The organism is Sphingomonas sp. UYAg733 (assembly GCF_054057355.1).
The window spans coordinates 336951-448077 of record NZ_JBSRZE010000002.1; the positions used below are offsets into that span (position 1 = coordinate 336951).

Below are 111127 nucleotides of genomic sequence, written 5' to 3' on the forward strand. Positions count from 1 at the left end.
GCACTTCAGCTCGAACGAGGTGCCTGTGAGTGTAATCGCCGCCTATCTCTACCGCGATGGCAAGCGCATTCAGCCGATTTCCATCGATGAGCCGACACCGTGCAATGGCGACAAAAAGGAGTTTGTGTGGATCGGCCTGCACGAACCGACCGACGCCGAACTCCAGACGCTGCAGGACAAGTTCGGGCTGCATCCGCTCGCCGTCGAGGATGCGCAGAACAAGCACCAACTGCCTAAGCTCGACGTCTATGGCGATCAGCTGTTCGTCGTCGCTCGCACCGCGCACCTGAACGGCGACAAGATCGATTACGGCGAAACGTCGATCTTCGTCGGGCCTAATCACATCATCAGCGTGAGGCACGGTTCGGCGCGCGGGCATGTCGAGTTGCGCGCTCATCTTGAGGCGGCGCCCAATTTACTCCGGCACGGCGTCGATTATGTCCTCCACGCGATTCTCGACTTCATTGTCGACGGGTATCTGCCGATCGTCGAGACGATCGAGGAAGAAGTGCTTGAGATCGAAACGCAAACGCTGGATGCCTCACTCTCGCATGAAGACACGAAACGACTGTTCACGCTGCGTCGCGAGGTGATCCGGTTCCAGCGCATCATCAGTCCGATGGGCGAGGTGATGAGCAAGCTGTTCAACCTGGACGTGCCGTGCATCGACGCGGAGACAAAACCCTATTTCAAGGACGTGCTCGATCATGTGCGGCGGGTCGAGAACATGACCGGCGGCTTGCGCGACGTTCTGACATCGGTGTTCGAAGTCAGCACGTTGCTCGAACAGCAACGTCAAAGCGCGATCACGCGTCAGCTCGCGGCCTGGGCAGCGATCCTTGCCGTGCCGACTGCGATCGCCGGCATTTACGGCATGAATTTCGAACATATGCCGGAACTGAAGACGAAAAACGGGTATTTCATCTGTGTCGCGGTGATCCTGGCCCTGTGCACTGCGCTCTATATCCGCTTCCGGAGGGTCAAATGGCTGTGATGCCCGACGGCGAGGCGATCACGCCGGCTACGCCCGCTCAGGTGCAGCGCCGCGAACAGATGTTCCCCACCCTTTCCAGCGACGATATCGCGCGTGTCGCGCGGTTCGGTGGGCGCCGCGATTATGCGGCGGGCGAGCGGTTGTTCACCACGGGTGAGCGCGGCATCGGTTTGATGGTGCTGCTGTCGGGTCGCGTGAAGATCGTCCAGCACGACGGCGCCGGCCATATCAGCCCGGTCGTCGAACATGGCTCGGGCGCGCTGATCGGGGAAATCGCCAGCCTGTCGGGCCGTCCCGCATTGGTCGATGCCGACGCGGTCGAAGCGGTCGAAACCTTGATCCTGGAACCGGCCGACCTGCGTGCTCTGATCGTCGCGGAGGCCGATCTCGGCGAGCGGATCATGCGTGCGTTGATCCTGCGCCGGACGAGCCTGATCGATGCCGCCGCCGGCGGGCCGATCCTGATCGCGCCCGGCGACGACCCCGGGCGCATCCGATTGGCAGGATTTCTGCGCCGTAACGGCTTGCCTTTCAGGTCGCTCGATCCGGCGAGCGATGAAGAGGCGGCAGACATTGTCGCACACCTTCATCCCGCTGCAGCGGATTGGCCGCTTGCGATCCTGCCCGACGGCACTGTCCTGAAAAATCCGACCGATACCGATATTGCCATGGCGATGGGCATGATCGGCACGCCCGATTGCGGGTGCGTCTATGACGTCGCGATCGTCGGTGCGGGCCCGGCAGGGCTGGCCAGCGCGGTCTATGCCGCATCCGAAGGGCTGTCGGTGATCGTGCTAGATTCGCGCGGCTTTGGCGGCCAGGCGGGGGCGAGCGCGCGGATCGAGAATTATTTCGGTTTCCCGACCGGCATCACCGGCCTGGCACTGACCGCACGCGGCTTCGTCCAGGCACAGAAGTTCGGTGCGGAGATCGCCATTCCAGCGCAAGTCACGTCGCTCGAATGCAGCGATGCGGACGGGGTTCACCGCCTCCATGTCGATGACGGCCGGGTTTATCGCGCGCGAAGTGTCGTGATCGCCTCCGGCGCGCGTTACCGCCGCCCGAATCTCGATCGCCTTATCGAATTCGAGGGGCGCGGCATCTGGTATTGGGCGTCGCCGGTCGAGGCACAGTTCTGTAGCCAGCAGGAGGTGATCCTGGTCGGCGGCGGCAATTCGGCGGGCCAGGCGGCGGTCTATCTGGCGGGGCACGCCGCCAAGGTGCGCATGATGGTGCGGGGCGACGGGCTGGCCGCAACCATGTCGCGGTACCTGATCGACCGCATCGCGGCCAATCCGCGAATCGAATTGATGAGCCGAACCGAAGTCGTCGCGCTCGAAGGCAGCGCGGTGGGACTGGAACGCGTATCGTGGCGCAACCGCGATTCGGGCGAGACGACCGACGCGCCGATTCGCAACCTTTTCCTGTTCATCGGCGCCGATCCGGCAACCGAATGGCTTGGCGATTGCGCCGTGTTGCCCGACGACAAGGGCTTCGTCGCGACCGGTCAGACCGCCCTTGCATTGCAGACCAGCGCACCGGGCGTGTTCGCGATCGGCGACGTGCGGGCGGGGTCCGTCAAGCGCGTCGGCGGGGCGATCGGCGAAGGCGCCAATGTCGTGGCCCAAATCCATCAATATCTGGCGGGTAGTTGACCTTCAGACAGGTTGGCGCGGCGTGGCGTTACCTAATTCGGTGGCCTCGGCCAGCTCACTTCTGAGCAGCGGAGTGGCATGATCGATGAATGCGCGTAACGCGCCGCGTTTTGCCGGCTCGGGATGAAAGACGAGATGAACCGGAAACGCCGGCGGTTCGAATTTGGGAAGCAGGCGGATAAGACGCCCATCGGCCAAATGCTCGGCCACCTGATACGATAGCGGCCGGATCACGCCATGACCGCGGAGTGCCGCGTCGATTGCCGCGCCCGCGCAGTTGAGCGACAATCGCGCTTCGACCCGCACCGCTCTGACGCGTGATCCATCCCTATTCGGCTGGATGAAAGACCATAATTCGCCATCGCCCTCGCCGTTGAGCCCAATGCAGTCGTGATGCTCCAGATCGCGTGGATGCTCGGGCAAACCGCACCGAGCAACATAGTCCGGTGCCGCGCAGACGAAACGATGGACCTCGCCGAGCCTGACCGCGGTCAAATTCGAATCGCCGAGCGGCGCGAGCCGCACGGCCAGATCGATGCCTTCGCCGACGAGATCGACCATGCGATTGAGCATCAGGACGCGCGCCGAAACCTGGGGATGGTCGGCAAGGAAACTTTCGACGACTGGCATGAACTTTAGCCGCCCGAACAATTCGGGCGCGGTTATCACGATGGTGCCGGCAATCTGGCCGGGGACTGCGGCGAGTTCGCTCTCGGTGAGCTTCGCCAATATCTCTCGCCATATCGCGACCTTGCGCTCGCCGGCCGTTGTGAGGCTCAGCCGCCGCGTCGACCGCAGCAACAGCTTTTCGCCGCCAATTTCCTCCAGCATTGTCACTGCCCGCGTCGCCGCCGCCGCAGAGCGCCCATGCCGCCGCGCAGCCGCTGCCAATGACCCTTCATCCACCGCGGCAATGAGCAAGCTCATCGCGTCGAGACGATCCATCATTTCATATCCTGCAATTCAACCAGTCATGAATCACGCATTATATCGCTTGCCGCAATTCTTATTTTGATGGTGTCGTTAATCGAGGTGTTATCATGCTCCCACAGGTTGAAACTCTGTCGCGTCGCTCCCTCCTGGCAACGCTCCCACTCGCCTTGACAGCCGGGGTGCTTATGCCAGGCCAGGCTGCGGCGCAGCCGAAGCGCTCCCCCCGCGAAGAGGCGCCGTTGCCCAAGACCCGATATCGCACCCAAAAGGTCGGCGACGTGGACATTTTCTACCGCGAATCGGGTCCTGCCGACGGACCTGTCATTCTGATGCTCCACGGCTTCCCGACAGCGAGTCACATGTTCCGCGATCTCATTCCCGAACTGTCAGACCATTACCGCGTGATCGCGCCTGATCTGCCAGGGTTCGGACAGACCAAGGCGCCGCCGCGTGGAAAATTCGATTATAGCTTCGATAATCTGGCGACGGTGCTCGGTGGTTTCGTCGAAGCGATTGGGCTCACCCGATACGCGCTCTACATCTTCGATTACGGCGCGCCGACTGGCCTGCGCCTTGCCATGGCGCATCCCGAACGGATCACGGCGATCGTCACGCAGAACGGCAACGCCTATCTCGAAGGGCTGAGCGCGGAATGGGGCCCGTGGCAGGCCTATTGGCGCGAACCTAGCCCCAGGCACCGCGAGGCGACTCGTGGCTCGCTCAGCGACCAAGCGATCCGCTTTCAATATGAAAATGGCGCACCGGTCGGGTTGGTCTCGCCAGATGGTTATCTGCTCGACACCTTCTACATGCACCGGCCCGATGCCCAGGAGATCCAACTCGACCTGATCCTGAGCTATCGGACCAATGTCGCGCTCTATCCGGCCTTCCAGGCCTATTTCCGAAAATTCCGGCCGCCGGTGTTGGCGGTCTGGGGAAAGAACGATCCCTTCTTCATTCCTGCCGGGGCAGAGGCTTATCGACGCGATAACCCGGATGCCGAGATCCATCTGCTTGATGCCGGACACTTCGCACTCGAGACGCACCATCATGAAATCGCCGGCCTGATGCGCGATTTCCTCGACCGAAAACTATCGGTTTAGCGGGTTAGGCCTCCCCGTGCGCCCTGGCCGGAAGCAAAAAAGGCCGGGTCATTTCTGACCCGGCCTTTGCCCGCTACTCGCGGAAAACTATTGGCGCACCCGGAGCGATTCGAACGCCCGACCCTCAGATTCGTAGTCTGATGCTCTATCCAGCTGAGCTACGGGTGCGCACTGGAAGGGGGCTGATAGAGGCATGATCCGCGCGGCGCAAGTGCGTTGCGCACGACGAATGCGACGCATAGAGCGATAAGTGATGACGCACCCCAGAACGCCGCTCCGCCTCGCCGCACTTGCCGGCTTCGCCCTGACCGCTTCGGGCTGTGCCGAGCGACACGCGACGCAATATCCGTCGCTGCTGCCGCGGCCGATCGAATCGCGCAGCGATGCCGAGCCGCCCGCCGCGCCCGTCGCGGCGGCAGAGCCCGATCCGGCGCTCGACAAGCGCATTGCCGATACCGTCGCCAACTTGAATGGTGCGAAGAAGGACTTCGCGATCGGCGCAGCCAAGGCGGAGGCACTGGCCAAGGCGGCGCGGGGCCAGCCGGTGGGCAGTGATCGCTGGCTCGACGCGCAGACCGCGCTGGCCGAGCTGGACGTGTTTCGCGCCACCACCTCCGCAGCGCTGACCGATCTCGAAGAGGCGACGATCGCTCGCGCCACCGAGGGCAAGCCGCCCTACCCCATGCTTGAGGCCGCGCACGACGCGGCGCAAGCCGAACTGGACATGGAAACGGCGAAGATCGGGACAATTCAGGCCTCGATGCCCGCGGCCTGAGCCTTAACCCGCTCCCTTCACCAGGGGGAGGATCGTCGAGTAATCGTCGCTCCACGGGGTGAAGCGCGGATAACGCGGGACCGGTGCCCAGGCCGCATCGCGTGCCTTGAGCCTGGCGATCGTCGCCGGATCACGCGACATCGCGATCCACACCGATGCCGTTTCCGCCGGGCTGGCGTTCACGCCTGGCAAATAGACGAGCTTGGCCGCGCTCCATTTGCCCGCGACGGCCGCAGACGACACCACCGGCTCCAGGTTGAGGAACCGGTTGGAGATATGAACCAGCAGCACACCGCCATGCGACAGGACGCGGCCATAAGTGTCGAACGCTTCTCGCGTCATCAAATGCATCGGCACCGAATCCGATGAAAAGGCATCGAGCGCGAGGATATCGAGCCGAGCGTTCGGCTCGGCGAGCAGGCTGAGACGCGCGTCGCCGATGATGATCTTCGGATTGGGCAAGCAGCGCGACAGGAAGCTGAACTGCCCGGTGTCGCGCGCGATACGCACCACGGTCGAATCGATCTCGTAGAAGCGCCAGTCCTGACCGGGCCGGGCATAGCAGGCCAGGGTACCGGCACCGAGCCCGACCACGCCGACACGAGCATGGTCGCCATAAAGTATGGGCAGCGCCATCATCGCCTGCCCGACGCCGGAATTGCGGACATAATAGGCGGTCGGCGTGCGTTCGCGCTGCTCCGTACCGAGCAGCTGCGTACCATGGACGGTGGTGCCGTGTGCGAGTTGCTGAATCGCCGAGTTTCCGCGCACGGTGTAAACACCGAAATAGCTGCGGACACGCGCATCGGGCTCCATCGAGATGATGATCGAGCGATAGCCGCCGAACACGATCAGCGCGCCGCCCAGGACGATGACGAACGCGCGCCGCACACCCGTCACGAACAGCCCGAACAGAACGATGATGAGGAACACGAATGGCGGCGTCGGTTTGCCGTCAAGACCCGCCGATGCCGAATTATGGATGACCCAGAGCACCAGCAGCACGACGACCAGCGTGAACGCCAAGGTGATGATCCACTGGCGCTGCGCGGTGCCGTGCCAGATGCGCCGCACCGGATCGATCAGGAACGATTGCGGCACCAGCGCGCCGGCGGCGAGGATCAGCAACGGATATTCATAAGTCCAGTCGAACACCAGCGGCGCAATAAGCGCGGCGAACATCCCACCAAGCACGCCGCCGAGCGACATAGCGAGATAGAAGCCGGTCAGCCGATCCGGCGTCGGACGCAGCCGGTACATCGCGGTATGCAGCGCGACAGAAGCCATGAACAGCAACATCAGCGCGAGCCCCGCACTGAGATAGGGCCGCCCGTGGGATCCGCCGGCCATCACCCCGCCGAACAGCAAGATAGTGACGGGCGCAATTCGCGTCAGCAGGTCGGCGATGGTCCGGTTCGCGGCAAAGGCGATCGTGAAGCTGAGCAGATACAGGCCGAGCGGCATGACCCAGAGCAACGGCATCGCGACGACATCGGTGGTGATGTATGTCGACGTCGCAAGCATAAGGCCGGACGGCACCAACGCCAGCGCGACCCACAGCAGTTTGCGCCCACGCGTCGGCGATGTGCTGATTTCGACCGGTTCTTCGATCGCCGCCGCACGCTTCGGCAGCGTGATGGCGCACGCCGCGACAAGGAACACCACCAGCGCATAGGCGGCGCTCCACAACACGCTCTGACCATGGATGGCGAGTTCCGGCTCGACGATCAGCGGATAGGCGATCAGGCCGCCGAAGCTGCCGAGATTGGACGCGGCGTAGAGCGCATAGGGGTCGCCGCCCTTGCTCGAGATGCTGAACCAGCGCTGCAGCAGCGGCGCCTGTGCGGATATCGCAAAGAACAGCGGCCCGATCGACGCGCCGAGCAGCCACGGCACCCAGATCGCGGGTTGCGCATCGGCAGGCAGTTGCATCGACATCAGGCCGATCGGCAGCCACAGCGCGGCGACCAGCAGCACACCGAGATGGATCACGGCCTGTTTGCGCGGACTGACCCTTCCCAGCCAATGCGCATAGGCATAGCCGCCGAGCAGCAGCGCCTGATAGACCAGCATCGCCGAGTTCCACACGGCCGGCGCACCGCCGAGCCGCGGCAGCGCCATGCGCGCGATCATCGGCTGGACCAGGAACAGCAGGAACGACCCGGACAGGATCGCGATGACGAACAAGGGCCGCGCGAGGCGTGCCGGGATCGAGGCATCAGCCATTTGTGGGACGGTCGATCCGGTAAAGGATGTGACGTTTGAGCGGGCTGTTGTCGGTGACCAGCGGATGATCGAAATCGCCCCCGACGACGCGGTGCATGCCCAACCGCTCCATCAAGCCCCAACTGGCGCTGTTGTCGGGCACGGTGATCGACGCGATGTTGCGGGCATCGGTATTGGCCCAGGCCCAGTCGAGACTCGCCTGTGCCGCTTCGCGCGCATAACCCTGCCCCCAATAGTCGCGAGCCAGCCGCCAGCCGATCTCGACCTCGCCGGCGATCGGCGTACCGGGGGCGCCCGGTTTCAACCCGCACACGCCGATCGCGGCGCCATCGCTGCGCCGCTCGACTGTCCAGAAAGTGAAGCCGTAATCGCGCAGATAGCCATTCATCCGTTCGATCATCGCGTCGAGCGCCGCGTCGTCCTCCACCGCAATCAGGAAACGCATGACCTCAGGATCGTCGCACTGCGCGCGCAGTGCGGTACGATCGCGCACCTCATAGGGGCGCAGGATCAGGCGTTCCGTCTCGATCATGCGGTGTCGTTCCTTGGCCCTGAGAATGACTAGCGCGCGAGCAGCTTTGCCGCATGCGCCGCGTGATAGGTCAGCACGCCCGAACAGCCCGCGCGTTTGAAAGCCATCAGCGTTTCCAGCACCAGCGCGTCGCGTTCGCCGGCGCCGGCCGCGACCGCCGCCTCGATCATCGCATACTCGCCCGACACCTGATAGGCGAAGACGGGCACCTGGAATTCCGCCTTCACGCGCAGAATGATGTCGAGATAGGGCAGCCCCGGCTTGACCATCACGCTGTCGGCGCCCTCGGCAAGGTCGAGCGCGACCTCGCGCAGCGCTTCCTCGGCATTGGCCGAATCCATCTGATAGGTCTTCTTGTCGCCTTTCAGCAGCCCGCGCGAGCCGACCGCGTCGCGGAACGGGCCGTAAAAGGCGCTGGCGTATTTAGCGGCATAGGACATGATCTGGACGTTGTGATGGCCCTCGCTTTCAAGCGCTTCACGGATCAGGCCGATGCGGCCATCCATCATGTCCGACGGCGCGATGATGTCGGCCCCGGCCGCAGCCTGATTGAGCGACTGGCCGACCAGCACCGCGGCGGTCGCGTCGTTGATCACATAACCGGCCTCATCGACCAGCCCATCATGGCCATGCGCGGTATAGGGGTCGAGCGCGACATCGGTGAGCACGCCGATATCCGGCACCGCGTCCTTGATCGCGCGGATCGCGCGGCACATCAGATTGTCCGGGTTGAGCGCTTCGCGCCCGTCGTCGGTGCGCAAGGCGGGCGGTGTATTGGGGAACAGGGCAAGGCAGGCGATGCCGAGATCTCGCGCCTCTTTGGCACGCGCGACGATCGCATCGACCGACCAGCGCGACACGCCGGGCAGCGAGGCGATCGGATCCTCGACCCCCTGCCCCTCGGCGATGAACAGCGGCCAGATCAGGTCGGCAGGCGTGAGCACGGTTTCGGCATGAAGCCGACGGCTCCACGCGGAGGCGCGGGTGCGGCGCAGGCGAAGTGCGGGGTATCGAGCGGACATGCCGCGCTTGTGGTTGATCGTGCCCGACGGTGCAAGTCACGCAAGCGTTACGGGGTCGAAACCGTGCCCGGTGCGTTGGGGCCGACAATCACTGAGAAAGTCAGCCTCTCCTTATGTCTCAAATCCGTTCCGCCGCGATGATCGTCAATGCCAAGTCGCGCAAGGGCCAGGCACTGTTCGAACGCGCCTGTGCGGCGATGAAGGACCTGCCCTTTCCGGTCGATGCGCACGCTGTCGAAGATCCCGACAAGCTCGACGCGACGATCGACAGCGCGCTGGCGAAGAAACCCGATCTGATGATTCTGGGCGGCGGCGACGGCACGATCAGCGGGCTGGTGGACAAGCTTGTCGGCACCGGCACCGCGCTCGCCGTGCTGCCCTTCGGGACCGCCAACAGCTTTGCGCGCACGCTCGGCATTCCGCTCGATATCGAAGGCGCGGTGAAGGTCATCGCGAGCGGCCGGCTCAAGCGGATCGATCTCGGCATGATCGACGGCGATTATTTCGCCAATTGCGCGGCGATCGGCATTGCGCCGCAGATCGCGCGCGGCGTGCCGCACGGTTTGAAGAAATATCTTGGCCGGGTCGGTTATCTCGGCTGGGCGGCGTGGGAGTTTACCCGGTTCAAGCCGTTCACCCTGATCGTTGGCGAAGGCGCGGACGAGCGGCGGATCGCGGCGGTCGAGGTGCGTATTTCCAACGGCCCCTATCATGGCGGCACGGAGCTGAACGATCAGGCGGCAGTCGATAATGGCGTGATCGTCGTCCAGGCGGTGACCGGCCATGTGAAGCGCCGGCTGATCAAGAATTGGGCGGCGAGCGTATTGCGGCTCGATGCGCGGCACGAAACCACGGTAGCGATCAGCGGCACATCGCTGAAACTACGCACCGAACCGCCGCTGCCGATTTCGATCGACGGCGAGCTTCTGGCGAAAACGCCGGTCACGGCGAAAGTCGCCGCCGGGATTATCGAGGTAATGGTGCCAGCCTAGCGCTCAGCCCGTCGGGTGCTGCCGACCTGCGGGCTCGGTCGTGGCGTGTGCCGCCTCGCCGGTTTCTTCGGGATCGGGCGGCACCGCGAGGATGCCGCGCTTCCAGCCGCCGTAGCGGTAATAGAGAAAGGCCAGCACCAAGGTGACGCTCGAGCCGATCGGGAAGCTCCACCACAGGGCGTCCGCGCCGAGATACGGCTTGGCGAAAATTGCAAAACCGATACGTGCCGGATAAAGCGCGACGATCAGCGACAGCAGCGGCGCCCACACCGCGCCGTTTGCGCGCACGGTCGAGAACAGCACCATGGTCATGCCGAACAGCACGAAATTCCAGCTCGCGATCAGCTGAATATGCCGCGCGATCGGCATCGCCGGGCTGTGATCGCCGAGGAACAGCGCCATGACCGGCCGATCGAACAGGATTACCGCCGCGACCATTGTGCCGGTCAGCAGAAAGTTGGCCAGCAACCCCGCATTGGTGATGCTCGAGACCCGATCCCAACGGCCAGCACCGATATTCTGCGCCGCCATCGCGCTGACCGCCGCGCCGATCGCCAGCGCGGGCATCTGGATGAAGCCCCATAATTGCTGAGAGACGCCATAGGCCGCCGCGGTATCCACGCCGAGGCGATTGACCAGCCCGACCATGGTCAGGCCGGCGGTCGACATGACGAGCATCTGTGCGCCCATCGGCAATCCCTTGGCGACGATCGTGCGCACCAGCGCGGCCTCTGGCAGCAGGAAACGAAGCTCGTGACCGCGCAGCCGAATCGGCAGGTCACGGCGGTAGATGTAGAACAGCAAGGCGATGACCGAGATCAAATTGGCCGCCAGCGTCGCCAGCGCCGACCCGGCGATGCCGAGCGCGGGAAACGGCCCGATGCCGATGATCAACACCGGGTTGAATATGGTGTCGAGCAGCGCGGTGAGCCCCATGAACCACAGGGGCGTCATCGAATCGCCCGACCCGCGCAGCCCCATGCTGAGCAGGACGAGCAGCATCGATGCCGGCAGGCCGAGGAAGATGACACGCAGATAATCCAGCGCCAATTGCATCGCATCGCCCGGCGTCGCGAGCAGATGCAGGATATCGGGCGCGAAGATCCATCCAAGCGCCGAGATCACGACCGCGCCGCCAACCACGAGGCCGACCGCGGATCCGAAAGCGCGCCGCGCCCCCTCGATATCACGCCGTCCGACGCTCTGGCCGATCAGGATCGTCGCCGCCATGCCGAAGCCGAACACCGCGCCAAAGGTCAGGAACATGATGATATTGGCGTTGGAGGTGGCGGCAAGCGCACCTTCGCCCAGGAAGCGCCCGACCCAGATCGAATTGATCGCGCCGTTGAGCGTCTGCAGGATATTGGACGCAAGCGTCGGTAGCGCGAACATCAGCAGGGTGCGGCGGATTGGGCCGGTGGTCAGGTCGCGTTGAGGCGGTCCGCTTGGTTTCGTTGCCATGGCCCGCCCCCTACTCCGTCATGCCGGACTTGTCCCCGGCCCCGCTGTACCGCAACGCCAAGATGGCTGCCCATGCTGCACGATGGCCGCCGGAACAAGACCGGATGCCGGTTTAGAGGATCGAGTGTCATATCGGACGCATGGATGCGGCTCCGGTCACGCGTGACGAGATTGCGCTGGCGGCGCTGTCGCTGACCTGTTTTCCGACAATGAGAAGGAGCGCGCCGACATAATGCCGGCACGCGTTGATGTGCCGGATGCTGTGTTGTGGTTGAATCGCCGCCGGCAACGGGGCTGCTGGGACAGATGTCAAAGGGATGGCGGCGGGAGATATGACACACCGGTATGTGTCATATCTCCGGCCGCGCCGTGATGAGAATTACTTGTATAATATCGTTATATATCATAATCTAAGCAGATGTTATAAACTTTGAGTCTCACCGAGTGTGGAGCTCGGCGATCTCCGCTCAGCAGGCCCCCTGGCGGATTTAACCTACGGCGCCTTGGAGCAAGACGATTTTTGATTAACCACCGCCGTCATTCCCACGAAAGGGCTGCCCATCGAAGTAATATTTCGATGGGGCCCGAAAGCGGGAATCCCGCTTCTTCTTCTGGCTGCGGGGCAAGGCAGCGGAATCCCCATTTTCACGGGACGACAGAAGAAAATACACTTGAAGTCATCTGACTCTAGCGTGTTACCCCAACCGCCCGAGCGCCGCGGTCAGTCGCTCCGCCTCGGCCGATTTCTCGGCATGGTCGGCCTTGGCTTTCTCGACCGCCTCCGGCTTGGCGCGTTCTACGAAGCTGGCATTGCCGAGCCGGCCGGCCAGCGCATCGCGTTCCTTCTCCGTCGCCGCGATCCCCTTGGTCAGTCGGGCACGTTCGGCGTCGAGGTCGATCACGCCTTCGAGCGGCAGGATATAGGTCGCTTCGTCGACGACGAGCTGGATCGCGCCGCCCTGCACAGGCTCTTCGAGTACATAATCGACGCGGGCGAGACGACCGAGCACCGCTTTCTGGCGCGCCAGCCGATCGCTGGTCGCGGCATCGGCCTCCCGCACATGCAGGTTCATGCGCGCGCCGGGCGTGATGTTGAGCTCGTTGCGCGCGGCGCGGACTTCGCTGACCAAACGGATCAGCCAGTCGATTTCCTTGCTTGCCGCCGGATCGATCGCACGCGCATCGGCCATCGGCCACCGCGCGACGATCAGGTCGGTGTCGCGCGCACCGAGCTTCGACCACAGCTCTTCGGTGATGAAGGGCATGAAGGGGTGGAGCAGTACGAGCAACTGGTCGAGCACCCAGCCGGCCACGGCGCGGGTCTCGTCCGCCTCGACACCGGTCGCGGGCGCGTCCATCGTGCCGAGCACCGGCTTGATCAGTTCGATATACCAATCGCAGAAGCGGCTCCAGCCGAACTGATAGATCGCATTGGCCGCACCATCGAAGCGGTAATCGGCCAGCGCGAGATCGACCGCTTGCACGGTCTGGATCGTCTCGGCGATGATCCAGCGATTGACCGCCAGATTGGCCTTCGGCGCTTCGAGCGTCTTGCTCGCGACGATGCCGTTCGACTGGCAGAAACGCGCCGCGTTCCACAGCTTGGTCGCGAAGTTGCGATAACCCTCAACCCGCTTCTCATCCATCTTGATGTCGCGGCCCTGGCTTTCCATCGCTGCCATGAAAAAGCGCAGCGCATCGGCGCCATATTGGTCGATCAAACCGAGCGGATCGACCGTATTGCCCTTCGACTTGGACATTTTCTGCCCGTCCGCCGCACGAACCAAGCCATGCAGGTAGAGCGTGCGGAAGGGCACATCCTTCATGAAGTGCATGCCCTGCATCATCATCCGCGCGTTCCAGAAGAACAGGATGTCGAAGCCCGAGATCAGCACATCATTGGGATAGCGGCCGTGCAAGGTCGGGTTGGTATCCTCGGGCCAGCCCATCGTCGCAAAAGGCCACAGCGCGGAGGAGAACCAGGTATCGAGCACGTCGCTGTCCTGGGTGAGCGCAACGCCCTCACCCGCCAGCGCCTGCGCGCCGGCTTCATCTTCGGCAACGAAGATTCGGCCGTCCTCGGCGAACCATGCGGGGATACGATGTCCCCACCAGAGCTGGCGCGACACGCACCAGGGCTGGATGTTTTCCATCCAGTTGAAGAAGGTCTTTTCCCAAGTCTTGGGCACGATCTTGATCGCGCCCGACTTGACCGCCTCGATCGCCGGCCTGGCAAGCGTTGCCGCGTCGACATACCATTGATCGGTCAGCCACGGTTCGATCACCACGCCCGAGCGGTCGCCATAGGGCGTCTGGATCGTGCGCGGTTCGGAATCGTGCTCCGCCCCTTCCTTGTCGATGTGCGAAACCAGGAAACCGCCCGCCTTCAGTCGCGCAACGACGTCCTTGCGCGCTTCGGCGGTGGTCAGGCCGATCAAATCGGCCGGGATCAGTCCGTCGCTGGTCTGCTGCACCTGCGCCTTGGCGTCGAGCATGTTGAGCATGTCGCCGGCCTTGAACCCGGCGCGCTTTCCCACTTCGAAATCGTTGAAGTCGTGACCCGGCGTGATCTTCACCGCGCCCGAGCCCAGTTCGGGATCGGCATGTTCGTCGGCGACGATCGGGATCAGCCGGCCGGTGATCGGCAGCCGGACATTCTTGCCGATCAGCGCGGTGTAACGCTCATCGGTCGGGTTCACCGCGACCGCCATATCGGCGAGCATCGTTTCCGGCCGCGTGGTGGCGACCGAGATGGAGCCCGAACCATCTTCCAGCGGATAGCGCAGGTGCCAGAACTGGCCGTTGATCTCGCGCGTTTCGACCTCGAGATCGCTGATCGCGGTGCCGAGACCCGGATCCCAGTTCACCAGACGCTTGTCGCGGTAAAGCAGACCTTCGTTGTGGAGGTCGACGAACACCTTGAGCACGGCTTTGGAAAAGCCCTCATCCATGGTGAAGCGCTCATTGGCCCAATCCATCGAGCAGCCGAGGCGGCGCAGCTGCTGAGTGATGATCCCGCCGCTTTCGGCTTTCCACTCCCAGACTTTCTCGACGAATTGTTCGCGCGTGAAGTCGGTACGCTTCCGCTGGTGCAGCGCCATGTTGCGCTCGACCACCATTTGCGTGGCGATGCCGGCATGGTCGGTGCCGACCACCCAGAGCGCATCCTTGCCCTTCAGCCGTGCGTGACGCGTCAGGATGTCCTGCAGCGTATTGTCGAGTGCATGGCCGATATGCAGGTTGCCCGTCACATTGGGCGGAGGATTGACGATCGTCCATGGCTCCGCCCCCGGGCGATCGGGGCGGAACAGGCCTTCGCTTTCCCAATGGGCGTACCAGCGGGATTCGATTTCGGCGGGGTCGAAGGTTTTGGGAAGTTCGGTCATGTGAACGCCTTACCGTGACCCGGCCGCAATTTCCAAGCCAGCTATTGTGGAAGCGATCGGTGGTCGTACAGAAATGCGCCGGCGTCAGTCAGAATAGTCCGAAGGTCGGCGGGAAGTGGGCGCCAGCACCACAATGCCGGGCCGATTTTTTCCGCAATCAGTTCTGGCTCTCCGATCGAATTGTCGAATACCACGCACTCATCGACATGAGCCAAGAACCAGGCCAATTGCTCGAATGAACGCAGCCGCCGCGATGCCACCTGTCCGGAGGAACGTCGTGACCGCCTTCGGCCACGCGATTGCGGATACGGCTCAGCTGAAGTTCGAGCGTATCCAGGACGACGTAGATCATCCTCACCTCGAAGCCGCGATGCTTAGCCTTCTCAACAAGTCGACGATACTTTGCCGACGATAAGACCGTCTCCACACCGATCGTCTGATAGGCATTAATTGAGACGTCCAGCCACTCCTCGACCCGCTCGACAGCGGCCAAATTTGCCACCCCTTGTTCGAGCGATTCGCTTTCGACGATCTTCGAGGTCAGCAGATCCGGATTGATGATCCAAACCGATCCACCCCATCCCTCAATATCGGTACGGTTATAGAGTGAATTCTTGCCGCTGCCATTTGGCCCGGCAATGATCCAGAATATCGGTTTATCAGGCCTGCGCGGCGTCTTGATCGGCACGTGCGCGCTTCCGCTGTTCGGTCTTGATGCGCCGCACATTGGATCGAAATGCCGCAAGCATATCCTGCGCGAAAGTCGCGCTGTTCGCCTGTACAACCTTCATCTGAATGATCGAGCCATCCGGCGCATAAACGCGCTTCGTCGGCAGATCGCTCGGGCGGACATGTTTCGGCTTCTGCATCGTGTTTCTCCGTCCTCAAGATAGGGAGCGTCGGCGATCGAGGGAAGCGGTTACTTGCCGGTTGTATATTTACCCATCCAGCCAAGCACCTCGCCATACCATTGACGGCTGTTCTTCGGCTTCAGCACCCAGTGATTCTCGTTCGGGTTGACCACCAGTCGCGACGGGATATCGCGCCGTTGCAGCGCGGTGAACGCCGCCAGTCCCTGAGTATAGGGAATGCGGAAATCCTTCTCGCCGGTGATCACCAGCATCGGGGTCTTCCATTTGTCGACGTAATTGACCGGGTTCCATTTTTCATAAGCGGCGGGATCCTGGAAATAGGCCTTGCCGCCATGTTCCCATTCGTCGAACCACAGTTCCTCGGTCTCGTACGCCATCGCGCGGGCATCGAACACGCCGTCATGCTGGACGATGCACTTGAAGCGATCGGGCCATTGCCCTTCGATCCAGTTCATCATGTAGCCGCCATAGGAAGCGCCGAGCGCGCAGGCATTGTCACCATCCAGCCAGCCGAATTTGGTTGTCGCGGCGGCCAGGCCCTTTTGCAGATCCTCCAGCGGCCAGCCGCCCCAATTGTTGCGGATCGCATCGGTGAAGCCCTGGCCGTAACCGGTCGACCCATGGAAATCGACCGCGACCAGGCCGTAACCCGCGCCGGCAAACACCGCCGGGTTCCAGCGATATGACCAGCTATTGTTGCTCGCCCCTTGCGGGCCGCCATGGACCATGAAGGCAACCGGGACCTTGGCGTCGGCGGCGAGGCCGGCGGGTTTGACCGCATAGCCCCATACCGTGTCGTTGTTCGCGCCGGTGAAGCTGAACCGCGTCACCGCCGGCATCTCTATCCCGGCAAGCTTGCCGGCGTTGACCGAGGTCAGCCGCGTCACTTTCTTGCCGCTCAGGCGATAGAAATCGTCCGGCGCGGTCAGGCTGTTCATCGCGAACACCACGCCCTTCGCGGTCGGCACGATCGCCGACACCGCGCCCGTCTGAGTCAGGCGGGTCACCTTGCCGCTTGCCGCGTCGACCGACCAGATCGGTACCTCCTGCGTATCCTCCGCAGTGACATACAGGCTCTTGCTATCGCGCGCCCAGGCGATCGAACCGACCGAGCGATCCCAGCTTTCGGTCAGCGCGCGCGTCTGCCCGGTGGTGAGATCGCGCAGCATCAGCACTTGCCGGTCGGCTTCGTATTTCGGACGCTTCATCGCGAAATAGGCGAGGCTGCGGCCATCGGGCGAGACATTGGGCAGATTGTCCATGCCGTCATTGGCGTCGGTCAAATTGACCGGGGCGGTCGATCCATCGGCCGGCGCGGCGAAGATGTCGAGATTGGTCGACAAGGGTTCGGTGCGGCCGGCTTCGCGCAGCGCGAAATAGACGGTCTTGCCGTCCGGGCTCCAGGCCACTTCCTCACCACCGCCATAAGGCTTTGACGGCGCGTCGCCGACCAGCGTGCCTTCGATCGCGCTGCCGTCGCCGGGCGCACCATCGGCGGTCAGCGGCAGGACGAACAATTGCGACCGGGTGCCGTCCGCCCATGTATCCCAATGGCGCACGAACATCTGGTCGTAGGTCCGTGCTGCACCAGCATTGGGGTCCTTCTTGACCATCGCCGGGGCGAGGCTTGGCGCGCCCGGGCGCCGATCAGCCCATACGAGGATTTTGTCGCCGGTCGGGGCGACCTTGAAGCCACTGAAACCACCCTGGAAGCCGGTCAGCTTGCGCGGTTCGCCGCCGCCGATCGCGATCGACCAGATCGCGTCGTCCCCGCCCTTGTCGGACTGAAAATAGGCCGTCGTGCCATCGGCGGAGAATTGCGGCGCGGTTTCATTGACGTCAGCTTCGGCAGCGAGTTTTTCGGGTTTCGCGTTCTTCTTGCTCAGGTCGAGCCGCCACAGATCGAATCGGCCGCGATCGGCCGCCAGATCGGTCTCCCGCTGCTGCCAGACCAGCCAGCGACCGTCGCTCGACACATCAGGCGATGAGGCGCGCGACAGCATCGTGACGTCGTCGATGGTGAGTTGACGGGCGGCGGCTGGGGTGGAGGCTGTAACAGCAGCTGCGGCGATCGCGATCAGGCTCGCGGACAGGATCATCTTCATGGGTGCAACGATAGATCAGATGACGCCTTCTGAGCAACGGCCCGACCATGGCCAATGCGAGATGTCCTGAAACGGAAGCAAACCGCCGACGCCGTCTTCATCCACTGGTCAGAGCTGAAAATGAATCGCGCGCCGATGAAGCGGGGTAATTGCCAAAATGATCATTGCCAGGATCGCGATCGCACAGAGCAATGAAGCAAAATAGTCATCGGGGACGATCCGAAGCGCGAGCGCATAGCCCTGATCCTGCGGCGTCCTTCCGGCAATCAGCTTCACGCCCCCGATTGCGCTCAATATCTGACTAACGGTGAAGGCAAGGATCGCATTTCCGCCGAGCACGCGTAGCGGATAGGCTATTCGGGAGGTGGGGCTCCCGTCCAATGCCATCACGAGCAGACCGAGCAACGATAGCGACACGCCGCTGCTCAACAGCGCGAAACTGCTGGTCCAGATGCGTTTGTTGATCGGCATCCATTGGTCACAGACCAGCGCGATGACGATCAGCGCAATCCCCGCGGTTACGAAGACCATGGCGGCGCGATCCGGCCTGCGCTTCCACCACCAGGCAGCAAGCACGCCGGCCAGAACATTGACCGTCGCCGGCAATGTCGAAAGCAAGCCTTCCGGATCGTACGTAACCTTGCCGGCAGCATCGAGGCCATAGGGCCAGAGATGCGGAACGGTGAAGACGAGACGATCGATATAGCCGGGCAGGTTGCCGGCGGCATCTAGACGACCTGCGCCGATACCGGGCACCGGTACCGTGACGAGCACCAGCCAATACAGGAAAAGGATAGCCATAGCAGCAGCGGCAATGATCGGCATGCGTAAATGGACCACACCATCAGGTGCGTGCCGAGCGGTCAGCAGGCACAGCGCCGCCGCCAGTGCGTAGCAGAGCGCGATCCGCTGCAAGATGCCCGGAATGCGAAGCTGCGCAAGATCGAAAAAGGGCAGCGCGTTCAGCACCAGCCCGAGCAGAATGAGCGCGAACACCCGCCGGGCGATCCTGATCCACACCGCCGTCCGATGTCCCGGCAAATAACGCGCTTTGGGAAACGACAGACCAAGGGCAAAGCCGGTCGCCAGCAGAAAAGTGGGAAACACCATGTCGGCAGCGGTGAAGCCGTTCCACGGTGCGTGCTGCAATTGGCGATAGCTATTGGTCCAGGATCCTGGGCTGACGACCAGGATCATCCCTGCCACCGCCAATCCACGAAGCACGTCGAGCGCGACGATACGCGTTTTCGTAACCTTATCCATGTCGCCGCTCGCCTGAATACAGCCAACCGCTTGAAAGTAGCGGTTTAGCGCGTTTGCCCCGTGATCCGCGCAATCTCCCGCGCGACCATCGTCTCGACCATCGCCGGCAGATGCGAATCGAGCCAGTCGCGCAGCATCGGGCGGATCATCTCACGCACCATGCCTTCGAGCGTGTCGGAACCGGTCACCTCGGGCTTCACCACCATGCGCGACAGTGCCTCGAGCGGGCCGCGGCTTGCCTGTGTGGCATGGGCCGACAGGATCGAATCGGCTGCGACTGGCAGCGGTTGCTGCTGAACCGGGGGCTCCGCTGCTGGCGCTAATATTGCGGTGTGTTCCGCTGCGCGCACCGGATCACTCAATTCGAGAATCTCGTCAGTGCCGAAATCGTCGATATCGGCGCGCGGCGCCGGCGCGACAGGTCGAACCGGCTTGCGTGCACCGCGCGCGGACACGGCCGCGTCGCCTTCTTCGGCGATAATGCGTTTGATCGACGAGAGGATGTCCTCCATCGACGGTTCGGCGCTGACATCCCCCATCGGCAACCCTTAAAAAACCCGAGCGACCGCGTTCAGAACGGCCCTACTTCGGCTCACCTGCGGGATTTTCGACACCCCTGTCAACCGGTGCGTCGAGGATCGGGTCGAGCGGACGGGTGACTTCCGAGCCCTGCGCCGGGGTCTGGCGGGTGGTCGTGGCGACCGGCTGCGGTGCCGGATCGCTGCTCCAGTCGTTCCATTTTCCGCTTACCCGATTATAGTTGGTCACCGGATCGTAGAGCGCCCCGCCATCGAGCCCCAGGTCGCGTGCCTCGGCGCGGCCCATCGCCGCCTGCAGCGCGAAGCGCGCGACATAAGCGTCGCGCCGCGCGGTCACCAGGGTGACCTGCGAGTTGAGCAATTCCTGTTCGGCGTTGAGGATGTCGAGGATCGTACGGTTGCCGACACTGTTCTCGGCACGGACACCTTCGAGCGACAATTTGTTGGCGTTGACCGCGACTTCGGACGAAGCGATCACCTCTTCCGATGATTTCCACACCGCATAGGCCGATCGCGTGTTGGCAATCACGCCGCGCTCGGTTTCCGTGACCTGCTCGATCGCCTGACCGCGCCGCGCCTGCGCCTGACGCACCTGCGCACCGGGAAGGCCGCCCTGGAACAGCGGCAGCGTGAACGACAAGCCGGCGGTCGCCGATGTGCCGTTCTGCGACCCGATTCCACCCGGTACGTTCACGCCCGAGCCGAGTGTGCCGAGATAGTTGAAATAATTACCGTTCGCGACGGCGCCGATGCGCGGCAGACGCCCGGCCTTTGCCGCGTTTACGTCGAACTGGGTCGCATCGCGCGATTTTTGCGCGGCGAGCAACGTGGGATTATTGTCGAGCGCAACACCGACCGCCTGGTCAGCGCTGGTCGGCGAGCCGGGAATGGCGGGCGGGGTGTCGAGCGAACCGGGCACGTCGCCGACCAGCCGAACATAATTCTCACGGCTCGAAATCAGGCGCGATTCCGCCGTCTGCAACTGGCTGCGTGCCAAGGCGAGACGCGCCTCGGACTGGGCGACGTCGGTTCGCGTCAGGTCGCCGACCTGGAAGCGATCACGGCTCGCCTGCAAATTGACGTCGAGCACTTTCACATTCTGCTGGTTGAGCCCGACGATCGCCTCATCGCGGATGACATCCATATACGCGCCGACGACGGCGGTGAAGAGATCGGATTCGGTACCGCGCAGGCCCAATCGTGCCGCCTCGACACGCGTTTGCGCCCCGCGCACCGAATTCTTCACCGCGCCGCCGCTGTACAATGGCACGGTGAACTGAGTCTGCGCGTTGAGACTACGCTCGGGAGAATTGAAACTGGTCGCGCCGGGACCGTTGATGACGTTCTGGCTGAACCCGCCATTGGCGCTCAACCCAGGCCGCCCGGCGGATTTCGCGATCGGCACATTCTCGTCGATCGCGCGGACATTGGCACGCTCGCCCGACAATGTCGGGTTGGTATTATATGCCTTGGCCATCGCCTCGCGCAGCGTTTCCGCCGTTGCGGGCGCGGCGATCAGCGCCAGAGCGGTTCCGACAAACAGGTAAGTCCGGCGCATGTTCAGCGGCATCTTTCAGAAGGTGAAGGTCTTGGCCCGGGCGAAACCGGGCAGCGGAACACAATCGATATCGGCGAAATCGAGCAGCGCGAAGCCGCCTTCGGTCTTGCGGCCCGCAGCGAGGCGCGTGATGCCCCGGTCGGCGATACCCGAGACGACCCGTCCGCCGTCGCGCAGCTGCGCGATCAGCGAATCGGACACCTGCTCGACCGAACCGTCGATCATCAGCACGTCATAGGGCGCACCATCGGCATGGCCGGCCTCAAGCGCGCCTTCGACCAGCGTCACGTTACGATGGTCGGACAACGCCTGACGCGCGAGCGCGGCCAGCGCGGCGTCGCATTCGACCGCGACCACCGATGCAACCAGCTCGGTCAGCACCGCGGCGGTATAACCGCCGGCCGCGCCGATCAGCAGCACCTTGTCGCCGGGCAGCAAATACGCCTCGGTCAGCAAGCGGCCAGTGGCGATCGGCACGTTCTGAAAGCGGCCGCCGCCCAGCGGCAGCGCGGTGTCGCGGTACGCGAGCGCCTGCGCCTCGACAGGCAGGAAAGCCTCGCGCGGGACACGCGCCATCGCCGCGACCACGCGCGGGTCGCTGACTGCGTTGGTACGCAGCTGGCTCGCCACCATCGCATGGCGCATGACTTCGTAGCGGTCTGGATCGATTGCCGTCAGTTTCATTGTGCCACCTTGTCGCACAACTGTTTTAGTCGCGCAATACACTTGTTTCCCTAGCGGCTTCTATCGTGCGACGGCGCCCACGCCAAGCGAGCGTTGCAACCGAATGCGGTGAATTTCGCGCCCCATATCCACACGGGCGGTTGACAGGCGCCCCACCCCCTGTGCATTTCGCGCCCCTCGCATCGGGGCCCGATGGCGGAGTGGTGACGTAGAGGACTGCAAATCCTCGCACCCGGGTTCGATTCCCGGTCGGGCCTCCAGCGAATCCTTTCATGGTCGGGCGTTGGAAATAAGTGCGGCAAGGTTCGCGCTTCAACGATCAGCGCTTGTTTGCGGAATCCATCAGGAACGCGCCGACCGCATCGAACAGCGATTGCCGGTTTTCCTCCAGATGCATGCGGTGCCCGCCGCGCGGCAACATCATATCGCGCGCGCCGCCCGGCACGCCGGTCAACGCCTTGCCGAGCCACGCCGCATCGGCCGGGCGAGTAATCGCGTCCCACTCGCCATGCACCAGCAGTGTCGGCGCGCGGACGCCCGCCGGATCATAGGGGAAATGACCGGACCAGGCAGCGGCGATATCACGCTGCGGCCCGGCCGGAGCGATCACCACGGGCGGTGTGCGCGTCAGACTGCCCGGATCGGACGCCAGATAATCGCGCGCCCATGTCTCGAACAACGGACGTGCGATCAGCGATGCCTGGCCTGACGGCAGGCCCGACTGGAAGCCGTTCCATTGATCTTCAATGCTGACCGGGACGAGATCCGCAGCTGGCTCGTCCTTCGCCGGCCCGTTGCGGAGCGCGACCGGGCCGAACAAGATCAGGCGTTCGACCAGGTCGGGCCGACGGGCGGCGAAGGCACCGGCGGGTATCGTCCCCCAGGAATGGGCGAGGATCGAGAGTCGCTTGTGTCCCGACACTATCAACGCATGTTCGACCACTCGTCCGATCTGCGTCGCCGCGCCCTGCTGTTTCACATTCGGTCGCCGGTCCGATCCGCCGAAACCGGCAAAGTCGAACGCCCAGACATCGAAACCGCGCGCACGCAAATCGTCCATCCAGGATCGGCCATCGATACGGTATGCGACCGAGAGCCCGGACGGAAAGGTCGCGCCATGCACGTAGAGCACGCTCGGTCCGGGTCCCGGCTCATGCCTGACAAGGAGCGTCGGTTCGCCGGGGCGCCCGTCGAGTGATGCCACATCCTCGGCGCTGGCCGAACTTGCGCTCGCGAGCAGGATTGCGGCCATGGCGCCGCCCATGAGTAATTTAGACACGCTGTTTCTCCCCATCGTTTGTGGAAAAAATGCGGTCTAGCGAATGCCACGACGGCTTGTTTCGGCGCGGGCCGAAGCGACGGAGAAAACCTCGCGCCAGCAGAGAAGGAGCCCTCCACCCCGATCACGCGCGACGTGCTGTAGCGGTTGACCGTGATAGCGCGCGCAACTCAGTACACCTCATTGCCGAGATTGTTGGCGAAGAGGGTGAAGGTCGCCTTGCCAATCTCGACATCGCCGCCTTGATCAATCCGTCCAGACCGCCGCAGGGCGCTGGTCGGATGTCGATTTCCTCAAGCTGCTAAAGGCAACCGACTAGGATTTCCGGCGGAACAGGTTGCGGAACGGATAGGCGAACTGTACGCGATAACCACGCGGCACATCCTCCGCCACGCCATAGCCGGTCGGCCATTCTCCTTTCGGAAAATAATGCGTGCCGAACAGGCGGTCGAGCCAGGGAAAGTGGATCGCGAAATTCTTGTCGATCGCGGCCTCCTCGATCCCGTGGTGCCAATGATGGAAGCGCGGCGTGACGAAAAACCACCCCAGCCGGTCGAAATCGCCGCGCAGATTGGCGTGAACCAGCGACGCGTAAATATAGACCATCGCAATATAGGCCTGCATCACCGAGGGTGCGAAACCGAAAGTCAGCAAGGGCAGCGACGTCACCCCGCGCAACAGGATGATCTCGACGAAATGCATGCGCGATCCGGCGAGCCAGTCCATCGATTTGGCCGAATGATGAACCGCATGGAAACCCCATAGAAAGGGCCAGCGGTGGAAGGCGCGGTGGAACCAATATTGCACCAGGTCGGTCAACAGCATCGCCGCCGCGAACTGGACCAGCCAAGGCAGCGCGCCGACCCAGGCGCGGAACTGACCGAAGTTGCTGGTCGAAGCCATGATGAAGGTCGATGGCGCCAGCGCGAGGAAGGTGATCAGCTGCACCATCATCGAGCTGACCAGATAATAGAACAGATCCTCGCGCCATTCGGTGCGGAACAGGCGCTGATCGCGGCGGTGTGGCAGGATGCGTTCGATCGGCGCGAACATCAGGCCCGTCGCGATCATGTTCAACGCAAAGAAATCGATCCCGAAGAAGATGCCCCAGTCATGCGCTTCCGACGGCTGCACTGCCGCACCACCGAGCAACGTCGCAATCAGCGCGACAATAAGCGCGGTCGCCCCGAGCGCCTTGCGCGGCCGCAACAACAGGCTGAGCAACGCAAGACCATAAGCCGCGAGCAGCGTGATATGGACGAAGGCGCGAAAACCGGCCTGGCCGCGCACCAGTTCGAGTTGCGGCATCGCGAACCATTCCGGCCAGCGCAACGCCGCGACGAAACAGAGCCCGGCAACCGCGAAAACCAGTGAGAAGAAACCCGCAAACCAGCCAGTTCCGAACCCCCTCGCCTCGATCGGCGCCTCGAGATCGCGTAGCAAATTGCCGACCAGTCCCCGTTTCACCCACACTCTCCCCTACATAGCCGCCGGACCATATTCCATCGGACGGTAAAAAAGCCACCATGTCAGAGCAGCGCCTCAAGCAAGTCGATCAGCGGCCGATCGGCGGGCGGCATCGCCAGCGCACGCAAGCCGGCGATATCGACCCAGTCGAGCGCAACGGCATCGAGCGCCTGTGCCTCTCCTGCCCAGTCGCGGCAGATATAAAGTAACAACAGCAAGTGCCTGCCCCCAAGCGGTTCACTGGCGAAGGCGGCGGGGGAGAGCGCAGCGGCGCTCACTATGATGCCAAGCTCCTCTTCGAGCTCACGGATCAATGCCGCCTCGGGCGTTTCACCGGGTTCGAGCTTGCCGCCGGGGAATTCCCACAGGCCGGCCATCATCTTGCCCGGCGGGCGCTGCTGGACCAGCACCCGTCCCGCCGGGTCGATCAACGCGGCTGCGACCACGGGAAATAGGACTATTTCCGTGCGGTCGTTCGGGACGTTCGCCATTGGTTAACTCTCCTGGGCTAGATCAAACGTCATTGGGACCCGGGCGAAACCATATGATCACCGTGATTAAAAGGCTGGCACGTGACCGTAAGGGTGGCACCGCCATCGAATACGGCCTGATCGCCGCGCTCGTCGTCATCACCATGATCGCCGCGTTTGTCGAGGTCGCCAACACGACCACATCGATGTGGGGCAATGTGAACACCAAAATGGAACAGGCACGCGCCGGCCAATAGTCGCCTGCCAAATGGTTCCATTATTTTTTCGGTCCGGCTTAAACTTTCGTCAACCTAGCGCATCTAAACAGGTGTTGCTGGTCCGGTTCTCCGGTTCAGCCGGGTACTGAAGTCTGACAATTGGAGACCGGAAATGCAGAAGATTCGCAAGTTTTTCAAGAATACCAAGGGTGCAACCGCCATCGAGTACGGCCTGATTGCCGCACTGATCGCCGTCGCCGCCATTGCAGCGATGCAGGGCCTGGGCAACCAGCTGAAGACCACGTTCACCAACGTGTCGTCGAACATGAAGACCGGGTAAGCTCTAAAAGGCTTACATGAACAGGGGCGGTGCAACTTTGGTTGCGCCGCCCTTTTTCTATATCAGTTCGAAAATATAGTTAACGTCATATTAGCCGGTTGCTCAAAGCCGACCCATTGCGAGGAACTTCTCGCGCCTCACCTGACGAAGCTGCTTCTCATCCAGTCCGATCAACTCATCCAGCGCACTACCAATCGCGTCACCAAGCGTCGCGATTGCCTTGGCCGGGTCGCGGTGCGCGCCGCCCAAGGGCTCGGGTACGATCGTGTCGATCACGCCAAGTCCCTTCAGATCCTGTGCCGTGACTTTCATCGCTTCGGCCGCGTCGGCTGCCTTGTCGGCGGTGCGCCACAGGATCGATGCGCACCCCTCGGGCGAGATCACCGAATAGACCGCATGTTCGAACATCAGCACGCGGTTGCCCGCCGCCAGCGCGATCGCGCCGCCCGAGCCGCCTTCCCCGACGATCGCCGCGACCATCGGCACGCCAAGCGCAAGGCATTGCTCGGTCGATCGGGCGATCGCTTCGGCCTGGCCACGCTCCTCGGCCTGAACGCCGGGAAAGGCACCCGATGTATCGACCAGCGTCACCACCGGGAGCCCGAAGCGATCGGCAAGTTGCATCAGGCGGATCGCCTTGCGATACCCCTCTGGCTTGCCCATTCCGAAATTATGCCGGAGGCGGCTGGCGGTATCGTCGCCCTTTTCATGGCCGATGACCATCACGCGCTGCCCGCGAAAGCGTGCAAAACCGCCAAGGATCGCCTGATCGTCGCCAAAGGCGCGGTCGCCGGCGAGCGGCATGAAGTCGTCGAACAGTCCCGCGACATAGGTCAGGAAATGCGGACGTTCGCCGTGCCGGGCGACCTGCGTCTTCTGCCACGGCGTCAATCGCGCATAAGTGTCGCGCAACGCCTTATCGGACTTGGTCTGCAACCGTGCGACTTCGGCATCGATATCGACCGTGCCGTCGGCTGCGGTTTCGCGCAATTCATCGATTCGCCCCTGCAGGTCGGCGATCGGTCGTTCGAAATCGAGGAAGCTTGCCATCAGGTCGCGTCGGTTAAGCCCCCTGCCCCTTCACGTCAACGCGCGGCTTCACGGCGGTACGACGCTGCGCGTCGGCGAGCGGATGGCGCGAGTTGACCAGTTCGACCAGCCGGGCGCTGTCGATATGGGTGTAGATCTCGGTCGTCGCGATATCGGCATGACCGAGCATCGATTGCAAAGCGCGCAGATCCGCACCGCCCTCAAGCAAGTGAGTCGCAAAGGCATGGCGCAGGACGTGCGGGCTGACCCGCTCGGGCGGAATGCCGGCTTCTGCCGCCAGCGCCTTCACCAGCTGATACAGGCGCACGCGCGACAAATAGGTCTTACCCGAGGGGAACAGCCATAACCGATCGGCGGCGACATGATCGCGCCAGACGGCCACCGCCGCCCGCGCGCGATCGGAGATCGGCACGAGCCGTTCGCGCCCACCCTTGCCGCGCAAGATGAGATAAGGCCGGTCGGGCGCGATCGCATTTCGCGGCAGCGATACCAACTCGGTCGCGCGCAAGCCCGACCCGTAGAGCAGCTCGACCAATGCAAGCAGGCGCAAGTCGCCCGGATCGGGCGGATCGCGCGCGATCCGCGTGGCGATCGCGGCGAACAGCCGGTCGACATCTCCATGGTCCAATGTCTTGGGCAAGGCGCGTTGCGCTCCGGGCCGGGGCAATGCCGCACCGGGATCGTCGGTTCGGTGCCCCTCATCGGCAAGAAAGCCATAGAACCGGCGCAGCGCCGCCGACTTGCGCGCCACACTGGAGCGCGACAAGGTCAGCCAATGTTCGCCAAGCCTGGCCAGGTCGATCGTCGATGCCCCTGCCAGCCGATGGTCGAGATGTTCGGACGCGAGCATCAGGTCGCTGCGATATGCCGCGATCGTGTTCTTTGCCGCGCCCGCTTCCGCCGCCATCATCTCCAGGAACCGCTCGACCAGATCGCGATCCGGCACCGAACGGTTCGAAGCCCCGGTCAAAGTCGTGCGATCGCCTCGGCGGCGATCATCCGCGCCTCACCGGTCATCCCGACCGCGCGCAGTGACGCGACCGTCCGGTACAGCACCTCGGGCGGAACACCATGCCAGTCGCTGGTCTGCATGCCGATCGCGGCGAGCAACAGCACCAGACCGGGCTGATTCTGCCGCGCGGCGCGGTCGATCGCCCGGGTCCAGCCATTCTGCACACCGATCGGCACGTCGAGCGAGCTTGCGCCGTTTTCGATGTCGCCGGCGGGGATCCTGCCCAGCCCGGCCATCCCGGCGAAGAACATGCGTTGCTTCAGGCCGTTGCTGTCGTTCTTGCCCGAATAACCAGTGACATCGCCTAAACTATACGCGACGCGCGAATCGGCATCCGACAATGCCAGCATCGCCCAGGCATCGCTTCCCCTCGCGGCCCGGCTGCTCCAGCGTTGCGCAAAGCTGTCGAGACCTGCCGTCAGCATCGATGCGACGATCCGGTCGACATCCGCATCGACCGTGTCGATCGGCAAACGTACTACCGCGCGTGCGGTCAGGATCAACCGGGCGAACCGCCCATCGGCGGTCTTGGGTTCGTCCCACAGGCCGCGCAGCGCGGTCATGCGTTCGGCCCGCGTCGCGCCGGCATAGGCGGTGCGCAGGTCGCGAGCGACGCCGACTTCGGCGAGCGACTGGTCGTCCTCCGCATCGAGCGCCCCGTAAAGATCGACCAGTGCCGCGTTCGACAACACACCGCGCGCAGCCGCATATTCCGCCGGCGCGATCCGGCTGCGCGTATCGAGAAACGGCGATTGGGCGCGCCATGACTGAACGTGCGGCGCGACGGTCTTGAACAGGCTGTCGGGGATTTCGGTACCGGTCGCGGTCGCCAAACCATAGCGGAATGCGGTCAGTTGCGTGACGCTATCCCATTCGATCGTGATCGCCTGGCGGCCGCGCGATCCGGTACCCGCCACCTTCCTGGCAAGCAGCATGTCGACGCCGCGCGCCACGCCGGCGCGTTCGGCGGCCTTCAGGGCCGGCATAGCCTTGGCCGGCAAGCCGGCAAGCCCAGCGCAAATCCCCGGCGCCAGCAGCCAGGCGCGTTCGCCGGCGACTTTCGCGCCCTGATCGGTGAGCGAACACAGCGCGCCGGGGTCACCGGTCGCGAGCGCGGCCTGCATCGCCGCCTGATACAGCTTGGGCGTGTAATTGTCCGAATCGACGCCCTGCACGACGGCGCGCGCGGCGACCGATTCGCCCATGCGAACGAGCAGCCAGGCGCGCTCGGCGGCGAAGTCGGCACCATTGACCCGGGCCGGGGTGTCGATCCGCGCCATGATCGCGCGGCGCAGGCCGATCGACAACCAGCGCGAGGCGATCGGCGCATTGAGTCGGCGCATCAAAGTTTCGAGGTAGATGCCGTCCACGCCACGGAACGCGGTCGGCGCCAGCGCGCCCTCTGCGGGGCCCGCCGCGCCGACGCGAGCAAGCGAGCGCCGAGCATAGTCCGGCATCTCGTACCGCACCGAAGCCGTGACCTGCGGCATGGTCGGATCGACCGGCGTCGGAATCGACGATGGCGCGGGCAACGGAACGGGCACGGCGTCCCCCGGCAGAGACGGCGTTGCCGTGGCGCCTGGGCGCGGAAGCGCCGTCTCGGTCGGCCGCGGCCGAACGGGCGGCGTCGGAGCGGGCGCAACGACCGGTTCGTCGAAGCCGGGTGGCAGCAGCGATTCGGGCTTGTCCTGACCCAGCGCGGGAATCCCCACGCCGAGCAACGCTATCGCAAGCGCGCCGAGCGACGCGTTAGTTCGAGAGATTCGCAAGCGGAACCACCTTCTCGACGCGGACTGGCGTCTTTTCACGAGCGCCACCGGCGAGCAGGAACAGTCCGCCGACCAGCACGACCAGGACGACGATAAGCGTAACCATCATGCGGGACATGAAAAAAACCCTGTGAAAACGAAAAACGATACAGCGCGAGCGACCTTTTGCCGCAGACGCGGGGTCGCTGTATAGCCCCGGCGCAATGTTGCAAAGCCAGACGCCCCATACCCGCTGGACCGGCCAGCCTATCGTTCTCGTCGGCCTGATGGGCGCGGGCAAATCGACCGTGGGCCGCCGCCTCGCCGCGCGCATGCACCTGCCCTTCGTCGATGCCGATACCGAGATCGAGACGGCGGCGGGCATGTCGGTCGCCGACATCTTCGAAAAATTCGGTGAAGCGCATTTCCGCGACGGTGAGCGGCGCGTCATCGCGCGGCTGATCGACGGTACGCCAAAGGTCATCGCGACCGGCGGCGGCGCCTTTATCAACGACGATACGCGCGCGCTGATCCTTGACCAGACGATCGCGATCTGGCTCGACGCCAATGCCGATGTGCTGGCCGATCGGGTTCAGCGCCGCGACACCCGACCGCTGCTTCGCGGACGCGATCCGCGTCAGGTGCTGATCGACCTCGCCAAGGTACGCAACCCGTTCTACGCGATGGCGCAGATCCGCGTGAAGAGCCATCACGCGCCGCACGAAGCCACCGTCAATGCGATCCTGAAGGCGCTCCGTCCATGACCATCGTCACCGTCGAACTGGGAGCGCGCAGCTACTCAGTGATCATCGAGAACGGCCTGTTGGCAAAAGCGGGCGAGCATCTCGCACCGCTCGCGCGCGGACGGACGATGGCGATCGTCACCGACGAGAATGTCCGGCCGCATCTCGCCACGCTGCAGGCATCGCTGAGTACGGCGGGCGTTGCGAGCGAAGCGATCGTCCTGCCGCCCGGCGAAGGCAGCAAAAGCTGGGCGACGCTGGAGACGCTGACCGACCGCCTGCTCGATCTCGGCGTGGAGCGCGGCGACCATGTCATCGCGCTTGGCGGCGGGGTGATCGGCGACCTGGTCGGCTTCGCCTGCAGCATCCTGAAGCGCGGCTGTGGTTTCGTGCAAATCCCCACCACTCTGCTCGCTCAGGTCGATTCGTCGGTAGGCGGCAAGACCGCGATCAATTCGCGTGCCGGCAAGAATCTGGTCGGCGCCTTTCATCAGCCGGCGCTGGTACTGGTCGACCCGACTACACTCGACACACTGCCGCTGCGCCAGGTGCGCGCGGGTTATGCCGAGGTTGTGAAATACGGGCTGATCGACGATTTCGATTTCTTCGAATGGTGCGAGGGTAACGCCGCGGCTTTGCTGGCCGGCGATTCCGGGGCGCGCGCTTACGCGATCGCCCACAGCATCGCCGCCAAGGCGCGAATCGTCGCCGAGGACGAATATGAGACGACCGGCAAACGGGCGCTGCTCAACCTGGGCCACACATTCGGCCATGCACTGGAGGCCGAAGCGGGGTTCTCCAACCGGCTGCTTCACGGTGAGGGTGTGGCGGCGGGCATGGCGCTGGCGTTCGGCTATTCCGCCGATCGCGGGATCTGCCCCGGCCAGGATGCGTACCGTGTCACGACGCATCTTGGCGCGATCGGATTGCCCGACGGGATCGCCGCCACGGGGCTGAAAGCCGATGGCGCGACGCTGGTCGGGCATATGATGCACGACAAGAAGATGGCGGCTGGCACCCTGCCCTTCCTGCTCGCCCGGGGGATCGGGCAGACCTATCTGGACAAGTCCGTGGACCTGGCCGAGGTCAGGGCGTTTCTCGATGCTCTGCCGCGCTGAGTTGATCGCGCGCCCGTTTCAGAAACGCCCTTCCCCGTTCGTTTCGAGCGGAGGTTGGGCGGTGCGAGCTAGGCCCGTGCACTCCAGGCCAGCCACAGCCAGCCGATAATCAACAGCGTGCCCCCGATCGGGGTGACCGCGCCAAGCCATTTGGGCATCCCCAGCGCCATCAGATACAGCGATCCGGCGAAAAACGCCCCACCTGCCAAAAACATCACAGCCGGCCCCTTCGCTTCGAACCGTAGCGCAACCAGCGCGGCGACGGCATGGATCAGCTGATATTGCCCGCCGGTCTTGAGCCACTCGACTGCATGCCCGGTCGCGCCATGCGCCCCGAAAGCGCCGGCCGCGACAGCAACTGCGCCCGACAGCGCGGCAAAGATCATGATCCAGTTCATGTGAGGCCTCCCAGCAATTCCCGTACTCGCTGCACGATCAGCGCGCTACCGACGATCAAGGCCGCGACGCTGATCGCCAGCACGGCCCCGGCCAGCATGTCCTTGGCTGCCTTGATCTCGGGATGAAGTCCCGGGTGAAGCAGGTCGATCACCGCCTCAAGCGCCGAGTTGATCAATTCGAGCGCGAGCACCAGCGCACAGGTCAGTGCGACGATCGCCCACCAGATCGGCGCGGGGCGCAATATGACCAGCGCGATGAATGCAAGCAGCGCGACCATTGCCTGAGTCCGAAAACTCCGCTCCCGTCGCCATGCCGCTCGCCATCCATCCATCGCGAAACCGATCCGCTCGCCGAGCGACCGATTCTTCACTTAGCCCCGCCATCTGTCACACCGGGCCGGGCATCCTGCGTGATGATGCGGTCGCGCGCGGCGCGGAGATCGCCGCTCTCATATTGCGCCTTGAGCCGCTCCTTGTCGCGCGCGCGGTAATGCTCCTCGGTGCGCGCGATCTCCTCCTCTCCGACATCCAGGCTGCGCAGCGCCAGCCGGGCCATCTTGACCGCCGACTCCATCACTTCGCGCACCACGCCGGAAGTCGGCGCGTCCTTGAGTTTGAGCAGGGCGCGACGATCATAGGCGCGGACGAAAATCTCGGCCCGGGGGAAAGCTTCATGCACCGCCTCGACCAGTTCGGGGCCGATCTGGTCATTGTCGATGCAGAACATGATCAGCTCCGCTTCCGCCGCGCCCGCCTGGCGCAACAAGTCCATCCGCGTGCCATCACCATAATAGACCTTGGCACCGAAGTTCGCCGCAACGTCGATCATCTCGATATCGGTGTCGATCAGCGTGACGGGAATGCCCTGTGCGACGAGCATCTGGCCGACGGTCTGGCCGAATCGCCCATAACCGACGATCAGCGCATTGGCACCGTCCGGGGTCGGCCCCTCGCGGTTTTCCGTGCTGGCCGGCTCGGTGCGGACGCGCTTGGTGATGGTCATCAGGAACGGCGTGCTCGCCATCGACAAGGTGATGATGGCGCCGAACAGGCTCGCCGCTTCGGGGGCGATCAGCATGGCATTCTGCGCCTGGGCGAACAGCACAAATCCGAATTCGCCGCCCTGGCTGAGCAACAGGCCGAGCGCGAGTGCCTCGCGCCAGCGCATCTTGAACGCGAGGCCGATGCCCATGATGATCGTCGCCTTGGTCGCGATCAGCGCGAGCGCCATGCCAGCGACGAACAAGGGCCGTTCGGCGATCGCATGCAGGTCGAGCAACATGCCGATGGTCAGGAAGAACAGGCCGAGCAGGATTGAGCGGAACGGCTCGACATCCGCCTCCAGCTCATGGCGGTAGGGCGAATCCGCAAGCATCACGCCGGCAACGAACGCGCCGAGCGCGGTCGACAGGCCAAGCGATTCCATCACCGCCGCGCTGGCGATCACCGTGAACAGGCCGGCGAAGACGAACATCTCGCGCTCGCCCATATTGCCGATGATGCGGAACAACGGCCGCAGCAGGAAACGACCGGCGAGGATCAGCCCGACAATCGCGATCAGCGTATAGATGAACAGCAACCAGCCCGGCGGACCATTGGCATCGGCGGGATTGCGCGACATGACCGCGATGATCGTGATCAGCGGGACGATCGACAGATCCTGGAACAGCAGGATGGAAAAAGCGCGCTCGCCGAACGGCTCGCGCATGCGTCCGGCCGATTGCAGCATCGGCAGCACCTGTGCGGTCGATGACAGGGCCAGCGGAAGTCCGAGCGCCAGCACCGCGGCCAGCGACGATCGCGTTGCGATCCACACGACCGCCGATATGGCGATGCCGCACAGCACGACCTGCAACGCGCCAAGGCCGAATATTTCCTGTTTCATCTTCCACAGGCGGCTCGGATTGAGTTCGAGACCAACGATGAACAGGAGGAGGGTGATACCAAGCTCGGCGATGCCCAGCTTTGTTTCGGCACCGCCGACCAGCCCGAGTAGCTGCGGGCCCACCACCGCGCCGGCAACCAGGTAACCCAGCGTCGCACCCAGGCCGAGGCGACGGAAGATCAGGACGAAGACCAGCCCGAAACCGAGCATGACCACGCCATCCCGCAGCAGCGAGGTGGTAGCATGCTCCATCAGTGCGCCGGCTCTTTTGTTGCGGCCAGCGCGGCATCCGCGGCAGCCTCGAACGCGAGGCGGATCGACGCGTGGCGCGCGCTGTGCGGTAAGGCGGGCACGAACAGGTCGAAGCCGGTCCAGCCGGGCAAAGGCCCCGCGCCCGCCAGCCATGCGGTCAGTGCGTCGCGCGCCTCGGCCAGCTGCCCCGGCGTTTTGCCGATCACATCCGCCGCCAACAGCGACGATGATGCCTGACCCAGCGCACAGGCGCGGACCAGCATGCCGACTTCGCTCACGCGTCCGTCGGCGTCGATATTGATATCGACCGTCACCCGGCTGCCGCACACCGGCGAACGCTTTTCCGACGACCCCATCGGGTCGGTCAGCCGCTCCTGATAGGGAATCGTCGCGGCAAGCCGCAGGATATCTTTATTGTAGAGCGGCGCGTTCATGGCCGTGCCTCTTCGGTCACATTGCTCGCGGCACGCCCGTTATCGTTCAAGCCGAACACGGGCTGTCCCTTGCGCCGCCGATCGACGAAATCGGCGATGCTCGAGCTGGTCGTATTGAGCAACGGGTACGTTCGCGAATCGGTCAGCCATAAGGGCCGGCTGGCCGGGCCGCCGCTCATCGTGTCGGTGACCAGGACGACGAGCAGAAAGACGAGGCTCGACAGGATCAAGCCCTTGATCGCGCCGAAACCGAAGCCGAGCGCACGATCGACCGGCCCGAGCACCGATGTCCGCGTGCGGTTGCCGAGCGAACTCGCCACCATCCGCCCGGCGAAATAAGTCACCCCGGTGATGACCGCAAAGGCAAGCACCGCAGCGCCCGACACGGTGCCGACGATCCCGGTCATCATCGACGCGACCGGGGAATGCAGCATCTTCAGCGCGAAGATGATCGCGACCCAGGCGAACAACGACAATATCTCGGTCACGAAACCACGCATCAACCCCAGCCCGGCCGAACCGAGCACGGCGATCAGGACGAGGATATCGAGTGCGGTCAGTCCCATCGTGTGCCTTCATACCTATCAAGCGCGGACCCCAATCTTCCGTTCGTTTCGAGCGAAGTCGAGAAACAGGCCCCATGCGTCGCGCATGGTTTCCCGACTTCGCTTGAAACGAACGGAAGGTGTATCCGAGGATCGGAGATAGAGCGCCGAGCCCGGCCGCGCTACCCACGCCCGAGCATATGGTCAACGAAAGCGCCGAGCGTCCTGAACCCGGTCAGCTTCAACCCGCTCTTGTCGTCGGTCACCGCCGCCGGCACCAGAGCGCGTTCGAACCCAAGCTTGCTCGCCTCCTTCAGCCGCAAGGCTCCGTGCGCGACTGGGCGGATCTCGCCCGACAAGGCGATCTCGCCGAACGCCACGGCATCGACCGGCACCGGCCGCTCGCTCAGTGCCGAAACCAGCGCTGCCGCGACCGCCATATCGGCGGCGGGGTCCTGCACGCGGTAACCGCCGGCGATGTTGAGATAGACCTCCGAGGTCGAGAAACTCAGCCCGCAACGTGCCTCGAGCACGGCGAGCACCATCGCCAGCCGCCCCGAATCCCAGCCGACCACCGCCCGCCGGGGTGTCGCGCCCGAGGCAAGGCGCACGACCAAAGCCTGGATTTCGACCAGCACTGGCCGCGTGCCCTCCAGCGCGGGAAATACCGTCGTCCCCGTCACGCCCTCGTCACGCTGGGTCAGGAATAGCGCTGATGGATTGGATATCTCGGCCAGCCCCTCGGCGACCATCGCGAACACGCCGATCTCATCGGTACCGCCGAAGCGGTTCTTGATCGCGCGCAGGATACGATACTGATGGCTGCGCTCGCCCTCGAAGCTGAGCACCGTGTCGACCATATGTTCGAGCACGCGGGGGCCGGCGATGCTGCCGTCCTTGGTGACGTGACCGACCAGCACCACCGCCGTGCCGCGTTCCTTGGCAAAACGGATCAACTCCTGGGCCGAGGCGCGGACCTGGCTGACCGTGCCGGGTGCGCCCTCGATCAGGTCGGAATGCATCGTCTGGATCGAATCGATCACCAGCAGCGCCGGTGCCTTGCCCTGCCCCAGCGTGGTCAGGATATCGCGCGTCGAGGTCGCCGCGGCGAGCTGCAGCGGTGCATTGCCGAGGCCAAGGCGCCGCGCGCGCAACCGCACCTGATCCGCCGCTTCTTCGCCCGAGACATAGACAACCGACAACCCGGCGAGCGCCATTTTCGCCGCCGCTTGCAACAACAGGGTCGATTTACCGATCCCCGGATCGCCACCGATCAGCGTCGCCGACCCCTCGACGAACCCGCCACCCAAAGCGCGGTCCAGTTCGGCGATGCCACTCGGCATGCGCTCAGGCAGCGCGATCTCGGCGTCAAGCCCGACAAGCTGGAAAGCACGACCGCCGGATTGCAGATTATGCTTGGCCTGGAATGGCGTGACAGTGCCGCCGGCCTCCTCGACCAGCGTGTTCCATTCCGCACAATCGGCGCATTGGCCGGCCCAGCGATGCGAGACCGATCCACAGGCCTGACAGACATAGCGCTTTTGAGGTTTTGCCATAGAACGGCGATGTAGCTGAAACGGAACGAGAGGGGAACATGCTTCTTACTCCCGTACCTTCCAGGAAGGGGAGTAAGAAGATCACCCCGCTATAAATGAACCTTACGCTCGCGCCGGGATCGCCAATCCCCGCTGCACCGCCGGCCGCGCCAACCCGCGCTCCAGCCAGGCCGCGACATTCGCAAAATCATCGAACCCGACCAGCTCGCGCGCCTCGTAAAAGGTGATCAGATTGCGCACCCAACCCAGCATCGAGATATCGGCGATCGAATATTCGTCCCCCAGGAACCAGTCCTTGCCCGCCAGCGCCGCATCCATCACCCCAAGCAGCCGCTTCGCCTCATCGACATAGCGCCCGAGCGGCCGCTTATCCTCCCACGCCTTGCCGGCGAATTTGTTGAAGAAGCCGACCAGCCCGAACATCGGCCCGACGCCGCCCATCTGGAACATCACCCACTGGATCGCGTGCCAGCGTCCGGCCGGATCGGCGGGGACGAACTTACCGGTCTTGTCGGCAAGATAAAGCAGGATCGCACCGGATTCGAACAGGCCGAGCGGCTTGCCGCCGGGTCCGTCGGGATCGACTATTGCCGGAATCTTGCCATTGGGATTGAGCGATACGAAGGCGGGGCTTTTCTGGTCGTCGCTGGCGAAGTCGATCAAATGCGGCTCATAAGGCAGTCCGGTTTCCTCCAGCATGATCGACACCTTCACCCCGTTCGGCGTGGGCAGCGAGTAGAGCTGGATCCGGTCGGGGTGCTGCGCGGGCCAGCGCTGGGTGATCGGAAAGCCGGACAGGTCGGTCATGAGCGCATCTCCTTGGTTCGCCCTTATCTAGGCACGGGCCGGGACTGTTCCACCCCATCCCTTGCGGGGAGGAGAGAAAAGTGGTGGATGCGCTCGAATGCAGGCCACCGAGCTCCGCGTCGCGCTCTTCAGCGGCAATTACAATTATACTAGGGACGGCGCGAACCAGGCGCTCAATCTGCTGGTCGGGCACCTGCTCGCGCAAGGCGTGAAGGTGCGTGTCTATTCGCCGACCAGCCGCCGCCCGGCCTTCGCGCCGACCGGTGATCTGGTCAGCGTGCCCTCGCTCAAGCTGCCGGGCCGCGACGAATACAAGATTGCGCGCGGGCTGCCCGGCAGCATCCGACGCGATATCGCGGCTTTCGCGCCCAACATGATCCACGTCTCGGCGCCGGAGTTTCTTGGCCACCGCGCGGTGACCTATGCGCGCCGCCACGGCATTCCGGCGGTCGCATCGCTGCACACGCGGTTCGAGACCTATCCAAGCTATTATGGCCTGAAATTCGTCGAGCCGGCACTGATCAAGCTGTTGACGCGTTTCTACAATCGTTTCGACCAGGTGGTGACGCCGGGTCAGTCGATGGCATCGATGATCCAGCATTGGGGCGTGACCACGCCGGTTTCGATCTGGTCGCGCGGCGTGGACCATCAGCGCTTTCGCCCGGGCGCGCGCGATCTCGACTGGCGGCGCTCGCTCGGCATCGCCGATGACGAGGTCGCGATCGGCTTTCTTGGCCGGCTGGTGCTCGAAAAAGGACTGGATATCTTCGCCGATGTCGTCGCCGCGCTCCAGGCGCGGGGCGTGAAGCATCGCGTACTGGTGATCGGCGACGGGCCGGCACGCGGCTGGCTCGCCGAACGCGTGCCCGACGCCGCCTTTGCCGGATTCCAGCGCGGTGACGATCTCGGCCGCGCGGTCGCGTCGATGGATGTGCTGTTCAACCCCTCGGTCACCGAGACCTTCGGCAATGTCACGCTGGAGGCGATGGCGGCGGCGGTGCCGGTGGTCGCGGCCCGCGCGACCGGCGCGGTCGACCTGATCGAGGATGGGGTGACCGGTTATCTCGTGCCGCCGCGCGATGTGAACGCCTATACCGACGCGATCGCGCGACTGGTCCAGAACGACGAGGCCCGCCGCGCTGCGGGCGCGGCGGGCCATGCCAGGGCAGCGGCCTATCAATGGGATGCGATCAACCAGACGGTGATCGACACCTATCTCGACGTCATGCACCGCCGGGGAGAATAGTCCCTCTCCCATCGGGAGAGGGAGGGAGGCGCAGCGCCGGAAGGGTGAGGGTGACGATCCATCACCCTCACCCCTTGCCGCTTCGCGGCTCGACCCTCCCGATGGGAGAGGGTCATGAGGCGGCGGCCTGCCAGTCGAACGTCAGCGGCGCTTCGCGAAAAGCAAAGCGATCGAGGTGCCGCGCGACCGCGCCCTGCAGTCCTTCGAGCTGTTCGTCCGACGTGGCGTCGATCCGCACCTGCAGCACGTCCGCGCCCGCATCGAATGTCACCAGCCCGTCACCGGGATGGTTGCTCCCCCGCGCATCCCTGGGAAACACGACGGTGCCATGTTCCGGGGTGAACGCCACCTCCAGATTGTGCTGCCAATGCTTGCACAATTGCTGGAGGTAACGGCTCCCGTTCGCGGTTGGCACCGCGGCGACAGAAGCTACCGCGCTCATTTCAAACGCTCGATCTTCTGCGCGACCTCGTCGAGCAACGCGGCAATCTCATGCTGCGTGTCGCCGATTTCCTCGCGCATCAATCGATGCTGCAGGACGGAACGCAGATTGTGCATCGCCCGGCGGATCGGTGCGACATCTGTGCGCTCGCGCTCAGCGCCGACTTCGGCGAGCCGCGCGAACAGCGCCTCGACCTGTTCCTTATTTTCCTCGAGATGCGCGGTGCCGGCGGTGGTCACCGCGAACAGCTTCTTCGCACCCTCGGCGACCTGCTCCTCGATCAGGCCCATATCGGCGAGCAAGGTGATGGTCGGATAGACCACGCCCGGGCTCGGCGCATAAGCACCACCGGTCAGCTCCTCGATTTCGCGGATCAGGTCGTAGCCGTGCCGCGGCTGATCGGCGATCAGCTTGAGCAGGACGAGCCGCAACTCGCCGCCGTCGAACATCCGTCCGCGACCACGGCCGCGACCGGGTCCACGACCCCCAAAGCTATCGGCGTCGCTCATTTCCCAGCGAACCTCGAACGGACCCCAGCGGCGCGAACCACCGCGCGGGCCGGCGTGGGAACCATCATGGCAGCCATGACGGCCGCCTCTATGCATATTAAACATCATATACCTTTCATATGTCATGATGGCGCTAAGATATATCTTAGAATGATTTTGACAATAGGATCCATAAAAAAATTCCACGCTGGCGGCGTGCAGGTGACACGCCCGACCACCCATTTGCTTCCCCGGCGGCGGCGGACAGAACAAGACAGCGATGACGGGGTGGTGACCCGGCACACATGCCCCTATCTTCAACAAATGGCCGACCTGTTCGCGACGTTCGATCCCCCTACCCGCGCCGCGCTTGCGGAAAATGCGCCGCTTGCCGATCGGCTGCGCCCGCAAACGCTGGGCGAGGTTGTCGGCCAGGAACATATCACCGGGCCGGAAGGCGCGATCGGCAGGATGGTCGCGGCCGGGCGGCTGTCGTCGATGATCCTGTGGGGTCCGCCCGGCACCGGCAAGACGACGATCGCACGACTGCTTGCCGATGCGGTCGATCTTCGCTTCGTCGCCATCTCGGCGGTGTTTTCGGGCGTCGCCGATCTCAAAAAAGCATTCGCCGAGGCGCGCGAGCATGTGAAGATCGGCAAACGCACCTTGTTGTTCGTGGACGAAATCCACCGCTTCAACCGCGCGCAGCAGGACGGCTTCCTCCCCTATGTCGAGGATGGCACGGTCACCCTGGTCGGTGCGACCACTGAGAACCCGTCGTTCGAACTCAACGCCGCCGTGCTCAGCCGCGCGCAGGTGCTGATCCTGCACCGGCTCGATGCGACCGCATTGCGCAAGCTGCTCGACCGCGCGGAAGAGGTCGAGGGCCGTCCCCTGCCGCTGACTGCGGAAGCGCGTGACGCGATGATCGCACAAGCCGATGGCGATGGCCGTTTCCTGCTCAACCAGGCCGAAACGCTGTTCTCGGTCGACTTGCCAGATCCGCTCGATCCGGCGGGACTGTCGGCTTTCCTGCAACGCCGCGTCGCGGTTTATGACAAGGATCGCGAGGGGCATTACAATCTGATCTCCGCGCTGCATAAATCGCTGCGCGGGTCGGACCCGCAGGCCTCGCTTTATTATCTCGCGCGCATGCTCACCGCCGGCGAAGAACCGCTCTACGTCCTGCGGCGCATCGTCCGCTTTGCCAGCGAGGATATCGGGCTCGCCGATCCCAATGCGCTGGTGCAATGCCTCGCCGCGAAGGAAGCCTATGATTTTCTCGGCAGCCCGGAGGGCGAACTCGCCATCGCCCAGGCGTGCCTTTATTGCGCCACCGCGCCCAAATCCAATGCGGCATATGTGGCGCAAAAGGCGGCGTGGCGCAGCGCGAAGGAAACCGGTTCGCTGATGCCGCCGCAGAACATCCTCAACGCGCCAACCAAGCTGATGAAGGATATCGGTTATGGCAAAGGCTATGCCTATGATCACGACACCGACAGCGGTTTTTCGGGGTCCAATTACTGGCCCGAGGAAATGAGCCCGCAGACCTTCTACGAACCGACCGACCGCGGCATGGAAAAGCGCATCGCCGAGCGCATGGCATGGTGTCGGGAGATGAAGGAGAGCGGCAAATGAGCCTGGACTGGGATCAGGTTTCCGCCTTCGCCCTGGCGCTGCCCGACACCGAAATGTCGACCAGTTACGGCAAGCCAGCGGTGAAGACGGTGTCCAACGGCCGCGCCTTTCTCAACCCGAGCCGCGAGGCGGAATCGTTCGTGCTGGCGATCGACCATGACACCAAGGAAATGCTGATCGAAACCGATCCCGGCACCTTCTGGCAGACGCCGCATTACGACGGCTGGCCGGGCTTGCTCGTACGTTACGACAGCGACGATCCCGATCGGGTGTTCGCGATGATCGAACGCTCGCGCGACTGGTCCGCCGCACGGCCGCGCTCCAAGCCGCGCAAGAAGAAATGAGTTTCAAACTGATCGAACGCGCCTGGTGGGATCTCGCGACCAAGGCGCAGCGAGCGGAGCGCGGTGGCGATCGCCCCTGATCATTTCACCAGGTTCGCGGCGATCGACTGGTCAGGCGCAAAGGGCGGCAATCATCCCGGCATTGCACTTGCGCTGTGCGAGACGGGTAATGCTGCGCCGGTGATCATCGACCCGCCGGGAAAGGCCTGGTCACGAACCGAAATCCTCGACTGGCTCCGCATCCGCGCCGGCGAACCCTTGCTGGTCGGGTTCGATTTCAGCTTCTCGCCCCCCTATATCGAACGCGGCGCCTATCTGCCCGGCGAATCCCTCACCACCAACCCGCGTGATTTCTGGGCCTATGTCGATGCGCAGAGCCCCGATGCCGACCTTGGCGCAGCATCGTTTCTCGAAACCCGGCGCGGCACGCATTTCTACCTCGGCGCGGCCGACGGCCCGAAGGCAAACTTCATGCACCTCCGCCGTGTCGAGGCGCATCACAAGGCGAATGGCGGCGGCAAACCCAGCACCGTCTATGACGCGATCGGTGCGGCGCAAGTCGCCAAGGCAAGCTTTGCCGGCATGCGATTGCTGCACCATCTGGGCGCAGCAATTCCCGTCTGGCCGCTTGATCCTGTACCCGCCAAGGGCGCGCTGGTCGTCGAGATCTATACCACGATCGCGGCACGCGCCGCAGGTATGCGCAAAGGGTTGAGCAAGCTGCGCGACGCCGCGTCGCTCGATGCGGCGCTGGCGGTGATCGGTTCGCAGCCGCACATGCCACTCGCCCGCTATACCGATCACGCCACCGACGCGATCCTCGCCGCCGCCTGGCTCCGCGCCAATGTGCATCGTCACGATTGGTGGCAACCAGATGCGATGACTCCCGAAATTGCCCGCACAGAGGGCTGGACCTTCGGCGTGTCCTGACGGACCGATTTATCAATCTGCAAACGGATCGACGGGACGGAGTCTTGCAACTCGGGAAGCACATACCCGTAACGCCGATATCGCGGCCACCGACCGATCGAGATTCAGACTTTCAACGATTTTATCATCCCGAAAGAACGCGACACGCGCGTTTTTGGTCATCTCAGTCAAAAACGCGTCGCCCTTCGCCTCGAACTGAAATCCCTTCAATCCTCCGTCGAGGACAACGCCGGTGGAATGCACCTCCCCCCAGCTCGCATCCATTTTGCCACCGCTGACGAAGTACAACTTCAGGTCGTATTTTTTGCCATCTTTTACCGAGGCGAAAGCAGGGTCCATGACGTTTATCGTCGTTTTTGACCTGCCGCCATCATACGAAACGTGAAGCGAGGCCTCGCCCTCATAAACGCGACCCAGCGAGCAACTCTGCTCGTTTTCATAAAGCACCCAATCGCCCGGATAAGCCTTCAGCATAGTGCTTTGGAAAGCGGGCGCAGCAAAGAGCGCCAACAACAGAATCACGGACACCAAAAATCCTCCGACGAGCCAATTAATTTCTCCATCAGCATAAATGGTTCTGTGGGGCTGGCCAGCCTCGGTCGCCGCTAACCCATCGGCGATCTCGGTTGCTGCTCACCGCCTGGGCAGATCGGCCGCAGCGTTCGGCGCGGCATGACCGAGCCGAACGCCTGAGGTACGGAATGAGCCCACCGGCGCCAGCGAAGAGCTTAACAGCAAAGCCCAGCCCGCGAAAATGGCGATCGCGTCCTTACAAGGGTTGGACCTTGGGCGTTCCCTGACCGTCCTTCGATCGTGGGACGACCGCGGCCGCGATGGCGTTACGACCGGCGCGACAGGAGTGCCGTCATGAACGCCAAGCTGATCCTTCTCTGTTCACTCGCCGTGCCGATCGCTGCAGCCGCGCAGACCCGGATCGATCCCCGGCTGATTCGCAAAAGCCCGCAGATCGATATCAGCAAGACCCCGTTGCAAACCTTGCTGCGCGAACGACGCGAGGTCTACGACATCCCCGCCGACATGGTGCAACTGGGCAACCCGCCCGGCGGCTGGAGCTTCCACCAGATCGTCAAGACCGTCGGAACGGCGCTGCCCAAATCGGCGCTACGGGTCGAATATCGCCGCACATACACGCCGAAACAGTGCGAGAGCTGGTACGATCGGGTGGATCTGAAGCGCATGCGCGCCCGGGGGTTCCGCCTTGTCGGCTATTCGGCGGAACCGCTCGACTTGCCCGGCTATCCGATCCGCAAGCCGCTCGAGGCGATCGCGGTCAATTCGCGCGTCGACGCGAATCAATATACCTCCAACCTAACCACCGCTGACCAGATCCGCATCCGCCCTCCGACCATGGCGTACGAACCCGGCGGTCCGCCCGGCGGGCCTGGCACATTCGTGTGTTATTCCGGCTATCGGCTAAGCATCACGGTGGAAGGCCCGAAGAATCTCGATCCGCTGGCACCCTGATTTGCAAGAGACCGGCAACAGGGGCTGGACCTTCGCCGCTCGCTGACGCATTTAGCGCCGAAGACGACAGTTTGGGGGCCCGGCTCCCGGCACGCCGGTTTAGCTCAGTTGGTAGAGCGCCAGTTTTGTAAACTGGATGTCGCGGGTTCGATTCCTGCAACCGGCACCATACCCCGTCAAAATCACAAGCCGGGCTACCGGTGGTCGGCGCCATATCGAAAGCTTGTAAGAAACTTTCGCAGCGGCCTGCGGCGGGCGTGGTGATCGCTCGATGCTCCAAAAAAACCTCCGTGCTCGCGCCGGCTGACAATCGATGCCAGAAGATTAACACAATCAATTGATATATAACGATTAATATCAACCCCTCCGAGAGATGACTGCGGAAAAAGATATGCAACATAGGGTGTAACATATCTCCTGCGGCCCATCCTTTCAGACCTGTCCCGCAACCCTGTCATCAACGGCGATTCAAGCATGGGACAGAATCGGGCACTTCATCCCTTGCCGGCTTACCGAGGGCGCGCTCTTTCTTACTGTCGAAAGCAAATCACACGTCGAAGCGACGGTATGCAATCGGCAGAGTACGCGCGGCCGCTTGATTTAGGTCGCCAACCAAGGAAAGAGGGGCGGCAAGCACCCGGGTCGCGGTTTCGTCCGACGTGGGCACCATTTTCGAAGGGCGGCGTTACCTACCCGCATGATTCCGACCCGCCCCATAAAAGTCGCCAGCTATAATATGCGCAAAGGGGTGGGCACCGACCGCCGCCGCAGCCCGGAGCGCATTCTGGAAGTGCTGCGCGAGATCGACGCCGATGTCATCGCGCTGCAGGAATGCGACCGGCGCTTCGGCGGCAGGGCCGCGGTGATTTCCGCCCATCTGCTGCAGGAACATAGCCCGTGGAAGGCTGTATCGTTCGGCATTCGCTCGGGGAGCATGGGCTGGCATGGCAATGGCCTGCTCGTACGTAAGGAATCGGCGGTGATGGATTGTGAGGCGATCCACCTGCCAACGCTCGAACCGCGCGGCGCGGTGATGGCCGATGTCCGGGTCGATGGCGCGCCGATCCGCATCGTCGGCATGCATCTCGACCTGTCCGGCCTGTGGCGCCGGCGTCAGGCGCATGCGATCCTCACTCATGTCGAATCCTGCGTCACACCCTACCCGACCGTGATGATGGGCGACCTCAACGACTGGAGCGCGGGGTCGGGCTGCCTGCGCGACTTCGCGCATCATTTCAGTTTCGCCGCGACCGGGCCGAGCTTCCATGCCCGGCGTCCGGTCGCTCGGCTCGACAAGATCATGGTGTCGAAGGAATTTCGCATCACCGATTGCGGCGTCCATCACAGCGCCGCGGCGCGCAAGGCATCCGATCACTTGCCCGTCTGGGCGCTAATCGAGCCCGGGATCGAAACCGCCTGATGCGCGAAAAGGAGCTTCGCCTCGCGCTGGTCTGCTATGGCGGCATCAGCCTCGCGGTTTACATGCACGGCATCTCCAAGGAGATATGGCGCCTTGCCCGCGCCAGCCAGGCATTCCTCGCCGGCAAGGAGCCGACCGGCGGCAGCCAGGGTGTCTATCGCGCGCTGCTGAAGGAGATCGAGGATGAGACCGGCATCCGCATGCGCGTGCTGGTCGATATCATCGCCGGGGCGAGCGCGGGCGGGCTCAACGGTGTGTTCCTCGCCCAGGCGATCACTACCGGCCAGAGCCTTGAGCCGCTGACTCAGTTGTGGCTCGATTCGGCCGATGTCGAGGCGTTGATCGCCGACGATGCGGCCCCCGCCTCCAAGCTGACCAAGATCTGGGCGTTGCCGATCGCCTGGATGGCGGCGCGGCGCAGCGGTGACAAGATCAACGAGACGGTCGAAGCGGGCGCGCGCGACGAGGTGCGCGCGAAGCTGTCACACTTCATCCGCTCGCGCTGGTTCTCTCCGCCTTTCGGTGGGGAGCGGTTCAGCAATTTGATCCTCGACGCGCTCGACGCGATGGAAAAGGGCCCGAAGGGCGAGCGTCTGCTGCCGATCGGCCAGCCGCTCGACCTGTTCGTCACCGTTACGGATTTCCGCGGCCATCCTGAGCGGTTGAGCCTCCATTCGCCGGCCGAGGTGATGGAGACCGAACACCGTCTCGTGGTCAATTTCACCGATCACGGCGTGGCCGGCGAAACGCTGGCACATCCGGCGGAACTCGCCTTTGCCGGGCGCGCGACATCGAGTTTTCCCGGCGCCTTCCCGCCGTTCACGGTCAAGGAAATGGACCGCGTGCTCAAGCAGCGCGACATGACCTGGCCGGGCCGCAAGGAATTCCTGACACGGATCCTGCCGCGCCAGGCAGCGGTCGGCGCGGAGGAACAGGCGGTGCTGATCGATGGTTCGGTGCTTGCCAATGCGCCGTTCAAACCCGCGATCGACGCGCTGCGCGAACGCCCTGCGAAGCGCCAGATCGACCGGCGCTTCGTTTATATCGACCCCTCGCCCGGCATGAAGCTCAACCTAGGCGCCAAGGCGATGGCGATTCCGAGCTTTTTTCAGACGATCCTCGGCGCAATCTCCGAACTGCCGCGCCAGCAGCCGATCCGCGACAATCTCGAAGCGATCGAGGCGCGCTCGCACCGCATCGAACGCATGCGCATGATCGTCGAGGCGATCCGGCCTGAGGTCGAGGCGCAGGTCGAATCGCTGTTTGGCTTCACCCTGTTCCTCGATTCGCCGACGCCCGCCCGGCTTGGCAGCTGGCGGCGTCGTGCGCAGGCTGCGGCGGCCAACAAGGCCGGCTATGGTTATGTCGCCTACGGCCATCTCAAAATCACCGGTGTAATCGAATCGATCACCGACCTGCTTTATCATGCGGGCGGCGAGCCCGGCCCGAACCGCTGGAACGCGATCCACGGCCATATCGCCGCCGCGGTGCACGACCGCGGTTTCGATGACATGACGCCGTCGTTCAGTGACGGTGCGAGCGCCACGACGATCGATTTCCTGCGCACTTATGATCTCGGCTTCCGCATCCGCCGGCTGCGCCTGATGGGACGGCGGCTGACCCGGCTCGAGGAAGAGAATGGCGACGCGGAAATCGGCCAGTTGCGCGAGGCGATCTATCTCGCTTTATCCGCCTATCTCGACGTCAAGCGCACCGAACATCATCTGGCGCTGCGCCGCGACGTGCGCCAGTTGCGCGGCGATGCGGGACCGTTGCTCGACAAGCTTGCCGCATCGCTCGACCTGAAGACGCTCGACGAACGCACCGAACAGCAACTGTCCGACGCCTTTGCCGGGCTCGAACGCGACGTGAAGCGGCCGATGCTGCTGACCTATCTCGGCTTCCCCTATTTCGACGTCGCCACGCTGCCGCTGCTGCAAGGCGAGGGTCTGGACGAGTTCGACCCGATCAAGGTCGACCGCATCGCGCCCGACGATGCCAAATCGATCCGCGGCGGTGGCGCCGAGGCGACGTTGAAGGGCATCCAGTTCAACGCGTTCGGCGCATTCTTCAGCCGTGCTTACCGTGAGAACGACTATCTTTGGGGCCGTCTGCACGGCGCTGAGCGGATGATCGACATCGTCGTGTCGACGCTACCCGTCAATGCCGGGCTGAAACCCGGCCGCGTCGCTGCGATCAAGCGCGCCGCCTTCCACGCGATCCTCGATGAAGAGACGCCGAAGCTGACCGCGATCCCCGCGCTGATCGAGAGTTTGCGGCGCGAGATCGGATAGTTCTTCCCGCCGCTCCCTGCAGCATGCGACACCACCGTAACGATCCGCATGGGCTGGCCAATCGCCGCCGCCCGCGTTAGCGTGGGCGCCATGCAATTCCTCAAAATCCTCTTCTGGTGCCTGCTCGCCTTTCTCGCGGCGATTTTCACCATCGGTAACTGGACGACGGTGCCGCTCAAATTATGGGGCGGATTGATCGCCGAGGTGAACCTGCCGCTGCTGTTGTTCGTCATCTTCCTGATCGGCTTCTTGCCGGCGATGGCCTATTATCGCACGGTCCTCTGGCGGCTGCGCAACCGGCTCTCCACGTCGCAGTGCGCGATGAACGACCTGCGCGATGCGACCTCGACAGCGCCACCATCCGCGCTCCTCCCCGACGCGGAACCACCGGCTGCGCCCCCTTCGATGCCGCCCGCCGCGGTGCCCACCGCCGTACCGCCGGGTGTCGCATGACCAACCGCATCTTCGTCGCACTCGACACTCCCGATATGGCGAAGGCACACGCCATCGCCGAAAAAGTCCGCCACCATGTCGGCGGGATCAAGCTGGGCCTGGAATTCTTCATGGCGAATGGCCGCGCCGGCGTGCGCGAAATGGCCGATCTCGACCTGCCGATTTTCCTCGACCTGAAATTCCATGACATCCCCAATACCGTCGCCAAGGCGATCCAGGCGCTGCGTCCACTCGAACCGGCGATCCTGACCGTCCACGCCGCCGGCGGCCGCGCGATGCTTGAGGATGCAAAGGCCGCAGCGCCGACCGGCACCAAGGTCGTCGCGGTCACCACCCTGACCAGTCTCGACGACAACGACCTGCTTTCGATCGGCTATGTCGGCGACCCGCACGAGCAAGTGATGCGCCTGACTGAGCTGGCCATGTCGGCCGGCGTTGACGGGGTGGTCTGCTCCGGCGCAGAAGTGGCGGCGGCCAAGTCACTGTGGCCAAAGGGTTTCTTTGTCGTGCCCGGCGTTCGCCCGGCCAATGGCAGCGTCGGCGACCAGAAGCGCGTCGTCACGCCGCGAGAGGCGATCGACGCCGGCGCCTCGATCCTCGTGATCGGCCGGCCGATCACTCAGGCGGACGACCCGGACCAGGCGGCGCGCGACATCGGCGCGACGCTCTAACGCCCCGATCCAAGCGGGATTCCCGTTTTCGCGGGAATGACGCTAGAGGACGGCAATGCCAATCACTGCCAAAATCTGCGGCCTTTCCACGGCCGAAACGCTCGACGCCGCGATCAGGGGTGGCGCAAGCCATGTCGGTTTCATGTTCTTCCCGCCCTCCCCTCGCAGCCTGTCGCGTGAGCGCGCGGCAATGCTTGCCGCGCGGGTGCCGGGTCATGTCGCCAAAGTCGGCGTGTTCGTCGATCCCGACGATGCGACGATCGAATCAGCGATCGATGCGGGGCGGCTCGATGTGCTGCAATTACATAAGACCACCCCGACCCGGCTGGCCGCAATCAAGGCGCGCACCGGGCTCGAAATCTGGGCGGCAGTGGCGGTCAAGACCCGCGCGGACCTCGACGCGGCGGTGACCTATTCCGGCGCGGCGGATCGCATCCTTTACGACGCGAAGACGCCGGATAGCGCGGCGCTCCCCGGCGGCATGGGCGTCCGGTTCGATTGGGCATTGCTCGAAGGTTTTCGCCATCCGCTACCCTGGGCGCTATCCGGCGGGCTCGATCCGGACAATGTCGTCGAGGCGATCCGGCGGACGGATGCGACACTGGTGGATGTGTCGTCGGGCGTGGAAAGCGCGCCGGGCGTGAAGGCGGAGACGAAGATCGCCGCGTTCCTGGCCGCAGTGGCAGTTCTCTAACCTCGCGAACCTCTCTCCGTTCGTTTCGGGCCAGCGGAAGATGTACCCCGATAACAGGCTGTGCTCGACACCAACGGAGAGGATGGTAAAGCGCGCGGCATGAACGCCGCGAACCCCTTCCCGCCCAATTCCTTCCGTGCCCAGCCCGACGATCGCGGGCATTTCGGCGATTTCGGTGGGCGCTACGTCGCCGAGACGCTGATGCCGCTCGTGCTCGATCTCGACAAGGCATACCGCGCGGCCAAGGTCGATCCCGCGTTCACCGCGCAATTCGAGGATTTGCTCGAACATTATGTCGGCCGCCCCAGCCCGCTTTATTACGCTGAGCGATTGACCGAGGCGCTACGCGAATCTGCCCCCGAAGGAAAAGGCGCGCAGATCTGGTTCAAGCGCGACGAGCTGAATCACACCGGTGCGCACAAGATCAACAATTGCGTCGGGCAGATCCTGCTCGCCATGCGCATGGGCAAGACGCGGATCATCGCGGAGACCGGCGCGGGCCAGCACGGCGTCGCCACCGCGACGGTGTGCGCCCGCTTTGGCCTGCCCTGCGTGATTTATATGGGTGCAAAGGATGTCGAGCGTCAGGCACCCAATGTGTTCCGCATGAAGCTGCTCGGCGCCGAGGTTCGCCCGGTGAAGAGCGGCGCGCATACGCTGAAGGATGCGATGAATGAGGCGATGCGCGACTGGGTCGCCAACGTCCATGACACGTTCTACATCATCGGCACCGCCGCCGGACCGCATCCCTATCCCGAACTGGTGCGCGATTTCCAGAGCGTGATCGGACGCGAGGCGCGCGAACAGATGCTCAAGCGCATCGACCGTCTGCCCGACCTGCTGGTCGCGGCGATCGGCGGCGGATCGAACGCGATCGGGCTATTCCATCCGTTCCTCGACGATGCGGACGTCGCGATGCTCGGTGTCGAGGCGGCCGGTCACGGCCTCGACAAGGAACATGCCGCCAGCCTGGCAGGCGGATCACCGGGCATCCTGCACGGCAACAAGACCTATCTGCTGCAGGACGATGACGGCCAGATCACCGAGGCGCATTCGATCTCCGCCGGGCTCGACTATCCCGGCATCGGCCCGGAGCATAGCTGGCTGCATTCGATCGGCCGCGTGGAGTACACCTCGGCGACCGACGTGGAAGCGCTCGATGCGTTCCAGCTGCTATGCCGCACCGAAGGCATCATCCCCGCGCTCGAACCGTCGCACGCGATCGCCGCGGTGGCGAAGCGCGCGCGCGAAATGGACCGCGATCAGATCATCCTGGCGAACCTGTGCGGGCGCGGCGACAAGGACATCTTCACCGTCGCCGACGCGCTTGGGGTGAGCATCTGACCATGGGAAACGCGACGTCACGATCACCTGTGCGCTCAACTACGTCATCGACCCCAAGCAGATCGCCGCGTTTGAGGATTATGCCCGGCGCTGGATCCCTCTGGTCAACAAATATGGCGGCACGCATCACGGCTATTTCCTGCCCGGCGAAGGGGCGAGCGATGTGGCGCTCGCGTTGTTCAGTTTCCCGAACTTCGCGACGTACGAGAAATATCGCACCGACGTTCAGTTGGATCCCGAGTGCAAAGCGGCGCTGGAGTTGGCCGATCGTACCGGCTGCATCCTGCGCTATGACCGCAGCTTCATGCGGCCGGTGTTCGAATGAGCCCTCAGTTCCCAAACCGTCATCCCGGCAAAGGCTGGGATCTCCCCGTTGGCGGGTGCCCCGCGCGCCTCATCGAGACCCCAGCCTTCGCTGGGGTGAGGGCTAGGAAGTTCATGAAATGACCCGCCTCTCTACAGCCTTCAGCAAAGGCCACCCCGCACTCGTGACCTTCGTCACCGCCGGCGATCCGACGCCTGCCGCCACCGCCGCGATCCTCGACGCTTTGGTCGCGGGTGGCGCGGATGTGATCGAACTCGGCATGCCGTTCACCGACCCGATGGCCGACGGCCCCGCGATCCAGGCGGCAAACCTGCGCAGCTTCGCGGCGGGCACGAAGACCGCCGATATTCTCGCTATCGCCAAGGCATTCCGCGCACGCCATGCCGACACGCCGCTGGTGCTGATGGGTTATGCCAACCCGATGACGATCCGCGGCGCCGACTGGTTCGCCGCCGCGGCAAAGGATGCCGGCGTGGACGGCGTGATCTGCGTCGATATCCCGCCCGAGGAGGATGAGGAACTCGGCCCCGCGCTGCGCGCCGCCGGGATCGATCCGATCCGTCTCGCCACCCCGACCACCGACGCGGCGCGCCTGCCGACCGTGCTCGATGGCGCGAGCGGGTTCCTCTATTATGTTTCGGTCGCCGGCATCACCGGGCTGCAACAGGCGGCGCAAATGTCGATCGACGAAGCGGTTGCGCGGCTGAAAGCCTCGACCGATTTGCCCGTCGCGGTCGGCTTCGGCATCCGCACACCCGAACAGGCCGCCGCCATCGCCAGGGTCGCGGACGGCGTCGTGGTCGGATCGGCGATCGTCGAACTGATCGCCGAATATGGCGAGGCTGCACCCGGCCCGGTTCGGGCATATATAGAAAGTCTGTCGACGGCGATCCGCGCCGCACGGAAGAAGGAATTGGCATGAGCTGGCTGACCAGCGTCCGTAACGCGCTCTCGTTCGTCGTTCCGGTCAAGAAGGATACCCCCGACAATCTCTGGCACAAGTGCAAGGGTTGCGGGCAGATGGTGTTCGTCAAGGAACTGGAGGAGAACCTCCATGTCTGCCCGCATTGCGAGCATCATGAGCGCATCGGACCGATCACGCGCTTCAGCTACACCTTCGACCAGGGCAGCTACACGATCATCCCGCTGCCCAAGGTGCCGGACGATCCGCTCAAATTCCGTGATACCAAGCGTTATGCCGACCGCATCAAGGCAGCGCGCGCCGCGACCAATGAAGGCGATGCATTGATCAGCGCGCGCGGTACGATACAGGGCCATAAGGCGGTCGTCGGGGTGCAGGACTTCGCTTTCATGGGCGGGTCGATGGGCCTCGCGGTCGGCGAAGCGTTCGTGCGCGGTGTCGAGAACGCGATCGAGGATAATTGCCCGTACATAATCTTCACCGCGGCCGGCGGTGCGCGCATGCAGGAAGGCATTCTCAGCCTGATGCAGATGCCCCGCGCCACCGTGGCGATCGCGATGCTGCACGATGCCGGCCTGCCCTATATCGTCATACTGACCGACCCGACGACCGGCGGCGTCACCGCAAGCTATGCGATGCTCGGCGACGTGCAGATCGCCGAACCCGGTGCGCTGATCGGTTTCGCCGGCCAACGCGTGATCGAACAGACGATCCGTGAGAAATTGCCGGAAGGATTCCAACGCGCGGAGTATTTGCTTGAGCATGGCATGCTCGACATGGTCACGCACCGTAAACAACTGCGTGAAACGGTGGCGAACGTGATCGGATATCTGTGCGCGAAGAAAGCGGCTTAGCTATCACTCCCCTCCTCTTCAGGGGAGGGGCAAGGGGTGGGGCAGCGGCGGACGAGGTTCGATGCCTCGTTCGGCGCTTCGGTTCAAATGCCGAATATTCTTTTGGGCGCGCCAACGCGCGCATCCACCCCAACCCTTCCCTTAAAAGGGAGGGGCTTGAGTAAGCCATGCCCGACCACGCCTCGTCTTCATCACCCGCCGTGCAGGCGCAGCTCGACCGGCTCTGGTCGCTTTCCCCCGGCGCCGATATTCTCGGCCTGGAGCGCATCACCGCGCTGCTCGCGCGCATCGGCAATCCGCATCACGGCCTTCCCCCGGTAATCCATGTCGCCGGCACCAACGGCAAGGGTTCTACCTGCGCGTTCCTGCGCGCGAGCGTGGAAGCGGCGGGGTTGGTCGCGCATGTCTATACCAGCCCGCATTTGGTCCGTTTCAACGAACGAATCCGCATCGCGGGGCGGCTGATCGAGGATGAACCGCTCGCCACGCTGCTCGCCGAGGTGCTCGACCATGCCGAGGGAATTGGCGCGAGCTTCTTCGAGGTGACCACCGCCGCCGCATTCCTGGCTTTTTCGCGCGAGCCGGCCGACGCCTGCATCATCGAGGTCGGCTTGGGCGGACGGCTCGATGCGACCAATGTCATAGCCCGGCCGATCGTCACCGGCATCGCGCAGCTTGGCGTCGATCACCAATCCTTTCTCGGCAATACGGCGGAGGAGATCGCCGGCGAAAAAGCGGGCATCGCAAAACCGGGCGTGCCGCTCGTCACCATGCGGTATCCGCTGATCATCGCGCAGCGCGTGGCCGATGTCGCCGGCGCGGCCAGCGCACCGGTACTGGCGGCGGGCAATGCCTGGTCGTTCAGTGCCGACGCCGATCGACTGACGTATGAAGACGCGCGAGGGTCGGTCGAAACGCCACGTCCGCGTCTGGCCGGCCCGCACCAACCGGAGAATCTCGCGCTCGCCATCGCGCTGCTGCGTCATCAGGATCGCCTGGCAATTCCGACCGCCGCCTATCGCGCCGCGGCAAAGAATGCGCGCTGGCCCGCACGGATGCAGCGCCTCGGCGACGGGCCGCTCACCGCACTTCTCCCCGAAGGCAGCGAGATCTGGCTCGATGGCGGCCATAATCCGGCGGCAGGATCGGCCGTCGCGGCGGCACTGGCGGAGATTTCCCAAACCCCGATCGGTGTCCGCCGTCCGATCCAGATCATCCTCGGAATGCTCTCCAACAAGGACCCTGAAGGCCTTTTGCGGCCCATCGCGGAGATGGCAGAAAGCCTGACGGCGGTGCCGGTGCCGGATCACGAACATCATTCCCCCGCCGACCTCGCGCAACATGCCGCGCGGCTCGGCATCGGCGCGACCGCAATCGAACGGAATGTCTCGGACGCTCTCCGATCCATCGCCCGTCGCTGCGATCCACGAGGCACACCACCGGTCATCCTGATCCTCGGTTCGCTCTATCTTGCAGGCGAAGTGCTGGCGGCGAACGACGAAGCACCGGATTGATTTCTTATTGCTATTGACTTGCAATAACGCACGAGCGACGATCAGCGGGTTCTCAATGGAGTCCCGCCATGACCGCCGCCCCCATGTCTCCCCCGACCCCAAACGCCGCCCTGACCCAAGCCCTGACAATGACTCACGCGGCGCTGCTGCCGCATAGCGTGCCGCCCTGCCACAATGCCCGACTTGCGTTGTTCGCGATGCGCCGGATGGGGGCGAGTGGCTTGACCGACGCGCCCGCCACCAGTGCGATGATCAACGGCTTCGGCGAAAGCTTTCGCCGCCCGCTCGTGCTGATGCGCGCCTTCATGGCCGATTTGGCCAGCGCGGCGCAGAATCCGATCGCGATCGCGCCATGCTGTTGCGGACGGATGACCTCGGCCGAGAACACGCTGCTCGTCATCCTCGCACGCGCCGAAACATCCTCGGACACCGCGCATCTGCGGCTCGCCGATCTGCTCGGTCTGCGTCACGCCGATGGAGTGCTCGCCAGCGCAACCGCCGTCGCTCAGGCGTTTGCCGATGCCGGGCGGCCGATCGCGGCATGAGTCCCAGCCTTGGTTTAGCAAACCCCGGATGTCTTCGTTGGTGGATTCGAGACTGTCTGCTTTAGACAGCGATCGATATGAAGCCGACCTTGAGTCGCGTGGCGACCAAGCTACTCTCTGGCCGCATGAGTGCGAAAACAAACTCTAGCGAACTGGAAAGGGCGTTGGCTCGGCCAGATGCTGACCAAATGCGTCAGCAACTTCTCGCTTACGCGGGATACGAGACCGAGGGTGCGGGTGCTTGGCCCGACGAGTTGGCGGACGACTTTGACGAGATCATTACTTGCCACTTTGATGACCCTGAAAAGGCGTTCGCCTATGTGATTATAGCCGCCTCACAAAGCGACGATCCCGCGTTTTTGGCACTCATGGGGTGTGGAAACTTGGAGAACGTGCTTCGCGATCCGTCACTTGATTTACTCGATCGTATCGTCGCAGAGGCCCGTAAGTCGGCTCGCTTCCGTTGGCTCCTCAGCAACCCGTTTAAGGTCGCCATTGCGCCGAGAGCCTGGGAAGCCATTGAGAAGTTCCGCATCACTGGACCGCATGAGGAGCCGTCCGCTGACAAACTGCCCCCGCGCGGGTAAAGTCGGCTCTCGGGATCACATCAGCGCGGCGTGAAGGGCTGAAACCGGGGCGATTCCGGTCATAGCGCTTTTTAGAAGAGTCTCGACGTCAATCCTTGGCACGCAACACCGCGAGCTTCTCAGTCGCCCAACGGTAGATATGGGCCTCCACCACGCGTTGCTGCCGGTCGAGGCGTTTCATCCGGCCCGCGACCTCTTCCAGCTCGATGCGCGCTTTCTTGTCCTAGCCCTGCTCCAACAACAGCGCGGCATAGCGGCACCGCGCCTAGTCGCCCGGGCGGGCGCGTAACGTAATTGGCGTAAGCACCAGCGCTTCTTCCTTGCGCCCCAACGTCTCCAGAACACGCGCGCGAAGCAAGGCCATGGCGATCGCTCGGCCTAGAACTTATCGGCCCCCGCCACGAACGAGCGCAATTGTGCGTCGCTCAGAAGGTCGATCTGCATGATAAGCGGGCGATCGGGAACCAGGTGCTCGATTTCGGCGCGATGCGCTTCCATCCACCGTACGAGCAACTCGCGGAAGCGTCGGTTGGCCCGGCCGTGCCCGCTGCTTTCATCGAGGTGACCGCCGATGATACTGCCGGTCAGCGCATATCGCGGATCCTGCGAGAAGGCGATTTCCGAATATTTGGCCCTGAGTTCACGTTCGTCGTCGGACATCGTCTTGAACGCCTCGGCACGATAGGTCTGGTCCAGCGAATGCCGACCCTCATGGGCGAACACCGTGGCCTCGGTCGTCAGCCGGAGGACTTCCGCGATGAAACCGACCGCTGCCGGCCCATCCAGCGCCCCGTTGCGCTTCTGGCCATTCGCGATGCGGCGACTGGCCTCAAGCCGGATGCGAAGCGGCGCCGCATCCGGCTCGGCATATGGGTCTGCCCCGCAGCGTTTCAGATCGGCCAGTTCCAGTACCGATATACGCTTTTCCAGCGTGGCAAGCGCCGCGGGATCGGTGACCCAGGCCAGCTGGGCGTAAGGCGCGGTCAGATAGGCCTGCCTTACCTGGATCATGGTCGATTCCGTGCCCCATCCGCCCACATTCGTGGTCCCGTACCACGACGTGAAGTCCCTGGAGATCATCTGATCCAGCGAGATGAACCTGAATTCCGCCGAATGGCCGTATTGCTGCACGGTGCGGCGGTCATCGACTACGGTGTGCCCGGCGAGCATTCCGTAGAAATTGACCGTGGTTCCGAAATAACCCTCGGCGCCAAAATGTTTGGCGATGACGGGAAAAAGGACGTCGAGGATCGCCTTCGGACTTCGATCCTGGGTTGGTGGCTTTCGATCCAGCGCGAGAAGAAGAGTCTCGGCAGGTTTCGCCATGGCGGCGTCATAAGCCGCCTCGTAGTTCCGCAGACCGTTGGCGACGCGTGGATAGAAGCTGGTGTTTACGCTCGCCACCGCGAGAAGATAATCGCGATAGGCGATCAGCGCCCGGAGTTCGGGGTCCTTGTCCACGACCGGCTCCGCGACCTGGGCAGCCAGTTTGTAGAATCTCGCTCCAGCCAGCGCCAGGGCAAGTCGCCGGCGTTCTTCATTGGTCAGTGGCGCCGCTCGCCAGTCTCGCACCAGGGAAGCGAGCGCGGTAACCGGCGCGACCATGATCCCCGTCGCGGCCGCCGCGTTCGCGATGAAGTGATAGGCCAGAACCCCGTTCAGGATCGCACTGCCGTTGCCCGCGGCCACACCGATACCGACCAGCGCTTCGGCAGCATCGGATCGGCCCGGCTGCCGTCGCAGCACTTCGTTCAGATCGGTGATAGCAAGAGCCGCCCTCGCCTGCATGGCGGGCGCATTGGGGTCTCGCCGGACGGGATCCGTCTCGATCTGCGCATGGAGGACAAGGGCGTTCGACCGATCGACTCCTTCCGCTGCCACCTTGATCGCCGCCTGCACGTCCTCAAGCGCCAGTGCCGGCTGACCGGACTCATGGAACAGGCGCGCGCGCTGAACCAGGGTCGTCGGCGACCCTGGTTCCTTCGCCAATGCCTGCGCCAGCCGCCTGGTTGCGCGGCGCGGATCCCTGTCGAAACGCCAATCATAATCCGCAAGCGTTCGAAGGGCGCGCCCGGCCGTCGGACGATCGATACCGGGCAGCGCGCCGACGGCTTCCAGATGGCGGCGCGAAAGAGCCAGGTCGTAGAGGCCGAACGCCTCCTGAGCTTTATCCAGCAGTGCTTCGCCATTCGTTGCGGTGGTCGGCGCAGCGGCAAGCGCCCATCCGGTCGTCAGGCTGGCGGTGACGATGGTAGCCGCCCCGCCGGCGAGGACGAAGCGCCGGGTCAACAAGCTCTGATCCGAAAGGCGTAAATGGCCCGGAGCCGCCAGACCGCTGCTGTTGACCGATAATGGCGACATGACCTGCCTTTAATGTTGGTGCTCCCCCCGTTATAATCACTTCGGATGTGCGATATTGAATGTAATTCACTGCAACGGGTGTCGCCGGCTGGCGGCCGTCTCCTTCATCCGGCCGGAGACTTGCTGGCCCGCCACCGCCACGCGGATGCCTTCGCGGCCATTGTCCTTGCCGGTGGGTATGTGGAGGCGGGGGATACAGGTCGACATCGCGTGGCTGCCGGGGATGTGCTCTTCCACCACGCCTATGAATCTCATCTGAATCGTGTGCCTCGCACCGGTGCGGAGGTCTTCGTGCTGCCGCTGAGAATACCCCGCGCCATGGCCGTCCATGGACGGATCGCTGATCCCGACGCGATCGTGCGTCTTGCCGAACGTGACTTGGTGCAAGCGACGGCGGCGCTCCTCGATCAGGTCCAGTCATGCGCCACCGTGATCGAGGACTGGCCGGATATTCTCGCCCAGGCGATCCTCACTGACCCCGACATGTCGATCGGGGCCTGGGCTTCGGATCATGGCCTGCATCCCGGAAGCGTCAGCCGCGGTTTTCGCCAGGAATTCGAGATTAGTCCGGCCAGCTTCCGCGTCAGCGTTCGGGCGCAGCGTGCGATCCTGGCTCTCGGGGGGAATAAGGCGCTCGCGCAAGTGGCGCTGACTGCTGGTTTCGCTGACCAGGCACATATGTGCCGAGTGCTCAGAAAGGCAACGGGGCAGACGCCCAGGCGCGTCAGGGAACAGCATGCGCATGTTGGCGGAAGGGCCGATCCGAGGGCGAAAAGCCTTAGCGAGCTGAGTTAAGCGTAGAGGCGCAAGCAGATCGAGCCACCGCTTCCGGGGAGTTCCGGTGCGGCCGGAACGACATCGACTGGTTCGATTCCGGTCATAACGCTTTGTGGAAAAGCCACGACATCAGTCCTTGGCCCGAAGCGCCGCGAGCTTCTCAGTCGCCCAGCGGTACATATCGGCTTCCGCCGCGCGCTGCTGCCGGTCGAGGCGTTTCATCCGGCCCTCGACCTCTTCCAGCACGGCGCGCGCCTTCTTGTCCCATCCCTGTTCGAGCAGCAGCGCGGCATAGCGGCACCGCCCCTCTTCGCCGGGCAAGCGCGTGACGAGATCGGCGTAAAGCGCCAAAGCTTCTTGCTTGCGCCCCAGTGTTTCGAGAATGCGCGCGCGAAGCAAGCCATGGCGATCGCGGTCGCTTTGCGTGGTCGGCGCCGGGTTGGCATCGAGCGTGGCCAGCGCTTCGGCCGCAGCGCCCGTCTCGAACTGCGCACGCGCCAGCTTCTCCGCGGTGCGCATATCGATCGGCGCACGCGCGGTCGCCTCTCGATAAAGCGGCAGTGCGTCGTCATAGCGTCCAAGCTCGGCCAGCGCGTCGGCGAGCCGAATGCGATTGGCGGCGGTATCCGCAAGGTCGAGCGCGTCTCGCGCCGCGCGCACCTCGCGCTCGGGGTCAATTCTGGCGACGACATTCGCCCGCACGGTTCGGACGTGGCGGTTGCCCTGCAGCCGCGGATAGACCTCGATCACCAGATAGGCGATCGTGCTCGGCCCGGGCAGGAACATCAGCGCCATGATCCACAACTGGTTCCGCCCGTTGCGGATCACATCGATGATCAGCATGACCTGGATGGCGAGGATCGCGAGATAGATGATCATGCGGCGGGACCGGCGCTGGCATCTCCTTCGCCCGCCATACCGGCATCCCCGATCGAGCGGTCGATGATTCCCGCTCGGCTCATCCACCAGAACAGGAACACGCCGGGAAAGGCGATCGCGGTGGTCATCCAGTAGAACTGGACATAGCCGAGCTGCTCGACCAGCGCACCCGCCGTCGTCGCGGTCAGCAAACGCCCGATGACGCTCGATGCGGCGGAGATCAGCGCGAATTGCGCTGCGGTGTAGCGCAAGTCGCACAGCGCCGAGAAATAGGCGATGACGCTGACGCTGCCGATGCCGCTCGCCAGATTCTCGAAGCCGATCGTGCCGGCCAGGCCGAGATTGCTGTGCCCGGTCGCGGCGAGCAGTGCGAAGCTGGCGTTGGAAATCGCCATCAGTGCGAGGCTGATCAGCACTGCCCGCTTCAACCCGAGCCGTGCGTAGAGCACACCGCCTATGAATACGCCGATGAGGTAGGTCCAGAAACCGACCCCGACATCGTAGATCGCGATCTCGTCATTGCTGAAGCCAAGGTCGTTGAGCATCAGGCGCAGGACGATATTGGCAAGCGTGTCGCCGATCTTGTGGATCAGGATGAAGATCAGGATGATCACCGCGCCCTGACGTTTGAAGAATTCAGCGAACGGGCCGACGATCGACGCGAAGATCTCAGGCAGGCCGCGCCGCTCCGCCGGATCGCGATGCCGCTCCGGTTCACCGAGCCACAGCCCGGTCAGGATCGCGGGGATCACGAAGGCCGCGCAGGAGAGATAGGCGACCGACCAGCCGAACCGCGCCGCGAGGAACAATGCGAGCGAGGCGGCGGCGACATTGCCGATGCGATAGCCATATTGCGCCATGCCGGAACCGAGGCCGAGCTGGTACGGTTTGAGCTGTTCGATGCGATAGGCGTCGATCACGATATCGAAGGTCGCGCCGGTGAAACCGACCAGCAACGCGGCGATGATCGTGCCAGACAAATTGGTCGTCGGATCGACAAAGGCGAGGTTGGAGACCGCCGCGACGACCAGCAGCCCGGCAAAGATCAACCAGGACGCGCGCTGCCCGAGCCGGCCGAGAATCGGCAGGCGAACGCCATCAACCATCCACGCCCAGAGCGGTTTCAGATTATAGACCAGAAAGCCGAGCGTGAACGCGGTGATCGTCTTCTTGTCGAGTCCATCCTGCGCCAACCGGCTGGTCAGCGTCGCGCCGATCATCGCGATCGGGAAGCCCGATGAGATGCCCAGCGTGAACGCCGCGATCGGTCCTTTCTCGACATAGGGGCGCAACCCGTCCAGCCAGCTCCCCGTGCCGCTCGCCGTCTCACCGTCCATCAACTCTTGCTCCCCGCGCTCAAGGCGCAGAGACTAGCGGGAAATACTGGGAGAGGAAGCGTCGATGAACGCACCGGTGAAGATCATGCGACCGACCGAGGGTCAGCTCGCGCTCGCCGCCATATTGGCGGATGGCGGCACGCGCCCAAACGCGGGTATCACACATATCGATGCGCGCGCTTATACCGATCCGGTTCGCCACCAGGTCGAACAGGAACGGATCTTCTCGCGCCTGCCGTTGGTCATCGCCCCGTCCGCGCTGCTGCCCCAGCCCAATATGGCCGTGCCGCATGACGGCTTCGGCAAACCCCTGTTGATCACGCGCGACAAGCAGGGCGAAGCGCATATCTTCCTCAATGTCTGCCGGCATCGCGGCACGCGACTGGTCGAGGGCGGCGAGGCGGTCTGCGCGCCGCGCCTGATCTGCCCTTATCATGCGTGGAGCTACACGCTCGACGGCGTGCTGGCCGGTCTGCCCCGGCCGGACGCTTTTCCCGGGCTCGACAAAAGCGAGTTCGGGCTGAAGCGCCTGCCGACGCGCGAAGCGGGCGGGCTGATCTGGTTTGCGTTCGACGAGCATGCCGATTTTGCCGAAGCCGAAGCGCTGGGCCATGATTTCGACGCGTTCGACCTGGCCGGCCAGTATCTCTTCCGCCGACGCACGCATGATGTCGCGGCGAACTGGAAGCTGATCATGGATGCTTTTCTCGAAAGCTATCATGTCCAGCGGCTCCACGCCTCGACCATCGGGCCGTTCTTCAAGGACGGCGTGTCGACCGGCGACCGCATCGGTCCGCATCAAAGATCGGTGGTCGGGCGCGAAGCCGCGCTGGCCGCAGCGCAATCCGACGACTGGCCGACGCTGCGGTCGGCGATGACCTACACGTACCAACTCTTTCCCGGCACCGTGCTGATCGTCAGCCCCGATTACATGAACCTGATGACCCTGATGCCGCAGTCGGAAGGCCGCGTACTGGTCGAGGATTTCATGCTCATCCCCGAGGCGCCGGCGACGGAAAAGGCGCTGGCACATTGGGAGAAGAGCTGGAACCTGCTCGACGGCGGCGTGTTCGCCGCAGAGGATTTCCGCGCCGCCGCCCTGGGTCAGGAGGGCCTCGCTTCGGGCGCGATCGACCGGCTGACCCTGGGCACGCTGGAAACGGGCATGCGGCATTTCCATGACGAGGTGGAGAGCCGACTCTAAGCAGCGCGCGTCACGCCGCCTTTTCGAAAATCCTCATGCCCGCCGGCAATCGCTTCGCCTTCTTGCCCTGAAGCACCGCCTCGATCACATCGATCGCGGCGATCAGGTCGCGTTGCGTATAAGGTTTGGACAGGCATCCGACCGCGACGTCCTGCCCGCCCATTGGGCAATCACCGGTCACGAAAAGCACTGGAATGCCCTGCTTGTGCGCATCGCGCGCGACGTCGAGCCCGCTGCCATCGGTCAGGCTGATGTCGACCAGCACCAGGTCGATCTCATGCCCATCGCGAATCACGCCAATCGCATCGGCTACGCGATCGACCGTCGCGACGATCTCGAATTCGGCCTCGCGCAGGAAATGTTCCGTGTCGAACGCAACCAGGGGTTCGTCTTCCACGATCAGCAGCTTGCAAATTCGCCGTTTCTTCTTGCCGAACAACATCGTCCGGGGGTCCGCCTTTACACTTGGGTCGCGGGAAAATCCCCCAACCTCGTTACGCCTGCGTCCCTTAACGCGCCGCTGCGCGATCCGTCGCAACATTTTTTTCGGGTCACCCCGCATTTTGCCTGTATCAGCCTGAACGTGGCACAAACCAACACACCCAAAGAAGAGCAGCGCATCGCCAAGATGCTCGCACGCGCCGGCATCGCTTCCCGCCGGGAGGTCGAACGCATGATCGCCGAAGGGCGCGTCGCGCTGAACGACGTCGTGATCGATACGCCCGCGACGATCCTCACCTCGCTTGCCGGCGTGACGGTCGATGGCAATCCGGTCCAGGCGGCCGCGCCTGCGCGGCTCTATCTCTATCATAAGCCGCCGGGGCTGCTCGTCACCGAGCGCGATCCGGCTGGTCGCCCGACGATCTACGACAAGTTGCCCAGGGATCTGCCGCGCCTCGTGCCGGTCGGGCGGCTCGATCTCAATACCGAGGGGCTGTTGCTGCTCACCACCGATGGCGAGTTGAAGCGCCAGCTCGAACTGCCCGCGACGGGAGTCGAGCGCGCCTATCGCGCGCGCGCTTACGGCAATGTCACCCAGGCGCAGCTTGAGGAGCTGATCCACGGCGTCGAGATCGAGGGCGTGCGCCACGGGTCGATCAACGCCAATCTCGAACGCCGCACCGGCGCGAATGTGTGGATCGAGATGATCCTGACCGAGGGCAAGAACCGCGAAGTACGCCGCGTGCTCGAATATCTCGGATTGAAGGTCTCGCGCCTGATCCGCACGCGGTACGGCCCGTTCGTGCTCGGCGACTTGCCGCCGGGCGAGGTCGGCGAAGTACGCTCGCACGACGTCGCCGCGTTCCGCAAGAACCCGACCCGCAACCCGCCACCCGAACGCCTCAAGCAGGACGAGAAGTACAGCGCACGCCCGAAACCGACGCCGGTCGTCGCGGGAGCCAGACGCGCCCCTTCGCCATCGCCCCGCAGGGGAGAGCCTATGGGAGAAGGGCGCCCCGCGTCTGCTGTGCCAAAATCTCAACGCAGCGATTCTCCACGCCCCGTACCAGTCGACATCGGCGACAAGCGGCCCGCCCCCGCGTCCGTCCGCGCCCGCGTGAAAGCCCCAGCGCCGCGTATCGACCGCGCCGCCGCGTCGCGCGCCGACCGCGAATCCTTCACCGATGCCCGCCCACCACGCGCACCCCGAGTTCAAAGGCCGGGCGGCCAGAAACCGGCCGGCTGGACACCCGACACGACCTACACCCAAAGCGAACGCCAGACCCCGCGCGAACCCGGCGCGGCGATCAAGCCCAAGCGCTTCTACGACGCCAAGCCCAAACAGGGCGCGGCGCCAGCTCCCGGCGAGCGGCCCAAGCGCGTGTTCAATGCCGAACTCGGCCGCAACGTCCGTTCCAAGCCGGACGCCAAGGGCGCGCGCGCGCCACGCCCCGATCGCGCACCCGATGGCAGGCCACCGCGCCCCTCGTCGCGCCCGACCAAACCCGGCACCGGCCGCAAGCCGGGTGGCGGCACGCAAGCGCCGCGGACCCGGAAGTAACCGATGCGCATCATTGCCGGCACCTGGCGCGGCCGCCAGATCATCGCGCCCAAGGGTGACGCGACCCGCCCGACCGCCGACCGCACGCGCGAAGCCCTGTTCTCGATGCTGACCAGCCGGCTCGGCAGCTTTCAGGATCTTGCCGTCGCCGACCTGTTCGCCGGGTCGGGCGCGCTTGGCCTGGAGGCGTTGTCGCGCGGTGCGGGGAGTTGCGTGTTCGTCGAGCAGGACAAACCCGCGCTCGATGCGTTGCGCCTGAACCTGGCCAAACTCGAGGCGAAGGCCGATGTCCGGCCGCAATCCGTCCTCGCGCTTGCCCGCGTGAGCGCGCCGCTTGACCTGATCCTGATGGACCCGCCTTACGGCACCGGCGCGGGCGCGGTCGCGCTCGACAAATTGTCGCGGCTCGGCTGGACCGGCCCGGCGACCTGGATCAGCATCGAAACCGCGCGTGACGAGACGATCGTGGTCGATGGATTCGCGATCGATGTCGAGCGGATCCACGGCAAGGCCAAGCTGACGATTTTAAGAGCGGCATAGCCTCCTCCGTTCGTTTCGAGCGAAGTCGAGAAACAGGCCCCATGCGCTGCGCAAGGTTTCTCGACTTCGCTCGAAACGAACGGGAGGGGTGTGTCGAAATCCAGGAAGCTCAGGATGATGAAGCAGGCCGCTTCAGCAACATCAACCCGCCCAGGCTCAACACCCCCGCCACCACCAGATACGCCCCGACCAGGTTCAGCCCGCCCTTGTCCGCCAGCATCTGCGCGAAGATCGGCGCCAGCGCGCCGCCGATGATGCCGCCGAGATTGAAGGTCACCGACACGCCGGTATATCGTACGGCCGGATCGAACAGCGACGGCAGCCAGCCACCGAGCGGGCCGTACGCGAAACCCATCGCGAACAGCGCAAAGGCGAGCCAGGCGAACACCACGAACAGCGATGTCGCGCCAAGCATCGGCCCCATCAACAGCCCGGAAATGACGCACCCGACAAAACCGAGCCGCAGCATCGTCGTCGCGCCCTTCCGGTCGGCCCAGTTGCACGACACGATCACGCCAAGCGCGAGAAACAGGATCGCGCCAATCTCCAGCCCGAGAAACGCTTGCCGCCCATGACCGAGCGTGGTCGTGCCATAACTGAGCGCGAAGGCGGTGGTCAGATAGAACAGCGCGAAACAGGCGATCACGCCGACCGTACCGGCGATGGCCGGGCGCAGGTGCGTGCGGAACAATTCGGCGATCGGCACCTTGGCCAATTCGCCTTGCGCCACGGCATCCTTGAACGCCGGGGTCTCAGTCAGCTTGAGCCGCACCCATAGCCCGAGCCCGACCAGCACAGCACTCGCCAGGAATGGCAGCCGCCAGCCCCAGTCGCGGAACTGCTGATCGGTGAGCAACGCGCCGAGGATCAGGAAGAACCCGTTCGCGGCAATGAAGCCGATCGGCGCGCCAAGCGGCGGGAACATGCCATAGCGATTCTCCCAACCCTTCGGCGCGTTCTCCACGGCAAGCAGGCTCGCCCCACCCCATTCGCCGCCCAGGCCGAGGCCCTGCCCGAAGCGCAGCACACACAGGATCAGCGGCGCGACCCAGCCGATCTGCGCATAGCCCGGCAGGAAGGCGATCAGCACGGTCGATCCGCCCATCAGCATCAGCGAGGCGACGAGCGTCGATTTGCGTCCCAGCCGGTCGCCGAAATGCCCGAACACCGCCGCGCCCAGCGGCCGCGCGAAGAATGCCAGGCCGAAACTGGCATAGGATAACAGGATCTGCGCCGACGCGCTTTCCGACGGGAAGAACAACGGCCCGAATACCAAAGCCGCGGCGGTCGCGTAGATGTAGAAATCGTAGAATTCGACCGACGTGCCGATCAGGCTGGCGAGCAGCACGCGACGGTGCGCGGACATCGGGTTGGGGTTGGGGTTGGGGTTGGGTGCTGCGGCTATATCCATGCCCTCTCATACCGCTCGCTCCGAGCTTGTCGAAGCCTGTCCTGCAAGCCCCAAGCACCGCGCGAGATTGCCTGGCGAGTCCCCCTCATTCTTCCGCGTCACACCAGCACCCCCTTCCCGTCACCCCAGCAAAGGCTGGCGTCTCCAACCTGCGCCTCCCGCGCGCCCAACGCATGAGATGCCGGCCTGCGCTGGCATGGCGTTAGTGGGAGAGCGAGCGCCTCTGTTCGAAACAAACCGAGAGCTGGCCATTTCAACATTTGCAGCGATAGCAAAGCCTGAACGGAGTTTGAATCCAGTCGTCCGACGGCAGCGACCACCGGTCGGAAGAGATATGTCACACCCTATTGTGTCACATCTCCGGCGCGGCGCGTGCGGGAATTCCGAGGACGCGATCCTCGACGGCAACCTGACGGTCGACGAGACCGCACCGGGCAACACCGACGACAATGTGATCGTCGACAATGCGACCGACACCGTGGTGCTTAACGACACCGTCGCCAACGCGAACTGAGCCATTCCCGCCGAAGCTAAACTAGCGGTTGGCGAAACAAGAGTTTATATCATGGTCTATCGATAGGAATTACATCGGTCGCGTCAGGTTAGCTCCCTGGACACCTCGGCCCGGCACAGCGTGCCGGGCCATTTTTATGGCGGCGATGGTTCCGATAAGCCGGAAAGCGGGCCCGCGCCGGCCTGTGTCTCGATCAGTCGATCGCTTCGATGCCTTGTGCTTCCAGGCGCTCGAGAAAATCCTTCATTTCCTTGAGCCGTTCGGGAGTGTGCCCTTGCCACTCCGTAACCTCTCCGGTGACCCTGAGCGGTTCGCGGGAGCGGAAGGACCGGGTCGGATTGCCGGGGAGTTTCTGGTCGGTCAGGTTGGGGTCGTCGAAAATCGGACCGGTCGGTGCGACGATGTAAATCCTCTCCCGCCCGGCGCCGGCGGCCAGTTCGGCGCCCCAGATCGCCGCATCCATCGTGCCGGTGAGATAGATCCAGGACGCCTGCTTCCGCGCGCCGTAATTGGAATTGAAGCCCGCCGCGATCAGGTCCCCGACCTTCAGATCGGCCCGCGTGCCGTGATAGAATTGTTGCAGGGTGGCATGGTCGGTGGCTGTCATGATTTACCGCTCCTCTTGGTGATGCGAATCGAGGGCAGCGTTCATGGACCAGGACCCCGGGCTTGCCGCAATCCCCCATCAATGGTACATAGTTTAAGCGGGAAATGACGGCCCGTTATCGGTTACGACCGAAGCCGCCGGTCATCCCGCCTCATTCATCAACACCGCCGCCATCAGCGGGATCACCGTGTTGAGCGCCTTTAACGGCCGGATCATCACCTTGAATTCGGTGATCAGCCCGGCCTCGTTCCACGCGATCATGTCGACGCCCTCGACCGCGATCCCGTCAAGATCGAGTGCAAAGGCCAGCACCGCAGATCGCTCCGCATCCCAGCGCCCGGTATATCGGAAACTGTCATTGTTGAGCACGACCATCGCCGCGCGGAGATATTTGACCACCAGCGCCTTGCCCGCCTGCGCGCGGTTCACCGCGGGCGACAGGAACACCGCATCCTCCGCGATCAGCGCATCGAGCGCCGCCGGGTCGTTGCTCTCGACATAGTCATGCCAGCGCGCGATCGTGTCCATGGTTTCTCCCCGTTTTCAACGGTGTGTTTGGAAATTCGCGAAAGAGCGAATTTCCAAACAGACTCTAAGCCCCGGGATAGCGCTCGAACGCGGGCAAGTCACCGATGCCGTCGATCCAGCCGAGCTTCTCCGCCGTCTGCACATGGATCGCCGGCGCATGATCGCCCGCATCGTCCAGCGTCGAGGATTGCAGGTCGATGATCCCCGGCAGGACCACCGCATTGGTATAGAATAACCCGGTCCCACACGTGCCGCAGAATTGCCGCCGGCCATTTTCCGACGATTCATACGTCACCGGATCACCCGAGATCGTCACCTGTTCGGCCTTGTACGCCATCCACCCGACCATCGGCGCGCCCGCCGAGCGGCGGCAATCCTCGCAATGGCATAGCGCGTGATAGACCGGCTCTCCGCTGGCGACATAGCTGATCGCCCCGCAATGGCATTTTCCGCTCGGCATGATCGTCTCTCCTTTTCCCGTTTTGTTCCACAATGTGTACGCGCATGCAACCCCTTCCCGCTTGCTCTCGGCAAGCGCGTTCCCTACCTGTTCACCGATGACTCTGCCCGCGCCCAGCCCCAACGACCCGTCCTATATCCGCGGGCTCAACGCCCCGCAGCGGGAGGCTGTGCTGACCACCGAAGGCCCGGTCCTCGTGCTGGCCGGCGCCGGCACCGGCAAGACCGCCGCGCTCACCGCGCGCCTCGCCCATCTGCTGTTCACCAAAAAGGCCTGGCCGAGCGAAATCCTCAGCGTCACCTTCACCAACAAGGCGGCGCGCGAGATGCGCCACCGCGTCGGCCGCATCGTCGGCGATGTGGTGGAGGGCATGCCCTGGCTCGGCACCTTCCATTCGATCTGTTCGAAGATGCTGCGCCGCCATGCCGAACTGGTCGGGCTGCAATCCAACTTCACCATCCTCGACACCGACGACCAGTTGCGCTTGCTCAAGCAGCTGATCACCGCCGCCGATCTCGACGAGAAACGCTGGCCCGCGCGCGCCCTCGCCGGGCTGATCGACGGATGGAAGAACAAGGGATGGACGCCGCAGGATCTCGATGCCGGCGAAAGCGAGCTTTACGCCAATGGCCGCGGCAAGGAACTCTACGCCGCCTATCAGGCGCGGCTGCAGGCACTCAACGCATGCGATTTCGGCGACCTGCTGCTCCACATGCTGGTCATCCTGAAACGCGACCGCGACGTGCTGAAGCTGTATCAGGAGCGCTTCAAATATATCATGGTCGACGAATATCAGGACACCAACAGCGTCCAGTATCTCTGGCTCCGCCTGCTCGCGCAGGAGCGCAAGAATATCTGCTGCGTCGGCGATGACGATCAATCGATATATTCCTGGCGCGGCGCGCAGGTCGAAAACATCCTGAAGTTCGAAAAGGATTTCCCCGGCGCGCGCGTGATCCGGCTCGAACAGAATTACCGCTCCACTCCGCACATCCTCGCCGCCGCATCGGGCGTGATCGCCAACAATAGCGGCCGCCTCGGCAAGACGCTGTGGACCGACGAGCAGGTCGGCGAGAAGGTCAAGGTCATCGGCGTGTGGGACGGCCCCGAAGAGGCACGCCGCGTCGGTGAGGAAATCGAGAGCTGCCAGCGTGATTTTGCTAGAGAGGGGGGCAAGTCGATCGACGACATCGCCATCCTGGTCCGCGCACAGCACCAGACGCGCGAGTTCGAGGACCGCTTCATCTCGATCGGCATGCCGTACCGCATCGTCGGTGGTTTCCGCTTCTACGAACGCGCCGAAATCCGCGATGCGCTCGCTTATCTGCGCATCGTCGCGCAACCGGCCGACGACCTTGCCTTCGAACGCATCGTCAACGTGCCCAAGCGCGGGCTTGGCGACAAGGCGGTGCAGAAAGTGCACCAGCTCGCCCGCGCGGAAGGCATCCCGCTGACCACCGCCGCCGCGCGCATCCTCGACACCGACGAACTGACCCCGCAGGCGCGCCGCGCGCTGGGCAATCTGGTCGGCGACATGGCGCGCTGGCGCCGTATGGCGGCCGACATGCCGCACCCCGAACTGGCGCGGCACGTGCTCGACGAAAGCGGCTACACGGCGATGTGGCAGGCGGAGAAATCGGCCGAAGCCGCCGGCCGGCTGGAGAACCTCACCGAACTCGTCCGCGCGATGGAGGAATATGAGAATCTCGGCGCGTTCCTCGAACATGTCAGCCTGGTCATGGACAATGAGGCGAGCGCGGAAGAGGCCAAGGTGACGATCATGACGATCCACGCCGCCAAGGGCCTTGAGTATGACACCGTCTTCCTGGTCGGGTGGGAGGAGGGGCTGTTCCCCTCACAACGCTCGCTCGACGAAGGCGGCCTGGCCAGCCTGGAGGAGGAACGCCGCCTCGCCTATGTCGCGATCACGCGCGCACGCCGCCGCGCGGTCATCATCCACGCCGCCAATCGCCGCATCTATGGCCAATGGACCAGCAGCATCCCGTCGCGCTTCGTCGGCGAACTTCCGCAAGCGCATATCGACAGCGAGAGCAGCATGTCCGGCGGCGAAAGCCTGTGGCGCGCCAACTGGTCGGAGCGTGCCGACCCGTTCGCGGACGTCGCGCGGGGGACTGGGCGCGGGCCGGGCTGGCAGCGTGCGGCGGGGGTGAACCCGGGCGGCAGTTTCACTAGCCGCACCTTTACGCGTGAGCCTTCGCGGGTGGTGGAAAGTCGGGCTAGCGCGGTGAGCATCGGGAATAAGGGGCGCAGCGACGTCGCGGTTGGGATGCGCGTGTTCCACCAGAAGTTCGGTTACGGTGAGATCGCGGAGATCGAGGGGAACAAGTTGGAAATCGATTTCGAGGCGGCCGGGCGGAAGCGGGTAATGGATAGTTTTGTTACGGTGGGGTGAGGACGTATCTGCACGACCTTATGCGGGAGTTTTTTGGAATTTGAGCATTATTCGGGTTCGAATCCCTCTCGCTCCGCCATCAACTGCCGAAATAACGGCAGAAACCGCAATCTTTGTGCAACGGGTGCATCGTTCCCACAATTCGCCGCGATCTGTGCTGCTCAATGACGGCCCGCAATGAACGCGCGACAACCGCGATTCGCTCGTGATAGGGATTGAATATGTCCACCGCGACCTATGGCATCGGAGCGTATTCATTGGCAGAGGCCGGCCGTCTGCTCGGCGTTTCGCCGGTTACGATCCGCCGTTGGCTATTCGGTTATAGCTACGATCACCACGGGCCGCACACAGAGCAACTTCCGCTGTGGAAACCGCAATATGGCGTCGATCAAGACGAGCCTCTCCTTGGCTTCCGCGATTTAATCGAGGCGAGGATCGTGCGCGGGCTGCGCTCGCTTCAGATCGGCCTTCCGACGATACGCGAGTGCCTTCGCCGCGCGAGCGAACTGGTAGAGGACGATCATCCCTTTTCGACGCGGCGGTTCAAAACGGACGGCAAGCGGATATTCCTCCAGCAAATGGACGATCTCGGCGAAGGGTTTCTGCTAGACCTCAAACTCCGCCAGCACGCATTCCGTCAGATCGTTGAGCCATCATTCGTCGATCTTGATTTTGATGCGGAGGCAGCCTCTCGCTGGTGGTTGTTGCCGCGAAAGAAGACGATCGTGCTCGATCCTGCCCGCTCGTTCGGCCAGCCTATAATCGCGGACGGCGGTGTTCCGACCGCTCGGATCGCGCAAGCAGTGGAGGCAGAAGGCTCGGTCGAACGCGTCGCGCAACTATTCGAGATTAAGCCTGCGGCGGTGCGAGACGCTTTGACTTTCGAGCAGCGCAGGATCGACAAGATCGCCGCGTGAAGGTGCTGGTAGATCACAATCTGCCACCCCGGCTGGCGACGGCCTTGAACGAGATATTCAAACCCGACCACACCATAATCGCTCTACGCGAAAAGTTTGGACGATCCGATCTCAAAGACGAGGACTGGATACCACGTTTCGGTCGAGACGGTGGTTGGGCAGTGCTTTCTGCTGATATGAACATTGCGAAGAAGAAACCATCGCGCGACCTATTCGTGTCAGCAGGGTTGGTCGGGTTCTTTTTCAGCCCGGCGATGCAGAAGTGGCCGCTGCATCGGCAGGCTGCCCGCGTGTTGACGATCTGGCCACAAATGATCTCGCACATGAACACCACGGCGAACGGCGTTTTCGAGATGCCAGCGAGCGGGGCGAAATTTCGGACTATCGGCAGGTAGCAGCCGCGAGAGGAAATTAGTTGATGAGCGAAGCCACGCCGGGTCGTTTCCTACTTTACCTCGACATTCTCGGATTCTCCGAGATGACCCGCAAAGACGGACGGAAGGTCGCGCGGACCTATGCCATTTTGGATAAACTCAACGCGCACAAGGATGCCGCTTTCAAAACCATCGTCTTTTCTGACACAATCCTGATTTACAATCCGCATGAAGCAACGTCCGACGAGGAGCGCAAGGATTACGTTTGGTATATGACGGAGGCTGCCGAACATCTTTATAGCATGCTTGTGGGGCAAGATATTTGGTTCAGAGCAATTCTCATTGCTGGCGAATTTCAGCACTATAACCTAAACCATGTCGAGTGCTTTTACGGAAACGCATTGATTGATGCCCATCTTTCAGAAAAGCGACTCCCAATGACCGGCATGGTCGTCCATGATTCCTGCCTGCCTTATTTTAGGTTTTTCAGGCACGAGCGTTTCACCAATGAGCATTCGTTCGTCTATTTGAGCCGCCCATTAGAAAGTCTTCACCAATATTCTGGTGATCAATATCCAGTCGATGACTCGATCGTTGCGGACATGTCCCCAAATTTACCCGAGGGCGTGCGCTATCTCGCCGATCTTCACAACTTGATGCGCACAAATCCCGAGCCGACAGTAAGGGTGAAGGCTCTAACGACGTGGGATTTTTACGCGCGGCGTTACCCCGGTCTGATAGCGGCCCTCACGGCGAACGAGTTCAAATTAGAGGCGTTAGCCCCCGCTGGCACTTGGGCAGACGAGTCTCGGGCTTTGAATGCGAGCATAAAATCTTTGAAGCGTGCGGGCGCGGGAAGCGAAATGTCGATCGGCCTGAACCGGAGCCCGCGAGAGAGAGGATCATCCAGTTTGCGGCGAAAGCGATAGACCGGCATGTCTCGGGCGAGTTTTCTTCCGCCTGGATAACGGGGAAGGCGGTGTCAATTTTGAAGTGCAACACACCCGGTTTCGGTGGCGATGGCGGCGAGATACGCCCGAAAGTCGCGCCAGTCTGCTGACGGTATAGCTCTTCATTTCCGATCCTTTGTCTCCGCGGGATCAGGATATAGTCCCTCACGTCGCGTGAGGATCAACAGGCCGATCGGGGTTACGAATGACGGCGCCAGTCCAATTTCTTGGCGTTTGGGGCACGGTGCCAGTTATCGGATGGTCACTCCAACCGGATTTCCTTGTGAGTTTGCGATATCGCTACCGATTACGGCCTGGCGCGACCGGACCAACCGGCGGCCGCCCAATTGCATTTAATTCACAGACTTCAGAAATGGTCTCAAGCCGTTCGTCGCTTACCCGGTGTCCCTCGTCGAATTTGACCACACAAGTGCAACGCGCCCGACAAGGATCCGGCATTAAATCATATGCATCGGGAAGTAGCTCATGCGTCGCTCTCTCCACATTCTGTTATTACTGTCGTGCGCTTGCTTGTTGCCCATGGCAGCTTTGCCGTCAGGGATCGGTCACAAAGGATCATCGGCAACCGACAATGATGCCAGACATGACACCATGGAGAGCGAGCCAGCGCCACGCCTGTTTGCACCAGGAGTGATGTCCGGCGGGGCTAACGACGGCTCGCCAACTATTTCTTCAGATGGAAGAAATTTGTTTTTTGAACGAACCAACTCCAGATGGACCGGCATTCTGGAATCCCATCGGGTCGCGAATACCTGGTCAAAGCCGGTTCTGGCGTCGTTTTCGGGCACGGCAAGTGATCAGCAACCGGCTTTCGCTCCGGATGGCACCTATCTCGTCTATGTTTCGACGCGTGCCGCGCCCAATGGCGGTTCCGGTTCTGTCAGCCACTTGTATCGCGTTGACAGAATTCCTGGCGGCTGGAGCGCGCCAGTCGAACTTCCGCCCGCGGTCAACATCTCAAGACGCGTCTTCAAGCCCTCCATAGCGGCCAATGGCGACCTATATTTTATGGCGGACTCAGGATCGGGTGGCTCTCCCCAATGGCGCCTGTTTGTCGCCCGACATCATGATGCGGGCTTTGCCAAGGCCGAACCACTGCCCTTTAGTGGTATCGGGGACGCCGATGTCGATCCATATATCTCACCTGATCAGTCGTTTCTGATTTTCAGCAGCGCCACACGATCCGAACTGAAAGACGGAAAAGAGCATCTTTTTGTTGTTACCAGACAGGGTGGCGGATGGTCGCCAGTACGGCCGATTCGATACACCGGCGACGACTGGGGCGGCGATGATGGCGAGGCACAAGTCGGCCCAGACTGTCTGCTATACTTTATGAGCTCACGGGTTTTGCCGGTGCCCAAGCCTCGGACACGTCAGTCTGCCACCGCGGCGATTGATCGGATGGAGATATGGGACAATAGCAATAACAACGTCTGGACCTTGCCAATTACATATTACCTTGGAAGCCAACCATGCTCGCATGGGAAGAATTCGGTGAGGTTGAGAGAATAGTGCGCGTGGTTTTTACGGTCGGATCGCAGCAACAATCAGCGGGCTTTCAACGTAACTGAAGTCGCCGAACAGCGGACATCGAGCGCAAAATTGACCGCCGGCTCGGGTTGAGAACCAGGACCGCTCTCGACCTATTTTAGAGCAGCCGGAGTTCAATCATGCGGCGCAACCCCGTATCAAGCCGATAGAATAGCGCGCCCGATCGCCCCTTGCTCGGCGCGCGTGCGGGCATTCGTCGCAGGGCTTGCCGAACCGCAGGCGACGCCCGTTCGATCGCCCAGCGGATTTCCGCTTCACCGACGCCATCGTCACCCGCCGCCGCAAGGATGGTTGCGTGCGCGGCATAAGCCGCCGGGCCGAGGATGTGGTTCACCTGATGCGGGGTCGCGATCGAATGGGTGTAGGCGGAGGCTGCAGCGGCAGAAGCCGCGCGCGCGGCCGCGGCGGCGGCGGGGTCGCCGACCTCGCGTGCGGCGGCGTGGGCCGCCCAGGCAATTTTACGCAGCGTTGCGGTCCGTATTCCGCGATCGGCAAAGACACGGCTCTCCGCGATCGCATCGCGCGGACGGGTATCGTCCGGCGCCTTTGCCTCGAATATGGGCAATGCCCGCTCTGCACAGTCGGCGGCCCAGCGCGCGATATGGCGCAGATCCTCGATGGTCAGTAGCGGTGCGCCGGGCTCATGATCCATTATTTTCGGTCCTGGGTGGAGGGCGGCCATAGCCGTGCCGCGCGCTCGATGTCTTCGGGCGTCGTTTCAGCCGCTCGATTCACATGGTCTTTCGGCATCGTCATGCCTGATCTCCCGGACCCGCTTGGCCCTTCCTGCAAGCCCCAACCAGGCCTATGGCGCTGCGATGCTCTACCTTGCCCTGAAAGCCATGATCTCCGGCGTGCTGATCGCGATCGCATCGACGCTGGCCAAGCGATATCCCGGCTTCGGCGCGCTCATCGCGTCGTTGCCGCTTGTGTCGGTCCTCGGCATGATCTGGCTGTGGAACGACAAGCCCGACGCCGAGAACATGGCGATCCATGCCGGGGCGACTTTCTGGTATGTGCTACCATCGCTGCCGATGTTCCTGTTGATCCCGGCCCTGTTGCGGCACGGTGTCGGGTTCTGGTTTGCGCTGGTTGCGGGCTGCGCCCTGACGATCGCGCTTTATATCGCAATGACCTGGATCGCGCCGCGCTTCGGTTTGCAGCTGTGACGCCGGCGCCTCCGGCCGATGCTGCGCGACGTTCGGCTTGATTCACATCGCTCCCTGGCATCGCCATGGCTGTTCTCCGGCGCAGGTTTTCGCGCGCCACGTGTGAAGCCCGTCCGACAGGGCGTTTGAATCGGGCAAACCGGAAACCGAATGTCCCATTTGAAACGAGCCAGTCCGAAATCCGGCAACCATGACCAAATCAAGCCACGTCCCGATTTTCCCGTACGTGCGGGCATTTTTCCCGTTACGCCACGTCGATTTTCCCGCAGTTTTTCCCGTAGCTTCCCGCAGAACCCCCAAAAAAAGACTTTGCTGCAGAAGCTCCCGCAGCTGCGGGAATTTGAACTGCGGCACGGCAGGCATCCGCGGCAGTGTCGGAACGGACCGACGCGGCCGATTCAATCCCACCTGGCCACCCGTTAAGCCTTCCACCATCGGCACGTCATCACGCGCCGCCCCGCTCTTTGACATGACGATTATCCGGACACCCGGCCCGACCTGAAAGGGCGACCGGCAATGCCTGTTTCTTTACCAGCGCCCGGCCAATCAAGGTAAACCAACCTTTAATGCGTCCCGCTCCGGCACGCTCCAAAACAGGGGCTGGCGACCGGCGCCGCTTTGCCGGACATAGCCTCGCATGAGTTGGCGAATCCCCCTCGCGGCAGGCCGCAAGACGCTCGGCGTTCAGATGATCACGCCGTTGCTCTTCGGCGCTGCGCTGTTCGTCGGCGCGATCGGCCTGATCGCCGCGCCGTCACCGGCCACGACCGCCGCGCCGGAGGTCACCCCCAGGCAACACGCCACGCCGAAGCCCGTCGCAAAGATCGCCGCGCCAGCCCCCGCGCCCGTCGACACCCGCTTCGTCGTGAAACGCATCCTGGCGGTCGAAGGCCCGATGCGACAGGGCGACTTCTACTGGGACGAAACCGGCGCCCCAGCGGGGCCGATCGTCGTCACCATCGACCTTGCCGCGCAAACCCTGTCGGTGTTCCGCGCGGGTTATGAGATCGGCACCGCCGTCATCATCTATGGCGCCGATGAAAAGCCGACGCCGCTCGGCATCTTTCCGATCACGCAGAAGGACGCCGATCACGTCTCCAACCTGTACGACGCGCCGATGCCGTACATGCTGCGCCTGACCAATGACGGCATCTCGATCCATGGCAGCAAGGTCGGCAACGGCTTTGTCACGCATGGCTGTGTCGGGGTGCCCACCGCCTTCGCCAAGAAACTGTTCGGCGTGGTCAAGCTTGGCGACAAGGTGATCGTGACGCGCGGCGAATTGCTCAACCTGGGCGACGCCATCACCGCGGCTTGATGGCGAGTCATTTGTGCCGAGGCCTTGGCTCCACGACGACCCGTGCCGCCACCCCTGGCGAGGATTGCTGCTAAGCGCTGCGGGTTCCCAGGGTGCTGAAAAACCGAAGCAGATACCCGTCGGGATCGCTGACGATAAACTGCCGCTGACCTCTGCTGATCGAACCCTGCCGGTACCAGCTTTCCTCCAGCGCGAGGACGATCGTCAGGCCCGCATCGACCACTTGCACATATAGCGCATCGGCATCTTCGACCTCGATCTGCAGATTGATGCCCCGCCCAAAGGGCCTTTCCATCGACCCGGTTCGGAACCGTCGCCCCGGCCCGTCCGCCTGCTGCAGCATCAGGTGAGCCGACCCGCGACCGAGATAGGCAAACGCCTCATCGGGGCGCTCGGCGAGAAGCTCGAAGCCCAACACATCTTGGTAGAACGCCCGCGACGTTTCGAGGCTATCGACATCCAGTTCGGGGACGAGGGCCGGCGCGTGGATCATCGCATCAGACTCCCCGGCAAACCGCTTCGATGTTATTGCCATCCGGATCGAGAACAAAGGCTGCGTAGTAGTTGGCAGGATAGTCCGCGCGAAACCCGGGCGGGCCATTGTCGCGGCCGCCGGCGTCGAGGGCGGCCGCGTGAAATGCCCGCACCTCTTCTTGGCTATGTGCCCGAAAGGCCGTGTGCTGCCTGACATCATGCGGGTGAAATACGTCGATCCAGAAGATCGGATAGGTTGCACCATAACCGACCCCGCCGATCCCGGCGTCATTCCGGTCGGTCACCTCTCCGGCAGTCGTGATACATACGATCGGCCGCATCCCCAACGTGCCCAGCGCCGCGTCGTAGAAAGCCGCCGAGCGGGCGATGTCGGCCACGCCGATTCCTGTATGGTCAATTCGCCAGTCGTCCATTTCGGCCATGCCTCATCCCTTGTCATGACACGCCTGCAGGGTGCCGCGTTGCTGGAAACACCATCGGGCGGGTTTGATCCGCCCCTCGCGGGGATGAGTCCGATCAGCTCTTTATCACCCTAGAAGCCAGCCCGCACCAACTGGGTGCGCAAGTTCTGCAGCATCCGTCCCGACACCGGCGACAATTCCCGCGCGACTTCGCCCCTGCGCAGGCGTTCGCGGTCCTTTTCGGTCGGTTCGATCCGGCGCACACGCACCGGCGCCTGGCCTTGCGTCTTCATGCCGAGCAATTCCGCCGCGCCGCGTGACAGGTCGATGATGCGCGCGCCCTTTACGAATGGCCCGCGATCGTTGACCCGCACCACGATCCGCCGCCCGCTGTCGAGCGCGGTCACCTCGACATAGCTTGGTAGCGGCAGCGTCGTATGCGCGGCGGTGATCCAGTCGGGGCGAAAGCGCTCGCCATTGGCGGTGCGGTTGCCGGACTCGTTTCCGTACCAGCTGGCGTAACCGAGCACGTCATAACCCGGGTCGGCGGCCGGCACATAGGTCGTGCCGCGGATCTGATAGGGCTGGCCGATCCGGACCGGCACGTCGCTCACCGGCCGGAAATTCCCGCCGCCACAGGCCGACAGAATCAGGGCCGCCAATGCCGCGCTTCCGATCCGTATCGCCCGAATTACCTGCATGAGCAGCACCTTAGACGCGGCTGGCCAATGCATAAAGTCTCGGCGTCCACGTCTGCGGTCGAAAGCTGAATCCGCACCGCCGCGAAGATCGAAGCGAAGCTGATGCCGGCGTCGATTACGAAGTCTATCGCCGCGGGAAAGCCGCCCATGCGCGCAAGTGGGTGCTGCGGCATATCGATGGCCCCCGCTGGCCGACCTGAGCCGCCGGACGGTCCGGCCCGATCAGGATTAACGCCAGAAGCTGTCGCTCCAACTGCGCATCGAGTCCGCATCGGCGTTGAGCGCAACCCAGAAGGCGTGGCGGTAATAACCTTCCCACACGAATGCATCGACCAGAAACAACACGACCAGGCCGATGAGGAGCCAGGCGAACCACCCCAGCCCATCGCTGCTGTCGCGCGTGACGATCTCCCGTTCCACGACGCGGCGATCCGAGCCTTTGCGCCGGTCGAGATCGTGATAGACTTGCCGGACACGACGATCGCCGGTCCGGCGTTCCGATATAGAATTGCGCGCCACGATGATCGCCCTTTCGAACGTGGAGGATCGGCATAGGTCGGCATCGGTTAAGATTTTACATCCGATGCGGAGCTAATCGGATACCGCAAAAGCTGGCCCCGACAAGGCACGCAATCCGCCGTCCGCGACTGCGTGCAAGGTCGCGGCGTCGGCGCCATCGCGCGCCATGATCGACATGCCGTGCTGCAGGGTCGCGTAAAAGGCGGCCGCCGCATGGCAATCGAATGCCGCCGCCAGCTCGCCGTCGGCAACCGCGCGCTCGAAACGCAGGCGCAGCTGATCAAGATTGCCCGCGCGGCGCCGCCGCAGGTCTTCGCCCGCCGCATGGCCCTCTTCCCCACCCCGCGCGCCGAGTACGATCAGGCAGCCGCGCGGGCGATCGCCCGGACCATAAGCGATGGCGGTATTGGTCAGGAACGCGGCGATCGCAGCAGCAATGCCCGGCTCGCGCTCGAGTGCTTCCCAGATGTCGTTGCCGACGCTCGCCTGATACAGCGCGACCGCTTCGCGAAACAGCGCATCCTTGCTGCCGAACGCGGCATAAAGGCTGGGCGAGGCGATCCCCATCGCCTCGGTCAGGTCGGTCATCGAGGCGCCCTCGAAACCCTTCTCCCAGAACAATTCCATCGCCCGGCGCAGCGCCTCCTGGCGGTCGAAACTGCGGGGCCGGCCGCGCTTTTCCATCGCTTGATCCAATTCTTTGTCGATCGACACATAAATCACTTGACCGGACTCGGCAAGCCGGATCATGGGCGGCTTTCAAATATTGTAACGATCAGCACAGAAAGGATTGCCCATGTCTAACCTCACCGGGTCCAGCCTCACCGGAAAGAACGCCCTCATCACCGGCGGCAGCCGCGGTATCGGGGCGGCGATCGCCAAGCGTCTTGCGAGCGAGGACGCCGCCGTGGCGATCACCTATGTCGCCGGCGCCGATCACGCCAAGGCCGTTATCGCCTCGATCGAACGAGCCGGCGGCAAGGGCATCGCGATCCGCGCGGACAATCAGGATGCGGCGGCGGTCGAGGCCGCCATAGCCCAGGCGGCCGCGGCGCTCGGCGGCCTCGATATATTGGTCAACAATGCCGGCATCTTCGAAGCCGGGCCGATCGAGAGCTTCACCGTGGCGGACTATGACCGCACCATGTCGATCAATGTGCGCGCGGCGTTCGTCGCGATCCGGGCGGCGCTCCGCGTCATGCCCGATGGCGGCCGCATCGTCTCGATCGGCAGCAACTTGGCGGTCCGCGTGCCGCATGCGGGGCTCAGCCTCTATACCACGAGCAAGGCAGCGCTGGCCGGTCTGACCCAGGCACTCGCACGCGAACTCGGACCACGGCGGATCACCGTCAACATCGTCCATCCCGGATCGACCGACACCGACATGAACCCGGCTGACGGCCCGCACGCCGCTGATCAAAAGGCGTTGATGGCCAATGCCTCGGGCTTTGCCGATCCAGGCGAGATCGCCGATATCGTCGCCTATCTCGCCTCCCCCGCTGCGCGATCGGTGACCGGCGGTGCATGGACTGTCGATAACGGCGCCAATCTGTGACCGCCGCAGTCGGGGCGCCCGCGCGCGCCTCGACCGCACGGGAGAGCTGGGTGCTCACGACCGGCGCGGCGGTGGTCGTCGCGGTGGAGTTCATCGTGATCGGCTTAGGCCCGGCGATGGCGCAGGACATGGCGCTGACGCCGCAACAGACGGGCTGGTTCGTCACCTGCTTCGCGCTTGGTTCGACGGTGATGGGCTCGGTCGCGGCGATCGTCATGCGTGGCGTCGGCAGTGATCGGGCGATGATCCTTGCGCTGCTGCCCTTTGCCGCAAATCTGTCCGTGCCGCTGCTGCGCGATCCCGCATACCTCTATGCGCTGCGTTTCTTGCAGGGCGCGACCTTGCCGCTGTTCATCGTGGTCGCGTCCGACACGCTCGCACGCGTGACGGACAGCGACACGAGTGCGGTCGCACGGATCTATCTCGGCGTGACGCGTGGCGGGCTGTTCGGTGTACCCGCCGGCGCGGCGATCGCCGATCGTTTCGGCTGGGCCACCCCTATGGTCCTGCTCGGCGCACTGGCGGCGGCGGTCGCACTGGCGATCACCCGGTTGCCTCGTCTGCGGATCGCGGTGCGGGACAGCCCGACCGGTGAGATCATGACGATGCTTCGACCGGGCGTCTTGCTGCATCTCGCTCTGTCGTTCGTGCAGTTCGCCGCGATGTTCTGCACCTACGCCTTTCTCGGCACGATCCTGCTGCGCTCGGGATCGGGCGGTAATGCGATGGCCATCTCGTTACTGGGGTTCGGCCTGGCCGGTATGGCTGGGAACGCGCTTGCCGGATACGCCGCCGGCCGGTCTGTCAGGGCCGCGGCGATCGGTGTCGCGGTGATGATCGCGGTGCCGGCCCTTGCCCTGCACGGGATGCCGCTATCACCCGTCGCGCTGCCCCTGCTCCTTGCCATCTGGGGCGCCGCCCATGCCGCCGCGTTCGTCATCTGTCAGATCCGCGTGAGCCGGGCCGCACCCCGCGCACCGCGCCTCGCCGCCGCGCTCAACATCTCGGCCGCGAACCTGGGCATCGCGACCGGTTCGGCGGCCGGTGGCTGGGCGCTTGCAAGTGGCGGGTTCGCCGCGCTCGGCTGGGCGGGCCTGGGATTCAGCCTGACGGCGCTCACGCTTGCGCTTGTCACCGCAATAAAACCGATGCCGGGCGCCGGGTGAGAACGGGCGGATGGTGACCCATCGCCCGGACCATCACGCTACGCCCATGCGCAAAAAGCGACATGCCGGACGACGCGTCTGTCGCTTTACGCTTCTCCCGCCCCGGAAACATTCTAGAATGACTGACAGGAGGACCACCATGGGCATTCTTGATTTTCTGTCGAAACAGTTCGTCGACGTCATCGACTGGACCGAGCAATCGAGCGATCTGGCGATCCGTTATCCGATGCAGGATAAGGAGATTCAGAACGGTGCGCAGCTGACGGTACGGGAGGGACAAAAGGCGTTCTTCTATAATGAAGGCAAGATCGCCGATGTGTTCGAACCCGGGCTGCACACGCTCGACACGTCGAACCTGCCGATCCTCACCGCGCTGCTCAACTGGGACAAGGGGTTCGCCTCGCCGTTCAAGTCGGACCTGTATTTCTTCACCACAAAGGAACAGGCCGGCCTGAAATGGGGCACCCCGCAACCGATCACGGTGCGCGACGCGGAATTCGGACCGCTGCGTATCCGCGCGTTCGGCAGCTATTCATTCCGGCTCGACAATATCGCGGTGTTTGCGGCCAAGCTGATGGGCACCCTCGAAAAGCTGACCGTCGCCGATGTCGAGCCGCAGTTACGTGGCGCGATCTCCACCGCACTCGCGTCGGGCCTGGGCGGCGGGAGCACCGCGTTCGTCGACCTCGCGGCTGATCAGGCGGCGCTGTCGGAACGGCTCAAAGCCGCCGTCGCGCCCGCGTTCGAGGCCTGGGGCCTGACCTGCTGCACCTTTTTCGTCGAGAGCCTGTCGCTGCCCGACAATGTGCAGGAATATCTCGACAAGGCGAGCTCGATGCGGGTGGTCGGCGACCTCGACCGCTATGTGAAGTTCCAGACCGCCGATGCGATCGGCACCGCCGCCGCGCAATCGGGCGGCGTGGCCGGGATCGGCGCGGGCGCCGCGGCCGGCCTGGCGATCGGCCAGAGCATGGCGGGCGGGTTGGGCCAAGGTGCCGGGGGCTCGGGCGGCGCGGGCGAGGATCCGTACGCGATGATTCAGAAGCTCCACGGCCTGCTCGTCGCGGGAGCGATCACGCAAGAGGAGTTCGACGGCAAGAAGGCGGCATTGCTGGCCAAGATCGGCTGAGCGTGCTCGACGCGACCTGTCCCAATTGCGGCGCGGCGATCCGTTTCCGGTCCGCCGACCTGCCCGCCAAGGTGTGCGACTATTGCCGCAGCCTGGTGATGCGCAACGGCGACCTGCTCGAAGTGATCGGGCAGGTCGCCGAAGTGCCGGAGGATGTCAGTCCGTTGCAGATCGGGACGCGCGGCAGCGATGGTGGCATGAGCTTCGAGTTGATCGGCCGCGTCCGCTGGCGCTGGAGCGATGGCGGCTGGAACGAGTGGCTTGCTTTGTTCGACGACGGCTCCTCGGCCTGGCTGGGCGAGGCGATGGGTCGATACATGCTGCTGCGCGCGGTCGAGCACGGCGCCGGCCGGACCGATGCGGTCAAGCGGTTGCACGACGACCAGCCGATCGAGCTGGGCACCGACGCCACAATCGACGGGATCGAGTATCGCGTGAGCGATATCAAGGAGGTGACGTGCGTCGCCAGCGAGGGCGAATTGCCGTTCAGCGCACCAACCGGACTGAAGATCACCAGCGTCGATCTGATGGCTCGCGACGGACACTGTGCAAGCATCCAGAGGGAAGGTGACGAGGTGAGCGTCTATGCCGGGCGCTACGTTACGCTCGATGACTTGCGCGCTACAAATCTGCGCGCGTTCGATGGCTGGCCAATGCCCCACTACGCCGCATGAGCGGCGCTCCCCCCCAATCTCCCTGGGCTAAATCTCCCGAGGTCGTACCCAAGACCGTCCGCGCTTTGTCCTGCACCAACTGTGGCGGCACCGTCGCATTGCGCGCGGCGGGCATCACCGTGTCGCTGGTCTGCGAACATTGCGGCACGACGCTCGACGCGACCGACCCGGCATTGCGCATTATCGAGCGCGCAACCGCAGCGATGAAGCGACCCGAAATCCCGCTCGGGACGCGTGGCGATTTGCGCGGGACGACCTGGGAAATAATCGGTTATCTCGAACGCTCGGACGGCGAAACCGGCTGGGCGGAATATCTGCTGTTCAATCCTTATCGTGGCTATGCCTTCCTGATCGACGATGGGCGGCGCTTCAGCCTGGGCGTGCTGATGGACAAGCTGCCCAGCCATGTCGGCGGTGCGATCACCGTTGATGAGCAGCCCTATAGCCGCTTCGGTTCGACCTACGGCACCTGGGTCCGGTTCGTGGTCGGAGAATTCTATTGGCGCGTCGCGGTCGACGAACATGTGCTGGTGACCGATTTCGTCTGCCCCGGCACGATGCTGTCATGCGAGGAGAACGAAGGCGAGCGAACCTGGACCCGCTCGGACCTGCTCGACCGTGGCGTCGCGGAAGCGGCGTTCGGCCTGCCCCGCCGCCCGGCCGACAATGGCGGTACGCCCGCACCGCACGAACCCTCGCCGTATCGCAGCCAGATGATCGAGGCGCTGATCATCGGTCTGGTCGCAATCGTCACCTTGTTCGTTATCGCGATCGGCGCGAGCGGGAGCAGCCAGGTAGCCAGCGCGGAGATCGCTGTACAGCTTGATGGCGCGGCCACAACCAAGGTGATCGGCCCAGTCGAACTGCCCGCGAAGAGTAGCGCGGTCGGCATCAATGCCGAGGTGCCGCAGCTCGACAATAGCTGGATCGAGCTGGACTATTCGCTGGTCGACCGGCGCACGCAGCAGAGCTTCGATGTCTATGCGACGGCGGAGAGCTATCACGGCAGCGACAGCGATGGGCCGTGGAGCGAAGGCGACAGCCGGCCCGGCACGCGGCTGTCGAGCATCCCGCGTGGTTCTTACGACCTGGTGGTCGAGGCGACGGGACATCGCTGGCAGGCGAACAGTGTCTATGGCGCGACACCGATCTTTGCACAGTCGGAAAGTATCCCGGTGCGCATCACGGTCGAGCGCGGCGGTGTGTTCGGGGGCAATGTCGCGCTGGCGTTGATTCTGCTGCTGATCTGGCCCGTCATCGCGGCGTTCAAGCACTGGAATTTCGAGCGCCGGCGGCTGGCGCCGATCGCCGTATCGGAGGACGATGAATGAGCCGGATGTCGATCGTCTACGCTTTGTTCAGCCTTGGCATCGTCGCGCTGTTCGTGATGGCGGCGCGCGACGGCTTCTCGCCCTTCGCCGATGGCGGCGCGCGCGGCATGGGCCGCTCTGCGATCATCGGGCCGACCCACAAATGACATTCATGACGACCACCCGACCCACGCCCCCTCACGCCAGCGCAAAGGAATAGCCCATGCTGTCCAGCACCATCCTTCTCGCCACCCTGCTCTATGCCGGAATCGGTCTGGTCATCTTCGTCGCCGGCTTCTGGCTGTGGGATCGGTTGACCCCGGTCGATCTGTGGGGCGAGATCTGCAAGAATCAGAATGTCGCGCTCGGCAATATGGCGGCGGGCATCGCCATCGCCATTTCGATCATCATCGCGGCGGCAATTCATGGGTGATCGATCTCCACTTTCCCGGCGATACTTCTCGCTTCCCCGGCCTTCGCCGGGGAAGACAATAGCGGATGACCAGCGAAGATCCCGGCCATGAGTGAAGGGACGCCCGGCACGTCCTCAGCCGCCCCGATCACCACTCGCCTCGGCGGTGCACTGCTCGTTTCGGCATTCGTCGTCGCTACCTGCGGGCTGATCTACGAACTGCTCGCCGGCACTTTGGCCAGCTACCTACTCGGCGACAGCGTCACGCAATTCTCGATCGTCATCGGCACCTATCTGTTCGCGATGGGCATCGGATCATGGTGCTCGCGCTATGTCCGCGACAATGAGCTTGCGGTGTTCGTGCGCGTGGAAATCCTGATCGCGGCGATCGGCGGGGCGTCGGCGGCGGTGTTGTTCCTGCTGTTCGACCGCGTCGCTGATTTCCGTATCCCGCTCTACGGCCTCGTGCTGGTGATCGGCGCGCTGGTCGGGCTGGAGATACCGCTATTGATGCGGATCCTGAAGGACCGGCTCGAATTCGGAGACCTGGTGTCGAAGGTGCTGACCTTCGATTATGTCGGCGCGCTCGCCGCGTCCCTGCTCTTTCCATTGCTGCTCGTGCCGCATCTCGGGTTGATGCGCACCGGGTTCCTGTTCGGCCTGGCCAATGTCGGCATCGCCATCGTGCTGATCATGATGCTGCCGGACAGGCGGCGCTTGCGCTCCGAGCTGGTCGCGGCGATCCTTGTCGCGCTGGCGCTCGCCGCCGGCTTTGCGGGCTCGGAAAAGCTGCAGCGCACCGCCGAAGTCGCGGCCTATGGCGAGCCGATTCTCTATGCCGCCTCGACCCCGTATCAACGCGTCGTGCTGACCAAGCGCGGCACCGACCTGCGGCTCTATCTCAACGGCAATCTGCAATTCTCCTCGCGCGATGAATATCGTTATCATGAGGCGCTAGTCCATCCGGTGATGTCACGCAGCAACAGCCCACACGATGTGCTGATACTCGGCGGCGGCGACGGCCTGGCGGTGCGCGAGGTGCTGAAATATCCGAGCGTGCGGTCGGTCACTCTGGTCGATCTCGACCCTGAGATGACCACTTTGTTCACGCGCAGCGACATGCTCGCCACGCTCAACCATTACGCATTCCGCTCGCCCAAGGTGCATGTGATCAACGCCGATGCGTTTCGCTGGCTGCGCGCCAACACGCGGACGTTCGACGCGGTACTGGTCGATTTCCCCGACCCGACCAACTTCGCCGTCGGCAAGCTCTACACCGTCAGCTTCTACAAGGAGCTGACCCGCGCGCTCGCGCCCGGCGCGGTCGTCAGTGTGCAGAGCACATCGCCGCTGGTCGCGCCGCGCGCTTACTGGACCGTCGCGACGACCTTGGAGGCGGCCGGCCTGATCACGCGCGGTTATCATGTCTATGTGCCAAGCTTCGGCGAATGGGGTTTCGTGCTCGCTTCCAACCGGCCGATCGGTGCGCCTGGCCCCTTGCCTGCGGGCCTGCGTTTCCTGACCCCGCAGACCGATCGGCTCGCCTTCGTCTTTCCGCCCGACATGGCGCGGCGCGTGGTGCCAGTGAACCGGCTCGACAACCAGGCGCTGGTGCGTGAGTTCGAGGCCGAATGGGCCGTGTACGAAGGGTGAGCGTTTCGCGCCGCACCCTGATTGCCGGATCGGTCGCCGGCGCCGCCGCGATCGGTGCGGGCGCTATCGCCTGGCCAGGGCACGACACGGCGATGCCCGGTACGTTGTCGGGCGCGGATTTGGTACGCGGGCACCGTTTGCGCGATGGCGCCGCCTTCCCCGCCCCGACCAGCGAGACGAGCACCGGCATCGCGATCCTCGGCGGCGGGGTCGCCGGGCTATCGGCGGCCTGGACGCTGGCCGAAGCGGGCGTGACCAATTTCCGCCTGTACGAACTGGAAGACCATACCGGCGGCAATGCGCGTGGCGGCAAGAATGCCGTGTCGGCCTATCCGCTCGGCGCGCATTATCTGCCGATCCCCAATGAAGAAACGAAAGGCGTGGTGCGGCTGCTCGAACGGCTCGGCGTCGTCACCGGCTGGCAAGGCGGCAAACCGCTGTACGATCCGTATCAGCTCGTTTCCGATCCCGATGAGCGGCTGCTCCATCTCGGCAAATGGCAGGAGGGTCTGGTGCCGACGATCGGCCTGACCCCGGCCGACAGACATGATCTCGACGGTTTTTTCACGGCCATGGCGGCCTTCCGCGACCGCCGCGATGCCATGGGCCGGCCGGCCTTCGCGATCCCGATGGAGTATAGTTCGCGCGACCCCGATCTGCTGGCGCTCGACCAGCTCAGCTTCACCGCCTGGCTCGACGCGCAAGGATGGCGCTCGCCGGTGCTGCGCGGCCATGTCCGTTATGCCTGTCGCGACGATTACGGCACCGAGCCCGACCAGACTTCGGCCTGGGCCGGCATCCATTATTTTGCAGGGCGCCGTGAGCACTCGGCCAATGCCGGCGCCGATACCGTCCTGACCTGGCCGGAGGGCAATGCCCATCTCGCCGGGCGCATGGCGGCACACCTCAAGGATCATCTCGCCTGTGGCCAGATCATCCACCGCGTGCGGACAGGAAAGACCGGCGTGGAGATCGACAGCTTCGACGTGGCGACCGGCACCGGGCGACGCATAAAGGCGCAGGCGGCGATCCTGGCGATGCCGCATTTCATCACCGCGCGTGTTCTGCCGACGGGTACCGCGGATGCCGCCGGGTTCGGTTATGCGCCGTGGATCGTCGCCAACGTCACCGTCGATCGCGCGCCGGCGGGTGCCGGGTTCAACCTCGCCTGGGACAATGTGTCCTGGACCAGCAAGTCGCTTGGTTATGTCGTCGCCACGCACCAATCGCTTGCCTCCACGCCGGGACCGACCGTGCTGACCTGGTATATGGCAATGTCCGATACGACTCCCGCTGCCGCGCGGCGCGAGCTGCTCGACCGACCGCTTGAGCATTGGCAGGACACGGTGCGCGCCGACCTGATCGAGACCAATCCCGATCTGAAAGGCGCGATCCGCCGGATCGATGTATGGCGCTGGGGCCATGCGATGATCCGTCCGACGCCGGGTTTCTTCTGGAGCGGGGCGCGCGAGAAGGCCGCGACGCCGCAGCCGCCCTTGTTCTTCGCACATTCCGACCTGAGCGGCCTGTCGCTGTTCGAGGAAGCGCATTATCGCGGCACGCTCGCCGCCCAGAATGCGATGACGCATCTCGGCATTCCGCATAGCGATTTGTTGATCTAGACGGTACCAGCCCGCTCCCCCGCCCGGCCACCCATTCAGGATACGCTGTGGGTGGCCGGGCGGGGGAGCGGGCTGGTACCGAACCGACGTAAGTCGCAAAGACTCTAGGAAGAACAAGTGGACTTTACCGGTACCCATCTCCTGATCGACCTGTTCGGCTGTGTCGGGCTCGATGACATCGACCGGGTCGAGGCGACATTGCGCAATATGGTCGCGGCGGCGGGTGCTAATTTGCTCGAGCTGCGCCTTCACAGCTTCGGTGTCGGTCAGGGCGTGACCGGCGTGGCGATGCTCGCCGAATCGCATATCTCGATCCACACCTGGCCGGAACGCGATTATGCCGCGGCTGACATCTTCCTGTGCGGGCGCAGCCATGATCTCGACGCGGCGCTGGACACGCTCGCCAGCGGGCTCGGCGCGACGCGTTACGAGCAGCAACGCCTGGCGCGCGGCTATGGCGTGGAGCGGGCGCTGACCGGCGCCCGACTCTAGGAAAAGATTGGTATCAACAATGCGGAGAGCAGGACGCATTCGAGCATCCCGATCGAAGCGACGCCGAAACCGCGTAATGCACTCACCTTTAGATGGATCGCGAACCAGCGCGACTGCAGCGTACCGTACCAGACGAACGCGACCGCCATGATGGCGAGCGCAGCCAAACCCGACCAATGCCAGTGGCACCGCGCGATGGTCGCCGCGAAACCGACCATGAAGGCGAACGGCGCGGCGACATAGCATTGGCTGTAAAATGGTTGTTTGAGCGTATCGCGGGTGAACGGCATACGTTGGCGCCGTAATAATCCCGCAGTCATGATCAACGGGAAGACGCTGAACATCACCAGCCGCATCACCAACAGGCTGGTATCGTCGGAGATCAGCATCGAGACGCCCTGATTATCCTTCACGATCGGGTTCTCACCGATCAGCGCGAGTTCGATCACGTGCGACAGGATCAGGGTCAGCAGCAGGAACAGTGGCGGGCTGAGCGTATCGGTATATTGCTGCTCCACGCTGTCGCCGAGTTCGGTATCGGCATAGTTCATCATCGCCAGCGGACGCTGCAAGGTCCGCCACATGGTGATCGGGTAGAAGATCAGCCAGGTCATCACCTCGTACAGGAAATCGTCGAGTGATTTGAGGAATTGCACGAAGCTCATGGATGGCGCCCCTCGCCCCGCTGTGGCCAGCCACGCCGCGCGGCGCGATCCAGATTGGCTCGCACGATCATGCGGTGGAACGGCGAGATGACGGTCAGATAGATGCGGCCAAGCCGGTTATGACAATGCACCACCGTCGTCGCGATAAACTCGCGCCCCTCGCCCGCTACAGTCCCGCGCATCATGGTCGAGACGCGGAAATCAAGATGCCGGTCGTCCTCGCCAACCACCAGTTCGTGGGCGGCGCGTGATCGTACCGGGAAGAACCCGATCTGTTCCCCACCCCGGGCGCGGTCCGCGGCGGCGATCTCGCGCGATGACTTGACCCCGACCAGTCGCATCACCGCATCGCGCACCCACATCAGCGCGCGCATCCAGCCGGCCGGCTGCGCCAGCATGGCGCGGGTCAGGGCATCGATATCATCGCTCGCACCCGGCGGCAGCGCGATCGCATAGGCATCAAGCAAATGCGCGCCGGGATAGAGCGGCGCGAGCGCGCTGTCGGAGGGTGCAGGAACGGCGCGGGCCCGGCTCATCGCCGTCACATATCACGGCTGCCCGCGACCGTCTCCGATTTCGCACCGCAACGACGGTACATCCGAACCGAACTGCTGCCGGGTAACGGTCGAACGTCGACCGATTTATGTCGTGCAGACAGGCCTTAGACGGTCGCCTCGGTAAAGGTCGACAATTCCGGTTTGGGCAGGCCGCCAGCTTTATATGAGGCGATCAGCTCTTCCTTGCGCGTGCGCAATTGCTCTCCCAGCGCGTCCATATCGAGACCGGCCTTGCGCGCTTGGCTGAACAGGCCCTCCATCCGCGCCTCTTCCTCTTTGACATGATGTACAATCTGCTCGGACAGCACTTTTACCTTGGCGTCGTAATAATCGTCATCCGGGCTGCCCGCCTCGATCTCTGCGATCAATACCTTGGCGCCGTCATGCTCCACATAAGCTTCCTTGAGCAGATCTTCCTCCACATGCCCCTCGCAGGCCGGGTAAAATATCTCCTCCTCGATTTTGGCATGAACGGTCAGTTCCATGCACACTTGCATCGCGATCTTCTGCTTCTTCGCGGCGCTGCTCGCGCCTTCGAACTGTTCGAACAGTTCCTCGACCGTGCGGTGGTCGGCCTTGAGAAGAGCGATCGCGTCCTGCTTGTTTGAATCTGGCATGTGAAATCTCCCTGTTGTGCTGGTTCAACTTCAAGCCGCGCCGCTTCGTTCCTGTTGCGAATCGTTAGCGCAGCCAATTGATTTGCAATCTTATGATCGCCGCCGATCGACTTCGTTCCAGCAAAAAACCCGCTGCCGAACATCCAAACGCCAGATTACGGCCTGAACGCATATAGGGCCTGACGAGCCGGTTCAGGAACGAGCGCCCGGCGGGTCGGGCGATCGTTGCCGGCCCCGCCGGCGTTCGAATTTACCGGGTTCGAACTGGCCGCCACCGGGCTGGGCGCCGAGCCCTGAAACCCGCTAGAGCATGGAGCATGATATCAGACGCTGCGCCGGCCTCTGGGGATACTCGGGGCCTTTGCGCGCGTGATCCTCTTCCGATAGTGAGAAGGAGCGAGCCGACATAATCCGGCGGGAGATGCCAAATCGCATCCTGTGGCATGGTTGAATCACAGCGGGCGACAAAGTCGAGAGGTTGAGCAGCGGGAGATATGGAACATCGAGCCTACCCCGAAGTCGGCCTGGCTTTCATGCGTCAAATGTCATCCCATGAGCCTTTCCGATGCGGCTTCGCCCAAGCGTTCTCTGCTCAGCACGAATGAACCGGATTAAGCGCCCGCCGCTCTAGTCACTGCCTCGAAGCCAATGGCCCGGCGCTCGATATCCATTGCGACAAGCCTGACGCCAACCGCGTCGCCGGGCGCGAGCCCTTTTGTCGCCACGCGCGACACCACCGGCAGGTCGCGCAGCTGGATGCGTGCGCCGCGATCGTCGACATCGGTGACGATCGCCGGAAAAATCTCGCTCACCCGCCCGCTCAGCATCACCGCCTCGGCAAGATCGATCACCGCCCGATCGATCTGTCCGCTCATTGCGTCGGCCCGCGCCATAACCTTGGGCAGGCGGGTGAATGCCTCCGTCACAACCTCCGGCACCGGCTGGCCATTGGCGATCGCCAGCGTGGCGCGCACGACATAACGATCGGCAAGCCGGCGCAGCGGCGCGGTCGCATGAGCATAAGTCGCGGCCATCGCCGCATGCCACGGCACTAAACCGTTACGATAGGGCACATACGACGCCCCCTCGCCCGCGCGGCGGATCGCCAACATGAACGCTGCCTGTTTGGCATCGGCCGGATTCAGCGTGCGCTGGAACTCGGTCAGCGTCGCGTCGGCCGGCCAGGCCAGGCCGTACGCGGCAGCGGTCAGCCTCAGCCGCTTGATCGCGCGGTCGTCAGGTGCGGCCATCACGCGGAACAACCCGGTATGATGCGCCTGCAAGATATCGGCGATGGCAAGGTTGGTGGCCAGCGACAGCGCGGCATTACGGGCTTCCGACACAAGGCGCGGGCGGAATCGAAGGTCGTATGTCCCGTCGCCGGTGCCCGCGACTTCCTGTTCCGGCGGATCGACGCGCGACGCCCCACGCCGGTCCTCGGCACCCTGGATACGATTTGACAGCTCAATGAAATCCGCCGGCAGGTCCGTATCGCGCACGCTGTCATAGGCGAGCTTGGCGGTGCTGCGAATGATCGCTCGCTCGACGCCGTCGAGAGTCACCGCGCCATCGCCCGCCACTCTGACGGTGAAGATCACGGCGGGTCGCGGTCCGCCCGGTAACAGGCTGGCCGCGCCTTCGCTCAGCACCGACGGGTAAAGCCCCGCCTTGCCATCGGGCAGATACTGAGTCGCACCGCGCCGCCATGCCTCCAGATCGATCGCATCGCCATCGTCGACGAACCAGGCGACATCCGCGATGGCGTAATGCAGCATTATATCGCCGCCGCTGCGCTCGATCGCAAACGCCTGATCGAGATCGGTCGATGTGGCGGGGTCGAGCGTGACGAAAGACAGGTCGGTGCGGTCGATATGCCGGGTCGGTTCTCGCCTTGCAGCAACATCGGCAGCAGCCAGCACCTCAGCAGGGAATGACGCGGGCACCTGAAACTGGGTACGGATCGCAGTCAGGCCGAGCGCGAGCGCGTTGTTGGGATCGGCAAGGGTCTTCATCAGCGGCTTTCTACAGCATATCCCGATCCAGCGCTTCCCACCGTCAAGGCATCGAGCTCCTCGTCGATAATTCGTGCGAACGATGCCGCAAGTGTATCCACCGCCAGGTCCGGGCGCATCAGTCGATGATGCATCAGCCCAAGTGACAGGGTCGGAATCATGTCCGCCAGATTTTCTCGAGCTTCCGCAGTGGCATTGCCCTCCGAAAGCATCTCAAGGGCATCGAGCATCATCGCGTGGCTATCAGTCAGGATCGCGGAAAAAATACCGGCGATGCGCTCGTTACGCGAGGATTCCGCAATGATCTCGGCAAACAGGCGCCCACCATCCCCCTCCCGCTCCGCCTTTGGATTGACGAACTGATGGAGCCAGTTGCGAACCGCCCCACGATCACCCCGATCGATCGCTTCCTGCAGCACGTCATGCGCCATAAATTCCGCGCAATTGTCCTGGACGATCGCCACGACGATATCTTCCTTGCTGGCGAAATCGCGATAGATTTGCCCCACGGCAACCCCCGAAAGCGCGGAAATCTGCGCAACCCCGGTCGCGTGAAAACCGTGATCTACGAACAGCTTGCTGGCGCAGTCCAGGATTTTCTTCCGTCGCAACTCAGCACGGGTCGGACTGTCGATCGCAAAATTGGTGGGCGGGATCATGTCTGTTTCCTGCTCTAAAAGCCTTGACGCCGCCAGAGCCTTCGCAGTAGCAGCATAAAAATGAGAGTGAGCGGTCACTCACATTAATCGATTCTGGCGGAAATGGCATGGCTTTTTTTCATTACGCGGCACCGTTGATGGCGCTGACCCTGATTGGCTGCGGCAAAGCACCGCAACAGCCGCCGCCCGGCCCCTCACCTGTGGGTGTGATCACGGTGCGCGAACAGTCGGTAATGCTGAAATCGGAATTGCCCGGCCGGACAACCGCCTATGAGACATCGGACGTGCGCCCGCAGGTCAACGGGCTGATTCAGGCGCGCCTGTTTCAGGAGGGCGACCAGGTCCACGCCGGTCAGCCGCTCTACCGGATCGATTCGGCGCCCTATGCCGCACAGGTCGCCAGCGCGCGCGCCGCGCTTGGCCGCGCACAGGCGTCGATCGCATCGAGCGCCGCACTGGCGCGGCGTTATGGCGAACTGGTCAAGATCAACGCCATCGCACGCCAGGATTACGAGAACGCGACCACCACCGCGCAACAGGCGCGCGCCGATGTCGCGGTACAACAGGCGGCGCTGCGCAGCGCGCAGATTGACCTGCGCCGCACGACGGTGAGCGCACCGATCTCGGGACGGATCGGGCGCTCGGTCTATACCACCGGCGCCCTGGTCACCGCGGCACAGGCGAACGCGCTGACCACGATCCAGCGGCTCGACCCGATCTATGTCGATGTGACGCAGGCCAGCGCCGATCTGCTGCGGCTGCGCCAGCAAGTGCTCGCCGGCCAGGTGTCGAGCGGCGGCGACGCCCGCGTCAGGCTGAAGCTGGAGGATGGCACGGTCTATCCGATCGAAGGCACGCTGAAATTCGCCGATGTCTCGGTCGATCCGACGACGGGATCGCAAAGTATCCGGGCGGTGTTCCCCAATCCGCGCGGACTATTGCTGCCCGGCATGTTCGTGCGGGCCGAACTGGCCGAGGGCTCCCAGGCACAGGCGATGCTGGTGCCGCAGCGCGCCGTCAATCGCGATGAAAAAGGCAATCCGACGGTGATGGTGGTCGGCGCCGGCAACAAGGTTGAGCTGCGCATGCTGAAGACCACGCGCACGATCGGCGACAGCTGGCTGGTCACATCGGGTCTGAAAGCAGGTGACCGGGTGATCGTCGAGGGCGGGCAGATGCTGCGCCCCGGCATGCCGGTCAAGCCATCGGCCTGGAATCCCAACGCCACGGCAGCGAAGCCCGCCGGCGCCCCCGCAGCTCAGGCGAAGTAAGAGCCCATGGCCCGCTATTTCATCGATCGCCCGATCTTCGCCTGGGTGATCGCGATCATCATCATGCTCGCCGGCGTGCTGGCGATCAGCACATTGCCGGTCGCGCAGTTCCCGACGATTGCGCCGCCTGCCGTCTCGATCACCGCGACCTATCCGGGCGCCGATGCCCAGACGCTCGAGAACACGACGACTCAGATCATCGAGCAGCAGATGAAGGGCATCGACAACCTTCGATACTTCTCGTCGTCGTCAAGCTCGGCCGGCATGGTGACGATCACGCTGACGTTCGAACAAGGCACCGACCCCGACATCGCGCAGGTGCAGGTCCAGAACAAGCTGCAGGCGGCAACGCCCTTGCTGCCGCAGGAGGTCCAGCAACAGGGCATTCAGGTGGCCAAGGCGAGCGCCAATTTCCTGCTGTTCATCGGCCTTTATTCCGAGGACGGGTCACACAGCGACATCGACCTTGCCGACTATGCCGTCTCCCGGCTGCAGGACCCGATGAGCCGCGTAAACGGCGTCGGCGATACCCAAGTGTTCGGCGCGCAATATGCCATGCGCATCTGGGTCGATCCGCTGAAGCTCAATTCCTATTCGCTGACGATGAGCGACGTGACAACCGCGGTGCGCGCGCAGAACGCGCAGGTATCGGCCGGCCAGATCGGCGCGCAGCCCGCGCCCAAGGAACAGATGCTCAACGCGACGGTGTCCGTCCAGGCGCGGCTGACCACGCCGGAACAGTTCGCCGCGATCACGCTGAAGAGCAATATCGACGGGTCAGTGGTTCGGCTGGGCGATGTCGCCCGGGTCGAAATCGGCGCGGAAAACTATGCCGCCTCGGCCAAATATAACGGCAAGGCCGCAGCGGGCATCGGCATCAAGCTTGCGCCGGGTGCCAACGCCCTTGCAACGGTAGCTGCCGTGCAGGCGCGCGTTGCCGAGGTCGCCAAGCAGTTCCCGGCCGATGTGAAGGTCATCTATCCTTACGACACGACGCCTTTTGTACGGCTGTCGGTCAAACAGGTGGTGGAGACGCTGATCGAGGCGGTGGCGCTCGTCTTCCTGGTGATGTTCCTGTTCCTGCAGAACTGGCGCGCGACATTGATCCCGACGATCGCGGTGCCGGTGGTGTTGCTCGGCACCTTCGCAGTGATGGCGGTCGCCGGCTATTCGATCAACACGCTGACCCTGTTCGGCATGGTGCTGGCGATCGGCCTGCTGGTCGATGACGCGATCGTCGTGGTCGAGAATGTCGAACGCCTGATAACCACCGAGCACCTCTCGCCCAAGGAAGCCGCGCGCAAGTCGATGGACGAGATCACCGGCGCGCTGGTCGGCATCGCGCTTGTGCTGTCGGCGGTGTTCCTGCCGATGGCGTTCTTCGGCGGATCGACGGGCGTGATCTATCGTCAGTTCTCGATCACCATCGTCGCCGCGATGGTCCTGTCGATCATGGTCGCCTTGATCCTGACGCCCGCGCTGTGCGCGACGATCCTGAAACCGCACGATCCCGAAAAGGGTCAGGGCAATGGCTTGCTCTCACGCTTCTTCCGCTGGTTCAACGACAAGTTCGAGCGCGGCCAGAACAAATATGAGGGCGGCGTGAAGGGCATGGCGCGAGGCTGGAAGCGCTCGATGCTGGTCTATCTGCTGATCGCGATCGGCATGTCGGTGCTGTTCATGCGCTTGCCGTCGAGTTTCCTGCCCGATGAGGACCAGGGCATGTTGCTGGCCATCGTCCAGGGTCCGTCCGGATCGACCAGCAGCCGGACCGAAAAGGGCCTTGATGCCGTGCGCGAGCATTTCCTGACCGCGGAAAAGGCCAATGTGGACGGCGTCTTCACGGTCAACGGATTCAGCTTTGCCGGATCCGGCCAGAATAGCGGCCTGGTGTTCGTCAGGTTGAAGTCCTGGGATCAGCGCTCCGGCGCCGCCAACACGGCGCAGGCGATTGCCGAGCGCGCCATGGGTCCGTTCTCGCAATTCAAGGATGCGATGATCTTCGCGCTCGTGCCACCGGCGGTGTCGGAGCTGGGCAATGCGACGGGTTTCGATATGCAGCTGATCGATACCGGCGGAATCGGCCATGATAAGCTGCTCGCAGCGCGCAATATGATGATGGGCATGGCGATGCAGGACAAGCGCCTGGTCGGCGTGCGCCCCAATTCGCTGGAGGACGCGCCGCAGCTCAAGGTCGATGTCGATCAGAACAAGGCGCGTGCGCTCGGACTCGATCTGGCCGAGATCAACAGCACCATCGCGACCGCCTGGGGCGGCTCCTATATCAACGACTTTATCGATCGCGGCCGGGTCAAGCGCGTCTATATCCAGGCCGACCAGCCCTATCGCATGGCGCCGGAGGACATCGACAAGTTTTTCGTGCGCGGCACGAGCGGTACGATGGCGCCCTTCTCGGCCTTTTCGACCCTGAACTGGGTTCAGGCGCCGGCGCAGCTCACTCGCTATAATGGTCAGGCCGCGATGGAGCTGCTCGGGACCGCCGCGCCGGGCTATTCGTCAGGCGACGCGATCAAGGCGATGGAGGAAATCCACGCCAAGCTGCCCCCCGGAACCAGTTACGAATGGACCGGATTGTCTTACGAGGAGCAGCTCTCCGGCGGCCAGGCGCCCGCGCTTTACGGCCTGTCGCTACTGATCGTCTTCCTATGCCTCGCCGCGCTTTATGAAAGCTGGTCGGTACCGGTATCGGTCATGCTGGTCGTGCCGCTCGGTGTCCTCGGCGCGCTGCTCGCCGCGGCGCTGACCGGCCTCAACAACGATATCTATCTGCAGGTCGGGCTGATCACGACGATCGGCGTGTCGGCAAAGAATGCGATCCTGATCGTCGAGTTTGCCGAGGAGCGCATGCGGGAGGGAATGAATGCGTTCGACGCCGCGGTCGCCGCGGCCAAGCTTCGCTTGCGGCCGATCCTTATGACCAGCCTCGCCTTTATCTTCGGTGTGATGCCGCTGGCGATTTCGACCGGAGCCGGTGCCGGCGGGCAGAATGCGATCGGCCGCGCCGTGGTCGGCGGGATGCTCTCGGCCACCGTGCTGGGTATATTTTTCGTGCCGATGTTCTTCTTCGTCGTCCTGCGCCTCTTCGGCCAGGGCGGCGGGGAGGCGCCCAAAAACGCCGCCCCAGACATCAATGCCCCCACTCCGGCACCGCAGGAAGCCTGAACAGTGACCTTTCGCCCCCATATCCTCGCCATGCTCGCCACTAGTGTCACTCTGGCCGGCTGTAATCTGGCGCCGAAATATGTCCGCCCGGTCGGTGCGGTGCCCGCCGCGCTGCCGCAGGGTGGAGTCTATCCGGCCGCCGCGACCGACGCGCCGGACATCTCCAGGATCGGCTGGCGCGATTTCTTTGTCGAAGATCGGCTGCGCCAGGTCATCACGCTCGGCCTCGACAATAACCGCGACCTGCGGCTGGCCGCGGCCAATGTCCTCCAGGCGCGTGCGCAATATGGCGTGCAACGCGCCGACCTGCTGCCGTCGATCAACGCCAACGGACAGGCGACCTATACCAACAGCGCCGCGCAGACGGCCGGCTTTGGCGGGATCGGCGGGGGCACGTCGAGCAATATCTCCACCTATTCGGCGAATGTCGGCTTCTCGGCCTTCGAGCTCGATCTGTTCGGCCGAATCCGCAACCAGACCAGGGCGGCGCAGGAGCAATATTTCGCCAGCGAAGAGGCGCAACGATCGACCCGGATCAGCCTGATCGCGGAGATCGCCTCGGCCTGGCTGACCATGGCGTCGGACCAGGACCAGCTGCGCCTGTCGCGCGAGACGTTGAAGGCGTTCGAACAGACGCTCGAGCTGACCCGCGCGCAATTCCGCATCGGCGTCGCATCCGAACTCGAGGCGCGTCAGGCCGAGACCAATTATCAGTCGGCACGCAACGACATCGCGACGCTAACGACGAGGATCGCGCAGGACCAGAATGCGCTCAACCTGCTTGCCGGAACGACGGTCGATGCAGCGTTGCTGCCCAATGGGCTCGGTGATGGCGATGCGATGGTCAAGGCGCTGCCGGGCGATTTGTCGTCCGACCTGCTGCTGCGTCGACCCGACGTGCTCCAGGCCGAGCATCAGCTGATCGCGCAGAACGCCAATATCGGTGCCGCGCGCGCCGCTTTCTTCCCGAGCATCTCGCTCACCGCGACCCTGGGCACGATCAGCCCCGCGCTTTCCGGCCTGTTCGGCGGCGGCACCGGCACCTACAATGCGGGACCGGCCATCTCGCTGCCGCTGTTCGATGGCGGGCGGAACAAGGGCAATCTGCGCTATGCCGAAGCGGCGCAGCAAGGCGCCGTCGCGACCTATGAAAAGACCATCCAGACCGCGTTCCGCGAAGTCGCCGACGCGCTGGCACAACGCGGTACGATCGACGAGCAAGTCGCGGCACAGACCGCGCGCGCCGAGGCGGCACGGATCGCGGCCCGACTGTCCGACGCCCGTTACAAGGCGGGGATCGATTCCTTCTTGGTGTCGCTCGATGCGCAGCGCACCGCCTATGCGGCGCAGCAGCAGCTGGTCTCGACCCGGCTCAACCGCGGCGCCAATCTGGTGGAATTGTACCGATCACTGGGCGGCGGGCTGAACTGACCATGACCGATAAAAATTTGGAACGTGTAGGATGGATGGATAGCTAAGGTGGATATGCTAGCAGGCTGCCATGGGTATGTTACAAAAATCCGCCGCATCACTCGGCTTCTACGGCGATGATCTCGACCCTGGCAGAATAACCACTGCCTTGGGTGCCGAACCGACTGTCGGTGTCGCTAAAGGTGGGATCTGGTTGACAAACTCCGGTTGGGAGATGGTCGCCCACACAGGCATTTGGCGGATTGTGGCGAAGCGCGCGGAACCGGCTGATCTGGACGGCCAGATCAATCGCATTCTGGCTTCGTTGACCAGTGACCTGAGCGTGTGGCGCCCTCTTGCTGACCGTTATCGCGGCAGATTTTTCTGCGGCCTGTTTCTCGCGAGCGGTAATGAGGGGCTAGCGCTCGAACCTCGCACGCTTGCATCGATTGGCGAGCGAGGGTTAGTTCTCGACCTCGATATCTATGGGAAGGATTTACCAGACTGAGCAGTGAACTCTCAGGCCGGCTCGACCGCCATCAGTGCATCGGCATATTTGAACGAACCGGCATCGAACAGGCCGCTCATCTGGAAGGCGCGCACGGTCAGCTTGAGGTCGCTCAGGCCCGCCAGCTTGAAGGTGCCGATCTTGAGCTCCTTGGGCGGCTTGCCGTCGCGATCGACCACCACACCATCGACGAACAGATCGTCATGCTTGGTGTAGATGACGTGCGGCGCCATCGTCATGCTGACGCGGTTATAGGTCAGGCCGACGCAGCGCTTACGCACGATGGCCTCGAAGATGGTCGGCACGGGGCCCTGCGGCGCGGCCTCGGGGCCGTCATGTTCCGGATACTTCATAGCGCCCCCCTTAACACGTTATGCTGCATTGCAGCAAGTGGGCTTCGACAAAAATGACAGCGGTTACCGATGGGCCGTTTCAATTCGATGGACTATGCACTCGTGAGGTTGCCTTCGGACGAACAAGGCGTATTCGCGACGGCAATGCTCGATGGCCTGCCCCTGCCCCGCCGCTATGCCGCTATCGCCGCTTTGTGCTGCGGCACCGCGCTGATCATCATCGACGGCGGTATCGCGACGGTCGCGTTGCCGACCATCGCCACCGATCTTGGGATCGACGGCGCCGCCGCGGTATCGATCGTGACGATCTATCAGCTCGTGCTGGTCATGATGTTGCTGCCCTTTGCCGGGCTTGGCGACCGGATCGGGTTGAAACGGATGTACCAGATGGGCCAGCTCGTCTTCACTGTGGCGACGATCCTGTGTTTCTTCGCCAAGAGCCTGCCATTCCTGCTGATCGTGCGCGCCTGCCAGGCGCTTGGCGCGGCGGCGGCACTGAGTGTTTCCTCCGCGCTAATCCGTTCCACCTATCCGTCGAAACAGCTTGGCCGCGGACTCGGCATCAATTCGGTCATCGTGTCGAGCTCGGCCGCACTCGCGCCGACGCTTGGCGGCCTGATCCTCGGCATCGCGCACTGGCCGTGGGTGTTCGCCAGCGCGGTGCCCTTTGCAATCCTGTCGCTGCTTCTCGGTCGTGCCCTGCCCGACCCCAAGCCACGTGCGAAACCGTTCGACCTGCTCGGCGCGGTGATGTGCGCGGCGATGTTCGGGCTGGTCATCGGCGGCCTGGAAAGCGGCGTGCATGGTGACAGCCCGGTCATCTCTGGCGCGATCGTGCTGGTCGGGGCGCTGGTCGGTTTCTGGTTCGTGCGTCGCGAACGCGGCGAGGACAATCCAATCCTGCCGATCGACTTGCTTGCGCGTCCCGTGCTCGCACTGTCGGCGATCGGCGCCTTCACCGCCTTTATTGGTTCGATGACCTTGCTGCTGTCGACGCCGTTCCGCCTCCAGCACGCCTATGGCTTCAGTGCGGCCGAGGTCGGAGCGATGATCGCACCCTGGCCGCTGACCAACATGATCGTCGCGCCACTATCCGGCTGGCTGTCGGACCGCATTCCCGCCGGCATCCTTGGCGGAATTGGCATGACCATCTCGATCACCGCATTGTTGCTGCTCGCTTTCATGCCAGCGGATCCGAGCTATTTCGACATCGCCTGGCGCATGGCTCTGTGCGGTTCGGGCTTCGGCATCTTCATGCCACCCAACGCTCGCCTGATCATCGGTTCCGCCCCGCGCGAGCGTGCTGCGGCAGCGGGCGGTCTGGTCTCGACCGTGCGACTGGTCGGCCAGACCACCGGCGCGACGTTGGTCGCCGCGCTGCTCGCAGCCGGGATCGGTGGGGGCATGACGCCACCTTTGGTTGCCGCCGGCATGGCGCTGATCGCCGGCCTGTGCAGCGTTGCCCGCCTGCGTCCCTCGATCCGCAACCCGCGGCGTGACGAGACACAGGACGTCCAGCCCGCAAGCCAGGTGAAGTAAGGGCAAGGCGCCTTTGACGTCGCCGGCACGGCCACCATCACGATGCCAGACGGTCCCGACGCGCCGTTCGACATCATCGAAATCGGTGTGTCTGACAAACCCTCGGCTATTGGGACGGGCAATTGCCCGGCCGCTCCTCGGTCTTGCCACCCGCGACGTACCAGATAGAGGGGCCGTCGGCCTTTGCATTGTTCTGATAGAAACAGACCTCGGCGCTCGATCCGTCCGGGGTGATCGAGACCGACCAATTGTGATAGCCGCAATTATGCTTCTCGCAGCCCCAGGCAAGGATCCTCCCGTCCTTTTTCACGATCGGCGCGTCGGGTCCGTTATAGCCAAACACGAAATCGCGCACTTTCGCGTCTGATACAGCGGCCATGACCGCTGCCTTGACCGACGGCTGCGCGAGGAAAATGGTGTCGTCGATCTTGTCCGACGGATGTTTGCCGATCCAGGCGTTCAGCGGACCGGCAGTCGCGACGTTGCCGAGGATGACATTGTCGCTGGCGGCAGGACTGTTGGCCGCCGCTTCGCCCTCGACCTTGTTCCCCGTGCCGGCACCGCCGCTGCAGGCTGTGATCGTGAGGCCAAGTGCGGCGATAAGTCCGGATCGAACCATTGCAAATCCCCCTGTCAGAGTTGGCGAGTCGTCGCCACGGCGCCCGTCAAAGGTGACACGGGCGATGGCTGCGGGGCAAGCTGAAGCGACACGGGGCGATATCGCAGGGACATTGGCAGGAACCAAACTGGCTTCGTCCGGCTAAATCCAGTCCAGCAGACCAGCGACAAGCACCAAGAGTAAAGTGAGATAGCCCGCAATCGCGAAAGCGACGGTGTGGGATCGCGCAGGCCGATTTTCGCTCGTTCGTTCCATTCACGGATAATCGCACGGTCACTGGAACAACAAAATGATCCGGATCAATTTGCCATCAAACCCGGTCATCATATTCGCCGACAAACTATCGACGTGTCGCCCGGTCATGTCGCGCGAGTGCCAATCGTGGTGATCGACGACCCACCCTCCAGCGTTCGATGCACCGGGCATTTCGCGGCGATGTCGATCAGCCGTTCGTATTGTTCCCCGCTAAGCGCGGCACCGCTGATCCGGACGGTCTTGTGAAAGATGTCCACCATGCCCGTCCGGTCTTCTACCGGCCCTTTCTGGTGTGTCACCTCCACCGCAACATGATCTACCGGCCATTGCTTCTGGCGCGCGAACCAGCGCACCGTCATCGCGGTGCATTCGCCAAGCGCGGCGGTGAGCAACTGATAGGGTGACGGCCCCAGATCGGCGCCACCCAACGATGCCGGTTCATCGCCGATGATCGCGTGACCGCCTGTTTCGATCCGAACCGCGAACGGGCTTTCGCCCGTTTCAGTGACATGGACGCTAACCAGATCGCTCATGCTTTGCCTTCCTGAACGAACGCGACGAAGCCCGCGATAAAGGCCCTGAGCCGTTCGCGCGTGGGCTCGTCGGTCAATTGACCTTCTGAGTCGAACAACCGCCCGCGCGTGCGGCGAGCAAGCGCCCTTCGAACCATGGTTGGGTGCCGAGCGTGCGGAGCACGCTCAACCAGGCGTTCTGGGATAATATCGTGCCGAAGCCGCCGGCGGATGCGCCGATCATGGCAACCGGCTTTGCACCGAACACTCGCCCGATATCGTCTGCGGGGCGGGAGAGCCAATCAATCGCGTTCTTGAATACACCGGGAATGCCATTGTTATATTCGGGCGTCGCCAGCAGCAGTCCATCGGCGGCGACGATCGCTTCTTTGAGTTCGGCCACCACGCCTGGCAGACCGTCCACAGCTTCCTCGTCGGCATTGTAGAGGGGGATGCCGGCGATGGTCCGGACCTCGAGCGTCACGCCGGCGGGCATCTGTTTCTCAGCCTCGCGCAACAGGGCAAGGTTGAACGAATGCCGTCTCAGGCTGCCGGCAATGCCGATAATATGCGTCATTGGTCTGCTTCCCCGGGCAATATCACGTCGTGATGACGCCGCTCGATCAGCGAGCGGATAGTTGACCTGCTTAGTTAAGTGCCTCGGGCGGCACCACGGGCACGATCAACGGCGCGATCGGCACGCCCTCCTCGACCAGGTCCCTGACCTCGGCGGCGGTCGACTGGCCATGGATCGGCGCGACCGCCACGTCGCCGACATGCATGGCGCGGGCACGATCGGCAAAGGCACGACCGACCCATTCGGATGTCTCGAGCGCTTTGGACTGCGCGGCGGCCAACGCCTGGAACGCGGCCTTCATCGCCTCGGGCGTCGGTACGCTCGATGGCGCGGACCTCGCATTACCTTTGGCCGCAATGCTCGGTGCCATCACCGCCTTGATCACTTCGGTCGCGCCGCAATAGGGACAGGCGATCAGGCCGCGCTCCCGCTGTTCCTCGAACGCGACGCTCGATCCGAACCATGCCTCGAAGACATGCTCGCCGGCGCATTTGAGATCGAAGACGATCATCAGGCGGCTGTGACGACCGGGATCGGGCGGCGGTGGTTCAAGACCGGAATGCGGCCGCGCACGTCCTCGACACGCGTCGGGTCGATTTCGGCAAACGCCAATCCCGCTTCCTCGCCCATATCGAGCACCACCTCACCCCATGGATCGATCACCAATGAATGACCGAAGGTCGCGCGGCCATCCGTGTGCACGCCCGTTTGCGCCGCGGCGACGACATAGGCGCCGGCTTCGATCGCGCGGGCACGCATCAGGATATGCCAGTGCGCCGCGCCGGTCGGTCGGGTGAACGCTGCCGGGATCGTCAGCACCGTCGCGCCGGCGTCGCTCAACGAACGATAGAGATCGGCGAAGCGCAGGTCGTAACAGATCGACAGGCCAAGCCTGCCCGCCGGCGTTTCGACCACCGACGCACTGTCGCCGGCGGTATAGCTTGCCGATTCGCGCCAGCTCTCACCAGTCGGCAGATCGACGTCGAACAGATGCAGCTTGTCGTAACGCGCACGGATGGCGCCCTTGTCGTCGATCACGAAACCGCGATTGGCGAGCTTGCCGTCGGGCCGGCGCAGCGCGAGCGAACCGAGATGGACCCAGACACCGTGTTCCGCCGCGCTCTTCTGCACCGCGGCGAGCACCGGATCGGCCTCTTCGCTGGTGATATTGGCGCCGCCCCGCGCCCGGTCGCGATCGAGCAAGCCAGACATTTCGGGCGTGAACAGCATGACCACGCCTTTCGCCCTCGCCTCGGCGATGGCATCGGTAACCGTCGCGGCATTGACCAGAGGGTCGATCCCACTCGTCATCTGGAGCAGCGCGATCTTCATATCCCGATCCTCATGAGCACGCGCTCATGCCGCAAGCAGCGCGTCCAGCCTGCCCTCGCGTTCGAGTAGGGCAAGATCATCCGACCCGCCGACATGTCGTCCATCGATGAAGATCTGCGGGACGGTGCTGCGCCCGTTGGAGCGGTCGAGCATCTCGGCGCGTTTCGGACCACCCATCGTGATGTCGAACTCCTCCACCTCCGCCTTCTTGTCGGACAGAAGGTTCATCGCCCGCGAGCAATAGGGACAGAAGGCTTTGGTATAGATCTCGACTTTGGCCATTTGCCCGAAATGTGGTGTGCCCGGCCGCTTGTCAATCACCATGGGCGGGATCGAGCACCCGCGCCCAGCACAGGATGGTGACGCTGGCGGCGCCCGCACGGAGCAGGATGCGGGTGCAACTGTCGCTCGTCGCGCCGCTGGTATGGATGTCGTCGACCAGCACCACCGCCTTGCCGCGCAGGCTCTCCTTGCGCGTCGGATCCACTCGAAAGGCGCGCGCCACCATCTTCTCGCGCTCGCGCGGCCCCAGGCCGCGCATCGACGGTGTCGCGCGGACCCGCTGCAGGACGGCCAGGTCGGTCGCCACGCGAGTCGCCACCGACAGCGCGCTCGCGATCAGCGCCGCCTGATTGTAACCACGCGACCAGATCCGCCAGCGATGCAGCGGAACTGGCACGAGCAGTGCCGCATCCGGCGGCATCAGCCGCGCCATCTGCTGTGCGACGGTCTCGGCATAAGCGGTGCGGCCAGCATATTTCAGCTTGAGCGCGACCGTGCGCGCGACATCGCCATAGGCGACCGCCGCGCGCACCCCGGCATGGCGCGGCCGCGCCCGGTGGCATTCGGCGCACAAAGCGCCCTCCCCCATGTCATAGGCGAACGGCACATTGCACCCCGCACACCAGGGCGGTCCGATAAAACGCAGCGCGCTCCAGCAAGTCACGCAGAAGCGATGATCCTCGATCGTCACCGCCCCGCATCCCGGACAGCGCGGCGGCAATGCCAATCCGGCCACGAACTTCAAAGGCGCAAGCAATCTCACCAGGACCTTGTCGCGGCCGCGCGAGCGCGGCACAAGCCCGACCGTGACCCCGCCCGACATCTTTGATCGCAACCTACGCCGCCTGCGCCGCGACCGCGCCGCGGCGGATTACGCCGCTCATGATTTTTTGCGGGCGGCCATGCTCGAAGGGATCGCGGATCGGCTCGAATCTGTGACCCGGACATTTTCCGACATCCTCGATCTCGGATGTTTCGACGGCTCCTTCCCACCGCCGCCGGGGGGGCAAACGATCAGGAGCGATCCGGGTGCGATGTTCGCGCGGCTGGCTGGCGGCGTTCAGCACGACGAGGACCGGCCGGCCTTCCCCGATGCGTCCTTCGACCTGATCGTCTCTGCCGGTACGCTCGACACGGTCAGCGACTTGCCCGGCGCGCTGGCATTGGCGCGCCGGGCGCTGCGCCCCGACGGACTGTTCATGGCGGCATTCACCGGCGGCACCAGCCTCTCGACCTTGCGTATGGTGCTGCGTGAGGCGGAAGGCGAACGCCCCGCTGCGCGGATTCATCCGCAAGTGGATGTGCGCTCCGCGGGCGACCTGTTGATGCGTGCCGGCTTCGCGCTGCCCGTCGCCGATGTCGAGACATTGACGGTCCGGTATCGCGACATATGGAGCTTGTTTCGCGACCTACGCGGCATGGCGGCGACCAACCTGCTTCCCGGAACCCCGCCGCTTCGCCGCGATACGCTGGCTCGCGCCGCCCAGGCCTTTGCTGCTCTCGCCGATAGCGACGGGCGCACCGATGAGCGCTTCGATATCGTTTTCCTGACCGGTTGGGCGCCAGACGTATCGCAACCGAAACCGGCACGGCGCGGCAGCGCCACCAGTTCCCTGGCCGAAGCGCTCAAACGACGCGATTGACGCGCAACTAACTTAGCCGATCATTCCGTCGCCAGCGCCATTGGCGAGAAGCCGGCCCATAGCGTCGAACAGCGCATCCATGGCTACCGGTTTGAACAACACTTCGTCGGCACCTTCGGCGATGCAGCGCTCACGCAGGTCGACAGCGGTGTCAGCGGTAACGACGATGATCGGCAGGCGCGCCTTAGCATCGGCTCGTGACCGGATGTGGCGGATCGCGGTGATACCATCCATGCCCGGCATGCGCAGATCGACCAGCACGATCGCGTAATCGTTCTCGTCGATCATCTTCAGGCCGATTTCGGCGCTTTCGGCACCGGTCATCGTCGCGCCGGCGACATCCAGCATATCGCTGACCACCCGACGATTCATCGGATCGTCCTCGATGAAGAGAACATTCATGGCCGCAGGGCCTTCAGGATTTTGGTGCGCGACATCTCGTTTCTAACTCTATCGCCTATGCAGCACGTGACACAAGTGCGTCCGATGTGGAGGCATCTATAGGATATAATATGTCTGACAATACCGTACCAGAGATCGGTTTGGCGATCAGTGCGTTTATGCCGGTCGCCAGCACCGCTTCGCGCTGCGCATCATCGGGTGCGACCCACAATATGGTGGTCCGCGCGTCGGCCGCAGCGCCCGCGATCGCGGTCAGTGCGGCATCGACATCGCCGGTTGCCCTGATCGTCGCATCGTCGATCAGCACCTGATCGACCCCGCCCAATCGCAGCCGCTCTACCGCGTCCTGGACCGTGCCCGCGAACACCACCGTGCCCGCGCGCGCCTCGAGCATCGTACGCAACATGCTGCGCGTGATCGGGCTGCGGTCTAGAATCAGCAGTGCACCCTTTTCACCGGCAGCGGGTACCGGCGTTTCCGGTGCGTCCGCCAGCACCAGCGGTAATTCAATCGTGAAGGACGACCCGGCGCCGGCCATGCTCTCGACCAGCACATCGCCGTCCATCGCCCGTGCGAGATTGCGACAGATGGCAAGGCCAAGGCCGGTGCCGCCGAACTTGCGGGTCGTGCCGGCGTCGACCTGACGGAAGGATTCGAAGATCAGTTCGTATTTGTCGGCTGGAATGCCGATGCCGGTGTCGCTGACGGCGATCGCAAGCGTGTCGCCGGCGCCCGCCGCACGCACCGTCACCGACCCGACCGCCGTGAACTTCACCGCATTCGACAAAAGATTGAAGATGATCTGGCGCAAGCGCGCGGCATCGCCCTCGATCCAGTCGGGAGCGCGGTCGAGGTCGAGGACGAAGTCTATGCCCTTGTTCTTCGCCTGCTCCTCCCACAGCCGCGTCACGTCGCGCATCGTCGCCTTCAGGTCGAACGGCACATGTTCGATCGTCATGTTGCCGGTTTCCATCTTGGCAACGTCGAGAATGTCGTCGACCAGCGCACGCATCGTGACGCCGGCGCCGTGCACCACGCCGATCCGGTCGCGCATCCGCTCACTCAGCGTGCGATCGGCGAGCATCACCTGGGTCATGCCGAGAATGCCGTTCAGCGGCGTGCGGATCTCATGGCTGGTCGTCGCCAGGAATTCGGTCTTGGCGGCCAGCGCCTTGCCCAACGCACTGTTGGTCGCGGCAAGGTCGATATTGGCGGCACGCACCTGATTACGGCTGCGCCGCAACGTGACGATGCCGTAAGCGAGCATCGACAGAATGATCAACGTGACCGCGGCTGCACCGATGAAGATGAACCGCTGAGTCTGGGCGCGCGCGTGCTCGAAATCCACGCTGCGCCGCAATTCATCGGCCTTAAGCTTGGCGATGTGCAACTCCTGATTGGCAAAGTCGAATCGCGCCGCCATCAGCGCGGTGTTGGTCGACGTCGCCAGGCTCGTGGCCTGATCGTCGAGCCGCCTTAGTGCCTCGAGGTGGATCAGAGCATCGTCGGTGCGGCCCCGCCGCCGGAATATCTCGTACGCGGTCTGATGGCTGACGCGGTATTGCAATGTCGTGGTTGCCGGATCGATGCCGGTAAAGCTCCGCCTGATCAACGATTCTGCCTCGGGCAACCGTCCTAGTTGAAGCGCCGCTTGCGCCGCAACGGCAGCAAATATGGAATTGGTCGCCGCATCGCGCGGATCGACCAGCTTCCAGCCCTCCCGGATCGTCCTATCCGCTTCTTCGGGTTTTCCCGCCATCAACTGGCTGCGCGCAAGGTTGCGCAGGATCTGTGCTTCGAGCGCGCCGCTGTGCATGGCACGGGCTAGATCAAGTGCCTTGCGAAGCTGCACATCAGCCTCATCGAAACGCTTCATCTCCTTCAGCGTCTCGCCATTGTTATTATAGATCGACGTCAGCAGGGAGGGGTCGCCGCGATAGATATCCAGCGCCTGGGCGTGATATTTAAGCGCGTTCTCGTAATCTTTGGCGTCCAGATAGAGCATCGCAATGCTCACCAACGCGACCGCCCGGCTGCGCGTTTCGCCACATTGGGTGAAAATCTTATAAGCAAGTTGATAATCGGCGAGCGCCGCGGCGACCTTGACCGTTGCGGTATGAAGGCCACCGCTGGACAACAGAACATCGCCCATGAGTTTGGTCGGTTTGCCCTGCGCCTTCAGCGCGACCAAAGCCTCGTCGATCAGCGGCTGCGCACGCACGACATCGTTAAGCCGGAGATAGGCCTCCCCTTGCAACCATCGCGCGGTTGCCAAACCTATCACCCTTTGCTCGCCCGAAAGCTGCAACGCCGCGACCTCGGCCTGCTTCGCCTGGCCGATCGTCTTGGCCGGGTCGCTGAGCATCATCGCCTTCGCTGCGGCAATCTGCACATCGAAAGCTGCGTTTGCCTTTGCTGCATCGAACGCAACCGGTTGAGCCGCAACATAAATCGGCACGGTCACCCCGACCAGCGCCACAGCCGCCAGCAAAGTCCGCCAAAGCGCGTGAAGTTCGGTTCCTGCCATCTCGTTACGCTTCTGGCCCCGGTTCCTTAAATCAACGCTAAAGAAGCGCCGATTTGGTTTATCCGCTCTTCCAGAAACTCGCGGGCCGTTTGAACATCGATGGCGCGCTATCCTGTTCCGGGCGAAGCTTGTCGTCGCGCAAGAATTGGCGGAATGCATCGATCGAGATCGGGCGGCTGATCAGGTAACCCTGCACCATGTCACAGCCCATCACCGTCAACAGCGCCATCGCCGCCTGCGTCTCGACGCCCTCGGCGGTGACCTCCATCTCCAGTGCATGGGCAAGGTCGATGGTCGATCGCACGATCAACGGATCGCGATTGCTGCTGGTCAATTGCAGCACGAACATCTTGTCGATCTTCAACTCGCGCGCGGGCAATTGCTTGAGATAGGCGAGCGACGACAGGCCTGCGCCATAATCGTCGATCGCGATGGCGATGCCGACATCGGCGAATTTCTGAAGATTGGCGATCGCACTCTGCGGATCGCCGATGACCGAGGTTTCGGTGATCTCGAAACCGATCCTGGCGGCATTGTCGCAAACCTTGGCACAGGCGGTCGCGACGAATGCCGCATCGGCGAGCAGTTGGCCCGAAATATTGATGAAGATGGTCAGGTCGTTGCCGTCCGCGGCGAGCGTGCGCTGATCCTCGATTACCTTGTCGAGCGTCCACAGCGTCAGCGGCCCGATCTCGCCGATTTCCTCGGCGAGCGAGATGAAGTCACCCGGCAGGACGAGACCGCGCGATGGATGCTGCCAGCGTACCAGCGCCTCCGCGCTTGCGATCTCCTGGCGGCGAACATGGACCTTGGGCTGGTATTGCAGAAACATTTCGCCATTGGCGATCGCCGCGCCGAGTTCGCGGATCAGCGTCAACCGGTCGAATGCTGGTGTCCCCATCGACAGGTCGCGCACCACACTCTGCTGCTCGACATGCGCCTGATCGAGCGCACTCTCGGCTTCTTCGGCAAGCCGAACATCCTCGGTCGCGCCGACCGGCGCGGCAGCCGCGCCAAACAACATGCGGAATTCGTGATATTCACCATCGATATCGACCGGCGCAGAAAAAGCCTCACGCAGATGATCCATCGTCGTTTCGAGATCAGCAATCGTCTCGCCTTCG

The 111127-nt window shown here is 63.6% G+C and carries 115 protein-coding genes and 3 tRNA genes (1 of these 118 running past the window's edge); 56 read left to right on the top strand and 62 right to left on the bottom strand.

All coding sequences use genetic code 11. The features are described from left to right. Positions 1–25: 25 nt before the first annotated feature. Both ACVWZA_RS06655 and ACVWZA_RS06660 read left to right on the top strand, forming a co-directional pair. Entirely contained in the window at positions 26–994 is a 969-nt protein-coding gene (locus ACVWZA_RS06655) for a magnesium and cobalt transport protein CorA (protein ID WP_457310383.1), read from the top strand. Continuing rightward, the gene (locus ACVWZA_RS06660) at positions 985–2649 is read left to right on the top strand and encodes an FAD-dependent oxidoreductase (RefSeq protein ID WP_457310385.1); all 1665 of its coding nucleotides are present in this window, start codon (positions 985–987) and stop codon (positions 2647–2649) included. The genes ACVWZA_RS06655 and ACVWZA_RS06660 overlap by 10 nt, the downstream gene beginning before the upstream one ends. Before the next feature lie 3 nt (positions 2650–2652). Here the strand turns inward: ACVWZA_RS06660 and ACVWZA_RS06665 are convergent, their stop codons facing one another. Further along, entirely contained in the window at positions 2653–3597 is a 945-nt protein-coding gene (locus ACVWZA_RS06665) for a LysR family transcriptional regulator (RefSeq protein WP_457310386.1), read from the bottom strand. A 224-nt stretch (positions 3598–3821) separates the two neighbouring features. Between ACVWZA_RS06665 and ACVWZA_RS06670 the strand changes: the two genes are divergently transcribed. Then, positions 3822–4685 (top strand): alpha/beta fold hydrolase, encoded by an 864-nt coding sequence (locus ACVWZA_RS06670; protein WP_457310387.1) that lies wholly within the window; start codon positions 3822–3824, stop codon positions 4683–4685. A 91-nt stretch (positions 4686–4776) separates the two neighbouring features. Here the strand turns inward: ACVWZA_RS06670 and ACVWZA_RS06675 are convergent. Further along, positions 4777–4853 (bottom strand) — tRNA-Arg (locus tag ACVWZA_RS06675). A gap of 85 nt (positions 4854–4938) precedes the next feature. Between ACVWZA_RS06675 and ACVWZA_RS06680 the strand changes: the two genes are divergently transcribed. Next, positions 4939–5460: a hypothetical protein gene (locus ACVWZA_RS06680; protein WP_457310389.1), complete on the top strand. Its 522-nt coding sequence runs from the start codon at positions 4939–4941 to the stop codon at positions 5458–5460. A gap of 3 nt (positions 5461–5463) precedes the next feature. Here ACVWZA_RS06680 and ACVWZA_RS06685 read toward each other — a convergent pair whose 3' ends face one another. From ACVWZA_RS06685 to hemB, 3 genes are read right to left on the bottom strand one after another with little or no spacing between them, the layout of a single operon-like run. After that, positions 5464–7686 carry a spermidine synthase gene (locus ACVWZA_RS06685; protein WP_457310390.1) on the bottom strand — a complete coding sequence of 741 codons (2223 nt, stop codon included), beginning with the start codon at positions 7684–7686 and terminating at the stop codon, positions 5464–5466. Further along, the gene (locus tag ACVWZA_RS06690; protein ID WP_457310391.1) at positions 7679–8218 is read right to left on the bottom strand and encodes a GNAT family N-acetyltransferase; all 540 of its coding nucleotides are present in this window, start codon (positions 8216–8218) and stop codon (positions 7679–7681) included. The genes ACVWZA_RS06685 and ACVWZA_RS06690 overlap by 8 nt, the downstream gene beginning before the upstream one ends. Before the next feature lie 29 nt (positions 8219–8247). Then, a complete protein-coding gene (gene hemB, locus ACVWZA_RS06695) occupies positions 8248–9240 on the bottom strand; it encodes a porphobilinogen synthase (protein ID WP_457310392.1) in 993 nt (330 codons plus the stop codon). Positions 9241–9353: 113 nt separating this feature from the next. Here hemB and ACVWZA_RS06700 point away from each other — a divergent pair, with 113 nt between their 5' ends. Further along, positions 9354–10232: a diacylglycerol/lipid kinase family protein gene (locus tag ACVWZA_RS06700; protein ID WP_457310393.1), complete on the top strand. Its 879-nt coding sequence runs from the start codon at positions 9354–9356 to the stop codon at positions 10230–10232. Positions 10233–10235: 3 nt separating this feature from the next. Here ACVWZA_RS06700 and ACVWZA_RS06705 read toward each other — a convergent pair whose 3' ends face one another. From ACVWZA_RS06705 to ACVWZA_RS06745, 9 genes are all read right to left on the bottom strand, one after another. After that, a complete protein-coding gene (locus tag ACVWZA_RS06705; protein WP_457310394.1) occupies positions 10236–11693 on the bottom strand; it encodes an MATE family efflux transporter in 1458 nt (485 codons plus the stop codon). Between the two features lie 695 nt (positions 11694–12388). Continuing rightward, positions 12389–15079: a valine--tRNA ligase gene (locus tag ACVWZA_RS06710; RefSeq protein WP_457310395.1), complete on the bottom strand. Its 2691-nt coding sequence runs from the start codon at positions 15077–15079 to the stop codon at positions 12389–12391. Positions 15080–15236: 157 nt separating this feature from the next. After that, positions 15237–15767 (bottom strand): zeta toxin family protein, encoded by a 531-nt coding sequence (locus ACVWZA_RS06715; protein WP_457310396.1) that lies wholly within the window; start codon positions 15765–15767, stop codon positions 15237–15239. Further along, positions 15739–15948, bottom strand: a complete 210-nt coding sequence (locus ACVWZA_RS06720) for a hypothetical protein (protein ID WP_457310397.1) — start codon at positions 15946–15948, stop codon at positions 15739–15741. The genes ACVWZA_RS06715 and ACVWZA_RS06720 overlap by 29 nt, the downstream gene beginning before the upstream one ends. A gap of 50 nt (positions 15949–15998) precedes the next feature. Next, complete coding sequence (locus tag ACVWZA_RS06725) at positions 15999–18056, bottom strand: prolyl oligopeptidase family serine peptidase (RefSeq protein WP_457310398.1); 2058 nt, start codon at positions 18054–18056, stop codon at positions 15999–16001. A 108-nt stretch (positions 18057–18164) separates the two neighbouring features. Beyond that, a complete protein-coding gene (locus ACVWZA_RS06730) occupies positions 18165–19319 on the bottom strand; it encodes an acyltransferase family protein (RefSeq protein ID WP_457310399.1) in 1155 nt (384 codons plus the stop codon). Between the two features lie 44 nt (positions 19320–19363). Beyond that, complete coding sequence (locus tag ACVWZA_RS06735) at positions 19364–19858, bottom strand: DUF2497 domain-containing protein (protein WP_457310400.1); 495 nt, start codon at positions 19856–19858, stop codon at positions 19364–19366. A 43-nt stretch (positions 19859–19901) separates the two neighbouring features. Beyond that, positions 19902–21416, bottom strand: coding sequence for a TolC family outer membrane protein (locus ACVWZA_RS06740; protein WP_457310401.1), 1515 nt, complete (start codon positions 21414–21416; stop codon positions 19902–19904). 15 nt (positions 21417–21431) lie between these two features. Further along, a complete protein-coding gene (locus ACVWZA_RS06745; protein ID WP_457310402.1) occupies positions 21432–22100 on the bottom strand; it encodes a protein-L-isoaspartate O-methyltransferase family protein in 669 nt (222 codons plus the stop codon). A 186-nt stretch (positions 22101–22286) separates the two neighbouring features. Here ACVWZA_RS06745 and ACVWZA_RS06750 point away from each other — a divergent pair. Continuing rightward, positions 22287–22360: transfer RNA gene (locus ACVWZA_RS06750), tRNA-Cys, on the top strand. Positions 22361–22419: 59 nt separating this feature from the next. On the opposite strand, the gene ACVWZA_RS06755 is transcribed toward ACVWZA_RS06750, so the two are convergent. From ACVWZA_RS06755 to ACVWZA_RS06765, 3 genes are all read right to left on the bottom strand, one after another. Further along, positions 22420–23379, bottom strand: a complete 960-nt coding sequence (locus ACVWZA_RS06755; RefSeq protein ID WP_457310403.1) for an alpha/beta hydrolase — start codon at positions 23377–23379, stop codon at positions 22420–22422. Between the two features lie 315 nt (positions 23380–23694). Continuing rightward, on the bottom strand, positions 23695–24846 hold the full coding sequence (locus tag ACVWZA_RS06760) for a sterol desaturase family protein (protein ID WP_457310404.1): 1152 nt from the start codon (positions 24844–24846) through the stop codon (positions 23695–23697). Between the two features lie 62 nt (positions 24847–24908). After that, on the bottom strand, positions 24909–25337 hold the full coding sequence (locus tag ACVWZA_RS06765; protein ID WP_457310405.1) for a (deoxy)nucleoside triphosphate pyrophosphohydrolase: 429 nt from the start codon (positions 25335–25337) through the stop codon (positions 24909–24911). A gap of 53 nt (positions 25338–25390) precedes the next feature. Between ACVWZA_RS06765 and ACVWZA_RS06770 the strand changes: the two genes are divergently transcribed. Both ACVWZA_RS06770 and ACVWZA_RS06775 read left to right on the top strand, forming a co-directional pair. After that, a complete protein-coding gene (locus ACVWZA_RS06770) occupies positions 25391–25573 on the top strand; it encodes a Flp family type IVb pilin (protein WP_457310406.1) in 183 nt (60 codons plus the stop codon). 133 nt (positions 25574–25706) lie between these two features. Then, positions 25707–25874, top strand: coding sequence for a Flp family type IVb pilin (locus tag ACVWZA_RS06775; RefSeq protein WP_457310407.1), 168 nt, complete (start codon positions 25707–25709; stop codon positions 25872–25874). A gap of 102 nt (positions 25875–25976) precedes the next feature. On the opposite strand, the gene ACVWZA_RS06780 is transcribed toward ACVWZA_RS06775, so the two are convergent. The 4 genes from ACVWZA_RS06780 to ACVWZA_RS06795 are packed head-to-tail and all read right to left on the bottom strand — an operon-like array spanning position 25977 to position 29823. Further along, complete coding sequence (locus ACVWZA_RS06780; RefSeq protein WP_457310408.1) at positions 25977–26924, bottom strand: acetyl-CoA carboxylase carboxyltransferase subunit alpha; 948 nt, start codon at positions 26922–26924, stop codon at positions 25977–25979. A 13-nt stretch (positions 26925–26937) separates the two neighbouring features. Beyond that, a complete protein-coding gene (locus tag ACVWZA_RS06785) occupies positions 26938–27834 on the bottom strand; it encodes a tyrosine-type recombinase/integrase (RefSeq protein ID WP_457310538.1) in 897 nt (298 codons plus the stop codon). 56 nt (positions 27835–27890) lie between these two features. Next, on the bottom strand, positions 27891–29705 hold the full coding sequence (locus ACVWZA_RS06790; RefSeq protein ID WP_457310409.1) for a hypothetical protein: 1815 nt from the start codon (positions 29703–29705) through the stop codon (positions 27891–27893). Continuing rightward, complete coding sequence (locus ACVWZA_RS06795) at positions 29686–29823, bottom strand: hypothetical protein (RefSeq protein ID WP_457310410.1); 138 nt, start codon at positions 29821–29823, stop codon at positions 29686–29688. The genes ACVWZA_RS06790 and ACVWZA_RS06795 overlap by 20 nt, the downstream gene beginning before the upstream one ends. Positions 29824–29908: 85 nt before the next feature. Here ACVWZA_RS06795 and ACVWZA_RS06800 point away from each other — a divergent pair, with 85 nt between their 5' ends. Continuing rightward, positions 29909–30448 (top strand): shikimate kinase, encoded by a 540-nt coding sequence (locus ACVWZA_RS06800; RefSeq protein WP_457310411.1) that lies wholly within the window; start codon positions 29909–29911, stop codon positions 30446–30448. Beyond that, entirely contained in the window at positions 30445–31545 is a 1101-nt protein-coding gene (aroB, locus tag ACVWZA_RS06805; protein WP_457310412.1) for a 3-dehydroquinate synthase, read from the top strand. The genes ACVWZA_RS06800 and aroB overlap by 4 nt, the downstream gene beginning before the upstream one ends. 68 nt (positions 31546–31613) lie before the next feature. On the opposite strand, the gene ACVWZA_RS06810 is transcribed toward aroB, so the two are convergent. From ACVWZA_RS06810 to ACVWZA_RS06840, 7 genes are all read right to left on the bottom strand, one after another. Further along, positions 31614–31943: a DUF423 domain-containing protein gene (locus tag ACVWZA_RS06810; protein ID WP_457310413.1), complete on the bottom strand. Its 330-nt coding sequence runs from the start codon at positions 31941–31943 to the stop codon at positions 31614–31616. Next, a complete protein-coding gene (locus ACVWZA_RS06815) occupies positions 31940–32314 on the bottom strand; it encodes a diacylglycerol kinase (RefSeq protein WP_457310414.1) in 375 nt (124 codons plus the stop codon). The genes ACVWZA_RS06810 and ACVWZA_RS06815 overlap by 4 nt, the downstream gene beginning before the upstream one ends. Continuing rightward, positions 32311–34080: a cation:proton antiporter domain-containing protein gene (locus ACVWZA_RS06820; protein WP_457310415.1), complete on the bottom strand. Its 1770-nt coding sequence runs from the start codon at positions 34078–34080 to the stop codon at positions 32311–32313. Before ACVWZA_RS06820 ends, ACVWZA_RS06815 begins: the two co-directional genes overlap by 4 nt. Then, the gene (locus tag ACVWZA_RS06825) at positions 34080–34514 is read right to left on the bottom strand and encodes an iron-sulfur cluster assembly scaffold protein (protein ID WP_457310416.1); all 435 of its coding nucleotides are present in this window, start codon (positions 34512–34514) and stop codon (positions 34080–34082) included. The genes ACVWZA_RS06820 and ACVWZA_RS06825 overlap by 1 nt, the downstream gene beginning before the upstream one ends. Then, positions 34511–35080: a CvpA family protein gene (locus ACVWZA_RS06830; protein ID WP_457310417.1), complete on the bottom strand. Its 570-nt coding sequence runs from the start codon at positions 35078–35080 to the stop codon at positions 34511–34513. Before ACVWZA_RS06830 ends, ACVWZA_RS06825 begins: the two co-directional genes overlap by 4 nt. A gap of 161 nt (positions 35081–35241) precedes the next feature. Further along, positions 35242–36615 (bottom strand): DNA repair protein RadA, encoded by a 1374-nt coding sequence (gene radA / locus ACVWZA_RS06835; RefSeq protein ID WP_457310418.1) that lies wholly within the window; start codon positions 36613–36615, stop codon positions 35242–35244. 102 nt (positions 36616–36717) lie between these two features. Next, positions 36718–37422, bottom strand: coding sequence for a glutathione S-transferase family protein (locus tag ACVWZA_RS06840; protein WP_457310419.1), 705 nt, complete (start codon positions 37420–37422; stop codon positions 36718–36720). 97 nt (positions 37423–37519) lie between these two features. On the opposite strand from ACVWZA_RS06840, the gene ACVWZA_RS06845 reads away from it, so the two are divergent. Next, positions 37520–38668, top strand: coding sequence for a glycosyltransferase family 4 protein (locus ACVWZA_RS06845; protein WP_457310420.1), 1149 nt, complete (start codon positions 37520–37522; stop codon positions 38666–38668). A 112-nt stretch (positions 38669–38780) separates the two neighbouring features. Here the strand turns inward: ACVWZA_RS06845 and ACVWZA_RS06850 are convergent, their stop codons facing one another. After that, positions 38781–39110, bottom strand: coding sequence for a DUF2218 domain-containing protein (locus ACVWZA_RS06850; RefSeq protein WP_457310421.1), 330 nt, complete (start codon positions 39108–39110; stop codon positions 38781–38783). Next, complete coding sequence (locus tag ACVWZA_RS06855; protein WP_457310422.1) at positions 39107–39619, bottom strand: PadR family transcriptional regulator; 513 nt, start codon at positions 39617–39619, stop codon at positions 39107–39109. The genes ACVWZA_RS06850 and ACVWZA_RS06855 overlap by 4 nt, the downstream gene beginning before the upstream one ends. A 303-nt stretch (positions 39620–39922) precedes the next feature. On the opposite strand from ACVWZA_RS06855, the gene ACVWZA_RS06860 reads away from it, so the two are divergent. The 3 genes from ACVWZA_RS06860 (at position 39923) to ACVWZA_RS06870 (ending at position 42510) form a co-directional block, all read left to right on the top strand. After that, a complete protein-coding gene (locus ACVWZA_RS06860) occupies positions 39923–41236 on the top strand; it encodes a replication-associated recombination protein A (RefSeq protein WP_457310423.1) in 1314 nt (437 codons plus the stop codon). After that, a complete protein-coding gene (locus ACVWZA_RS06865; protein WP_457310424.1) occupies positions 41233–41580 on the top strand; it encodes an MmcQ/YjbR family DNA-binding protein in 348 nt (115 codons plus the stop codon). Before ACVWZA_RS06860 ends, ACVWZA_RS06865 begins: the two co-directional genes overlap by 4 nt. 69 nt (positions 41581–41649) lie before the next feature. Beyond that, positions 41650–42510 (top strand): hypothetical protein, encoded by an 861-nt coding sequence (locus tag ACVWZA_RS06870; protein WP_457310539.1) that lies wholly within the window; start codon positions 41650–41652, stop codon positions 42508–42510. Between the two features lie 12 nt (positions 42511–42522). On the opposite strand, the gene ACVWZA_RS06875 is transcribed toward ACVWZA_RS06870, so the two are convergent. Then, positions 42523–43038, bottom strand: coding sequence for a hypothetical protein (locus tag ACVWZA_RS06875; protein ID WP_457310425.1), 516 nt, complete (start codon positions 43036–43038; stop codon positions 42523–42525). Positions 43039–43377: 339 nt separating this feature from the next. On the opposite strand from ACVWZA_RS06875, the gene ACVWZA_RS06880 reads away from it, so the two are divergent. The 14 genes from ACVWZA_RS06880 to ACVWZA_RS06945 all read left to right on the top strand — a co-directional run bounded on the left by ACVWZA_RS06880 (position 43378) and on the right by ACVWZA_RS06945 (position 55618). Further along, on the top strand, positions 43378–43995 hold the full coding sequence (locus ACVWZA_RS06880) for a hypothetical protein (RefSeq protein ID WP_457310426.1): 618 nt from the start codon (positions 43378–43380) through the stop codon (positions 43993–43995). 93 nt (positions 43996–44088) lie between these two features. Further along, positions 44089–44164: transfer RNA gene (locus ACVWZA_RS06885), tRNA-Thr, on the top strand. Between the two features lie 567 nt (positions 44165–44731). Continuing rightward, positions 44732–45415 carry an endonuclease/exonuclease/phosphatase family protein gene (locus ACVWZA_RS06890; RefSeq protein ID WP_457310427.1) on the top strand — a complete coding sequence of 228 codons (684 nt, stop codon included), beginning with the start codon at positions 44732–44734 and terminating at the stop codon, positions 45413–45415. After that, entirely contained in the window at positions 45415–47709 is a 2295-nt protein-coding gene (locus tag ACVWZA_RS06895; protein WP_457310428.1) for a patatin-like protein, read from the top strand. Before ACVWZA_RS06890 ends, ACVWZA_RS06895 begins: the two co-directional genes overlap by 1 nt. A 90-nt stretch (positions 47710–47799) precedes the next feature. Continuing rightward, entirely contained in the window at positions 47800–48162 is a 363-nt protein-coding gene (locus ACVWZA_RS06900; protein ID WP_457310429.1) for a hypothetical protein, read from the top strand. After that, positions 48159–48833: an orotidine-5'-phosphate decarboxylase gene (pyrF, locus tag ACVWZA_RS06905; RefSeq protein WP_457310430.1), complete on the top strand. Its 675-nt coding sequence runs from the start codon at positions 48159–48161 to the stop codon at positions 48831–48833. Before ACVWZA_RS06900 ends, pyrF begins: the two co-directional genes overlap by 4 nt. 55 nt (positions 48834–48888) lie before the next feature. Next, positions 48889–49527, top strand: a complete 639-nt coding sequence (locus tag ACVWZA_RS06910) for a phosphoribosylanthranilate isomerase (protein WP_457310431.1) — start codon at positions 48889–48891, stop codon at positions 49525–49527. 99 nt (positions 49528–49626) lie between these two features. Further along, positions 49627–50871, top strand: a complete 1245-nt coding sequence (gene trpB / locus ACVWZA_RS06915) for a tryptophan synthase subunit beta (protein WP_457310432.1) — start codon at positions 49627–49629, stop codon at positions 50869–50871. 46 nt (positions 50872–50917) lie between these two features. Beyond that, positions 50918–51196 (top strand): NIPSNAP family protein, encoded by a 279-nt coding sequence (locus tag ACVWZA_RS06920; protein ID WP_457310540.1) that lies wholly within the window; start codon positions 50918–50920, stop codon positions 51194–51196. Between the two features lie 118 nt (positions 51197–51314). After that, positions 51315–52118, top strand: coding sequence for a tryptophan synthase subunit alpha (gene trpA, locus ACVWZA_RS06925; protein ID WP_457310433.1), 804 nt, complete (start codon positions 51315–51317; stop codon positions 52116–52118). Then, positions 52115–52972, top strand: coding sequence for an acetyl-CoA carboxylase, carboxyltransferase subunit beta (gene accD / locus ACVWZA_RS06930; protein WP_457310434.1), 858 nt, complete (start codon positions 52115–52117; stop codon positions 52970–52972). Before trpA ends, accD begins: the two co-directional genes overlap by 4 nt. A 167-nt stretch (positions 52973–53139) precedes the next feature. Then, on the top strand, positions 53140–54486 hold the full coding sequence (locus ACVWZA_RS06935; RefSeq protein ID WP_457310435.1) for a bifunctional folylpolyglutamate synthase/dihydrofolate synthase: 1347 nt from the start codon (positions 53140–53142) through the stop codon (positions 54484–54486). 68 nt (positions 54487–54554) lie between these two features. Then, entirely contained in the window at positions 54555–55031 is a 477-nt protein-coding gene (locus tag ACVWZA_RS06940; protein WP_457310436.1) for a DUF6628 family protein, read from the top strand. Between the two features lie 77 nt (positions 55032–55108). Next, positions 55109–55618: a DUF6869 domain-containing protein gene (locus tag ACVWZA_RS06945; RefSeq protein ID WP_457310437.1), complete on the top strand. Its 510-nt coding sequence runs from the start codon at positions 55109–55111 to the stop codon at positions 55616–55618. 378 nt (positions 55619–55996) lie between these two features. Here the strand turns inward: ACVWZA_RS06945 and ACVWZA_RS06950 are convergent, their stop codons facing one another. Further along, complete coding sequence (locus tag ACVWZA_RS06950; RefSeq protein ID WP_457310438.1) at positions 55997–57979, bottom strand: hypothetical protein; 1983 nt, start codon at positions 57977–57979, stop codon at positions 55997–55999. Between the two features lie 45 nt (positions 57980–58024). On the opposite strand from ACVWZA_RS06950, the gene ACVWZA_RS06955 reads away from it, so the two are divergent. Next, positions 58025–58774: a helix-turn-helix domain-containing protein gene (locus ACVWZA_RS06955; RefSeq protein ID WP_457310439.1), complete on the top strand. Its 750-nt coding sequence runs from the start codon at positions 58025–58027 to the stop codon at positions 58772–58774. A 111-nt stretch (positions 58775–58885) separates the two neighbouring features. On the opposite strand, the gene ACVWZA_RS06960 is transcribed toward ACVWZA_RS06955, so the two are convergent. Together ACVWZA_RS06960 and ACVWZA_RS06965 are read right to left on the bottom strand one after the other, a co-directional pair. Beyond that, the gene (locus tag ACVWZA_RS06960; RefSeq protein ID WP_457310440.1) at positions 58886–59635 is read right to left on the bottom strand and encodes a tetratricopeptide repeat protein; all 750 of its coding nucleotides are present in this window, start codon (positions 59633–59635) and stop codon (positions 58886–58888) included. Continuing rightward, positions 59632–60972, bottom strand: coding sequence for an AmpG family muropeptide MFS transporter (locus ACVWZA_RS06965; protein ID WP_457310441.1), 1341 nt, complete (start codon positions 60970–60972; stop codon positions 59632–59634). The genes ACVWZA_RS06960 and ACVWZA_RS06965 overlap by 4 nt, the downstream gene beginning before the upstream one ends. Positions 60973–61036: 64 nt before the next feature. Here ACVWZA_RS06965 and ACVWZA_RS06970 point away from each other — a divergent pair, with 64 nt between their 5' ends. Continuing rightward, a complete protein-coding gene (locus ACVWZA_RS06970; RefSeq protein WP_457310442.1) occupies positions 61037–62176 on the top strand; it encodes an aromatic ring-hydroxylating oxygenase subunit alpha in 1140 nt (379 codons plus the stop codon). Positions 62177–62186: 10 nt separating this feature from the next. Here ACVWZA_RS06970 and ACVWZA_RS06975 read toward each other — a convergent pair whose 3' ends face one another. Continuing rightward, positions 62187–62618: a response regulator gene (locus ACVWZA_RS06975; protein ID WP_457310443.1), complete on the bottom strand. Its 432-nt coding sequence runs from the start codon at positions 62616–62618 to the stop codon at positions 62187–62189. Positions 62619–62759: 141 nt separating this feature from the next. Between ACVWZA_RS06975 and ACVWZA_RS06980 the strand changes: the two genes are divergently transcribed. Both ACVWZA_RS06980 and rsmD read left to right on the top strand, forming a co-directional pair. After that, positions 62760–64178: a pseudouridine synthase gene (locus ACVWZA_RS06980; protein WP_457310444.1), complete on the top strand. Its 1419-nt coding sequence runs from the start codon at positions 62760–62762 to the stop codon at positions 64176–64178. A gap of 3 nt (positions 64179–64181) precedes the next feature. Continuing rightward, positions 64182–64718 carry a 16S rRNA (guanine(966)-N(2))-methyltransferase RsmD gene (gene rsmD, locus ACVWZA_RS06985; protein ID WP_457310445.1) on the top strand — a complete coding sequence of 179 codons (537 nt, stop codon included), beginning with the start codon at positions 64182–64184 and terminating at the stop codon, positions 64716–64718. Positions 64719–64827: 109 nt separating this feature from the next. Here rsmD and ACVWZA_RS06990 read toward each other — a convergent pair whose 3' ends face one another. After that, complete coding sequence (locus ACVWZA_RS06990; protein ID WP_457310446.1) at positions 64828–66129, bottom strand: MFS transporter; 1302 nt, start codon at positions 66127–66129, stop codon at positions 64828–64830. Positions 66130–66463: 334 nt separating this feature from the next. On the opposite strand from ACVWZA_RS06990, the gene ACVWZA_RS06995 reads away from it, so the two are divergent. Continuing rightward, a complete protein-coding gene (locus tag ACVWZA_RS06995) occupies positions 66464–66643 on the top strand; it encodes a hypothetical protein (protein WP_457310447.1) in 180 nt (59 codons plus the stop codon). A 193-nt stretch (positions 66644–66836) separates the two neighbouring features. On the opposite strand, the gene arr is transcribed toward ACVWZA_RS06995, so the two are convergent. The 3 genes from arr to ACVWZA_RS07010 form a co-directional block, all read right to left on the bottom strand. Then, positions 66837–67250: an NAD(+)--rifampin ADP-ribosyltransferase gene (gene arr, locus ACVWZA_RS07000; RefSeq protein ID WP_457310448.1), complete on the bottom strand. Its 414-nt coding sequence runs from the start codon at positions 67248–67250 to the stop codon at positions 66837–66839. Positions 67251–67391: 141 nt separating this feature from the next. Continuing rightward, a complete protein-coding gene (locus tag ACVWZA_RS07005) occupies positions 67392–67778 on the bottom strand; it encodes a nuclear transport factor 2 family protein (protein WP_457310449.1) in 387 nt (128 codons plus the stop codon). Positions 67779–67842: 64 nt separating this feature from the next. Next, complete coding sequence (locus ACVWZA_RS07010) at positions 67843–68238, bottom strand: GFA family protein (RefSeq protein ID WP_457310450.1); 396 nt, start codon at positions 68236–68238, stop codon at positions 67843–67845. A 97-nt stretch (positions 68239–68335) separates the two neighbouring features. On the opposite strand from ACVWZA_RS07010, the gene ACVWZA_RS07015 reads away from it, so the two are divergent. The 5 genes from ACVWZA_RS07015 (at position 68336) to ACVWZA_RS07035 (ending at position 74425) form a co-directional block, all read left to right on the top strand. Next, positions 68336–70651 carry an ATP-dependent helicase gene (locus tag ACVWZA_RS07015; protein WP_457310451.1) on the top strand — a complete coding sequence of 772 codons (2316 nt, stop codon included), beginning with the start codon at positions 68336–68338 and terminating at the stop codon, positions 70649–70651. A 221-nt stretch (positions 70652–70872) separates the two neighbouring features. After that, on the top strand, positions 70873–71568 hold the full coding sequence (locus tag ACVWZA_RS07020; RefSeq protein ID WP_457310452.1) for a DUF433 domain-containing protein: 696 nt from the start codon (positions 70873–70875) through the stop codon (positions 71566–71568). Beyond that, entirely contained in the window at positions 71565–71963 is a 399-nt protein-coding gene (locus tag ACVWZA_RS07025; protein ID WP_457310453.1) for a PIN-like domain-containing protein, read from the top strand. Before ACVWZA_RS07020 ends, ACVWZA_RS07025 begins: the two co-directional genes overlap by 4 nt. A gap of 23 nt (positions 71964–71986) precedes the next feature. Continuing rightward, positions 71987–72871: a hypothetical protein gene (locus tag ACVWZA_RS07030; RefSeq protein WP_457310454.1), complete on the top strand. Its 885-nt coding sequence runs from the start codon at positions 71987–71989 to the stop codon at positions 72869–72871. Positions 72872–73378: 507 nt separating this feature from the next. Then, on the top strand, positions 73379–74425 hold the full coding sequence (locus ACVWZA_RS07035; RefSeq protein ID WP_457310455.1) for a TolB family protein: 1047 nt from the start codon (positions 73379–73381) through the stop codon (positions 74423–74425). A gap of 136 nt (positions 74426–74561) precedes the next feature. On the opposite strand, the gene ACVWZA_RS07040 is transcribed toward ACVWZA_RS07035, so the two are convergent. After that, the gene (locus ACVWZA_RS07040) at positions 74562–75116 is read right to left on the bottom strand and encodes a putative immunity protein (protein ID WP_457310456.1); all 555 of its coding nucleotides are present in this window, start codon (positions 75114–75116) and stop codon (positions 74562–74564) included. A 166-nt stretch (positions 75117–75282) separates the two neighbouring features. Here ACVWZA_RS07040 and ACVWZA_RS07045 point away from each other — a divergent pair, with 166 nt between their 5' ends. Beyond that, positions 75283–75633: a DUF3147 family protein gene (locus tag ACVWZA_RS07045; protein WP_457310457.1), complete on the top strand. Its 351-nt coding sequence runs from the start codon at positions 75283–75285 to the stop codon at positions 75631–75633. 42 nt (positions 75634–75675) lie between these two features. On the opposite strand, the gene ACVWZA_RS07050 is transcribed toward ACVWZA_RS07045, so the two are convergent. After that, positions 75676–76104 carry a hypothetical protein gene (locus tag ACVWZA_RS07050; protein ID WP_457310458.1) on the bottom strand — a complete coding sequence of 143 codons (429 nt, stop codon included), beginning with the start codon at positions 76102–76104 and terminating at the stop codon, positions 75676–75678. A 166-nt stretch (positions 76105–76270) separates the two neighbouring features. Here ACVWZA_RS07050 and ACVWZA_RS07055 point away from each other — a divergent pair, with 166 nt between their 5' ends. Continuing rightward, positions 76271–76951, top strand: coding sequence for a L,D-transpeptidase family protein (locus ACVWZA_RS07055; protein WP_457310459.1), 681 nt, complete (start codon positions 76271–76273; stop codon positions 76949–76951). Between the two features lie 70 nt (positions 76952–77021). Here the strand turns inward: ACVWZA_RS07055 and ACVWZA_RS07060 are convergent, their stop codons facing one another. The 5 genes from ACVWZA_RS07060 to ACVWZA_RS07080 form a co-directional block, all read right to left on the bottom strand. Then, complete coding sequence (locus tag ACVWZA_RS07060) at positions 77022–77444, bottom strand: bleomycin resistance protein (RefSeq protein WP_457310460.1); 423 nt, start codon at positions 77442–77444, stop codon at positions 77022–77024. A gap of 4 nt (positions 77445–77448) precedes the next feature. Continuing rightward, positions 77449–77868 (bottom strand): VOC family protein, encoded by a 420-nt coding sequence (locus ACVWZA_RS07065; protein WP_457310461.1) that lies wholly within the window; start codon positions 77866–77868, stop codon positions 77449–77451. A gap of 110 nt (positions 77869–77978) precedes the next feature. After that, positions 77979–78548 (bottom strand): septal ring lytic transglycosylase RlpA family protein, encoded by a 570-nt coding sequence (locus ACVWZA_RS07070; RefSeq protein WP_457310462.1) that lies wholly within the window; start codon positions 78546–78548, stop codon positions 77979–77981. A gap of 228 nt (positions 78549–78776) precedes the next feature. Continuing rightward, positions 78777–79067, bottom strand: a complete 291-nt coding sequence (locus tag ACVWZA_RS07075; protein WP_457310463.1) for a hypothetical protein — start codon at positions 79065–79067, stop codon at positions 78777–78779. Positions 79068–79139: 72 nt separating this feature from the next. Then, a complete protein-coding gene (locus ACVWZA_RS07080) occupies positions 79140–79751 on the bottom strand; it encodes a TetR/AcrR family transcriptional regulator (RefSeq protein WP_457310464.1) in 612 nt (203 codons plus the stop codon). Positions 79752–79863: 112 nt separating this feature from the next. On the opposite strand from ACVWZA_RS07080, the gene ACVWZA_RS07085 reads away from it, so the two are divergent. The 10 genes from ACVWZA_RS07085 to speD all read left to right on the top strand — a co-directional run bounded on the left by ACVWZA_RS07085 (position 79864) and on the right by speD (position 89080). After that, positions 79864–80622 (top strand): SDR family NAD(P)-dependent oxidoreductase, encoded by a 759-nt coding sequence (locus tag ACVWZA_RS07085; protein ID WP_457310465.1) that lies wholly within the window; start codon positions 79864–79866, stop codon positions 80620–80622. Next, positions 80619–81788: an MFS transporter gene (locus ACVWZA_RS07090; RefSeq protein WP_457310466.1), complete on the top strand. Its 1170-nt coding sequence runs from the start codon at positions 80619–80621 to the stop codon at positions 81786–81788. The genes ACVWZA_RS07085 and ACVWZA_RS07090 overlap by 4 nt, the downstream gene beginning before the upstream one ends. A 139-nt stretch (positions 81789–81927) precedes the next feature. Beyond that, positions 81928–82917 carry an SPFH domain-containing protein gene (locus ACVWZA_RS07095; protein WP_457310467.1) on the top strand — a complete coding sequence of 330 codons (990 nt, stop codon included), beginning with the start codon at positions 81928–81930 and terminating at the stop codon, positions 82915–82917. 2 nt (positions 82918–82919) lie between these two features. Further along, entirely contained in the window at positions 82920–83591 is a 672-nt protein-coding gene (locus ACVWZA_RS07100; RefSeq protein ID WP_457310468.1) for a DUF4178 domain-containing protein, read from the top strand. After that, the gene (locus ACVWZA_RS07105; RefSeq protein WP_457310469.1) at positions 83588–84922 is read left to right on the top strand and encodes a DUF4178 domain-containing protein; all 1335 of its coding nucleotides are present in this window, start codon (positions 83588–83590) and stop codon (positions 84920–84922) included. Before ACVWZA_RS07100 ends, ACVWZA_RS07105 begins: the two co-directional genes overlap by 4 nt. Beyond that, a complete protein-coding gene (locus ACVWZA_RS07110) occupies positions 84919–85068 on the top strand; it encodes a hypothetical protein (RefSeq protein ID WP_457310470.1) in 150 nt (49 codons plus the stop codon). The genes ACVWZA_RS07105 and ACVWZA_RS07110 overlap by 4 nt, the downstream gene beginning before the upstream one ends. Positions 85069–85124: 56 nt before the next feature. Next, complete coding sequence (locus ACVWZA_RS07115; protein ID WP_457310471.1) at positions 85125–85334, top strand: DUF350 domain-containing protein; 210 nt, start codon at positions 85125–85127, stop codon at positions 85332–85334. An 87-nt stretch (positions 85335–85421) separates the two neighbouring features. After that, positions 85422–86966, top strand: a complete 1545-nt coding sequence (locus ACVWZA_RS07120) for a polyamine aminopropyltransferase (protein WP_457310472.1) — start codon at positions 85422–85424, stop codon at positions 86964–86966. Further along, a complete protein-coding gene (locus tag ACVWZA_RS07125; RefSeq protein WP_457310473.1) occupies positions 86963–88588 on the top strand; it encodes an FAD-dependent oxidoreductase in 1626 nt (541 codons plus the stop codon). Before ACVWZA_RS07120 ends, ACVWZA_RS07125 begins: the two co-directional genes overlap by 4 nt. 117 nt (positions 88589–88705) lie before the next feature. Continuing rightward, positions 88706–89080, top strand: coding sequence for an adenosylmethionine decarboxylase (gene speD / locus ACVWZA_RS07130; RefSeq protein WP_457310474.1), 375 nt, complete (start codon positions 88706–88708; stop codon positions 89078–89080). Here speD and ACVWZA_RS07135 read toward each other — a convergent pair. The 5 genes from ACVWZA_RS07135 to ACVWZA_RS07155 all read right to left on the bottom strand — a co-directional run bounded on the left by ACVWZA_RS07135 (position 89077) and on the right by ACVWZA_RS07155 (position 93590). Then, on the bottom strand, positions 89077–89745 hold the full coding sequence (locus ACVWZA_RS07135) for a hypothetical protein (RefSeq protein ID WP_457310475.1): 669 nt from the start codon (positions 89743–89745) through the stop codon (positions 89077–89079). The genes speD and ACVWZA_RS07135 overlap by 4 nt on opposite strands. Next, on the bottom strand, positions 89742–90281 hold the full coding sequence (locus ACVWZA_RS07140) for a DUF2867 domain-containing protein (RefSeq protein WP_457310476.1): 540 nt from the start codon (positions 90279–90281) through the stop codon (positions 89742–89744). The genes ACVWZA_RS07135 and ACVWZA_RS07140 overlap by 4 nt, the downstream gene beginning before the upstream one ends. A 125-nt stretch (positions 90282–90406) precedes the next feature. Continuing rightward, positions 90407–90919 (bottom strand): hemerythrin domain-containing protein, encoded by a 513-nt coding sequence (locus ACVWZA_RS07145; protein WP_457310477.1) that lies wholly within the window; start codon positions 90917–90919, stop codon positions 90407–90409. A gap of 611 nt (positions 90920–91530) precedes the next feature. Then, positions 91531–92931: an RNB domain-containing ribonuclease gene (locus tag ACVWZA_RS07150; protein WP_457310478.1), complete on the bottom strand. Its 1401-nt coding sequence runs from the start codon at positions 92929–92931 to the stop codon at positions 91531–91533. Next, on the bottom strand, positions 92931–93590 hold the full coding sequence (locus ACVWZA_RS07155) for a TetR/AcrR family transcriptional regulator (protein ID WP_457310479.1): 660 nt from the start codon (positions 93588–93590) through the stop codon (positions 92931–92933). Before ACVWZA_RS07155 ends, ACVWZA_RS07150 begins: the two co-directional genes overlap by 1 nt. Before the next feature lie 107 nt (positions 93591–93697). On the opposite strand from ACVWZA_RS07155, the gene ACVWZA_RS07160 reads away from it, so the two are divergent. The 4 genes from ACVWZA_RS07160 to ACVWZA_RS07175 all read left to right on the top strand — a co-directional run bounded on the left by ACVWZA_RS07160 (position 93698) and on the right by ACVWZA_RS07175 (position 99962). Continuing rightward, complete coding sequence (locus ACVWZA_RS07160; protein ID WP_457310480.1) at positions 93698–94861, top strand: efflux RND transporter periplasmic adaptor subunit; 1164 nt, start codon at positions 93698–93700, stop codon at positions 94859–94861. 6 nt (positions 94862–94867) lie between these two features. Then, entirely contained in the window at positions 94868–98044 is a 3177-nt protein-coding gene (locus tag ACVWZA_RS07165; RefSeq protein ID WP_457310481.1) for an efflux RND transporter permease subunit, read from the top strand. Between the two features lie 30 nt (positions 98045–98074). Then, positions 98075–99475, top strand: a complete 1401-nt coding sequence (locus ACVWZA_RS07170; protein WP_457310541.1) for an efflux transporter outer membrane subunit — start codon at positions 98075–98077, stop codon at positions 99473–99475. A gap of 70 nt (positions 99476–99545) precedes the next feature. Further along, positions 99546–99962, top strand: coding sequence for a DUF4279 domain-containing protein (locus ACVWZA_RS07175; RefSeq protein WP_457310482.1), 417 nt, complete (start codon positions 99546–99548; stop codon positions 99960–99962). An 11-nt stretch (positions 99963–99973) separates the two neighbouring features. Here the strand turns inward: ACVWZA_RS07175 and ACVWZA_RS07180 are convergent, their stop codons facing one another. Then, complete coding sequence (locus ACVWZA_RS07180) at positions 99974–100315, bottom strand: hypothetical protein (protein WP_457310483.1); 342 nt, start codon at positions 100313–100315, stop codon at positions 99974–99976. Positions 100316–100459: 144 nt separating this feature from the next. On the opposite strand from ACVWZA_RS07180, the gene ACVWZA_RS07185 reads away from it, so the two are divergent. Further along, the gene (locus ACVWZA_RS07185) at positions 100460–101854 is read left to right on the top strand and encodes an MFS transporter (protein WP_457310542.1); all 1395 of its coding nucleotides are present in this window, start codon (positions 100460–100462) and stop codon (positions 101852–101854) included. A 106-nt stretch (positions 101855–101960) separates the two neighbouring features. Here the strand turns inward: ACVWZA_RS07185 and ACVWZA_RS07190 are convergent, their stop codons facing one another. The 7 genes from ACVWZA_RS07190 to ACVWZA_RS07220 form a co-directional block, all read right to left on the bottom strand. Then, entirely contained in the window at positions 101961–102473 is a 513-nt protein-coding gene (locus ACVWZA_RS07190; RefSeq protein ID WP_457310484.1) for a hypothetical protein, read from the bottom strand. A 359-nt stretch (positions 102474–102832) separates the two neighbouring features. Then, a complete protein-coding gene (locus ACVWZA_RS07195; protein WP_457310485.1) occupies positions 102833–103261 on the bottom strand; it encodes an OsmC family protein in 429 nt (142 codons plus the stop codon). Positions 103262–103334: 73 nt separating this feature from the next. Next, on the bottom strand, positions 103335–103817 hold the full coding sequence (locus ACVWZA_RS07200; RefSeq protein ID WP_457310486.1) for an NADPH-dependent FMN reductase: 483 nt from the start codon (positions 103815–103817) through the stop codon (positions 103335–103337). Positions 103818–103887: 70 nt separating this feature from the next. Further along, entirely contained in the window at positions 103888–104328 is a 441-nt protein-coding gene (locus ACVWZA_RS07205; protein WP_457310487.1) for a DUF1178 family protein, read from the bottom strand. Further along, a complete protein-coding gene (locus tag ACVWZA_RS07210; RefSeq protein ID WP_457310488.1) occupies positions 104328–105149 on the bottom strand; it encodes a carbon-nitrogen hydrolase family protein in 822 nt (273 codons plus the stop codon). Before ACVWZA_RS07210 ends, ACVWZA_RS07205 begins: the two co-directional genes overlap by 1 nt. Before the next feature lie 24 nt (positions 105150–105173). Further along, positions 105174–105431 (bottom strand): glutaredoxin 3, encoded by a 258-nt coding sequence (grxC, locus tag ACVWZA_RS07215; RefSeq protein ID WP_457310543.1) that lies wholly within the window; start codon positions 105429–105431, stop codon positions 105174–105176. 31 nt (positions 105432–105462) lie between these two features. Then, positions 105463–106266 carry a double zinc ribbon domain-containing protein gene (locus ACVWZA_RS07220; protein WP_457310489.1) on the bottom strand — a complete coding sequence of 268 codons (804 nt, stop codon included), beginning with the start codon at positions 106264–106266 and terminating at the stop codon, positions 105463–105465. Between ACVWZA_RS07220 and ACVWZA_RS07225 the strand changes: the two genes are divergently transcribed. Next, positions 106238–107074: a methyltransferase domain-containing protein gene (locus ACVWZA_RS07225; RefSeq protein WP_457310490.1), complete on the top strand. Its 837-nt coding sequence runs from the start codon at positions 106238–106240 to the stop codon at positions 107072–107074. The genes ACVWZA_RS07220 and ACVWZA_RS07225 overlap by 29 nt on opposite strands. 12 nt (positions 107075–107086) lie before the next feature. On the opposite strand, the gene ACVWZA_RS07230 is transcribed toward ACVWZA_RS07225, so the two are convergent. The 3 genes in view from ACVWZA_RS07230 to ACVWZA_RS07240 are tightly spaced (at most 58 nt apart) and all read right to left on the bottom strand, a layout consistent with a single transcriptional unit that may run on beyond the window. Continuing rightward, positions 107087–107476 (bottom strand): response regulator, encoded by a 390-nt coding sequence (locus ACVWZA_RS07230; RefSeq protein ID WP_457310491.1) that lies wholly within the window; start codon positions 107474–107476, stop codon positions 107087–107089. 55 nt (positions 107477–107531) lie between these two features. Continuing rightward, positions 107532–110003 carry an ATP-binding protein gene (locus tag ACVWZA_RS07235; protein ID WP_457310492.1) on the bottom strand — a complete coding sequence of 824 codons (2472 nt, stop codon included), beginning with the start codon at positions 110001–110003 and terminating at the stop codon, positions 107532–107534. A 58-nt stretch (positions 110004–110061) separates the two neighbouring features. Then, positions 110062–111127: the 3' portion of an EAL domain-containing protein gene (locus ACVWZA_RS07240; protein ID WP_457310493.1), read on the bottom strand. 254 nt of this gene lie beyond the right edge of the window; 1066 of the gene's 1320 nt are visible here — the last part of the coding sequence; the start codon falls outside the window, past its right edge; the stop codon is at positions 110062–110064.

Bases quoted from the DNA above. Each gene is read 5' to 3' on its own strand.
- ACVWZA_RS06660 (WP_457310385.1), top strand. From the start codon at position 985: ATGGCTGTGATGCCCGACGGCGAGGCGATCACGCCGGCTACGCCCGCT.
- ACVWZA_RS06665 (WP_457310386.1), bottom strand. From the start codon at position 3,597: ATGATGGATCGTCTCGACGCGATGAGCTTGCTCATTGCCGCGGTGGAT.
- ACVWZA_RS06680 (WP_457310389.1), top strand. From the start codon at position 4,939: ATGACGCACCCCAGAACGCCGCTCCGCCTCGCCGCACTTGCCGGCTTC.
- ACVWZA_RS06685 (WP_457310390.1), bottom strand. From the start codon at position 7,686: ATGGCTGATGCCTCGATCCCGGCACGCCTCGCGCGGCCCTTGTTCGTC.
- ACVWZA_RS06690 (WP_457310391.1), bottom strand. From the start codon at position 8,218: ATGATCGAGACGGAACGCCTGATCCTGCGCCCCTATGAGGTGCGCGAT.
- hemB (WP_457310392.1), bottom strand. From the start codon at position 9,240: ATGTCCGCTCGATACCCCGCACTTCGCCTGCGCCGCACCCGCGCCTCC.
- ACVWZA_RS06700 (WP_457310393.1), top strand. From the start codon at position 9,354: ATGTCTCAAATCCGTTCCGCCGCGATGATCGTCAATGCCAAGTCGCGC.
- ACVWZA_RS06705 (WP_457310394.1), bottom strand. From the start codon at position 11,693: ATGGCAACGAAACCAAGCGGACCGCCTCAACGCGACCTGACCACCGGC.
- ACVWZA_RS06710 (WP_457310395.1), bottom strand. From the start codon at position 15,079: ATGACCGAACTTCCCAAAACCTTCGACCCCGCCGAAATCGAATCCCGC.
- ACVWZA_RS06720 (WP_457310397.1), bottom strand. From the start codon at position 15,948: ATGCAGAAGCCGAAACATGTCCGCCCGAGCGATCTGCCGACGAAGCGC.
- ACVWZA_RS06725 (WP_457310398.1), bottom strand. From the start codon at position 18,056: ATGAAGATGATCCTGTCCGCGAGCCTGATCGCGATCGCCGCAGCTGCT.
- ACVWZA_RS06730 (WP_457310399.1), bottom strand. From the start codon at position 19,319: ATGGATAAGGTTACGAAAACGCGTATCGTCGCGCTCGACGTGCTTCGT.
- ACVWZA_RS06735 (WP_457310400.1), bottom strand. From the start codon at position 19,858: ATGGGGGATGTCAGCGCCGAACCGTCGATGGAGGACATCCTCTCGTCG.
- ACVWZA_RS06740 (WP_457310401.1), bottom strand. From the start codon at position 21,416: ATGCGCCGGACTTACCTGTTTGTCGGAACCGCTCTGGCGCTGATCGCC.
- ACVWZA_RS06745 (WP_457310402.1), bottom strand. From the start codon at position 22,100: ATGAAACTGACGGCAATCGATCCAGACCGCTACGAAGTCATGCGCCAT.
- ACVWZA_RS06765 (WP_457310405.1), bottom strand. From the start codon at position 25,337: ATGGCGAACGTCCCGAACGACCGCACGGAAATAGTCCTATTTCCCGTG.
- ACVWZA_RS06770 (WP_457310406.1), top strand. From the start codon at position 25,391: ATGATCACCGTGATTAAAAGGCTGGCACGTGACCGTAAGGGTGGCACC.
- ACVWZA_RS06775 (WP_457310407.1), top strand. From the start codon at position 25,707: ATGCAGAAGATTCGCAAGTTTTTCAAGAATACCAAGGGTGCAACCGCC.
- ACVWZA_RS06780 (WP_457310408.1), bottom strand. From the start codon at position 26,924: ATGGCAAGCTTCCTCGATTTCGAACGACCGATCGCCGACCTGCAGGGG.
- ACVWZA_RS06785 (WP_457310538.1), bottom strand. From the start codon at position 27,834: ATGATGGCGGCGGAAGCGGGCGCGGCAAAGAACACGATCGCGGCATAT.
- ACVWZA_RS06795 (WP_457310410.1), bottom strand. From the start codon at position 29,823: ATGTCCCGCATGATGGTTACGCTTATCGTCGTCCTGGTCGTGCTGGTC.
- ACVWZA_RS06800 (WP_457310411.1), top strand. From the start codon at position 29,909: ATGTTGCAAAGCCAGACGCCCCATACCCGCTGGACCGGCCAGCCTATC.
- aroB (WP_457310412.1), top strand. From the start codon at position 30,445: ATGACCATCGTCACCGTCGAACTGGGAGCGCGCAGCTACTCAGTGATC.
- ACVWZA_RS06810 (WP_457310413.1), bottom strand. From the start codon at position 31,943: ATGAACTGGATCATGATCTTTGCCGCGCTGTCGGGCGCAGTTGCTGTC.
- ACVWZA_RS06820 (WP_457310415.1), bottom strand. From the start codon at position 34,080: ATGGAGCATGCTACCACCTCGCTGCTGCGGGATGGCGTGGTCATGCTC.
- ACVWZA_RS06825 (WP_457310416.1), bottom strand. From the start codon at position 34,514: ATGAACGCGCCGCTCTACAATAAAGATATCCTGCGGCTTGCCGCGACG.
- ACVWZA_RS06830 (WP_457310417.1), bottom strand. From the start codon at position 35,080: ATGGGACTGACCGCACTCGATATCCTCGTCCTGATCGCCGTGCTCGGT.
- radA (WP_457310418.1), bottom strand. From the start codon at position 36,615: ATGGCAAAACCTCAAAAGCGCTATGTCTGTCAGGCCTGTGGATCGGTC.
- ACVWZA_RS06840 (WP_457310419.1), bottom strand. From the start codon at position 37,422: ATGACCGACCTGTCCGGCTTTCCGATCACCCAGCGCTGGCCCGCGCAG.
- ACVWZA_RS06845 (WP_457310420.1), top strand. From the start codon at position 37,520: ATGCAGGCCACCGAGCTCCGCGTCGCGCTCTTCAGCGGCAATTACAAT.
- ACVWZA_RS06850 (WP_457310421.1), bottom strand. From the start codon at position 39,110: ATGAGCGCGGTAGCTTCTGTCGCCGCGGTGCCAACCGCGAACGGGAGC.
- ACVWZA_RS06855 (WP_457310422.1), bottom strand. From the start codon at position 39,619: ATGAGCGACGCCGATAGCTTTGGGGGTCGTGGACCCGGTCGCGGCCGT.
- ACVWZA_RS06860 (WP_457310423.1), top strand. From the start codon at position 39,923: ATGGCCGACCTGTTCGCGACGTTCGATCCCCCTACCCGCGCCGCGCTT.
- ACVWZA_RS06865 (WP_457310424.1), top strand. From the start codon at position 41,233: ATGAGCCTGGACTGGGATCAGGTTTCCGCCTTCGCCCTGGCGCTGCCC.
- ACVWZA_RS06880 (WP_457310426.1), top strand. From the start codon at position 43,378: ATGAACGCCAAGCTGATCCTTCTCTGTTCACTCGCCGTGCCGATCGCT.
- ACVWZA_RS06890 (WP_457310427.1), top strand. From the start codon at position 44,732: ATGCGCAAAGGGGTGGGCACCGACCGCCGCCGCAGCCCGGAGCGCATT.
- ACVWZA_RS06895 (WP_457310428.1), top strand. From the start codon at position 45,415: ATGCGCGAAAAGGAGCTTCGCCTCGCGCTGGTCTGCTATGGCGGCATC.
- ACVWZA_RS06900 (WP_457310429.1), top strand. From the start codon at position 47,800: ATGCAATTCCTCAAAATCCTCTTCTGGTGCCTGCTCGCCTTTCTCGCG.
- pyrF (WP_457310430.1), top strand. From the start codon at position 48,159: ATGACCAACCGCATCTTCGTCGCACTCGACACTCCCGATATGGCGAAG.
- ACVWZA_RS06910 (WP_457310431.1), top strand. From the start codon at position 48,889: ATGCCAATCACTGCCAAAATCTGCGGCCTTTCCACGGCCGAAACGCTC.
- trpB (WP_457310432.1), top strand. From the start codon at position 49,627: ATGAACGCCGCGAACCCCTTCCCGCCCAATTCCTTCCGTGCCCAGCCC.
- trpA (WP_457310433.1), top strand. From the start codon at position 51,315: ATGACCCGCCTCTCTACAGCCTTCAGCAAAGGCCACCCCGCACTCGTG.
- accD (WP_457310434.1), top strand. From the start codon at position 52,115: ATGAGCTGGCTGACCAGCGTCCGTAACGCGCTCTCGTTCGTCGTTCCG.
- ACVWZA_RS06935 (WP_457310435.1), top strand. From the start codon at position 53,140: ATGCCCGACCACGCCTCGTCTTCATCACCCGCCGTGCAGGCGCAGCTC.
- ACVWZA_RS06940 (WP_457310436.1), top strand. From the start codon at position 54,555: ATGACCGCCGCCCCCATGTCTCCCCCGACCCCAAACGCCGCCCTGACC.
- ACVWZA_RS06945 (WP_457310437.1), top strand. From the start codon at position 55,109: ATGAAGCCGACCTTGAGTCGCGTGGCGACCAAGCTACTCTCTGGCCGC.
- ACVWZA_RS06950 (WP_457310438.1), bottom strand. From the start codon at position 57,979: ATGTCGCCATTATCGGTCAACAGCAGCGGTCTGGCGGCTCCGGGCCAT.
- ACVWZA_RS06955 (WP_457310439.1), top strand. From the start codon at position 58,025: ATGTGCGATATTGAATGTAATTCACTGCAACGGGTGTCGCCGGCTGGC.
- ACVWZA_RS06960 (WP_457310440.1), bottom strand. From the start codon at position 59,635: ATGATCATCTATCTCGCGATCCTCGCCATCCAGGTCATGCTGATCATC.
- ACVWZA_RS06965 (WP_457310441.1), bottom strand. From the start codon at position 60,972: ATGGACGGTGAGACGGCGAGCGGCACGGGGAGCTGGCTGGACGGGTTG.
- ACVWZA_RS06970 (WP_457310442.1), top strand. From the start codon at position 61,037: ATGAACGCACCGGTGAAGATCATGCGACCGACCGAGGGTCAGCTCGCG.
- ACVWZA_RS06975 (WP_457310443.1), bottom strand. From the start codon at position 62,618: ATGTTGTTCGGCAAGAAGAAACGGCGAATTTGCAAGCTGCTGATCGTG.
- rsmD (WP_457310445.1), top strand. From the start codon at position 64,182: ATGCGCATCATTGCCGGCACCTGGCGCGGCCGCCAGATCATCGCGCCC.
- ACVWZA_RS06990 (WP_457310446.1), bottom strand. From the start codon at position 66,129: ATGGATATAGCCGCAGCACCCAACCCCAACCCCAACCCCAACCCGATG.
- ACVWZA_RS06995 (WP_457310447.1), top strand. From the start codon at position 66,464: ATGTCACACCCTATTGTGTCACATCTCCGGCGCGGCGCGTGCGGGAAT.
- arr (WP_457310448.1), bottom strand. From the start codon at position 67,250: ATGACAGCCACCGACCATGCCACCCTGCAACAATTCTATCACGGCACG.
- ACVWZA_RS07005 (WP_457310449.1), bottom strand. From the start codon at position 67,778: ATGGACACGATCGCGCGCTGGCATGACTATGTCGAGAGCAACGACCCG.
- ACVWZA_RS07010 (WP_457310450.1), bottom strand. From the start codon at position 68,238: ATGCCGAGCGGAAAATGCCATTGCGGGGCGATCAGCTATGTCGCCAGC.
- ACVWZA_RS07015 (WP_457310451.1), top strand. From the start codon at position 68,336: ATGACTCTGCCCGCGCCCAGCCCCAACGACCCGTCCTATATCCGCGGG.
- ACVWZA_RS07020 (WP_457310452.1), top strand. From the start codon at position 70,873: ATGTCCACCGCGACCTATGGCATCGGAGCGTATTCATTGGCAGAGGCC.
- ACVWZA_RS07030 (WP_457310454.1), top strand. From the start codon at position 71,987: ATGAGCGAAGCCACGCCGGGTCGTTTCCTACTTTACCTCGACATTCTC.
- ACVWZA_RS07035 (WP_457310455.1), top strand. From the start codon at position 73,379: ATGCGTCGCTCTCTCCACATTCTGTTATTACTGTCGTGCGCTTGCTTG.
- ACVWZA_RS07040 (WP_457310456.1), bottom strand. From the start codon at position 75,116: ATGGATCATGAGCCCGGCGCACCGCTACTGACCATCGAGGATCTGCGC.
- ACVWZA_RS07045 (WP_457310457.1), top strand. From the start codon at position 75,283: ATGCTCTACCTTGCCCTGAAAGCCATGATCTCCGGCGTGCTGATCGCG.
- ACVWZA_RS07050 (WP_457310458.1), bottom strand. From the start codon at position 76,104: ATGTCAAAGAGCGGGGCGGCGCGTGATGACGTGCCGATGGTGGAAGGC.
- ACVWZA_RS07055 (WP_457310459.1), top strand. From the start codon at position 76,271: ATGAGTTGGCGAATCCCCCTCGCGGCAGGCCGCAAGACGCTCGGCGTT.
- ACVWZA_RS07060 (WP_457310460.1), bottom strand. From the start codon at position 77,444: ATGATCCACGCGCCGGCCCTCGTCCCCGAACTGGATGTCGATAGCCTC.
- ACVWZA_RS07065 (WP_457310461.1), bottom strand. From the start codon at position 77,868: ATGGCCGAAATGGACGACTGGCGAATTGACCATACAGGAATCGGCGTG.
- ACVWZA_RS07070 (WP_457310462.1), bottom strand. From the start codon at position 78,548: ATGCAGGTAATTCGGGCGATACGGATCGGAAGCGCGGCATTGGCGGCC.
- ACVWZA_RS07080 (WP_457310464.1), bottom strand. From the start codon at position 79,751: ATGGAAAAGCGCGGCCGGCCCCGCAGTTTCGACCGCCAGGAGGCGCTG.
- ACVWZA_RS07085 (WP_457310465.1), top strand. From the start codon at position 79,864: ATGTCTAACCTCACCGGGTCCAGCCTCACCGGAAAGAACGCCCTCATC.
- ACVWZA_RS07095 (WP_457310467.1), top strand. From the start codon at position 81,928: ATGGGCATTCTTGATTTTCTGTCGAAACAGTTCGTCGACGTCATCGAC.
- ACVWZA_RS07105 (WP_457310469.1), top strand. From the start codon at position 83,588: ATGAGCGGCGCTCCCCCCCAATCTCCCTGGGCTAAATCTCCCGAGGTC.
- ACVWZA_RS07110 (WP_457310470.1), top strand. From the start codon at position 84,919: ATGAGCCGGATGTCGATCGTCTACGCTTTGTTCAGCCTTGGCATCGTC.
- ACVWZA_RS07115 (WP_457310471.1), top strand. From the start codon at position 85,125: ATGCTGTCCAGCACCATCCTTCTCGCCACCCTGCTCTATGCCGGAATC.
- ACVWZA_RS07120 (WP_457310472.1), top strand. From the start codon at position 85,422: ATGAGTGAAGGGACGCCCGGCACGTCCTCAGCCGCCCCGATCACCACT.
- ACVWZA_RS07135 (WP_457310475.1), bottom strand. From the start codon at position 89,745: ATGAGCTTCGTGCAATTCCTCAAATCACTCGACGATTTCCTGTACGAG.
- ACVWZA_RS07140 (WP_457310476.1), bottom strand. From the start codon at position 90,281: ATGAGCCGGGCCCGCGCCGTTCCTGCACCCTCCGACAGCGCGCTCGCG.
- ACVWZA_RS07145 (WP_457310477.1), bottom strand. From the start codon at position 90,919: ATGCCAGATTCAAACAAGCAGGACGCGATCGCTCTTCTCAAGGCCGAC.
- ACVWZA_RS07150 (WP_457310478.1), bottom strand. From the start codon at position 92,931: ATGAAGACCCTTGCCGATCCCAACAACGCGCTCGCGCTCGGCCTGACT.
- ACVWZA_RS07155 (WP_457310479.1), bottom strand. From the start codon at position 93,590: ATGATCCCGCCCACCAATTTTGCGATCGACAGTCCGACCCGTGCTGAG.
- ACVWZA_RS07160 (WP_457310480.1), top strand. From the start codon at position 93,698: ATGGCTTTTTTTCATTACGCGGCACCGTTGATGGCGCTGACCCTGATT.
- ACVWZA_RS07165 (WP_457310481.1), top strand. From the start codon at position 94,868: ATGGCCCGCTATTTCATCGATCGCCCGATCTTCGCCTGGGTGATCGCG.
- ACVWZA_RS07170 (WP_457310541.1), top strand. From the start codon at position 98,075: ATGCTCGCCACTAGTGTCACTCTGGCCGGCTGTAATCTGGCGCCGAAA.
- ACVWZA_RS07175 (WP_457310482.1), top strand. From the start codon at position 99,546: ATGGGTATGTTACAAAAATCCGCCGCATCACTCGGCTTCTACGGCGAT.
- ACVWZA_RS07180 (WP_457310483.1), bottom strand. From the start codon at position 100,315: ATGAAGTATCCGGAACATGACGGCCCCGAGGCCGCGCCGCAGGGCCCC.
- ACVWZA_RS07185 (WP_457310542.1), top strand. From the start codon at position 100,460: ATGCTCGATGGCCTGCCCCTGCCCCGCCGCTATGCCGCTATCGCCGCT.
- ACVWZA_RS07190 (WP_457310484.1), bottom strand. From the start codon at position 102,473: ATGGTTCGATCCGGACTTATCGCCGCACTTGGCCTCACGATCACAGCC.
- ACVWZA_RS07195 (WP_457310485.1), bottom strand. From the start codon at position 103,261: ATGAGCGATCTGGTTAGCGTCCATGTCACTGAAACGGGCGAAAGCCCG.
- ACVWZA_RS07200 (WP_457310486.1), bottom strand. From the start codon at position 103,817: ATGACGCATATTATCGGCATTGCCGGCAGCCTGAGACGGCATTCGTTC.
- ACVWZA_RS07205 (WP_457310487.1), bottom strand. From the start codon at position 104,328: ATGATCGTCTTCGATCTCAAATGCGCCGGCGAGCATGTCTTCGAGGCA.
- ACVWZA_RS07210 (WP_457310488.1), bottom strand. From the start codon at position 105,149: ATGAAGATCGCGCTGCTCCAGATGACGAGTGGGATCGACCCTCTGGTC.
- grxC (WP_457310543.1), bottom strand. From the start codon at position 105,431: ATGGCCAAAGTCGAGATCTATACCAAAGCCTTCTGTCCCTATTGCTCG.
- ACVWZA_RS07230 (WP_457310491.1), bottom strand. From the start codon at position 107,476: ATGAATGTTCTCTTCATCGAGGACGATCCGATGAATCGTCGGGTGGTC.
- ACVWZA_RS07235 (WP_457310492.1), bottom strand. From the start codon at position 110,003: ATGGCAGGAACCGAACTTCACGCGCTTTGGCGGACTTTGCTGGCGGCT.